The sequence below is a fragment of the Mycolicibacterium wolinskyi genome, assembly GCF_002101965.1.
Classification (GTDB): Bacteria; Actinomycetota; Actinomycetes; order Mycobacteriales; family Mycobacteriaceae; genus Mycobacterium; species Mycobacterium wolinskyi.
Genome location: NZ_LQQA01000004.1, coordinates 1 through 113,741 on the forward strand (window position 1 = coordinate 1; position 113,741 = coordinate 113,741).

The following is a 113,741-nucleotide window of genomic DNA, read 5'->3' on the forward strand; positions in this document are numbered from 1 at the left end:
GGGTGGGACCGGGCGTGGGCCGGGGGGAGGGCTTGGGGGTGCCTGGCTCACTGGTTGTCATATCCGCTCCTCGTACTCCGCGCGGTTGACCCGCGCACCTGCCGCGCGACGCGGCGCCCGTTGCTGTCAGCTTTCGACCGCTATTCAAGCAGGTCGTGCTGTGCCGTGCCCATGGCTTTAGGCTCAATGGCTCCACAAACTCGAAAGGGCGGCGATGGACGCGGGCATGGCACGGGCGGATCTGGCGGCCCTGCTGGCCCTCGGGGCGGCACTGTTCATCGCGATCGGCGACGTCATCCACCAGCGATCGGCGCATCAGGTGACCGACGAACCGGTGAGCCACGTGGGACTGTTCGCCCGGTTGCTGCGGGATCGGCAGTGGTGGCTGGGCAGCCTCGTGGCAGCAGTGGGTTTCGCGCTGCAGGCAGCGGCCCTCGGCCTCGGCTCGGTGTTGCTCGTACAGGCCTTGCTGGTCACCTCGCTGCTGTTCGCCCTTCCGATCAACGCGCGGCTGGCGCACCGGCGGGTGACGCGCTGGGAATGGCTGTGGGCGGCGCTGCTGGCCGGCTCGGTCGCGGTCATCGTCACGGTCGGCAACCCGACCGAAGGCCATGCCAGAGGGCCGCTCGACGCGTGGACGCTGGTGATCGCGGTGCTCGGTCCGTCGCTCGTGCTCTGTCTGATCGGCGCCAGGATCTGGTCCGGCGCGACGAGTGCGGTGCTGCTCGCGGTGGTCTCCGGCGCCATGTGGGGCCTGTTCGCGGTGCTCACCAAGGGCGTCGTCGACCACCTCGGCGACGGATTGTGGGCGCTGTTGCGCGCCCCTGAGCTCTACGTGTGGGCGGTGGTGGCCGTCGCGGGCACCGTGATCCAGCAGTCCTCGTTCCGGGCAGGCGCTCTCACGGCATCGCTACCCACCATGACCGTCACCGAACCGATCGTCGCCTCGGTGCTCGGCGTCGTGGTGCTCGGTGAAACCCTGCGGCCGGGTGAGGCCGGGTGGCTGACCCTGATCGTCGCGGTCACGGCGATGGTGGTCGCCACCGCGGCACTGGCCCGCGGCGAGGCCGCCAGCGAACAGGCCGCGACGTCGGCGCACTAGTTTGGTGACGTGCTGAGCGCCATTGCGATCGTCCCCGCGGCACCGGTCATCGTGCCCGAACTGATGGGTGGCGCCGCCGCGGAGATGGCCGGGCTGCGCGAGGCGGTGCTGGCGGCGGCCGGCGCGCTGCCCGCGCACTGGCTGGCCGTCGGCGCCGGCACGGCCGACGCCGTGTTCGGACCCGAGCGGGCCGGGACGTTCGCCGGCTACGGCGTCGACGTGCCCGTCGCGCTGAGTCCCGACTCCGAACCCGCGCCGACAGAACTGCCGCTGTGTGCGCTCATCGCGGGCTGGATCCGCGGGCAGACCGACGCGCGGGCCGCTGTCGGCGTGCGGGTGTTCGCGGACGCGTGCCCCGCTGACGCCGCGGTCGCACATGGACGGCGGCTGCGTGCCGAGATCGACGAATCCGTCGATCCGGTCGGGGTTCTCGTCGTCGCCGACGGCGCGAACACGCTCGCCCCGGCAGCTCCCGGCGGCTACGTGCCGGAGTCGGTTGCCCTACAGCTCAACCTCGAGGACGCCCTGGCCGGTGGCGACGTCGCGGCGCTCACCCGGGTGCCCGACGGCATCGTCGGCCGCGTCGGCTACCAGGTGCTGGCCGGTCTGGCCGAACCGGGGCCGCAGGCGGCCCGCGAGCTCTACCGGGGCGCGCCGTACGGGGTCGGGTACTTCGTCGGTGTGTGGGACCCGGCGGGCCGGAGCGAAGCGACCTGGGGATCGATACCGTGACGAGACCGATCGCGATCATCGGTCCGACCGGCACCGGCAAGTCGGCGCTGGCATTGGACTTCGCCGACAGATTGAGCGGAGAGATCGGCGTTGAAATAGTGAATGCCGACGCCATGCAGCTGTACCGCGGCATGGACATCGGAACCGCCAAGCTCACCGTCGCCGAGCGCCGCGGCATCCCGCACCACCAGCTCGACGTGCTCGAGGTGACCGAGACCGCCACGGTCGCCCGCTATCAGGAAGCCGCGGCCGCCGACATCGAGGCCATCGCGGCGCGTGGCGCGGTCCCGGTGATCGTCGGCGGCTCGATGCTCTACATCCAGTCCCTGCTCGACGAATGGTCGTTCCCGGCCACCGACCCGGCGGTGCGGGCCCGCTGGGAGGCCCGGCTCGCCGAGGTCGGTGTCGCGGCATTGCACGCCGAGCTGACGCGGGTGGACCCGGCTGCCGGGGCGTCGATCCTGCCGACCGACGGCAGGCGCATCGTGCGGGCGCTCGAAGTCGTCGAGCTCACCGGGCAGCCGTTCGCGGCGTCCGCGCCGCGCATCGGTACACCCCGCTGGGATACCGCGATCGTCGGATTGGATTGGGAGACAGAGCTTCTCGACGAGCGACTGGCCCAGCGTACGGACAAGATGTTCGCCGAGGGCCTTGTTGACGAAGTGCGCGGTCTGATCGATCGCGGGCTGCGCGAGGGCGTGACGGCCGCGCGGGCGCTGGGGTATGCGCAGGTGCTCGACGACTTCGACGCCGGGGGCGACGGATCCGGTGCGCGCGAGCCGACTTTCATCGGGACGCGCCGCTACGTCCGACGGCAACGGTCCTGGTTCCGGCGTGATCACCGTGTCGTGTGGCTCGACGGCTCCGGCGACGGGCTGGTCGACGAGGCCATGCGGGTGTGGCAACACGTATCCTGATCAGGTGATCTTCGCTAAAGGGCATGGCACGCAGAACGATTTCGTCGTGCTGCCCGACGTCGAGGCGCGGCTGTCGCTCGCGCCCGCCGCGGTCGCCGCGCTGTGCGACCGCCGCCGCGGTCTTGGCGCCGACGGTGTGCTGCGCGTGACGACGGCAGGCGCCGCACTGGCCGCGGGCGTGTTCGACCGGATGCCCGATGGTGTGGGCGACGGTGACTGGTACATGGACTACCGCAACGCCGACGGTTCGATCGCGCAGATGTGCGGCAACGGGGTGCGGGTTTTCGCCCACTACCTGCGCGCGTCCGGGCTGGAATCGGCCGACGAGTTCGTCGTCGGATCCCTGGCGGGCCCGCGCCCGGTGGTGCTGCACCGATCAGACGCCACCATCGCCGACGTCACCGTGGACATGGGCAAGGCCAACCAGTTCGGCACCGGAACGGCCGTGGTCGGTGGCCGCAGTTTCACCGGGTTGGCGGTGGACGTCGGCAACCCGCACCTCGCGTGCGTGGGCATCAGCGGCGAGGAGCTTGCCGCTCTCGACGTTGCCGGGCCGGTGTCGTTCGACCCTGAACAGTTCCCCGAAGGGGTCAACATCGAGGTGCTGACCGCCGCGGTCGACGGTGCGGTGTCGATGCGCGTGCATGAACGCGGTGTCGGCGAAACCCGGTCGTGCGGCACCGGCACCGTTGCCGCCGCCGTCGCGGCGCTGGCCGCCGACGGCGCCGACACCGGAACGTTGCGCGTGCGGATACCCGGCGGCGAGGTGGCGGTCACGGTCACCGAATCCACCAGCTACCTGCGCGGACCGTCGGTCCTGGTGGCACACGGCGAGCTTTCGGAAGAGTGGTGGAACTCTGCCCAGAGCTAATTGGGGTGCGCGACCGGCCATTGACGTGCCAACCTGGAAGAACATATGACGTATCCAGAACATCCTGTCGCGCCCAGCACCGGTGAGCTGGCCCTCGAAGACCGCGCCTCACTGCGCCGCGTCGCTGGGCTGTCGACCGAGCTGGCCGACGTCTCCGAAGTCGAATACCGCCAGCTACGGCTCGAGCGCGTCGTGTTGGTCGGCGTGTGGACCGAAGGCAGCGCCGCCGACGCCGACGCGAGCCTGGCCGAGTTGGCCGCGCTGGCCGAGACCGCGGGCTCGGAAGTGCTCGAAGGCCTCATCCAGCGTCGGGACAAGCCGGACCCGTCCACCTACATCGGTTCGGGCAAGGCCGCCGAGTTGCGCGAGGTCGTGCTCGCCACCGGGGCCGACACCGTGATCTGTGACGGCGAGCTGTCGCCTGCACAGCTCACCGCCCTGGAGAAGGCCGTCAAGGTCAAGGTGATCGACCGCACCGCGCTGATCCTCGACATCTTCGCGCAGCACGCCACGAGCCGCGAAGGCAAGGCACAGGTGTCGCTGGCACAGATGGAGTACATGCTGCCGCGGTTGCGCGGCTGGGGTGAATCCATGTCCCGGCAGGCCGGTGGTCGTGCCGGCGGCGCGGGCGGCGGAGTCGGCACGCGCGGACCCGGTGAGACCAAGATCGAAACCGACCGTCGTCGCATCCGCGAGCGAATGGCCAAGCTGCGCCGCGAGATTCGCGACATGAAGAAGATCCGCGACACCCAGCGCAGTGGCCGCAGGCGCAGCGAGATCGCCTCGGTCGCGATCGTCGGCTACACCAATGCGGGCAAGTCGAGCCTGCTCAACGCGCTGACCGGGGCCGGTGTACTCGTCGAGAACGCGCTGTTCGCCACGCTCGAACCCACCACGCGCCGCGGCGAATTCGAGGACGGCCGGCCGTTTGTGCTGACCGACACGGTCGGATTCGTCCGGCATCTGCCCACGCAGCTGGTCGAGGCGTTCCGGTCCACGCTGGAGGAGGTCGTCGACGCCGACCTGCTCGTGCACGTCGTTGATGGCTCCGACGTCAACCCGCTCGCACAGATCAACGCGGTGCGCACGGTGATCAACGAGGTGGTCGCCGAATACGACATCGTCGCGCCGCCGGAGTTGCTCGTGGTCAACAAGATCGACGCGGCGACAGACGTGGGTCTGGCTCAGCTGCGCCGCGCGCTGCCCGATGCGGTGTTCGTATCGGCGCGTACCGGTGACGGGCTGGGCAAACTGCGCTCTCGCATGGCCGAGTTGGTGCCGCCCACCGACACCACGGTGGACGTGACGATTCCCTACGACCGCGGGGATCTCGTCGCCCGGGTCCATGCCGAGGGCCGGGTCGACGCCACCGAGCACACCGCCGCGGGCACCCGGATCAAGGCACGGGTTCCGGTCCCGCTGGCAGCGGGACTGCACGAGTACACCACGTTCTGATTACGACGAGTCAGGCGGCGGGCTGCGACGCGTCGCTCTGCTTCGTGTCGGCAGCCTTCTCGTCATCGTGTCCCAGTGCCTTGCGCACCGAGCCTTGGACCGACTTGGCGAAGTCCCGCACGGGATGGCCCTTGATGCCCAACGCTTTACGCAGCGACGGCCGCTCGATCTCGGTGCCCTCCTTGGGCTGTGTGAGCCCTTCGGCCGGCCGCGCGATCGCGCTGAGCCGGGTCAACGGTTTGCGGTCGGGTCTCGTCGTGACCTGCTTGGTGACCGGTACGGCGGCGTCGTCGACGGTGGCGTCCGGTGCCGGCACTGCGTCGTCGTCCTCGGTGGGATCGGTCCAGCCAGGCAGCGGATCCAGGCCGGGATTGAGTGCGGCGTTGATTCCCTCCGGAATGTCACCGGCCAGGTCGGTGACCAACTTGACCGGGTCGACCTTCGGCAGCAACTGGAACGGCGTCGGCTTGCTGTAATCCTCTCGGTCATAACCGGTTTCGATCAGTGTCTGAGCCAACGGCGAGACCAGGTCGACGATCGGTACCACCAGCGCGGACGTGCCGGTCGACTCCGCGAAATCGAGGAACGGCTGCATGATCGGAAGCACCTTCGCCGGCAGCGTGATGTAGCGGGTGTCGCCGCGCTCTTGGCAGTGCGTCTCGGCGGTGCAGCTCTCTTGGGCATTCTCGATCGCGGCCTGCACCTGTTGCGGTGTATAGCCGTACGGAGTTTCGGTCGGCAGATCGTCGCCGTCGGGCGCCAGATACGTGGGGTGCGTGTATTCGAACCCGGCGAGTGCGTTGGCCAATGCCAAGGGATTGAGCAGCCAACTGGGCGCGTCGGCGACGCCGTCGTACTGCAGCGCGATGTCGTAGGTGTTCACCTCTTGCGAGGTGTCGGTGGGTGTCGGCTCGCCGAACGTCGCGTCGAGGATGGGGACGGTGCCGAGCGCGGCGAGCCGTTCGAACAGGCCGCCGTTGGGGCGGTTCGGGTTGCCGATCACGACGAAATCGATCCAGTCGGGGATGGTTCCACCGTTGTCTTCGGCCAGTTGCCGTTTGACGATGCTGGTGACGGCCGCGCCCTGCGAGTAGCCGAAGATGACGACCGGATGCTCGTTATCAGGGGCGGCGATGTCGAGTTGGTCGTTGAGACTCGCCACCCCGCTGGCCACCGACACGTTCCACTTCGCGCCCTGCAGCCCGCCCCACCCTTCGAACGGGAACGGCCAGAACTGGGCGATGTAGGAGACCGGCACCGGGGTGCTGCAGCCGTCACCGCAACTGCCGCTCGTTTCGACGTAATACGCGACGGCGTGCGCCATGTAGTTGTTCGAGTCGGCCGGGTCGGGTGTGCCGGTGCCCGGTACGACGAGCGGCGTCGTGGCGACCACGAGGCCGACCGCAGCCGATATCGCTGCCGAGAAGGCCGCGGTCACGCCGAGGGCGACCGTCGAGGTCAGCACCAGGATGGCGACGAGCAGCGCTCGGACTGTGGAACGGGCGGTCGCACACACGGGACACCAACTCCTTCTTGTGACGCGGGCGTCAGCAGAAGGAATCTTCGCACCGTCGGGTAGCGGTCACGCGAAAACGCGGAGATTACCGGCGCGGCGCGATCACCGGTGGCTCGTGTGCCCGCACGCGCGGCAGCGGGCCGTCGAATTTCTCGACCTGCACCAGCACATGGGCGCCGGTGCAACCGCGCGCCAGCGACGACGTGCCGACGTCGTCGGTCAGCACGTTCGGGTTGCCGTGCACGCACATCGAGTCGGGGTCGGCCGGATCCGCCGGGTCGAACCAGGCCCCGGTCGAGAGCTGCACCACATCGGGCCGTAGCCGATCGTCGATCACCACGCCCGCCAGGCAGGCCCCGCGGTCGTTGAACACTCGGACCACGTCGCCGTCGGCCAGTCGGCGTGCGTCGGCATCGTCCGGGTGCATGCGGATGGGTTCGCGCCCTTGCACTTTCGACGCCTGGCTGAGGGCGCCGCCGTCGAGCTGGCTGTGCAGCCGTGAGGCGGGCTGGTTGGCCAGCAGATGCAGGGGATAGAACTCGGCGCGCTCACCGCGCAGCCACTCGCTGGGTTCGTACCAACGCGGATGGCCGGCGCAGTCGTCATAACCGAAGCTGTCGATGTCTTCGGAGAAGATCTCGATCCGGCCGCTCGGCGTTCCGAGTCGGTGGGTCTGCGGGTCCGCGCGGAAATCGCCGAACAACGTCAGGCCCGGCTCGGTCGGCAGTCGCAGCTGGCCTGCCGCCCAGAACTCGTCGAAGCCGGGCACCTCGAAATCCAGTCCGGCGGCCCATTTCTCGTACAGATGCACGAGCCACTGCCGGGCCGTGCGGCCCTCGGTGAACTGTTCGCCGAAGCCGAGCCGCTCGGCCAGCGCCGCGTACGTCGTGTAGTCGTCGCGGGACTGCGCGTACGGCTCGGTCAGTGCGCGCATCGCCACCAGCAGGGGATCGTTTCGTGATCCCGAGAAGTCTTCGCGCTCATAGGCGGTGGTCGACGGCACCACGATGTCGGCGTGTTTGGCCATCGCGGTCCAGTACGGGTCGTGCACCACGATGGTGTCGACGCGGGCCAGCGCACGGCGTAGGCGGGGGATGTTCTGATGGTGGTGAAAAGGATTGCCGCCGGCCCAGTACACGCACTTGATGTCGGGGTAGGTCAGCCGCATGCCGTTGAAGTCGTACGACTCGCCCGGGTGCAGCAGCATGTCGGAGATCGCGGCGACCGGGATGAATGTCTGCACGGGGTTGAGACCCTGCGGCAGGGCAGGCAGCCGGCAGCGCAGAGGCGCGAGTCCCGGCTCGTTCATCGACCCGTAGCCGTGGCCGAAACCGCCGCCGGGCAAACCGATCTGGCCGAGCATCGCGGCCAGCGTCAGTCCCATCCACGGTGCCTGTTCGCCATGCCGGATGCGTTGCAGCGACCAACTGACCGTCACGATCGTGCGGGCGGCCGCCATCTGCCGGGCCAGCGCGGTCAGTTCGTCTGCCGCCAGCCCGCTGATCCGCGCGGCCCATTGCGGTGACTTCGCGATGCCGTCGTCGTGGCCCAGCAGGTAGCGCTCGAACCGCTCATATCCGGTGCAGTACGTGGCCAGGAAGTCGCGGTCGGCCAGGCCCTCGGTCGCCAGGACATGGGCCAGGCCGAGCATCACGGCCACGTCGGTGCCGGGAACCGATGCCAGCCAACGACACTCGCCGTCGACGTCGTCGCGCAGCGGGCTGACCGACACGACCTGCCCGCCGCGGTCACGGAACCGGCGCAGGGCGTCGCGGGTCGGGTGTGCCGTGGTGCCGCCGTGGTTGATGCCGGTGTTCTTCATGGCGATCCCGCCGAAGCACACCAGCAGATCGGTGTGCTCGACGATGACATCCCACTGCGTGGAGCGCTTGAACAGATCGTCATGCGTTCCGACCACGCGCGGCATGATCACCCCGGTGGCTCCCAGGCTGTAGGAGTGACGGGAGGACGTATACCCGCCAAGCATTTTCAGGAACCGGTGCACCTGGCTCTGCGCGTGGTGAAATCGCCCGGCGCTGGCCCAGCCGTAGGAGCCGCCGTAGATCGCCTGGTTGCCGTGGGTTTCGACGACGCGGCGCAGTTCGTCGGCCAGAAGTTCGGTCAACTCGTCCCAGGACACCGCGACGTATTCGTCGGCGCCGCGTTCGCGGCTGGGCCCAGGACCGTCCCGCAGCCAGCCCCGCCGCACGGCGGGCCCGGCGATACGTGAACGGTGCCGAACCGATCCGGGCAGGTTCCCCAGCAGCGGTGACGGATCGGCGTCGCCGGGCGGTGGCGTCACAGCGGCGATGTCGCCCCCGGAGATGTCCGCCCTGAACGCACCCCAGTGCGCGAGGCTCGTGGGGGATGGGCGCATGGCCGAAGTTTACGGTGCGGGCTCTCGCGGGGCCGACCTCCAGTGCGACCAACCATCCGGTTGGTATAGGTTGGCCTACAAGTCCACAACCCAGTACCGGAGGTCACACCATGGGTGGTGCCGTGAAGTACCAGCGCACTCTTTTCGATGCCGAGCACGAACTGTTCCGCGAGTCCTACCGGGCCTTCCTGGAGCGCCATGTCGCGCCGTACCACGACCAGTGGGAGAAGGACAAGATCGTCGACCGTGGCGTCTGGCTGGAGGCCGGCAAGCAAGGCTTCCTCGGTATGGCGGTGCCCGAGGAGTACGGGGGTGGCGGCAATCCCGACTTCCGTTACAACACGATCGTCTGCGAGGAGACCGTGGCGGGTCGCTACAGCGGCATCGGCTTCAGCCTCCACAACGACGTCGTCGCGCCGTACCTGCTGCGGCTGGCGAACGAAGAGCAGAAGCAGCGCTGGCTGCCGCAGTTCTGCACCGGCGAGCTGATCACGGCGATCGCCATGACGGAGCCGGGAACCGGCAGTGACCTGCAGGGCATCAAGACGCGCGCGGTCAAAGAGGGCGACCACTACATCCTCAACGGATCGAAGACGTTCATCACCAACGGCATCCACTCCGATCTGGTGATCGTGGTCGCCCAGACCGACGCTGAAAAAGGCGCGCTGGGGTTCAGTTTGCTCGTCGTCGAACGCGGCATGGAGGGCTTCGAACGCGGGCGTCACCTGGACAAGATCGGCCTCGAAGCCCAGGACACCGCCGAACTGTCCTTCACGGACGTCAAGGTTCCGGTCGAGAACCTGCTCGGCGAAGAAGGCCAGGGCTTCGTCTACCTCATGCAGAACCTCCCGCAGGAGCGCATCTCGATCGCCATCATGGCCGCCGCTGCCATGGAGGCGGTCCTGGAGCAGACACTGCAGTACACCAAGGAACGCAAGGCGTTCGGCAAGCCGATCGGCAGCTTCCAGAACAGCAGGTTCCTGCTGGCCGAGCTGGCGACCGAGGCGACCGTGGTCCGCATGATGGTCGACGAGTTCATCCGGCTGCATCTGACCGACGAACTGACGGTGGAGCAGGCCGCGATGGCCAAGTGGTACTCCACCGAGAAGCAGGTGGAGCTCATCGACCGCTGCCTGCAACTGCACGGCGGTTACGGGTACATGCGCGAGTATCCGGTGGCCCGGGCCTACCTCGACGCCCGCGTGCAGACCATCTACGGCGGCACCACCGAAATCATGAAGGAGATCATCGGGCGCAGCCTTGGGGTTTAGGCGTCAAAATTCCCCGCGATGCCGGGTCTGCGGGCCCGTATGACGCCGGTTTCGCGGGTTTTTTGGCCTAGTACGGCCATGTCCCTTGGTTATCGTCTCCTACTGACGCAAAGTTGTCGGGCGGGATGTTTTCAGGTGAACCCTGTGAGGGGAACTTTGCCGAACGAGCGGAGGGTGCATGACGAGGCCGGGTGCGAGGCTGAACACGGCCGTTCGGCGGATGACCGTAGGCCTGCTTGCGGTGGCGCTCGCGGGTCTGTTGGCGCCGACCGCGTCGGCGAGCCCGGAATCGGACGCTGACGCCGCCATCACCTCGGCCTGGGATGCCAGCGGCGGTGACGGTGGCCCGCTCGGGGCTCGGCAGGGCGGCGTCTATGCCGTCGGCCCGGGATTCGCTCAGAACTTCGCCGCGGGCAAGATGTTCTTCACTCCCGACACCGGCGCGCACTACGTGCAGGGCGCGATTCTCGAGAAGTACGAGTCGCTGGGCGGCCCGGCCGATGGTGATCTCGGATTTCCCACCATCGACGAGGGCGCGGGCCGCGCACCCGACAGCAGGAACTCGACTTTCAGCGCGGCCGACAAACCGGTGATCTTCTGGACCCCGGCCACCGGTGCGAGGGTCGTGCGCGGCGCCATCAACGCGGCCTGGGACAAACTCGGTGGCTCGGCCGGAGTCCTCGGCGTGCCTGCCGAGGACGAGACGTACGACGGCGACGTCGTCACCCAGAAGTTCACCGCGGGCGAGCTGTCGTGGAACCGTAAGACCAAGGCGTTCACCACCGTTCCGCCGGAGTTGGTCGATCAGCTGGCCGGGCTGCAGGTGCCCGACGATCCGACCTCGGCGATCGATGCGGCGCGCCGCGCCGCGGGCGGGCCGTTGGGTCCGCTGGGCGCCAAGGACGGTGACCAGTATCCGATCGGCAACGCGGGCGGCCTCGGCCAGAACTTCGCCGGCGGCAAGATCTTCTACAGCCCGGAGACCGGCGCCAACGTCGTGACGGGCCAGGTGCTGGAGAAGTACGAGAGCGTCGGCGGCCCGGAGGGCGATCTGGGCTTCCCGACCAGCAGCGAAACCGAGGGCGGGCTCGGACCGAACAGCCGCATCAGCACGTTCGCCGCGGCGGACAAGCCCGTGATCTTCTGGACGCCCGACTACGGTGCGGTGATCGTGCGCGGCGCCATGAACGCCGCGTGGGACAAGCTCGGCGGCGCCACCGGCACGCTCGGGGCGCCGATGGCCGATCAGACCGAGGACGGCAGCGTCGTGACGCAGCGGTTCAGCGGCGGCGCGATCTCGTGGGATCGCTCCGACAACACGTTCACGACCGAGCCGCCCAACCTCGCCACGGAACTGACCGGGCTCGAAATCCCCGGCCTGGAACAGTCGCCGCAGGCCGGCAGTCCACCACAAGCATCCGACGACACGGATTCCAAGCCGTTCTCGTGGCAGTGGAACTGGTGGTGGCTTCTTGCGCTGATCCCGGTCCTGTTGCTGGCCGGGCTCATCGTCGGTGCCGCGCTGTGGCATCGGCGCCGGGGTCGCGACGACGACGGCTTCGATCACGACCCGTTCGACGACGATCACTACGACGACGGTCCGCACGACGATCGGTTCGATGACGACGAGCACTATGGCGAAGGCCGCTATGAGTCCTCCCGCTACGACGAGAGTCGCTTCCGGGACGACGCCTATGCCGACGACCGGGGCGGGGATCGCGGCGGCCACTATCAGCCGACGGCGGATTACCAGACTGGCGAGGCCCCGACATCGCGCCTCGTCGCCGAGCCCTACCGTGAGACGGCTACGGGCGGATCCCCGTTCGACGGGCCGACCGATGCGTCGATGCCGGTCAGTCAGTGGGCCGCGCCCGGCGGTTTCGGCCCGCGCGAGGCCGACGAGGAGGAACCGCCCGAAGAGGCGGCCGAGCTTGCCGACGCCCATCCTGGCGAAGACGGTTTCGACGAGGATGGATACGACGAGGACGATTACGACGACGGCGACGAGTACGTCGACGGGGACGAACTCGAAGACGACGAGGATGTCGTGGACATCGGCGTCCTCGACGACCAGAGCCAGCTCGACGATGACTTCGACGACGAGGACGAACTCGACGAAGAAGGCGACCTCGAGCAGCACGGTCAGGACCTACGCGCGGCGCCCGGGATCCCCAGCAGCCTGATCGCCGGCGTTCCCGCCGCCGCGGCGTTCAACGATGACGACGATCAGGACAACGTCGATACCGCGCCGACCCGTGTGGTGACCGACGCCGACCTGCGCAGCAGCGGACCACCCAGTGGACGGCACGCCGCGATCGAGCTCGATGAACCGATGCCAAGCGCGACGGCCATTCATCTGCCGCTCGACGACCCGCAGCGGGCGCCGCAGGGCTACCCGATCAAGGCGGACACCAAGTCGGGGCTGTACTGGTCGCCGGACAGCAGCGAGTACGACGATGCGATCGCCGAAATCTGGTTCGCCAGCGAGGAGTTCGCCCGCACGAATGGCTTCGTGCGGGCCGACTGAGTAAGCCCGGGCCGCCCGCTCAGATCTTGCGGATCACCGTGACGACCTTGCCGAGCACGGCTGCGTCGTTGCCGGGGATCGGGTCGTACGCCGGATTGTGCGGCATGAGCCAGACCTGGCCGCGGGTGCGCTTGAAGGTCTTGACCGTGGCTTCGCCGTCGATCATGGCCGCGACGATGTCGCCGTTGTCGGCCACGTTCTGCTGACGGACCACGACCCAGTCGCCGTCGCAGATCGCCGCGTCGACCATCGAATCGCCGACGACCTTGAGCAGGAACAGTGAGCCTTCACCGACGAGCTCACGGGGCAGCGGGAAGACATCCTCGACGGCTTCTTCGGCGAGAATCGGCCCGCCCGCCGCGATGCGCCCGAGCACGGGCACGAACGTCGGTTCGGGCAGGGCATCGGACCCGGCCACGTCGGTGGACACCAACGGGGTCGCCGGATCGTCGGCGGCGCGGACGTCGACTGCGCGGGGCCGGTTGGGGTCGCGGCGCAAATAGCCTTTGCGCTCGAGCGTGCGCAACTGGTGAGCAACCGACGACGTGGAGGTGAGACCGACGGCGTCGCCGATCTCACGGATGCTCGGCGGGTAGCCGCGACTGGTGACCGACGCGCGGATGACCTCGAGGATGGTGCGCTGGCGCTCGGTGAGGCCGCCGTCGACCGCGCGAGGACGGCCGGCGCCCTCGGTCCCGGCCGGGCTGTCGGTGCTGCCGTCCGTGATGTCGCTGCTGTCGTCGCTCATGGCGCCGAATGTAGTCGCCTACCGCCGGATAATCAAACATGTGTTCGAGGCGTGTCGGCTGTGTCGGCCCCGCCTCCGTCGGCGAACCGAACTTGTCGGTACCCCGCTCTATCGTTTGGCAACAGTTCGATCACACGTTCTATTAATCGAACATGTGAGCGACTATATTCGAACACAGGAGCGAATACGCCGGACGAAAGGCAGACAGATGGCCATCCTCGACATCCCCACCGAACGCCGTGACAGCGCGTTCCGTGCTCCCAGTGCTTCTCGCGCTCTCCGCGACACTGTCGACCCCATGCCGCGCCCGGCTCGGGTCCGGCCGCATGGCGAGCGCCCGATCTCCCGGCCGCAGCAGGTGCGGCCGAACGGGGCGGCCCTGCGTCACCGCGGAACCGGCGTGCTGATGTCGCGCGCGTCCCATCGCCGGCGTCCCATCACCCCGGCCACCACCGTCCTGCTCGCACTGGTCGCGGCGGCGATCACGGTGTGGCTCGGGTTGGTCGCGCAGCTGGGCGGCGTCATGGGGCCTGCCGAGTCGGTTCCCACCGAGCTGGCGGTGGTTCAGGTCCAGTCCGGCGAGACGTTGCAGCACGTCGCGCAGCGCATCGCGCCCGACGCTCCGGTCGCCGAGGTCGTGCAGCAGATCCGCGATCTCAACGAGCTCGACTCCGCGGCCGTGGAGGCCGGTCAGACGCTCATCGCCCCTGTTGGCTGACGTGTGACATGAGGGATGAAACGCCGTGGCGGGCAAGCGCACTGACCATCGGCGCCACGACATACGCACCATTGGACCCGGCGGTGAGTCTCCCGAGAGCCACGCGGGTACGCTCAAGAGCGCTCGAACTAGTTGTCTGGCTGCGTGACGAAGGAGCGGTGATGCACTGTCCGTTCTGCCGTCACCCTGATTCGCGCGTGGTCGATTCCCGGGAGACCGATGAAGGCCAGGCGATCCGTCGGCGCCGGTCGTGCCCGGAATGCGGCCGCCGGTTCACCACCGTCGAGACGGCCGTGCTGGCCGTGGTCAAGAGAAGTGGCGTCAGTGAGCCGTTCAGCCGGGAGAAGGTCATTCGGGGCGTGCGGCGCGCCTGTCAGGGCCGGCAGGTCGACGACGATGCGTTGAACGTGCTGGCGCAGAAGGTCGAAGACGCCGTGCGCGGGCTGGGAACCCCGGAGATTCCGAGCCACGAGGTCGGCCTGGCGATTCTCGGGCCGTTGCGCGAACTGGACGAGGTGGCCTACCTGCGGTTCGCATCCGTCTACCGGTCGTTCTCGTCGGCCGAGGATTTCGAACGCGAGATCGAGGCGTTGCGGGCGCACCGCGGCTAGTGGGCGCTCAGTCGAGCCGCGTGGTGCCGTCGTTGACCACCCGGCCGGCAACGCGTACCCAGCCTTCCGGGCTCCACCGGGTCGAGATCACCGAACCCTTGCCTTGAATGATCGTGAGGTCACGGCTCAGGTAGTCGGTCATGCGAACAGCCGCCGCGCCGGTGGCCTCGTCCTCGGGAATGCCGAGATTGGCCGCGAACACCCGCGACCGGAGCACGCCCTCTTCCTGGTCGACCCAGGTCCACAGATAGTGCTCGACGTCGTCGGCATAGTCGTCGGGCTCGGCGGCGAACAGCTCTTCGGTGGAGGGTAGGTCGTGGATGGCGAACTCGGGCGCCCATTCCGAGCGCGCGCTGATCGCGGCGAGGTCGCCGTCGTAGGAGACCTGGACGATTCCGGCCGGAACCTGCAGGGTGTGGATCGGTGTACCGATGTCTCGCAACCACCACGATGCGCCCACCGTGGGATGGCCCGCGAACGGTATCTCGGCGGCCGGGGTGTAGATATGGGCATGCGCCGTCGTGCCGCCCGGCTGCGGCAGGTCGATGAATATCGTTTCGCTGTAACCCAATTCGGTGGCGATTCGCTGGCGATCGGTGGGTGCCACCGTACTGTTGTCGACTACGCCGAGTGGATTGCCGAATTTGCCGTCGGAATCGGTGAACACCCGCAACACGGTCACGTCGATGGCCATAGACCGATGCTACGTCGTGATGACCGATCGGCAGGGTCGCCCCACGAAGGTCAGGTCGCGCTGCGCTCGTCGCCGCCCATCGCCTCGAGCACCGCCACCTGGGTGTCGAGCGACCCGCTGATCGTGGATTCGCTGAGGCCTGTACGCAGCAAGCTGCGCAGCATCTCCTGGTCATAGACGGCAGGCTCGGTTGAGTCGATGAAGCGTTCGACCACCTCGACGAAGCGATCGGGATCGTCGTGGAACGGGAAATGCCCGGATCCCTTGAAGATCTCCAACTGGGAACCGGGCATCGCCGCATGTGCCATCCGGGCGTGGCTGACGGGGATCACGGAATCGGATTCGCCCCAGATCAACTGCACGGGAACGGATTCGGTCAGATAACAGCGGTCCAGCATGGTGACCACCTGGCCGCGCCAGTCGACCACCGCGCGCAGGGTGCGAGCGAACGCCGAGGACGCGGTCGGCTCGGGGAGGTCGGCGAGGATGCGCAACATGTCGGGGATGTCGCGTCCGACGCCGGTCGATCCGAACACGGTTCCGACGGCGCGGCCGAAGACCTGCAACGCCGGCAACATCAGCGGCAGGCGCAGCAACGCGAGGGCCTCACTGCCCATCGGCAGCGACGCGATCCGCAGTGCGACGTTGACGTCCTTGGTGACCCCACCCGCACCGACCAGGATCAGCCGATCCACCAACTGCGGGAACTGGTAGGCGAATTGCATCGCCACGCCGCCGCCGAGCGAATGGCCGACCACGGTCACCCGGTCGATGTCGAGCACGCTCAGCAGATCCCGCATGCCGTTGGCGTAGGCAGCGACGGAGTAGTCGGCGCGCGGTTTGTCCGAGCGGCCGTGGCCGAGAAGGTCGGGCGCGATCACGGTGAACCGTTGCGCCAGCGTGGACTGCACGGTGTGCCACGTGGTCGAGTTGTCGCCGATGCCGTGGATCAACAGGATCGCCGGACCGGAACCCGCCACCCGGAACGCGCGACGGTAGCCGTGGATCGTGCGGAACTCGAGCGTCGGGGTGACCTCACGTACGGTCCGCAGATTCGGTTTTCGCTCGGTCATGTCCGCCAACCTCGATGTCGGCCCGGCGTCGGGCTGCTGTCAGTGGTTGTCGCCATGAGGGAATCCGTCCCCGAACCCTTCGGAATGTCCGTCCTTGTACTTGTCGTCCTTGAACTTGTCGCCGGCCTGCTGGGCGAGGAACCGCTCGAACTCCGCGCCCAACTCGTCGCCACTCGGCAGTTCCTCGTCGCGCGCCAGCAGTGACCGATTCTCCTGTGCGGCAACGAACGCATCGTACTGTCGCTCCAGGGCGGTCACCACTTGAGCGACTTCGGCGCTCGCCTCCACCTGCTCGTTGATCTTGGAGTACACCTCGGCGCCCGCCTCCGACAGCGCGGCCAGCGGCAACTGCAGCGAACCTGTTCTGGACACCTCGGCCAGCAGCGCCTCCGCGGCGGCCGGATATGCCGTCTGCGCCAGATAGTGCGGGACGTGCACGGTGAACCCGACCACCTCGTGTCCGTGCTGGGCCATCCGGAACTCCAGCAGGTTGGACACGCTCGCCGGAACCTGCACCTCGCCGACCCATGGGGTGTGGTCGGCGATGAGCTCCTTGTTGTTGGAGTGTGCGGTCAACGTGACCGGCCTGGTGTGTGGCACGGCCATCGGAATGGTGCCGAGGCCGATCACCTGGCGCACCCCGAGCTGCTCGGCGAGAAGCCGGACGGCGGTGATGAAACGCTCCCAGCGCAGATCCGGCTCGAGACCGGCCAGCAGGAGAAATGGCGTACCGACACTGTCGTGCAGTGCGTACAGGTTGAGTTCGGGTTCCTCGTAGCCGGTGAAATGGTCGGTCTTGAACGTCATCAGGGGCCGGCGGGATCGGTAGTCGAGCAGTTCGTCGATGGCGAACGACGCCACCAGTTCGGTGTCGAGGGTGTTCTTGAGGTGTTCGGCGGCGAGCCGGATCGCGTGGCCCGCATCGGAGAACCCCTCCAGCGCGTGGATGAGCACCGGGCCGCGACCATCCGTCGAGGTCAACTGCGGCGCGGGGAATTCGAGCTCATACATCCCGCTCTGGTCGGGCTGGTAGTGCTGTTCGGGGTTATTGCTGCTATCTGCCATTTCGTCTCGTCTCCTCGCCACGGCAGGTGCTGTGAAGACCTCCTGCCGTGTCACCTAGTGTCGCGCATTCTCGTGGTGCGGGCTCGCGCCGCCCCGCGTGTTCGTTCGAACGCGTGGCCTCACCACCGGCATTCCGGCCGTTCGCGTCCGGGTCGGGCAGTATCGATGGGTGCGGGTAGTTCGGAAGGCGATGGTGATGGCCGCGGTGGCCATCACGGTGACCTACGTCGCGTCCGCGTGCGCCGACGCGCAGCCGAGGCACGACGGCGCGCCTCCCACGGTGCCCGATCCGAGGGTGGGGGCGCTGTTCCTCGGCGGCGGTTCGTTGCACACCTGCACTGCGGCCGTCCTCGACAGCACTGCGGGCGATCTGATCCTGACCGCGGCCCACTGTCTGGTGGACGGCGTCGAAACCGAGTTCATGCCCGGCTTTCGCGACGGCGCCGAGGCCGCCTGGCGGGTCACCGCGGTGTATCTGGATCCGCGCTGGCTCGCCGACCAGGATCCGCAGGCCGATTTCGCCATCGCCCGGGTCGTGCGCGACGGGGCCGCGTCGGTTCAGCAGCAGGCGGGTGGGGGACTGTCGCTCGGCGCCGCGCCGAGCGCGGGTGCCACCGTGACAGTGACCGGGTACCCGACCGGAACGGGTGGTGGCCCACGTGTCTGTCGCGGCTCGACTTCGATGTCGGCCCAAGGCTTTCCGTCGTTGTCCTGTGCCGGTTTGGGTGACGGTTTCAGCGGCGCGCCATGGGCCGTCGGATCGACGGTGACCGGAATCGTCGGCGGTCTCGACGGCGGCGGATGCGACGACGACGTGTCCTACTCACCACGGTTCGACGACGGTGTCGTCCGCCTGCTGCACCGTGCGGAGGAAGCCGGCGACGGAGACACGATCCCGACGGTCCTGGGATCGGACTGTTAAGAGCGGAATTGGTTGAGCACGCGCAGCTTGTTCATGACGTCGAGTGCGGCGACCTTGTAAGCCTCGGAGAACGTCGGATAGTTGAAGACCGCGTCGACCAGGTACTCGACCGTGCCGCCGCAGCCCATGACCGCCTGGCCGATGTGCACCATCTCGGTGGCGTTGGAGCCGAAGATGTGCACGCCGAGCAGTCTCAGGTCTTCGGTCGACACCAGCAGCTTGAGCATGCCGTAGGAATCTCCGGCGATCTGGCCGCGCGCGAGCTCCCGGTATCGCGACACCCCGACCTCGTACGGGATCGAGTTCTTCGTCAGCTCAACCTCGGTGGCGCCGACATAGGACACCTCGGGGATGGAGTAGATGCCGATCGGCTGGAGGTCCATCATGCCCTTGGTGGGTTCACCGAACGCGTGATAGGCGGCCAGCCGGCCCTGCTCCATCGAGGTCGCGGCCAGTGCCGGGAATCCGATCACGTCACCGACGGCGTAGATGTGATCGACCTTGGTCTGGAAGTTGTCGTCGACGAAGATGCGCCCCCGGTTGTCGGACTCCAGCCCCGCGTTGGTGAGGTCGAGGTGGTCGGTCTGGCCTTGGCGCCCAGCCGAATACATCACGGTTTCGGCGGGGATCTGCTTGCCGCTGGCCAGCGTGGTCACGGTGCCTGCCGATCCGACGTCGACGCCCGTCACCTCTTCGCCGAACCGGAACGTCACCGCGAGGTCGCGCAGGTGGAACTTCAGCGCCTCGACGATCTCGGGATCGCAGAAGTCGAGCATGTTGTCGCGCTTCTCGACCACCGTCACCTTCGTGCCGAGTGCGGCGAACATCGAGGCGTACTCGATGCCGATGACCCCGGCCCCGACGACGACCATCGACGCGGGCAGCGACTTGAGTTCGAGGATCTCGTCGGAGTCGAGGACGCGTTCCTCGTCGAACTCCACGCCTGCCGGCCGCGCCGGTTTGGTGCCGGTCGCGATCACGACGTAGCGGCCCCGCACGGTGATCAGCTCGGCCCGGCTCGGGTCCTCCACGTGGATGGTGTGTTCGTCCACGAAGCGGCCGTGCCCCGTGTAGAGCTCGACGCGGTTGCGCATGAGCTGTGACCGCACCACGTCGATCTCCTTGCTGATCACGTGTTGCGTGCGCGCGAGAAGGTCGGCCGGGGTGATCTTGTCCTTCACCCGGTAGCTGGCGCCGTACAGTTCGCGCTGGTTCATGCCGGTCAGATAGACGACGGCTTCGCGCAGGGTTTTCGACGGGATGGTTCCGGTGTTGACGCACACGCCGCCGAGCATCATGCCGCGTTCGATCACCGCGACCGTTTTGCCGAGCTTCGCCGCCGCGATGGCGGCCCGCTGGCCGCCGGGGCCGGAACCGATGACGACGAGGTCATATTCCTGCATCGAACCCATGGGAGAGTGTCTACGCCGGTTGCTCGGCTCTCGCACGTCGGCAACGCCAAATTGCGCGTGAACAATTGTTTCGTCCAGTTATCCCCAACCTGGAGTTCGTCCACAGGGCGGTGGCCGGTGCCGGATTTGCGCTCGTCGCCAAAACCGCGACGACGGTGCCGGCTGCCACGTTGTGGCCATGACACCTTCACCACACATCCCCGAGTTCGACGTCAGCAGGCCCGGCTCGTTGATCGCCGCACTGCCCGCCGTCCTCGGCTTCGTTCCCGAGCAATCCCTCGTCCTGGTCAGTATTGAGGATGGACACTTGGGATGCGTTATGCGCCTTGATCTTTCGTTGATGATGACGGACGCCGTCGATGAACTCGCCGAAGTGGCTGCCGCGTCGCAGCCGGATGGGGCGATTGCGGTCATCGTCAATGAGGATGGGGCCGACTGTCAGCATTGCTGCGATATCCACGCCGAGATGGCCGACACGGTCGAGGACGCGCTGTCGCTGCACGGCATCGAGCTCATCGCGGCCTATGTGGTGGACCGCGTGGCAGCGGGCGGGCGCTGGCATTGTGCCTACGGGTGCGCCAAGCGGGGCGTCATCGAGGATCCGTCCGCATCGCCGTTAGCTGTGGCGGCCGTACTCGACGGCCGTCGGCTCTATCGGCGGCGCGCCGACCTGGCGCAGATCGTCGAACCCGACGAGAGCCGGGGGGAGCGGATGAGGGCGGTGATCGCCGGCCTTCCCACGCCGCCGCCCGCGCGCCGCCGGGCCGAGGTGCGTGCCGACATCGAATCGGCGTTGTCGTCGGCGGCCGAGCTCGCCGACGGGCGGTGCCCGGCCGATGAGCAACTGGCCCGGTTGGCGGTCGCGTTGACCGATCCCCAGGTGCGTGACACGTTGTACGCGCTCGCGGTCGGGGAGCGGGCGGGTCAGGCCGAGTCACTGTGGGTCGAACTGTCGCGCGCCCTGCCGCCGCCGTGGCGTGCGGAGGCGCTGGTGCTGTTGGCGTTCTCGGCGTACGTCCGTGGCGACGGGCCGTTGGCCGGAATCTCGCTCGACGCAGCGCTGCGTTGCGTACCGGACCACCGGATGGCAGGCATGCTCGACCGCGCATTGCGTTCGGGGATGCGGCCGGATCAGATTCGCGAACTCGCGCTCAGCGGGTATCGGCAGGCGGACCGGCTCGGAGTTCGGTTACCGCCACGGCAGACGTTCGGCGGTGAGGCCAGGAAGGCCGGCGCGTAGTGCGCCGGCCGCCGGATCAGACCTTTTCCACCTTGACGGCGTGTGCCATGTGGTGGGGGAGCTCAACCTGTTCGTGGCCCGGGATCAGGATCATCACGCCACCGTGGTCGTTGGCTTCGACGGTCACGCGTGCATTGGGCACCACACCGGCGTCCTTGAGACGACCGATGAGCTCGGTGTCACCCTGCACATGCTCGGTGAGCTGCCGGACCACGACCGCCACCGGCAGGCCGACCGGCAGTTCGGTGAGCCGCACCAGGCTCACATCGTCGGACCCGAAGCCGGCGCCGCCGACACCTAGCTCGGACAAACCGGGGATGGGGTTGCCGAACGGGGACGTGGTGGGGTTGTTGAGCACCTGCACCAGCCGGCGCTCGACATCCTCGCTCATCACATGCTCCCAACGGCACGCCTCGGCGTGGACGTCTTCCCACGGCAGTCCGATGACGTCGACCAGCAGCCGTTCGGCGAGCCGGTGCTTGCGCATCACCGCGACGGCCAGCGCGCGGCCCTTGTCGGTCAACTCCAGGTGCCGGTCACCGGCGACGTGGAGCAGGCCGTCGCGTTCCATCCGCGAGACCGTCTGGCTTACGGTCGGGCCGCTCTGGTCAAGCCGTTCGGCGATGCGTGCACGCAGCGGAACCACGCCCTCTTCCTCGAGGTCGTAGATGGTCCGAAGGTACATCTCGGTGGTGTCGACAAGATCGTTCATTCGCGCCTTCCCAGCCCAAACGTCACTGCACAGTCTACCGTTCTCGCGGCTCGAACTGAGGTCCAACATTGCGGTGCCGCTCACGCAGTTCGAACCGCGATTTCGCCGGTGAACCACGCCAAATCCGGTAGGCGCAGACACCAATGTGCCCGCCCGGGGTGACGGGCGGGCACATCGAGGGGTTCAGCTAGCTGGCGTAGGACCGGAGCCGATCGGCACGCTCGCCGTTGCGGAGCTTGGCCATCACTTCGCGCTCGATCTGACGGACCCGCTCGCGGGACAACCCGAAGAGCTTGCCGATCTGGTCGAGCGTGCGGGGCTGGCCGTCGTCGAGGCCGAACCGCAGCCGGATCACCTGCTGCTCCCGCTCGTCGAGCGTGGCGAGCACGTGGCGGATGTCGGTGTGCAGCAACTCGGAGATGACGGCGTTCTCCGCCGACATGGCCTCGGAGTCCTCGATGAAGTCGCCGAGCGGGGCTTCCTCGTCGGTTCCGACCGGCATGTCGAGGCTCACCGGATCGCGGCTGTGCTCGAGCAGGTCGTTGATCTTGTCGACCGGAATGCCGGACTCGGCGGCCAACTCTTCGTCGGTGGCCTCGCGCCCGAGGTTCTGGTGCATCTCGCGCTTGATCCGGGCGAGCTTGTTGACCTGCTCGACGAGATGGACCGGGAGCCGGATGGTGCGGCTCTGGTCAGCCATCCCGCGGGTGATCGCCTGGCGGATCCACCAGGTGGCATACGTGGAGAACTTGAAGCCCTTGGTGTAATCGAACTTCTCCATCGCGCGGATCAAGCCCAGGTTCCCCTCCTGGATCAGATCCAGCAGCGGCATGCCGCGGCCGGTGTAGCGCTTCGCCAGTGAGACCACCAGGCGGAGGTTGGCTTCCAGCAGGTGCCGCCGGGCCGCCTCCCCGTCGCGGACGACGATCGCGAGATCGCGTTTGCGGTTCTCGCCCAGACGCTTCTTGGTGTCCAGCAGATGTTGTGCGTAAAGGCCCGCCTCGATGCGCTTCGCGAGCTCTACCTCATCGGCAGCATTGAGCAACGCTGTTTTGCCGATGCCGTTCAGATACACGCGCACGAGGTCGGCAGCCGGGCTCTGGGCGTCCAGATCGCTGTCGACGCGGCTTGTGGTGGCATTTGCCATGACGGCCTCCTGATCGGCTCGAACTGTCATGACTTACAACGCGTCATGCCCCCGAAGAGTTCCCACTGCCGATTGGATTCATGCCTATTGACCTGCTGTTTTTTCGCGATGACCTGAGATTCTCCTGAGAATAGCTACAGAACCGTCTCAGGTCGGAACGTCACCGCGGGTTTCTGCCGTCCCCGGTTGCGGTGGCACGACGGGGCCGGGCGCAAGTGCCGGCCGCTCGGCGGTCGGGAAGAGCGGGATGCGGTTCTTGCTGCCGGCGTAGCGGCGCGGTTCTTCGGCGCGACGCGGCGGACGATCGTTGGCGATGAGCACCGCCATCCACGGCAGCGGCACCGACACGAGGATGATCGCGAGCGAGACCAACCCGTTCTCCCAGACGCTGTAGGCGACGGCGGCCAGGATCAGCGCGGGGATACGGAACGCCATCAGCGTGAGGTACTTGCGGACGCGCTGGCGATGCTGTTCTTCGTACGCGGGCGCGGCGCGGGTGATGAGTACCGGGCGAGCTTGACCATCGAAGTCGTCGTCGAAACTCAGCTCGTGGCTTTGTTTCATGCCTCTACTGTTCCACACCTGGGGCCCGCGGTGGCAGTTGGATTTCGTCGCGTTCGTCGGCCGGGCACAATAAAGGTATGCAGACCGACACCCTCGAGCGCACCGACGCCGACGAACGCGTCGACGACGGGACCGACAGCGACACCCCGAAGTACTTCCATTACGTCAAGAAGGACAAGATCGCCGAGAGCGCTGTGATGGGTACGCACGTCGTCGCACTCTGCGGCGAGGTGTTCCCGGTGACGAAGGCCGCCAAGCCCGGTTCGCCGGTGTGCCCGGACTGCAAGCGGATCTACGAGACCCTCAAGAAGTAGTCGGCTGATCGGCGGTGTCGGGCACCGGTTGCGCCGGTGCCTGCGCACTGCCGTTGTTGGCCTTGTCCTCCAGCCACGTCCGGAAGCGCCTGGCATGGGTGTCCGCCGCAGGCCATTCCTCTTGGATGGCGGCGTTCAGTTCGGCTCCGAGCATCACGGCGAAACCGAGGAAGAACGCGAACAGCAGGAACGCGATCGGCGTCGCCAGCGCGCCGTACGTGTAGCCGGTGCTGGTGATCCAGCCCAGATAGATGCGTAGGCCTACCGTCGCGACCAGGAACACCACGGTTGCCAGCACCGAGCCGAGCAGCAGTCGATGCGTCGGCAGCGGTTTGGGCAAAGAAACCCGGTACAGCACCGTGACCCCGACGATGACCGCCAAAAACAGCGCCGGGTAGTAGCCGTAGCGCAGGATGTGGTCCCAGCTGTCGGGGATGTGCTCGGCGATCGTGCGCGGCCCCAGCGCGATGAACGGCGCCGCGGCGATCGCGCACACGAGCATGATCACGTAGAGCCCCAGCGCGTAGAACCGCTGCCGTACCGGGTGCCGCAACGGCGTCTGGTCGTGCGCCTCCACGATCGAATCGACGAACGCCGAAACCGCCGACGAGCCCGCCCATAGCGAGATCACGAACCCCACCGAGACCACCTCGCCGCGAGCGCCCTTCACGATGTCGCGGATCGTCGGTTCGATGATCTCGTTGACGACGTTGGGGGAGAAGAAGCTGTTGGCCGCGTTGATCAGCTGCTGCTGGATGGTCGGCAGGGTGTCCGGGCCGAACAGTGGTGCGATGTAGGCCAGGCTGCCGAGCATGCCCAACAGCAGCGGGGGCAATGACAACGCGCACCAAAACGCCGCCTGCGCCGATTCGGAAAAGATCGAATCGTCCCAGCTTTTCGACAACGTGCGTCGTGCGATATGTCGAATGTGGTGGCGTGTCGGTGGTACCGGAAGCGGCTGGCCAGTCATGACCAGACCAGCATTACTGACGAAACGTGTTCCTGCCCAGGCGGGTGCTGTTCGGTCGGCGTGTCAACGACGCGATCAGGCGTCGACCGGGCTGACTTCCAGCACGGCGGCCAGTTCGATCAGCTTGGCCTCGTGCTCGTTCGCGTGGTGCTGGCAGAAGAGCAGCTCGGCACCCGAGGGCAGCTTGGCGCGTACGCGCGCGGCCGCTCCGCAACGATCGCAGCGGTCAGCTCTGGTTAGCTCGGGGCTTGTCAGAGTTGCGTTCATGGCTCCTCCGTCTTCTGCTCTGCGCAACGCCGGCAAAGTGCCGGGTTTGCGTATCTCTACTGTGTCAGACGTTTTGGGTTCCGGCCTTGTTCCCTAGGGGTTTACCGGTGTGTCGTGTCTCACGTCCGGGACGTGTTGCCCGACGGGCAAGCTGGCAGTATGCCTGCCATGCCACGCGTCCTGGTTCACCTCTGCAGTGCCGACGAGTGGCAGGCCGCCCGGGAATCCGGTGCGCACCGTCCCGACTCGTTGACAACGCAGGGGTTCGTGCACCTTTCAGCGCCTGAGCAGGTGCATCTACCGGCGAACCGGCTCTACGCGGGGCGCACCGATCTGCTCATGCTCCAGATCGATCTGGCCAAGTTGTCGGATCCCGTGCGTTGGGAACCCGGTGTACCAACGGACCCCGACGCGATGTTGTTCCCGCATCTGTACGGACCGCTGCCCGTCGCGGCTGTGATGACCGCCACGTCCTACCTGCCCGGCGCCGACGGCCGATTCGAGCCGTTACCGCCCGCGTAGGCCGTCGGGCAATCTCGGCACGCCACGCTGGGCCGCGCTTGTCACGCTGGCGTGGCTGTTGGGCTTGTTTGTCACGCTAGCGTGGCTGTGGGGCGCGTTTGTCACGCTAGAGCAGCGGTGGGGGCGTGGTGTTTGGATGGCACGTCTCGTTGGGCCGTGTTTGTCACGCTGGCGTGGCTGTGGGGCTTGTTTGTCACGTTAGAGCAGCGGCGGGGGCCGTTTGTCGATGCCACGCCCCGCGGCCAGGGGCGAGGCCGAGGCACACGAGCTGGGCGCGCTGGTCGTGCTGGCCGACATGCTCGCCGACCAGGCGCAGAAGGGCCCAATCCATTTGCAGCGCAGTATGATCGTGCACCACGACGGGTCGATCACAGGCGGGTGGCAGACGGCGGTGCAGACCGCGCAAACCGAGTTCAGCCGGGTCGACGTGCTCGTCAACAACGCGGGGATCTGCGTCAATCAACCCTCGCCGTCGACGGCGGCGCGAGCGCCGGGCGGATGCCTGTGGTGGCCGGGTGACAGTCACTGCCGAATTCGAGTAGTCCACTACTCAAGTCCGCGCCCCGATCACGACCATAGGCTCTCGGCAGAGGGCTTCGGATGCGTGAGCGGGGATGATGAATATCCATTCGTCAGGTAGCGGCGAAAGTTCGACCGGAGAGTCGGACGGTCATGGCTGACTGCGTCGTCCTGCGGGAGAAACTTCGGGTGCCGGAGGTGTCCGGTTTGGCCCGCGAACGGCTGGAACAGCCGCTTTTGTCGGGACCGCAAACGATCGTCGACATGGTGGTGGCGCCGGCCGGCTGCGGGAAGACGACATTGCTGGCACACGTCGCGACCGCGTCGGAGCGGCCCGTCGGGTGGTACCGCATCACCGCCGACGATTCCACCGAGCACCGCATGGCGGCCCACATCGGCGCCGCCTTGTCGATGCTGGCGGACACGGGCCGCGCCGAATCGATGGGGGAGCTGCTCGGGGGCCTCGATCAATGGAGCGGCGCGGGCGCTGTGCTGATCCTCGATGACCTGCACGAGATCGCCGAGACGCCCGCCGAGCGCGCGTTGGAGCGGTTCATCTCGCTGCGACCCCGCCGGCTGCGATTGATCTGCGGTTCACGCCGAATGCCCGACATCAACGTCCCGCGTCTTCGCGTTTCGGGTTCGATCTCCGAAACCGGCAGCGACGACCTCCGGTTCCGGTCTTGGGAAGTCGAGGAGTTGTTCGCATCGGTGTACCGCGAGCCGCTACGGCCGGAGGCGGCCGCCGCGCTGACCCGCCGGACCGGCGGCTGGGCAGCCGGGCTGCAGCTGTTCCACCTCGCCACGGTCGGTCGAACCGCATCCGAACGCCACCAGGCGGTCGCCGGGCTCGGCGGCAGGTCGAAGTTGGTGCGCTCGTACCTCACCCGCAACGTGCTGGCCGAACTGCCCGCGGAACGGCGTGACTTCCTGTTGCGTACCTGTACGCTCGGCCGCCTTTCCGGGGAGGCGTGCGATGCGCTGCTCGGCGCCGCGGGCAGCCACCGCATCCTGGAGGAGCTCGAATCCGCGCAACTGTTCACCTCCACCGACGACGGAGGCGTGTACTTCCGGTATCACGAAGTGCTGCAGTCGCACCTGGAGCTCGCGCTCGTGGAGGAGTACGGGCCCGCGGCGGCGCGGTCCTACTACCGCAAGAGCGGCGCTGTGCTCGAGACCTTGGGGGAGTTGCGGCCCGCGGTGCGCGCGTACGCCAAGGCCGGTGACTGGGCCTCGGTGTCACGTCTGGTGGCCGACACCGGCGGCGCCCGGATCGATGCCACGGTGGTCGACGACGCCCACTTGCTGCCGGCGAGTACGTGGCAACATGACCCGTGGCTGGCAGTGGCGAACGCCCGCCGCCTGGTGCGCGAAGGTGCGCTGGCCCGCGGCGTGGAGGCCTACCGGCACGCCGAGGCGTTGTACGACGAACCCAACTACCGCCAGATGTGTCGCCAGGAGTCTGCGGTCGCGTCGATGTGGTTGCCCGGCAACCGGAATGGGCGAGTGCCGGAACCGCTCGTGCAGCACTGGGCCAATCCGCTTCGGGACGCGCTGCGGCGCGCGCCGGAAGTTGCCGGTTCGACGGCAACCGACGGGTGGGTGCGGCTCGCGCACGCGGTCGCGGCCGTCGCCGCCGGTGAGCTTCGTGCGGCCCGCGAGATCTTGCAGTCGGTTGTCGACGACCGCCAACCCGAATCGTCGCTGACGATCTGGGTCAGCCTGGCAGCGGCAGCCCTCGACCTCGTCGACGGCGGGCCGAATGACCCGGCCGCCCGGTTCAGCACAATCGCCGCGGAAGCGGAACGTGAAGGGCTTCCGTGGGTTTCGCGGTTGTGCCACGGTCTGGAGCAGGTTGCGCTGATCGTCTCACGTGATGCGGTGTGGCGCTTGGAGGGGTGCAACGACCTGATCTCGGCGGCGGACCGGATGGGTGACAGCTGGGGTTCCGCCCTGCTCCTGTTCGCGGTGGCGCTGGCCAAGCTACGCGTCGGCGAGGACGGAAAGTCTCAACTCGCAGCTGCCGAAGCAAGGTTCGGTCAGCTCGACGCGCCCGTGCTGCAGTTGTGGTGCCGGCTGCTCGCGGTCATCGACCCGCAGGCGACAGTGCCGGCCGCCCGCCGGGTGGTCGACGACAGCCACGCACTTCGGTGCCGTGGGGCCCGCGCCTTGGCCCTCGCGGTCTTGCAGCAGGTCTCAGATCATGAAGTTCCCGAGGCGGTCGGTGCCGCAGCGCTCGCCGAACAATGCGGTCTGCCAGTGCTTTTCGCCGAAATTGGGGACGCTCCCGAACCGCCGAGCGCCGTCACCGCGGCCGCCGAGGTGGTGGAGGCCAGCCTGCCACCGGTGGCGATCACCTGCTTCGGCGGCTACCGCATCGCGATCGACGGTGAGATCGCGGCGCTGAGTCAGCTGCGGCCACAGGCGCGTTGGGTGCTGCAGATCCTGTCGTTGAACCCCGACCACGATCACCACCGCGAACTGCTGGAGGACATCCTGTGGCCCGGTGTCGACCATTCCGTCGCCTGCCATCGCCTGCAAGTGGCCGTGTCCAGCGTGCGCAGCATGTTCAGCGAATCCGACCTCGTGATCCGGCGACGCGGCGAATCGTATCGGTTGTCCTTGCCCGACCGGGCGACAGTCGACGTCCGAGATTTCGCCGACGCGCTGAGCCGGGCGGCGACCGCGTCGGCGCGTGGTGACGTGCGGGGCCGGGTGGTGGCCCGTCAGGAGGCCCTCAACCTGTACACCGGTGAACTGCTGCCGGAGATGTCGGGCGCACCGAACATCGACGAAGAACGGGAACGCCTGCACCGTGCGGCGGCGGCCGCCGCTGCCGCACTCGCATCGGACTACCGCACGCTCGGTGAGTACGAGCAGGCCCTGGTCACGGCGCAGCGGTCAGTACAGCTCGACCAGTACCAGGACAATGCCTGGGTGGTACTCGCCGACCTGCACGAGACGCTCGGCGACCTCAGCTCGGCGGAATATGTCCGCCGTGAGCATGCCCGGATTCGGGCGGATCTAGAGGTCGCCGTGTTCTGACCCGTTCGGATCCTTGGGCGGGTTCAGATCGGTGATCCTGAGCTTGCGAGTCTGCGGATCATCCGTTGGTTGCGGCGCGGGCCGTCGGACTTCGGGCACCGGGGTGACCACCGGGGCGGGTGCGGGGGTCGCCACCGGTGCCGCGCGCGTGACCAACTCGACACGATGCGGGATGTGCGCGGGTTTGACGGCGTCGACGAGGGCATCGACGCTGCGCACGTCGACATCGTCACCGGCGTCGACCGTGACCCGCACCAGCAGACCGGGGGTGGCCCGGCCGCCGGGTTTCGAGTCCGGTGTCAACGACCATGTCGCGCTTCCCGATTCGATCACCTCGGTGTCGCGGCTGAACGCGGCCGTCACGGTGTCGCGGATACTGCGCGCGGTGCCCTGCCAGCGCAGCATCGCCGCGCCTGCCGCGATCAGTTCTCGCTTGTGCGTGGTTTCGCGGCCACCGAGGGGCAGGCCGATCCACCCGGCGAGCCAGTCGAGCATGTCGCTCGGAACGGTCTTGGGGTCCAGGTATGCCGGAAAGCAGTCGAGGGTCGCGAAGATCGGCGCCAGCACTTCGTCGAAGGCCTCGCACAGGTGCTCGGTGAGTGGATCACTCCAATACACCGACGGCATCGTGTCGAGAAAAGGTTGAGGCGTGTCCAGTTGCGGCACTCCGGCTCTCATCGGTCCACCACCCGGACACTGTGCCGGCCGAAGGAGTATGCGAGCTCGTTGCGGCCCAACGGGATGACGTCGACCGGCTCCGTCGACCGCTTCCCGGTCGCGGGGTCGACACCGAACAACTGGACCGTGACCTTCCTGGCCATGTCCACCCCGGGGATCCGGGCCAGCGCCGCGGTGACCTCGTGTACCTGCACGGCACGGCCGATGGGCCAGCCCGAGCCGTCCGGGCCGCCCTTCAACGGATGCAGCAGGCCGTTCAACGTCCGGGCCACATCGATTTTCACCTGATCGCGGGTGTACCCGGCCAGAACCGCCAGCGTGACGACCACCGTGACACCCCGGTAGTGCGGAGGTTCGACGATCAGCCGGGTCCCGGCCAGGCGGCGCTCGTCGAGATGGCTCTTGATCCGCTGGATGGTCTCGGGCAGCGGAATGAGATCTTCGCGGCGCACCAGATCCATGGCATCGCTTGCCACGTGCGGCACCACCAGCACCCGCACGACACCTGCCTCGCGTTCGTCGGCGGCCGTGAGGCAGTGCGCCCGGGCCACCTCGGGGGCGATGTCGAGGGTCAGTTGCTCGAAGTCTTGTGCGGTCACGGCCTTTCCGCGGGTACGCAACAGCAAGGGGCCGCGCGCCTTGACCTCGTCGACGGTCTCTGCCTCCGCACCGCCGACCGCAGCTCTGCGGTTCTCGACCCGCGACACGTACGGCACACTGGTCTTGAGCACGCGGATCTGGCCGACGCCCACGTTGCCCTTGCGGCCGCCGCCCGTGCGGTATGCCGACATCTTGATCGTGGCGGTTTTCCGCGGAATCCGGCCGTACTGGCGAATGGTCCCGTCCGATTCGCGGACCACCGGACCGAACACCACCTCACCGGCAACCGGGTCGATGTGAAACGACTGGCTGGACTCGTTCTGATCCCCGAAGTGTTCCACCGGCTTCCACTCGGTCGTATCGCCCTCGGCGACAACGCGCAACGAACTGCCCGCCCACGGGAGCACGGGCCGGTGCTGCAATGCGAAGCGCTGCCCGGCGGTGCCGTCGGAGGTGCCGATCGTCTCGTCCCGCACCACCCTGGCGTGCACGATCCGCGCGGTACCGCCGACCGTGCACGCCGAAATCGAGGTGATGAACGGAGATTCGCTGTAGGTCGACTGGCCGGGAGCGGGGTCGACAAGCCGGCAGCGCAGCCAGCCGCGGGCCTCGCCGCCGACGCGGGGCGGGGAGTCGAGCACATGCCCGCGCGGCACGTGCAGGATGACATCGCCGGGCTTGTTGAAGGCCTTCGTCTCGTCTGGTCCCGGTTCGCAGGCGACCCAGTCGCCTCCGGTCCAGGCTTCCCAAACGTACGGCGGGTTGGTGGGATCGACACCGACACCCGAGACGCGGCAGTTCACCCGCAGTAGCACGGCGCACGACGGCACCGCCCGGTCGAGACCGAGCAGCAGTGCGTCACCGGCCAGCGGCCGATCCGAGAAGCAGCGGAATTCGTTGCCGCCCAACTCGTTGCGTTGCGTGACCGGTTCGCCGCCCTCCGCCATCGTCGCCACCCGGCCGCCGTCGAGTGAACACGGGATGATCTCGAGTTTCTCGGTCGTCGAGAAGACGATCGGTTCGTCGAGATCGGTGCGGTCGGTGCTCACCTCGGATTCTTCGCGCACGGTGATGGGCTGCCGTTGCGGAGCCGACAACCAGAAGGTCGCCTCGCCCTGCGCGGCCCCGGGCGGGCGTAGTTCCAGGCCGAGCAATTCGAGGAACTTGATGTAGTTGCGATCCGGAACCCGGTTGAGCCGGTAGATGAGCTGGTCGACCATCATGGCGAACGTTTCGATCAGCGTGATGCCCGGATCTGAGATGTTGTGGTCCGACCACTCGGGACAGCGGCGGTGGACCAGCCGGCGGGCGTCGTCCACCAGGCTCTGGAACGTCCGGTCGTCGAGATTCGGTGCGGGCAGCATCGTCACGCCTCATTCAGCTGGTAGACGGGTGGCAGTTCGCCGGACCCGGGAGCGCCGGCCTCGTCGGGGATGACGTAGAACGGGAACACCAGGTTGCGTTCGTCGTTGTAGCCGCGGATCCGGTACCCGACGTCGATGTGGGCCATGCCGAGATCGCCCCGGTCGAACAAAACCTTGACGTCCTCGACGTCGATGCGTGGTTCCCACACTTCCAGGGCCCGGCGAACGTCGTTGGCAATCGCCGCGAGTGTCGCATCGTTCATCGGTGAGAACAGGTGATCCTGTATGCGACAGCCGAATTCCGGACGCATGGGCCGCTCGCCGGGAGCTGTCCTGATGATGATCTCGATGGCCTGTTCGATGTCGCGGACATGGGTGGCCAGGCCGATCGCATTGGTCGGGTCGATCTGCAGCGGGAAATTCCAGCCCGCCCCGATGAAATCGTTGGTGAGATCGCTCATTGTCAGCCTCCGATCAGGACGGTGGGACAGCCGGGTGGAAGGATCGGCGCGCCACATCCGGTCATGTCTCCGACGCGGGCGGCCGGCATCCCACCGATCAACACCGTCGGGCAGCCCGGCGGGAGGATCGCGTTGGGCGGGTGGGGTACGACCCCGGGAAACGCGCATGCGTGAGTGGTTCCGACGACTGCGGCAGGCATGCCGCCGATCAACACGGTCGGAACGCCCGGCGGACCGATGGTGCCGGGGTGTGCGGTCAGATCGCCGACGCGTGCGGCTGGTGGCATGGCCACTGCTCCTCTCAGTTGATCTTGACCGGTGCGCCGGTGATGACAGTGGGCCCACCGGCTTTGAACTCGCCGGCCGCCTTGGCCGCGACCTTGACCGTGGTGCCCTTGAGCGACAACGCCACCTGCGTCTCGACATCGACGGCTCCCGCCCCGCCCGACATCGCGACGCCGTTGGTCGCCGTAATGGAGATCTTCTTGCCCTTGAGTTGCAGGTCAGAAGAAGCGGCGTCGACGACGATGCCCTTCTTGCCTTCGATCAGGATGCTGCCGTCACTGTGTACGACGATGCGGGTGCCCACCGAGTCCAGGGTCAGCTTGAGCTTGCCGTCGCCGGTTTCGGCGGTGATGCCTTCGGTCTTGCCGTCCTCGTCGAGAAGATCCAACCGGTGACCGTTGCGCGAGATGAGCGAGCGGCGGTTGACCGCCCCGGATCCGGAGTCGATCAGACTGGGCCCCTTGGTGTTCACGGTGTCGACACCATTGTAGAGACCGCCGAGCACATACGGCCGTTGCGGATCCTGTTGTTCGAACGCCACCAGCACCTCGTCGCCGACTTCGGGGATGACCATGGCGCCGCGGTCCTTGCCTGCACCGAGTTGCACGGTGCGCGCCCAGTCGCTGACGTAGTCATCGGACAACCAGGGGAACGTCAACTTGACTCTGCCCTGGTGGGTGGGATCGTTGGCGTCACTCACCACGGCGACGGCCACCCCCGCCGCCGTCGAGGCGCGTCCGCCCGCCGCGGTCAGGCCGTACAGACTGCGTTCCTGGCGGCCCGTCACCGAGAACGCCGTCGTGTAGCCACCATTGGCCGGGTCGTAGCGGTGCCGCGCCGAGGTGATGGTGTACTTGCCGTCGAACGGTTGCCCCGCGTTGTCGATCTTGATGCCGACGTTGGCTCGCAGCTTCGGATTACCCCTTGCGACGGCGTCGATCTCGGCGAACGAACTGCCGATCTCCTCGGTGAGCGCGGCCGCGGCGGTGTCGGCCTCGGACTGCGTACGGTATGCGACGTCGGAGGCGACATAGCGCGGATCGCCGAACGGCTTGGCCACGTCGGCGGGATTCATGGACGGCAGTTCAACGCTTTTTGTGCCCGCAGGCACGGTGCTGACGATCTTGCGTTTCTGCGCGACGTCCCAGCCGCGCACCTCGACCTCGGCCACTTGTTCGGCGGCGGTGATCACCGAGCGGAACCGCAAGAGGTCGGTACCCAGCCTCAGCACCAACGGATCGGTGTCGTGGGCGTCCTGCGACGGCGCCCGGTTCGCCTCTTCACGCGGACGGAAGCTCAGCTTGTTGTCGCGCACCGTCAGCTCGTAGCCGATGCGCCGGGCCATCGAGTCGAGAAACTCCCAATCGGTCTGGCCGAACTGGCCCAGGTGGTCGAAAACTGTTTTACTGGATTCGATTTCGCCGGCCGCGATCTTCGTCCGCTGCGAGATCTGAGTGACGGCGTCCGACGCCGTGGTCTGGGTGTACGACTTGGTGTGGCGGCCACGGAACAACCGGTGCGCCGGATCGTAACCGCGGATGACCGTGAACGATCCAGGCCCACCGACCTCGGCCTCCAGCGATGTCACCTCCGCCTCGATCAGCTTCTCCGGCGTCTCGGTCTGTGTGCTGGAGATGGTGATCTTGACCTTCGTGCCCATCTTGACCTTGGACTTCTCGATCACGATCCGGTTGGGGTCGCGGAACCGCAACATGAACGCGTCCGGAAGCCGCAGGCTCGAATCGACGTATGCCGACGTGAGCAACGGGCTGATGTCGTCGGGCAGTGCGGTGCCGTCGAATTCGATCAGGAACGACGCTGCGGTGGCCATGCCGATCAGCCCGCCCTGGCCGCGAGCGCTTCGAGCCGCGGCAGCTTGAGCCGGGTTCCGTTGGGCACCCGCATCGGGTCGTCGATGTCGTTGTAGGCCGCGAGTGGCCGCCACAGTTGGGGATCGCCGTACTCCCGGTAGGCGAGCAGTGCCAGCGAGTCGCCGGTGACCATTGTGTGGACGTCGTCGGCCCATTGCGAACCCGACGTGGGGTTCTGCTTCGGATCCGGCGTGACGTCGATCTCCTCCAGGTTGATCGAGCAGGTCGCGCGGATCGGGACACCGTTGGCGGCGAAGCGGGTGTACTTGGCCTGAACCTGGCTGATGTATGCCGCGAAGCTTTTCACCTGGCCCCAGTTGAAAACCACCAGAAACGGCATGGCTTTGTCGCCTTCGGTGCACGGGACACAACAGCTGAACAGTTTGTCCACCGATGCGACGACATCGACGCCGTCTTTCGCGGTGGCGTCGAAGTACAGCTCGAGGCTGAGTTTGCACGGTTCGGACCCGGAGAACTCGGGCGGTCCGGCTTTCTTCTCCTTGGTCGGCTTGCGTTCCCACTTGGCGGATTTGGTGATCGAGACCTCTTTGGGGTTGAACTGAAAGGTGACCTTGTCCTTGAGCGAACCCAGCTCCGGCTTGCCGCCCTTGACGTGCTTGGGTTCCCAGAGCTCCAGGAACGCGTACTGAGGTTGCGCCCAGGTGTCCGGAGCGCTGTCACCCTTACGCTCGGGCGGCGGCGCCTTGAGCGCGATCGTCTTGTCAGCCATTGGCCGTGCCCTTCTCCGGAGTGAAACCGTGGTGGGCGATTTCGAGGGTTTCGGTGAACACCTTGGGAGAGTCCAGGTTCAGGCTGGGCCCGGTCCATCGGACCGGTACGACACCTTCGAGTTGCCAGGTCATCACCGGATTTCCCGCGGCGTCCATGGCTTTGATCTCACCGGTGGTCGGCTTGAGGCCGTTGAGTGCCTTGACGATCCATTTGGTCAGCTTCTCGCTGTCAGGACCGATGGGTCGGGTCAGCTTGATGTTGCTGTACTTCATCCGCGTCGGCAGTTGCCAGACCAAGCCGTTGTTTCCGCCCTCCTCGCGCTGCTCCATGACCACCTCGAGGCCGAAACCCTCGCAGCTGCTGAATTTTCCGACATCGGTCTTGTCGAACTTGACCGCGAAGCAGACGCCGACGAAAACCTCGTCCTTGTCCTCGGGCGGCAGTTTTGGCGGGCTCATCGGTCCGGTCTCCTCTCCCCACAAGCGCTCATCGGCCCAGGTCCATGAGGACACCGGCCCGCTCGCGGTCCAACCACAGTTCTGCGCGTAATCGCGCGGCCAGCGGGTCGTAGAGCCGGTTGACCAACTCGTCGACGTCGGGGGTGGCCGCCGCCGGGGCGCCGAGCGCCGGGGCGGCGGTCAGTGTCGGCGCGGCGGCCGGCGCGGCGGTCGGAGGCGGTTCGGGATCGACTACCGGTGCCGGCTCAGGAGCCGATTCCGTGGTCTCTCGTTGCACGCTCGGCGGCGCGAAGGTGATGGTGTTCGTCGTGGCGTCATAGCTCGCGCCGTCGGGCGGTGCTGTGCTGAAATGGTTTTCAGGTGACGGAGCATCGCCGGAATGCCGGCCGCCGTGTGCCGTGACCGTGGGTGCGCGTTCGAATCGGTCCGGTGACGTCCCGAACATGCGCTGGAGGCCGACCGGGCGAGGGCTGTGGAAGACGTCTGAGTGTTGGTGCGCCGGTGTCGGATCGGCGTTGCGCTGGATGTCACTGCTTCGGCGGACGGGCGGCAGCACCACGAGGCGCCTGCCTGCGGCAGTCGACCGCTGAATCACCGCCGGCACCGAAGGCTGAGCCGCGGTGCCGCGCTGCGGGGTGGCGGCGGGCTGCGGTGCGGGGTGAGCGACGGGCAGTGTCACACGTTGCACGACGTCGGGTTCGGTCACGCCGGAGGCGTGTGGCGTGGGGTCTGGCCGATCGGCTGCGAGTAATTCCGGCGACTCACTCTTTTCGGGCTGGTAGTCGATGGGCGCCGAGGGCAACGCGTGCTCTACGTGAACCTCAAGGGGGGCGGGCACGGACTGGACGGGTGACGGCTTGTCCGCCGTGGGGAGCGGTGGACGTACGGTCGCGTCGGTTGCGGACCGTTGCACGGTCGGCGATTCGAGACGCGTGGGTGCCGCGGTGGTCGGCTCCGTCCGGCTCATCGGGCGGGTCTGGACGACGGGAAGGCGCTGCACAGGGACTGAGGAAGGCTGCGCCGCACGCGGCGAAGCACCCACCGAAGTCGTTGTGCTGCGCGGCTCATCCGGTGCGGCGGCGATCCGGTGGACGGCGACCGGGGGCGGTGCGCTTGTGGGGTCCGGCGCAGGCGTGGCCGCAGTGACCGGTAGCGCGGAATTCTCGGCGGCCGGTTCCGCGGGCGGGCCGGCATCGATCGACACCACGGGCGGCGCCGGCGTGGCGGGTTCGGCGGGCGCGTTCTCGACGGCGTCGGGTATCGGGGTGCGCTGGATCGCCGCGACGTCCCGAATCGTCGGCGTGCTGTCGGGCGGATCGCCGGACACACCGATGGATACATCCTCGGGTGCCGATGCCGGGGGACGGGTGGCGATGACGGGTGGGTTCGGCTCAGGCGAGGTCAGCGTGCGGAGCACAGGCAAGGGAGAACGGGTGGTGAGGCGCTGGACCGAGGACAGTGTCCGCAGCGGTGGGGCCGCTGCGGTACGTGGATGCGTTGCCGGAAGTGGCTGGACCACAGGAGAACTGGTAGCGCCATCGGATGGCGTCCGCTGAACCGGCGCCGACGGGACGGCCGGTGTGGCGTCGGGCGCGCTCACCGACGGAGGTTCAGGTTGCGGACCGGCCGGCGCTGCGGGCTCGTCGGCCACGTCCAACGTCCGGCGGTCGTCGGGATCGGTGGCCTCGACCATCGTCTTCGGCTCCGCATAGGCAGCGTCGGTGGCGTCGACGGGATATACGTGCGCCGCAGGCTCATCGGTCGCGGCGACATCATCGGCGGCGCGCTGCACTGCCGCCACGGTGCCGACTCGGGCGCGCTGGACGGACGGCAACCTGGGGGCCCACGTCCTCGACGCCGGCTGTGCCGGTGTCGGCGCGTTCGGGGTGTTGACCGCGCTTCGTGCCAGCTCCAGTACGGGCAACCCATCGGTGTTCTCCGCCGTCAGGAGTTGGACCGGCCGGGTGAATCCGGGGTTCTGGGAGGTGGTCAGTGACTCGGTGAATCCGGCGAACTGTGCGGTCGATTCGAGCCCGACGGTGCGTTGCATGGGCGCCAACCGTTGCCAGGACGGTGTCGGAGGTGTCGCTGCCGGGGGCCGGACGGCGGCCTGCGCCGCAGCCGAATCCGCCGATCTCTTCCAAGGCCACCACTTGGGCATCGGTGCCTCCCTTCAGTTCTGCGTGGCGAGGTTGCGCGTCAACTGCACGAATCTGCGACGGTCCGCATGCTCGAGGTCGAGTACCGCGTCGAGTTGCCAATGCAGGTGATAGGCGAGGTAGGAGACTTCGTCGTAGAGTGCGTCGACCCCGCACGTCACGATTCCCCCAGGCGACTCCCGGCAACATCGACGGCGAAGTCGTTGCTGCAGTGCGGGCATGTGACTCTGGCGTGGGTGTGGCCGTCCTGATTGATCCGGCGGTACAGGTCTTGCAGGAAGGCCAGGTCGGACGCGAACAGGTTCTCGATCACTCCGCCGTGGACGTCCTCGATCTCGCCGATGCGGGTGACCACGCGGCTGATCAATACCACCGCAAGGTAATTCGGGCTCTCACGAACGCGGTCATCGCGTTGTGAAACCAGCTCGTCCCTGGCGGTGGCCAACCGCATGACGCCGTGGCGGTGGACGGCGCCTGCCGGGTCGACATAGCCGCGGGGCAGTACGAACGGGAACTCGGTTCGCAGTTGGGGTGTCTCGTCGGCGGAAGGCATCTGCCCCGGCGCGTCGGCCAGGGCAGAAGTCCCGTGAATGTTGCCCCTGCGCATCAGGCCGGTTCGCACTTCTCGTACGTCAACACGAGCTTCTCGGTCATGACGCTCGTGTCGCCGGCCTTCATCGAACTCAGCTCGAGGCTCTTCGGCCATGCCGCGGTGAGGTTGTAACGCTTGACTTCCTCACCCTCGTAGTCGAAGACGATGATGGAACCGCCCTTGCGGGCGTCCTTCATCTTGCCCAGCTGCGAATCCTTGACCCACTTCTCGAAGCCGTTGTCCTTGGTCAGCGGGCGGGTCAACGTGCACTCTCCGGCCTTCCATCGGCCCGGCAGCTTCTTGACGTTGTATTTGCCGTCCTTGGCCATGTTCGATTTGTATTCGATGACGTCCTGCTCCATCTTGAGGCCGGTCACCTCGGTGATGGCCTTGATCTGTATGCCGTCGAACTCGAGTCCGAACGAGTGGCCTACCGAGCTGTCGTCGTCCTGCAGCGCCATGGTTGTCTACCCTTTCCTTCGGTGTGTGGCTTATTCGGCGACCAGGCTGGTTCCGCCGGAGTACTGCGACAGGCGGAAGATGACGAACTCGGCGGGTTTGACCGGCGCGACACCGATCTCGCACACCACCTCGCCGGCGTCGATGCCCTCGGCCGGGTTGGTCTCGCCGTCGCACTTGACGTAGAACGCCTCGTCCGGAGTCAGACCGAACAGCGCCCCTTTACGCCATTCGTTGACCAGGAATGCGCTGATGGTGCGGCGTATCTTGGCCCACAGCGAGTAGTCGTTGGGCTCGAACACCACCCAGTCGGTGCTGGTGAGGATCGACTCTTCGAGATAGTTGAACAGCCGCCGGATGTTGATGTAGCGCCAGGCCGGATCCGACGACAGGGTGCGTGCGCCCCAGACTCGGATACCACGACCGGGAAACGCACGAATGCAGTTGATGCCGACCGGGTTCAGCAGATCGTGTTCCCGGCGGGTGATCGAGCTCTCGACATCGATTGCACCGCGGACGATTTCGTTGGCCGGAGCCTTGTGCACGCCGCGAGTGTCGTCGTTGCGGCCCCAGATGCCCGCCACGAACCCCGAGGGCGGCAGGTACGTGCCGCCGCCGGTGGTGACCCATGGCCAGTACAGCGCCGCGAACTTGGAGTCGTAGCGTGCCTTGTCCACTCGCCATTCCTTGATCTGCTGCGCGTTGAGGCCCGGCGGCGGGTCCAGGATCGCCATCCGGTCACCCATCAGCTCGCAGTGGGCGATCATCGCCGTCTGCACCGATTGGACGGTGTCCAGATCGATTGCGCCGCGCTGGTATGCGCTCAGCAGGTCCGGCATGCAGACCATGGTGATCTCGTCGATGGTCTCCAGGCCCGCGACACCGCTGCGTTCTTCGACGTTGCCCACATAGTCGTCGCTGCTGAGCCGCTCGGGCGCAGTGGCCACGGCAACGTCCTCCGGTGCGGCCAATGCGATCTGCATACCTGCGTGCAGGTCTTCGGCCGGTTTGCCGGGGATCTGCTCGACCTTCACCGTCTGCGAAGCGGCGTTGACGACGGTGGCGACGTTGTTCTTACCGCGCGCCGTGGTGACGTTGGGGAACTCCTCGACGACCTGACCGTCGCGATGCACGACGAGCTTGACCCCGCTGGGCTGTTCCTCGCCCTCGTTGTGGAAGTTGCTGATCTCGACACGCAACCGGTCGGGCGGTGTGCTCGGGTCGAGCGCGAGAATGCGGTAGTTGGCCAACACGGCCTGCGGAGTCGCTTCCAGCTGGGGTTGGTTTCCCGCCGAACCGTTTTCGCCTTCGCCGTCCCCGATCCGGACGATGTACGAATTGCCACCGCCGTTCTGGAAGTAGGCCGCGACGGACTCGGCCAGGCAGGCGCCCTCGATGGCGTTGCCGAAGGTCTTCTTGTACTGGGTCCAGTTGCTGATCAGCGTGGGCTTGTTGAACGGACCTTTCTCGGCAAGGCCGATGAACGCCGCAACAGCGGTGCCCACGCCTTCGATAGGCCTTGAGCCGGAGTCGGTTTCCTCGACATAGACACCCGGCGACAGATACGTCGGCATTGCGCCTCCTCGGTGGTCTCGATGGGCTGGCCACGATCGTGCGCTGGTTCGGCGGGCGAGACGAGGAGCGCGGGGACTGCCGCGTGGGCACCGCATCGTGCACTTTGAGGCAGTCCCGCGTTCGCGCCTTGCCAACCACCATCCGCACACCGGATCGTTGACGTACAGACGCGAGGGAAGCGGGGCAGCATGCGAACCCACGACAGCGATCACACCCATGCATCGGAGTTGCGCCCGAAAGCATCTCGGCTGGAGGAGCCGGAATCGGCGATGGCGATGCGGGCGGCCTTGTCGGGCCGGCTCGACGTCGCAGGCCCGGCCGGCGTGGCCGGGCTGCAGCGGGTGGCGGGCAACTCCGGTGCGTCCGCGTTGATGGATGAGGACCGCTCACCGGTGCACAACGTCATCGGCTCGGGCGGTTCGCCGCTTCCGGCCGACCTGCGCACCGACATGGAGGGCCGCTTCGGCCATGACTTCGGTGACGTGCGCGTGCACCATGACGGCGCGGCACACGATTCGGCCAAATCGGTGAACGCCCAGGCGTACACCGTGGGGTCCGACATCGTCTTCCAGAGTGGGAAATACGATCCGGCCTCGGACGCGGGCAAGCACATGATCGCCCATGAGCTGACGCACGTCGTTCAGCAGCGCAGCGGGCCCGTCGACGGCACCGACGCAGGCGGTGGCGTCAAGATCAGCGATCCGTCGGACCGCTTCGAGCGCGAGGCCGTCGCCAATGCGGACCGCGTGATGGCGTCGCCGGCACCGGCCGCCGCACCCGCCGGTGCGCAACGGGTCGCCGAGAGCGCTGCGGTACAGCGCCAGGAGGAGCCGGCCGAGGAAGAAGAGACGGCACAGACCTTCGTGCAACGCCAGGACGAAGAAGCCGAAGAAGAATCGGCCTGAGCAGAGTCGGCGAATCGAACATGACGGAGCCGGCTCGGGCCGCACGGCCGGTCAACGACGCACTGACGGAGGGCCGTAGGCGAGCGGGGCCTGCGCGACCCAATGGCGGTCCGGCCGGTCTGGCGGCGCTGCAGCGGGCGGCCGGGAATGCGGCGGTCAACGCGCTGCTGATGGGAAAGCTCAGGGCACCGGGCAAGGACGAAATCGACGCTGCCCTCAAGGAAATGCGCCGTGACGAGCCGGCCATCGACACGGTCGAGAAAGGTCTAAAGGCGGCCAAAGCGGTCGGGGTGCCCGTCGAACTCGAAGGTCCGAAACCGCCGCCGTCGGCGCTCGCGGTCACGACAACGGGATTCGGGCCGGCCGCGGTGGCGCCGAAGAAACCGGTGCCGCCGCCCAAGCCCTTACCCGCCAAGAGTCCCCTCGGCAAGGCCGCGGCGAAGCCCGCCAAGCGGACCGGCGGCGGCGGTGGAGCTCGCCCGGCGGCCGCGCCGACCGCTGCGGCGGGTACCGGCGCATCGGGTGGGGCGACTCTGTCTGCCGATCAACTGCTGCAACCGCCGGTGGCCCCGAAATCGGTCAAACCGGGTCAGGATCCGGCGTTCACCGCCGTGACGGCGAACGTGAAGTCCTTCGCCAACGAGAAGCGCGCGCATCCGCCGGCGGCCGCCAAAGCCAAAGAGGCACAGGACGCCGCGCTCGCGCCGACCGACGACATCGCCGGCCAGGCGAAGGCCGCCAAGGTCGACACGATGGACGCCCAGCAGGCCGGGTCGTTCGACAAGAAGGCGTTCATCGCGGCGGTGAAGGCGGCCATCGAGGCCAAGTCGCCGAAGACGCTGAGCGAGGCCGACAACTACGCGAAGTCAGGCAAGGCCGGCGAAGTAAAAGGCGATGTCAAGGGATTGGTGACCCAGGGCAAGGAGAGCCAGGAAAAGGACATCGAAACGGCCACCGCGGCAGCGCCTGACACGTCCAAGGCTGTCGCGAAACCGGTCACGCCGATGGGACCGGAACAGCAGGGCCCGGCACCGGCGATCCCGGCGAGCGGTGCGGTGCCGAAACCGGCGCCACCCGAACAGCTCAACCTCGAAGCCGGCAAGCAGCAGGCCAACCAGGAGATGGCCGACGCCCAGGTCGACGAGAAGCAGCTCGCCGAGTCCAACGAGCCGGACTTCCAACAGGCTCTGGCCGACAAGAAAGAGGCTGCCGCACACGCCGATACGGCTCCGGGCGCGTTCCGCAAGCAGGAGGCCGACGTCATCGCCCAGTCGAAGACCGAAGCCGCCGCGGAGACGAAGGCCGGTGTGGCCGGTATGCAGGGCTCGAAGGCGGCCGCGTTGGCCAAGCTGGTCGCCGACAAGGGCAAGACGAAGTCGAAGGACGAGGCGAAGCGCGCCGAGGTCACCGCCCGTGTCCAATCCATCTTCGCCGCGACCGAAGCCGACGTGAAGAAGATCCTGGACGGCATCGACCCCAAGGTCGAGAAGGCGTTCGAAACCGGCGAAGCCGACGCCCGCAAGACGTTCGAGACCTACGTCGCCGCGAAGATGTCGGCCTACAAGAAGGACCGCTACAGCGGGTGGCTCGGCGGATTACGTTGGGCCAAAGACAAATTGGTCGGCATGCCGGACAAGGTCAACAAATTCTACGAGGCCGGCCGCGAGCTCTACCTCAAGCAGATGGACAACGTCATCTCGCGGGTGGCCGACATCGTCGGCAACGACCTCACCGCGGCGAAGAAGCGCATCGCCACCGGCAAGGCCGAGATCGCCTCCTACGTCAAGAGTCTGCCCGCAAATCTGCAGAAGGTCGGCGCCGAGGCTTCGAAAGAGATCAACGACCGCTTCGAACAACTCGAGGACGACGTCAAATCCAAGCAGGACGCCGTCGTCGACACCCTCGCCACCAAGTACGTCGACGCCCGCAAGGGCCTCGACGAACGCATCGAGGAACTGCAGGCCGAGAACAAAGGACTGGTCGACAAGGCGATCGGCGCGATCAAGGCCGTCATCAACACGATCCGCAAGCTCGCCGCGATGCTCATGGACACGCTGGCACGGGTTTCCAGTGTGGTCGGCGACATCATCAAGGCCCCGGTCCGCTTCCTGGGCAACCTGGTTGCCGGCGTCAAGGGCGGCATCATGCGGTTCAAGGACAACATCCTCGAACACCTGCGCAAAGGCTTGATGACGTGGTTGTTCGGCGCGTTGGCCGAGGGCGGCGTCGAGCTCCCCGACAAGTTCGACCTGCAGGGCATCATCAAACTCCTTGCGTCACTGTTCGGCCTGACCTGGCGCAACATCCGCAACCGGCTGGTCAAGCAGATCGGTGAGCCGGCGATGGCCGCGATCGAGAAGGGCGTGGAGATCTTCCGCACGATCGCCACGGCAGGTGTCGCCGGCCTGTGGCAGATGCTCGTCGACAAGCTCGGCGACATCAAGGAGATGATCCTCGAACAGGTCAAGGACTTCGTGATCACCCGGATCATCACCGCGGGCATCACGTGGCTGATCGGTCTGCTGAACCCGGCCGCGGCATTCATCAAGGCCTGCAAGCTGATCTACGACGTCATCATGTTCTTCGTCAACAACGCCGAGCGGATCATGAAGTTCGTCAACACGGTGATCGACTCGGCCGTCGACATCGTCAAGGGCAACGTCGGGGGTGTCGTCGCCAAGATCGAGGACGTCCTCGGTCAGATGGTGCCGATCCTGATCGGCTTCCTCGCCAGCGTCATCGGCATCGGCGGCATCGGCCAGAAGATCCGCGAGATCATCGGCAAACTGCAGAAGCCCGTCAACAAGGCGATCGACTTCGTGATCAAGACCGGACTCAAACTCGCAGGCCCGATCATCCGCGGACTCAAGGGGATTGGCGGCAAGGTCAAGGCGAAGGTCGCCGCGGGTAAGGCGTGGGTGAAGGGCAAGGCCGAGGCGGGCAAGAAGTGGGTGAAGGAGAAGGCATCTGCAGCCGCAAGCAAGCTCGGGTTGGGCCCGAAGACCTCTCAAGAGGTCAAGGCGGAGGCCAGGAAGCGCGTGTTGAAAGCGGTCGAGAATGGTGTGACAGTCGATCAACTTCGCGGCACGCTACCTGCAGTGTTGGCCGACCTGCGCCCGCATGGCTTGAAGAGGCTGGAGTTGACAGGCGGCGACGGGGCAGCTGTCTCTGTGATGGCGGAGGCGAGTCCGTTCGATCGTCTGATCGAGCTGATACCCCGCTATCTGAAGGAAAAGTGGAGTGAGACCAAGGCGAAGTTCGTTCGCGGAAAACCCTACGTGACGATGAAGATCACGCTGACACTCAACGACGCCGAACAGCAGCTACCTCCCGATATGGCGGGTGCGAAGCCGCACAAATGGGATGGGGACCTTCGCGTCCATCAACTACCGCCCGTGGAGCTGCATCCCGCACGTCCGAAGGGATATCGCGGTGTTACGGCGAGTCAACAGGTTGGCGGCGGTCTCGTTGAGGTCCCTGCGGCCGGCGCTGCTTCGGTCAACGTGGTGACTTTCAATACTGCAGAGGGCAGTCCGGTCCAGTCCAACGCAACCCATGCCGAAAGACAGTTCGTCAACTGGTTACGTCGGTCCGACGAAGATTGGCGCAAGCGGATCGTCGGTGTGGCCGTAGACATCAGCCACAGTCCGTGCACGCTGTGCACGGACGACATGATCGCGGTCAAGGCGCTGACTCCGGAAGCCACGACTCGCACACTGACATGGAGAAAAGCGTACGTCGACAAAATGCGAGAAGCCGCAGACAACAGGAGCACCACGAACGCGACGCTTGCCGCCATTGCGGAATCGGGCGGCTGGAAAGTTGAACCACGAGCCGTCGGGCCTGATGCCTCTCCGGCCGAAGAACAAAAGCCCGAGGACGACAAGAAGCTGACTGTCATCCGACGACGTCGTTGACGTTCACCCGCCGTAAGAGGTGGGGTCTTCTGGACAAATGGCTTCTATTGGAGTCGACTAGACGCGTGCCCCGATATCGAACGTCGCGGTTGGTAAGTCCGTCGCACACCCGCCGCGGTGCGACGCGGACCGCGGAGGCCGAGATGTCGTTGTGGCTGGCGGTGTCGGGACCCAGTAAAAGTCATAGGGTGGTCCGTGAGCTGCAACGTTTGGCGGGCAACGCAGCGGTCTGCGACATACTCACCCGCCCGCACCAACCGAGCCCCATCGTCCACAACGGCGGCCCGAGCGTCTCCCTGCATGGCGACACGACCGCGGCGTTCGACGGCGGGACGTCGAAGTGGACGCCGAAATCGATGAAGCGCGCGAAGAGCTGCACCGAGTGCCCCGAGGACGACCCGTGCCTGCATGCCGTCGGCACCTTCAACGTCACGTACAAGGCCGACGTGACGATCAAGATGCCCGACGTCCCCGACGGTCTCACCGCGTGTCAGGAACGCCGAGTCCGCGCGTTCCTGCGTGACGTGCTCGGTCCGCATGAGCGTGAGCATGCCCGCCGGTTCCGCACGTACGACGGCACCACCACGCATCGCATCGACTTCACCGGCTGCGGAACCACGGCGCTACAGGAGCACCTGCAGGAGATCCACGACAAGGAAGAGGCCAAACGCCACACTGATGCCGAATCACTCTCCGCGGCAATCGATCCCTTCAACAAGCCGATCGATCTCGACTGCACCGACTAGGTGCCCTGAGGTGTGATATCGCCGGTGATAGCGCACTTCCAACACGAACTACGATCGCCTCCCGCGACACGCCCGAACGCTCAAGAACCAAGACCCGGCTGCGCCATGACCCGGCCCACAAAAGCCTTACGTTGCGTGGCCACAACGTAGGGGCAGGGCATCGACACCTCGAAGCTCACCTGCTCGACCCGCGGTCCAGGTGGCGGCGGCCCGGCCCCGACGTAGCTGCCGCACCCGGTTTCGGGTGTGCCGGTGTAGCCGGGCGGACACACGCACGTGCCGCTGGCGTTGCGGCTGCTGATTCCCGGACATGGGCTCACGCAACTGCCGTTGTAGAGTTCGGTCCCCGCCGGGCAGCCACAGGTGCCGCCGGCGCCGCGCACCTGGCCCGACGGACACGGGCTCACGCAACTGCCGTTGTAGAGCTCGGTCCCGGCGGGGCAGCCGCACGTCCCGCCACTTCCGCGGACCTGTCCTTCGGGGCAGGGTGAGACGCAGGTGCCGTTGTAGAGCTCGGTTCCGACGGGGCAGCCGCAGGTTCCGTCGCTGCCGCGGACCTGTCCTTCGGGGCAGGGTGAGACGCAGGTGCCGTTGTAGAGCTCGGTTCCGACGGGGCAGCCACAGGTTCCGTCGCTGCCCCGGACCTGTCCGTCGGGACAGGGTTCGGGTTGACAGGTTCCGTCGCTCCCACGCACTTGACCGTCGGGGCAGGGTTCGGGTTGGCAGGTTCCGTCGTTGCCGCGCACCTGGCCGTCCGGGCACGGCTCCGGCTGGCAAGTCCCGTTGGCGTCGCGAACTTGTCCTTCCGGGCACGGCTCGGGTTGTGGCGATGTCACTTTCGGCTCGGTGGGGCAGGTGGCATCGGCCGCAACTGTGCTGCCGTCCGGGCACTGCTTTGTGCGTGGCCCGATCCTCGGCTCGGGGCACATCTGATCGGGTGCCACGGTGGTGCCATCGGGGCATTGTTTCGGTGGCGGAGGAGGATTCGGCGCACACGGGCCGTCGGGAGGCGGCTGGTGCGATTGTCCCGGCGGGCAGACCTGCGTGCGGAACTCGTTGACGGGGAAGAACGAGATCTCTTCGACACGCCAGCCCTCAGGGCTCTTCTTGGCGACCACCCGCTCGATTCGCATCGTATTGCTTTCGAGCACTTTGCCGTCCGGCGTCTTGACCGTCTGTGTCACCACCACGGCGCGCTGCACGGTGTCCGGCTTGTCGGCGGGATGTTCCCCGGTAACCAGCAGCGCATCGGCGGTGACCTCGGCCTTCTTGGCCTTCCACTCCTGCCACCAGACGCTGTTGCCGCGTTCGAGGGTGTCCTTGCCCGCCCGAAGTTCAGCCCCGAAGTACGGCAAGGCACGGTTGTACGCGTCCAGCGTCGACCCGTCCCGCACGGGGTACCAGGTGAACATCGTCTCGAGGCCGTTGACGATCGCGTCCTGAGCCTCGGCGGGAGCGGTCTCGTCAGAGTCGGTACCGCCCGGCTCCGGTGCGTCGCCGGACGGGCCGCACGCGGCGACCACGAACACCGCGGCGGCAAGCAGGACGGCAAGAATTGCCTGCCCGCGCCGCCGCCTGCGGTGCCGACAATCCGCGTGGCGTCCCATGCCGTCTCCTCGCACCGGTATGTGTGCTGTCCCATCATTGTTCGGTCTGGTGTCAGTTACCGCGACGTCCGTTGGTGCGGTCGTGGTCGGCTGGTAGGGCAGTACTGGTTGACCGATCGGGCAAACCCGTCCCGCGGGCGATGACGAATCGTCGCATGCGGCGGGACACTGCTCAGTGCAGCCGTACATCCGTGCTGCCGATGCCGCGACGAAAGATGAATGATGACAGCCCTCGTCACGATCTCCAGGAGAGCTTTCCTGATCGCGTTGTGTGTCAGCGTCGCGGCCATGCTGATCACGCCCGCACCGCCGGCCTGGGCGGCCGGTGTGTGTGCACGCAACGGAAAACCGTTGGCGGACGGCACGTACACCACCACGTCGGGATTCGGGCCACGCGGCAACTCCATCCACCAGGGCGTCGACCTCGCGGGCAGTGACGGCACCGATATCTTCGCCGCGATGGACGGGACGGTCGCGGCCGCCGGGCCGGCCAGCGGATTCGGTCAATGGATCGTGATCGACTCACAGACCCGCACCGGCCTGGTCTCCACCGTCTACGGGCACATGTACCCCGACGGCGTGCTGGTGCGCCAGGGAGCGCCCGTCCGCGCAGGCGACCACATCGCCGAGATGGGCAACAACGGCCAATCCACCGGCACCCACCTGCATTTCGAGTACTGGGAGGGCGGCCGGCTCAGCCACGGCCAGGCGGTGGATCCGGCGTTCATCCTGAGCGGTCAAGCGGTGTCGGCGAATCAATCGACCGCACAACAGGCTTCGTCTGCGGCAGACTGCCGAACCGGCGTCCTCAAGCCCGGCCTGGTTCCCCCGGCGTTCGTGCCCTGGCTGCTCAAGGCCGGTGTGATGTGTCAGGGCATCACCGCCCCGCTGCTCGCGGCGCAACTGGAGGCCGAGAACGGATTCCGGCACGGCCCGACGGCACCCGTCTCGTCGACCGGAGCGCAGGGGCCTGCGCAGTTCATGCCAGGGACATGGAAAACCTGGGGTAAGGACTACGACAACAGCGGCCCGCCCCCGGATGTCAACAGCATCGCCGACGCGGTGATGTCGCAGGGCGCGTTGATGTGTGAGAACTACCGGTTGTGCGCCGCAGGAGTCGCGGACGGTTCGCTGGCCGGTGATCCCGTTGCCCTCGCGTTGGCCGCCTACAACGCCGGATTCGGAGCGGTGCAGCGCAACGGCGGCATGCCGTCGGGAGGCGAGTACACCACCCAGACGCAGCCGTACGTGTACAAGATCATGCAGCGCGCCAAGGCATTTGAAGCGAGTCCCGGTCTCGGCGGCATGCCGCCCGAGTCGGTGCCGATCACCGGTGGCCCGACGACGATCGTCGACGCCGCTACCGAATTCAAGGGCAAGAAGTGGGTGTGGGGCGGAGGCGGGGTGGACGGGCCGACTCGCGATGGTTTCGACAGTCCGGGGTTGACCTACTACGCCGTCGTGCGCGGCACGGGCGGCAAGGAGGTGCTGCCGCGCACCGCCGATGAACAGTGGAACGTGGGCAAGGAGATTGCGCTGCCCGAGGTGCAGCCCGGCGACTTGATCTTCAGCGGCTGGGACCGGCATGACCGACCCTCGCACGTCGGGATCGCCGTCGGAAACGGCGAGATGATCCACGCGGACCCGGCTCGCGGGGTGGTCATCGCCGAGTTCTATCCGGAGTCGAAGGCGCGGCGGGTGTCATGAAAAAGCTTGTTGCCGTGGTTGTCTTCCTGACCATCGTCGTCATCGGGCCGGTCACCGGCTGCCGGCTGGATCCGCTACCGATCGATCAGGTGGCCAGCGTCGACCTCAGCGATCCTGATCAGGTCATCGCCGATGCTCTGACCACGATGTTCACCTGGCGCCCGACCCAGGACGAGTCTCCCGACACGGCTTATCGGCGCGCAGCGGCCTATCTTGCCGGTGATCTTGCCAAGCAGGGCGAGCAGACGACCACACCGGGACCGGGATCACAATGGGATCAATGGCGCTCTGATGGTGCGAACGTCACCGCCAAAGTCTATTTCCTGGCCGACGAAACGCCACCGAACTCAACCGATGTCACCCACCGGGTGGTCGTGGTGGTGCAGTCGATCGCGACGTTGGACAACCGGCTCATCGACGAGATACGCCACACCGCATGGGTGACCGCGAAGCGGTCGAACAACGGTTGGCGCGTCACCAGTATCGAGTTCTGAGGGGGAATCCCGGTGTTGTTCAGTGGTGGACGGATTGTGGTGGCGGCGGCGGGCGCCATTGTCCTCGTGATCGTCGCGATCTACGTGGTCCGTTCGGTGTGGTGGGATCCGACCTCGAAATCGGCATCGATCACTCCGTCGACATCGGTGTCCGGCAGTGGCGCGAGCACGTCCGAAACCGACGGCTCGGGCGGCGGTGACGGGTCAGGTGCCGGGTCGGGTGGGGGATCAGGTGGTGATACGGGCGGCGGCGGTGACAGCGGCGCAGGCGGGGGAGACTCCGGCGGCGGGGACAACTCCGGAACGTCGAGTGGGCACCCGCCTTTCACCGCGACAACCGAGCAGGTGAAGCGGTTCCTCGGCACGGTTTTCGTCGATGCCGAGGTGCCTCGTGTCGAGGGTGGCAATCCCGAGGTAGCTGCGGTTTTCAATGACGAGATGGATGCGGCGCTGCAGGCGCAGGCGGACTCGGTGACGGGCGGAAGCCTGGAGGGTCGTCCCGGTAGCGAGGTGCGGATCGGCGAGCGGGTACTCAGTGGTGTGCTGCGGACCGCGGCCGTCGACCTGGCCGAGGCGCAGTCGATGCCGTTGGCCAGCACGGTCGTCGTCGATTCGGAAAGCGGGAGTCTGATCACCTTGTCGTCGCTGTTCAACGACCTCGACGAAGGCTTGGCCCGCTTGCAGGAGGAGTCGGAGACGCTGGGGCCGAGCACCGACCTGGGTGACAGCTTCGATGCCTCCGGTTTGGAGCCGACCGAGCAGATGTTCGGGCGATGGTCAGCCGAATCATCCGGTATGCGGGTGTTTTTCGAACAGGGCGTGGTCGGTCCGATGGCTGCCGGCATCGTCGAGTTGACCATACCCTGGGACAACCTCAGCGACATCATGAAGCCGGGTGTGGCCGATATCGTCGCGAGCTGAATCCAGATCGCTCGCGGCCTACGCCGTACTGCGTTTGATGCAGAACCCGCCGATGATCCCGATGATCGCTCCGACCACCACCAACGGCACACCGTAGGCGGGACCGCCCGATTCGAGCCTGCTCATCGCAAACGCGACGTAGAGCACCGTCAATGCGCCGGCAAGGAATCCGGACACGATCGTATAGCGGCCTGAGGCACTGAGGATTCCGAGGAGCATCACGCCGGCCAGCACGAGGATCAGTGCCCGTGTCACGGGTTGGCTCACCATCATCCAGGTCTCGATGGTTGTCGGTGCGATCTGGCCCTTGTCGTCGAAGATATCCTGCAACCGCCCCAATTCACTGGCGGCATAGTTCCTTCCGCTCAGGAACCAGGGTCGGAACGCACCCAGCACCATGATGAGCCCGCCCAGCAGGGTGGCGGCCAGCCGGATCAACGGCAGGATCTCCGACATGGACTGGGTGAAGCGGCCCTGATCTTCGACGGCTCCGGTGCCGTCTTCGGCGCGAACGGTGAACTCCCGGGAAACCTCTTTCCCGGCCCCGGGCAGGTTGCCCCAGAGCCGAAGGGCTGCGGTTGCGATCGCCCCCGGTGGGACGTCGAGGCGCGAGGGGGTGAAGGTGAAGCGCAGCGCCGCTTCGGGATCGGTTCCCGACAGCCAGGCGCTCAGCGGCAGCGCGCCTTTGGTGTTGTCCAGCGTCACCCGGAACCGGCCCCGCCGGCGGTTGCGGACCGACACGTGTTCGGGCTCCAGGCGCAGCTGCGCCGTGGTGATCGGAGAAGTGCTGGCGGACTGCACCAGAGACCCGGTGGCTTCGCTCTCGTCGGTGCCGTCGTTGCAGAGCACCACGATGGGGCGTTCGGCTTCCTCGCCCGGATGGGGCAACGGTGCGCGCACGCTGGCCAAGATGCGGGCCTGCTCGCCGGCCCGCACGTACAGCTGCGGTTGGGAGAAGGAAAAGCGCACCACACCTTCCGGGTCGCGCCCGGCGAAGACCAGCCGCCTGTCCTTGCTGCCCCGCCGGTTGTCGACCAGGATCGCGATCTCGGCCGACGTGGCGTCACGGATGCGGGTCACGGTGCGTTCCAACCGAAGCCGCACGGGGCTGTCAGACGGGGCCTGGGAGCGTTCCTGGACGACGTTGACGATCGTTTCCACGATCCCTTGGTCGCTTGCCGCGGTCAGTTTGAGCGAACGGGGCGCCTGCTGCCCGTAATCGATCGGTGGCGCGTCGAATCGGACATCGACGAACATGAACCGCCGTGGCGGGACCTCGACAGTGGTCTGCCGGAAGTTGAACCGCACCACACTCTCCGGGTCGGTTCCCGTCAGTGAATACCGCTGAGGGTAGTTGCTTCCACTGTTGTCGAGCCGCAACCGGAACCGGCCGCTGGTGTGGTCACGCAACCGGACCACTTGGGGCTCCGCGGTCATCGTGATGGGCCCGCCGATCCGTGGCACCGTGATGACGAGTTCGGCATCGGCCCGCTTCGCCGGATCCTCGACCGAACAGATCTGGATGTGAAGCCGGAAGCGTTGCACATAAACGTCGAAACCGTCGCGGATGGTCAACGAGACCGTGGTGACACTTTCTTCGTCGGTCAGCACCCGGATTTCGGGGTGCTTGATCTCAAGCCATTCCGGTGCTCGCGGCGCGACGACGGTGTAACCGTCCACGATCGACGACCGGTTGCGGATGCGGATGTCCACGGTGCCACCGGTGTGTGGATCGAGTTCGACATCGGGACTTTCGACCGTGACTGTCGGTGCTTCGGCGGGCCGTCGATTCGGTGTGGTTGGGCGCCTCGGGGTGGGCGGCGGTGCGGTGTGCCGGAGTTGGTCGCGTGACACGGCGGGGAACTTCTGGCTGTGCGTCTCACGGACGATGGGTGTCGACGCCGTGAGCGGTGCGCCGTCGAGTGAGGCGACCCCGGCGTCCCATCCCAGGTAGAAGTCGCACTTGGTGCAGAACTGTGCGTCGGCGGCATTCTCGGCGCCGCACTGCTCGCAGTGGTGCTCAGTCATTGGCGGTCCCCTTCGCATTCTCGCCACGCTCGTGGGTGGGCAGTAGCCGGCCGAGTTTCCGGTACTCCTGATGGATGGCTGCGCCGATGTGGTCGGCGCCGATGGCCGAGCCGGACTCGGCGGCTAGGTAGGCAGCCGTGATAGCCGCCGATCGAATATTGCCGCCCGACAACGGAAATGAGTTCGCGTAGCCGTGCAGCTCGAGGTCACCGCGCGTGGGAACCGGCGCGGCCAGGCAGTGTTGCCACAGCGCGAGCCGCGCCGACTCGTCGGGAAGTGGGAAGTCGACGACCATGTCGAGCCGTCGTGTGAAGGCGTCGTCGAGGTTGGCCCGCAGGTTCGTCGCGAGTACTGCCAGGCCGTCGAACGTCTCCATCCGCTGGAGTAGGTATGCGCTTTCGATGTTGGCGTAACGGTCGTGCGCGTCGCGCACCTCGCTGCGCTTGCCGAATATCGCGTCGGCCTCGTCGAACAACAACACCGCGCTCACCCGCGACGCCTCGGTGAAGATCCGTTCGAGGTTCTTCTCGGTCTCGCCGATGTACTTGTCGACGACCGTCGCGAGGTTGACGGTGTAGAGGTCCAGACCGAGATCGCCCGCGATGACTTCGGCAGCCATCGTCTTCCCGGTGCCGGAGTCGCCGGCGAACAGTGCGGTCACGCCGGTCCCACGCCCGCCGCCCGGGCGCATCCGCCATTCCGACAACACGATCTCGCGCGTGCGTGCCCGGGTGGTCAACTCCCGCAGTTGTTTGAGCGTCTTGTCCGGCAATACGAGATCGCGCCACGATACGGCCGGCTCGATACGCCTGGCGAGGTGTTCGAGGCCCGCCGCGTTCTGAGTGCGGGCGCCGCGGCGCAGGTCGCGGTCGCTGGGCACGCCCCCGTTGGAGCGGGCCAGCGCTTCGGCGGCCGTGATCGCCGCTGACACCTGGCGGGGCCCGAAGACATACTGTGCCGCGATATCGGCGACGTCGACGGACCCGACGAGCGGACCGAGGGCACGCCGCCAGAGTTCGCTGCGTTCACCGACCGTGAACCTTGCGGCCTCCGCGATCAGCGGTACGCGGTCCGACCAGTTCGGGTCCCAGGCCGACGTCCCGGTGAGCACAACCGGCACCGGCATCCTGGCCAGCCGGAAGACGATGTCGGCGGTATCGGCGCCGAGCGCGTCGATCGGGGAGACCACGAGCGCCGCGCCGCGCAACAGCGCTTCGCGGCCCAGCACGGAAATGGCGTCGTGCACGTCGCCGTTGGCGGCCAATCGTGCTGCGTCGCAGACCATCACGCTCAAACCGGCCGCCCCAAGCGCATCGGTGGCGATCGCCGCACCCGAATCGTTCACCGTCTCACGCAGATAGCACAGTCGCACGCCGGACTTGAATGCCTGTGCCAGTTCCCGGGATTGTGCGCAGTGATGGCCTTGAGGCGTGACCAGGACGCCGGACAGCGCCGCATCGGGCGTGTCATCGCCCAGCAGGTAGGCGGTCACGCGGTCCGGCACCCGCATGGCGCGGGTCAGGAACGGCCGGTCGGCGTCGTCGATCACCACGAGCGAGTTGTCCACGAGCGATGATCCCGGCGACAGCATTGCGCGGGCCGCGGCATCGAGTGGGGAGAGATCCGAGAGCTCCAGTGCCAGGCCTACGGTCGCGCGGCGGCGAGTCACATCGTCGTTGAGATAGCCGTACAGCTTTTCGAAACGAGTGTCCAGATCGGGCAACTGGCAGATGATGAGGAACTCGACCTCCAGTTCGCACAGACCGGCCGAGCGGGCCAGCACCCGCAGCCGGAGTTCGACCCCGGCGGCTTCCGCGGCATCGGCGCGCTCCTCCAGAGCGTGCCGAAGGGACTCACTCACGGGTGGCGGCGCGGGCGTGGGGGAGAGCAGCGCGTCGACGACGTCGTCGCTGAGGTACAACCCCCGGAACGGATCGTCGGGCGCCGGATCGTGGCCGCGGCGGTGCGCGACCAGGGTGCGCACGCGTTCCTCCACCAGCATTGCCCGGCCGAGCAGGTAACGCGTGCTGTCCAGAGGCATGTCCATCGGCGGACCTACTGCCTGCGCTGACGCTTGCGGACCCGCACGGCGCCGGGTGCTGGTTCCTGACCAAATGCCGGGTCCCCGACGGCACGGCGCTGCGCGGATTCCTGGCCGACCGAGGCATCCATCCGGTTGGTGCGCAGCCGCGGTGGACGCTCGACCGGAGGCCCGGCGACGAACGAGCGGCCGGTGTCGGTGGGCGCCGTGACGACGATATCGAGTGACGGCTTCAACTCGCCGCCCAGCGCAGTCCACACGTCGGCGAAAGAACGGTCTTCCGGTGGCGGTAGAGCCACCGTCACCGGAACCGGAAGGCCGAGTGCGGCAATCGAACCGGTGAGGACGTCGGCCGGCAGCGCCTCATAGCGCAGAAAGCAGCTCAGCAGGGCGGCCAGCAGTTGGTGTTCGTCCTCGGGGCGCTGTGTCCAGGCCGCCACGAGATAGGACAGTTTGAAGTATCGCGGTGGCAGATGGCGTGCGGTGACCCGGTTTCCGTCGTACTCGTTGAGCAGGCCACGCTCCCGGCGCCGCAGGTCCTCGCGGATGTCGTAGAGATACACCCCGATCGTGGGGGCGTTGCGGCGGCTCGCCCAATCCTTGGTCGGCGCATCGAATTCCACGTCGACCTCGGTCGGGTCGACGGCTTCGCGCTCGATGAGGGTGCGCAGCGCGTGATCGACTTCAGGTATCACTTGCCTATCGTTCCGTGGAGTCGGTTGTCGGCCTACGAGCGTGTGTTCCGTTGGGAAGGCACTGGTTCCTGCCTCATGGGGCAGGACTCAGCGCACCACCATGCATCGCCCGGATCAGATGAGACCTTCACGTACCGCGTACGCGACGGCGTGGGAGCGGTTGCGCAGCTGCAGTCGGGTGGTGACATCGTGCAGGACGTTTTTCACCGTGCGCTGGCTGTAGCACAGCTGGCGGGCGATCTCGTTCGTGTCGTGACCGTCGGCGATCAACCGCAACACTTGGATCTCCCGATCCGAAAGCCCGGTGAACGTCAAACCGCGTGGCGAAAGCACCTGACGCTGAAGCCGTCCCACCTGACCGAGCAGATTGCCCAGGAGATCGGGCGGGATGACACCCTCACCCGATGCGACCTTCTGGACGGTGCGCACCAGCAGATCCGGCGTCGCCTCACCCCGGCGAAGCAGCCCGCTCACCCCGACCTCCGCGGCGCTGACGACGGTACTGTCGTCGATCGTGCTCATCACGAGGACGGTGTGGGCCACCCCGGCTTTCTTGAGCGAGCGCAGAATTCGGATGGTCTCGTCGTCGAGGGCGTCGGCGACGGCGATGCCGACGTCGACACCGGCGAGATCACCGGCTTCGACGACATCGACTTCAGGACGCATCCGTAGCTGGCTGATCACCCCCGCCTGCAGGATGGGATCGTCGGCGTAGACATATGTGGACACTCGGCGCTGCATGGCAGTTCCCCTTCGGGCGGGCGGTCAGTTGCCGATGAGTATCCGGAAGGGCATCAACGCTGACTCAACAAGATTCAGGCGATTTCTCAACAAACGCTCAACGAGATCTCGGCCATACGTCATCGACGTCAGGCATCGACGCAGGAACATGCCCGGTTCCGGCGGGGCCGAGGGCGCAGCCCATGTCACGGCAGGCGTTGTCCGCGTTGGTTGTTCGGCGTCGGGCAGAACAGATGATCCCACTCAGTAGACCGTGTCGATGGTGCTCGACAGGCCGTTGTCGCAATTCACGGTGACGCGGAACGTCGAGCCTGTCGCGGGTCCGTCGGGCGCGATCCGCGTCTCCGCCGAACCGGCCACGGTGAAGGGGTAATCCCGCCGGTAGCCGATCGCCGTGGCGGTACCCGACACGGCAACGGACGTGAACATGCAACCCACCGGCTTGTCGCTGTTGGCAATCGCCACGGTGGCCGTGCCCGGTTGGTCAAACCTGAACACCAGCTGGGGCGGTGGAGGAGGTGGTGGCGCCGGCGGCGGTGCCGGAGCGGGAGCGGGCTGCGGTGCCGGGCGGGGTACCGCACGGCGCGGCGCGGGCGCTGGGGCGGGCGCCGGTGCGGGTGCCGCGGCCGGGGGCGGCGGTGCCGGGGGCGGCGGTTCCCACCACTCGCTCGTCGCAATGAGTGAGAAGCTCGACGACCCGGCGCTCGCGCCGGTCGTGACGCCGGGCGCTCCCGGATCGGTTACGACGCTTCCGACCGCGGCGATCAACGCCGCGAAGCCGGCCGCCATGCCGACGCGCCGGCACCACGGCGGGAGCAGCAGTGTCTTCCCCGGCGCGAGCTCGTCGTCGATTTCGGCGTCCATGGCTACTCCTTCGGTGCGTACGCGGTGGTGTGGGCGGCCGGCACGAGAACGTGACGCGGACGCGCTGCACCGCACTGGGACGACATGTCGAAAGTGTGCGCGCCGGGAACCACGCCGACGCGAGTAGCGCAATACTCGAATTTCGATCCGCTGCTCGCGCCGGGCGCATGTTCCTGGGAGTTCACGGCTTGATCGCGGTCTTCTGGACGATCACGCCGGTCGCGGCCTTCAACGCATCGGCATCGGCCTCCGGCCCCTCGGCATTGAGCTGCAGTACGTAGAAGCCGCTCGCGTTCTCGATGACTACCGTGTTCTGGGCGATCATTCGGGTCACGCCGTTCTTGGTGTACGAGCCGCCGAGCCTGGACGCGGGGTAGCCACTGAGGGTACTCACTTGACCGTCTCCGCCCTTGTAGCCTGGCAGGTTCCTGACCTCGCCGGGCGCGACCGACAGCAGCTTGTACGGGTCGGCATCGCCCGTCAACTTCACGAGGGTCGCGATGATCTTGGGCGGATCGTTGGGATCGGTCGGTGCTTTGGCGACGATCCCGCCGTACAGGCCCTCGGCACCTTCGGGAATCGGTGTCCAGCCCTCGGGAATCGGCAGGTCGATCGTCGGCGCTCCCGGTGTGCCGCGGGAGACCGTCGTTTCCTGGAGGTTGCTCTTCGCGATGTAGTCGGCGATCGTCTCGTTGCCCGAATCCTGGACGGGTGTCGCGGGAGTCGATGTGGGTGCCGCCGGCGTCGACGTGTTCGGCGACTTGGAGCTTTGAACCACGGTGAACACGATCAGGCCACCGATGAGGATCACACCGATGATCGCGACACTGGCGAACCAGGTGCTGGTTTGCCAGCGTCTTCGGAGCCCCGCAATGGCGGCCGAGATTCCGGTGGCCTTGCCTCGAGGCGACGGTTGCGGTGCCGATTCTCCTTCTGCCGGCGCGGGGCCCGATGAAAGAAACTGGGGTGCTTGGCGATTCGGATCGGTGGGGGAGCGCCTGTGGGTGGCCGCCGCCGGATCGAGGTGGGCGCCCCGCCGCTTCGGCCGATCGTGTTCGGTCGGGGGAACGCTGAGCGGTCCAGACTCGGTGGGCGGCAACGGAGGCTGCGGCAGGGGGCGAGTCATCGGGGTCGTGATGGCGCCCTGGGCGGCGCGCGCCAAGTCCACCGTTGTCGGGTACCGCTTCTCGGGGTCTTTGGCCATCCCGGTGGCGATCACCGCATCGAATTCGGCCGGCACACCCGGGTTTGTGCTCGACGGCCGCGGCGGCGGCGCGGTGAGGTGGCCGGCCACTTGGCTTTCCACGCTGTCACCGGGAAAAGGCCGACGGCCGGTCAGGCTCTCATACAACACGCAGGCCAACGCATAGATGTCCGCGCGGGCATCAACGTCTGACACCCCCAGCCGTTCCGGTGCCATGTATTGCCACGTGCCGATCACTGCACCGGTGGTCGTCAACCCCGTCTCACCTGCGGCGCGCGCAATCCCGAAGTCGATCAGGTAGGCGAAGTCGTCCTCGTCGAGCAGGATGTTGGACGGCTTGACATCTCGATGCACCAACCCGATGCGGTGCGCGGCGTTGAGTGCCTTGGCGACCTCCCCGATGATCCGCACCGCACGTGCGGGCTCCAACGGGCCGTCCGCGGCGATCACGCTCTGCAGGTCGCGCCCCTCGATCAGCCGCATATCCACATAGAGGCGTCCCTCGATCTCGCCGAATGTGTGAATGGGGATCACATGAGGGTTGTTGAGTCCGGCGGCCGCGAAAGCCTCCCGGCGGAAACGCTGCTCGAACGCGGGATCGGAGGCGAGGTGCGCCGAGAGAACCTTCACCGCGACCATGCGGTTGGTCACGGTGTCGAAAGCTCGCCACACCTTGCCCATTCCGCCGCCGCCGAGCGACTCGAGCAACCGGTAGCGGCCGAACGGGGTACCTTCCTCCATCAGCCACCTCCCCATCGACAGAGCACCGGACGAGGCGGGGCCGGTAGGGCTCGGTACGCCCTACTGCGGCTCATCGTGGGCCTGCCACGGCCGAGGTCAGAATTCAATGCTGGTCACCCGCCAGCCGTCGTCCGATTTGGTGGCGGTAACCCATGCGGTATGGCGGATCTCGTCGATCAGCCTGTCGTCCTCGGTCAGCGCGGACTGCACGACCACGACGACGCGATGCATCTGGTCGGTCGAGTTCGGCGGTGTTTCGTCGACGACGAAGTAAGCCTGCGCAGCGACGGTGGAGTTGTCGAGGCGCCACTGATCCCATTGTGATCCGGGACGGGGCTCGGTTGCGGTATCGGCCTGTTCCACCAGATCGTCCGAAAGATAGATTGCCGCCCGCTGATACGCGGCGTCGGGGGAGGCATCGCGAGTGGGATGCCACGTGAACATCGTCTGCACGGCATTCGCGATGACCTGATCGGGGTCGCTGAGGTCCACGTTGGCCGAGCTCGCGACCGGCAACGGGTCCAGTGCGCACCCACTCGCCGGTACGAGGGCGAGGATCGCGGCGAAAACGCCTGCGAGGATTCGGCGTTTCATGTCGCCCGCCGAGCGCGCGACCCCGGGTAGAAGTCGGCTGTCACGACTCCGCGATCCGGATCGGCGTGAATCATCTGGCCGTTGCCGATCGCGATTCCGACATGGGACGGCCGCACCCGGGCGTCGCCGAGAATACCGCCCAGCCGCGTTTTCCCGATGCCCCAGCCACTGAACACCAGATCGCCGGGCTGGACCTGGTCCAACGGCACCTCCTTGCCGAAACTCCATTGCTCGTCTGTCGTACGCGGCAGCAACACCTTTCCGTCGGTGCCTCGATTGACCGCGAAGAACGTCAGGCCCGCACTGTCGAACCCGTCATGGGTCGGACCGTCGAAACTGCCGCCGCCCCAGACCCACTTCTTTCCCTTGAACTTGGTGGCGGCCTCGACGATCGCTCGGTTGCCCGGTGTCGGTCCGGCCGGAACTTGGATCTGAGGCGCGCCGCCGAACGACGGTGAGGCCTCGAATGCCCTGGCGCGCTGCATGATCGTGTACACGTAGGGCTGCGTCTGGATGGTGTAGTCGCCGCCGGACGGCATGCCACGGTTTCTCTGGACTGCCCCGAAACCCGCGTTGTATGCGGCCAGCGCGAGCGCGACCGGGTCGCCGGTGATCGAACCGCTCTTTATCCCGTCCGCGCAGAGTTTGTAGTTCTCGCACATCAGCGCACCCTGGGCCATCACCGCATCCGCGATGCTGTTGACGTCCGGCGGCGGGCCGCTGTTGTCGGCATCTTTGCCCCACACCGCCCACGTGGCGGGCATGAACTGGGCCGGTCCCTTGGCGCCGGTCGGCGATACGGGGGCGTTCGCCCCGTGCCGGAAACCGTTCTCCGCCTCCAATTGTGCGGCCAGCAGCGGCGCCGTGATCCCCGGGCACAACGCGCCCGCCCTGAGAAGCCACGGGACGAACTCCGGTGGAACCACGCCCGGCTTGCGTACTCCGGTCTTGCAATCCGCCGCGGCAGAGACCTGCTGGCCCGCCGTCGCATCCGCGGGCAGGCTCGGCCCGTCCAACACGAACGACGGGTCGACCGCCTGGCCCTGGGTCAGGCGGCCGCCCTCCCAGTACTCGAAATGCAGGTGCGGGCCGGAGGATTGGCCGTTGTTGCCGACCTCGCCGATATGTTGGCCTTCCTTGACGGCCGCGCCTGGCTGTACCAACACACCGTCGGCGTACATGTGGCCGTAGACGGTCGACACCTTGCCGGTGCGGGTTTGCGAATCGACGACGATCCACTCGCCGAACCCGCTCGCCGGCCCGGCCGCCGCGACGGTGCCGTCCATGGCGGCGAAGATGTCGGTACCTTCGCTTGCCGCCAGGTCCACACCCTGGTGCATCGAACTTCCGCGTGGCCCGAACGGTGAGGTCAGGGTGAAGGTTCCGTCGGCGAGCGGCTTGCCGTTGGATGCGCAGACTCCGGCGGCCCATGCCGAGTTCGGCGGGGTGACGAACACCGAGACCAGACACACGCAAAGCGCGACCGGCATGATCCGCGTGCGCATCGTGAGCCGGACTGTCATGGTGAATCTTTCGTCGCCGTCAACGAATTCGACAACACGCCAGTGCGGCGTGCATGAAGTGAGTGTCGCGTCGAGTCGACGGCGTGTCACCCACCCGGCGGGGGTTCTGCCCGTTAGGTCAGCCAGAAGTGCCCGTGTGGCCGTCGCCCAGCACCGATACAAGCTGAACAATGAGGGACACCGTGCGCGACGAGGGTGTCCGATGCGAGGAGCGCGAGGAGGCGGTATGAGGCAGCGACGCGTCCTGCTGGCCGTTGCCGCGCTGTTTGCGGCGATCTCGCTCGTCGTCGTCGGTTGCGGTGGGTCCCAACCGGATTCGGGCTCGGAGCACACGGGCACCGACAACGATGAGCTCGTCCTGTCCGAGGCGGAGAACGTCATCCTCAAGGCGATCAAGACCATGTTCACCTGGTCGCCGGCCCGCGACGATTCGCCGCTGGACGGCTACAACCGTGCGCTGCCGCTTCTCGGCGGTGAACTCCTGGACATCGACATCGAACTGGGCAACAGCGTGCGGGTGCAGGAGTGGAAGGACGCGAAACTGGAGGTCATGGCCGACGCACTGCTCGTGCCGAGCGAACACCCGAAGGACACCCCGGACACCGTCGAGCGTGCCGTGATGCTGACCCTCACAGCGACGGCGCCCGACGGCAAGCTGATCTCGTCCATCACCATGCGAGTCGAGCGGGTCGTGGCCAAGAAAAGTCCCGAGGGTTGGCGCGTCGAGGATGTCAGCTTCTTCCCGGAGAAGGAGATTCGCACCCAGGCGCAGATCTGCCCGCCGGGGCAGTCGAACCAGCCACCGCCCGATGGGCCTTGTGTACCGAATCCGCCGCCCCCCGCGAAGCACTGCCCTGACGGCGCCACAGTCGCCCAGGATGTGGTCTGCCCGCCTCCACAGGGCGGCCCGGAAACCAAGCAGTGCCCCGACGGCACGTCGGTCCCGGCGAGCGGGCCATGCCCGCAACGACGACGACCGAAGCGTGCCCCGAGGGTGCACCGGGGTCATGGCTCGAGGTTAGGAGTATGACGGAAGTAGCGGACCAGTAAGACAATTCGTCAACGCAAACGGCGGACCGGATGGTATCCGGTCCGCCGTCTGAACGAATGGTGATCTAGTCGAGGTAGTCGCGCAGCACCTGCGAACGGCTCGGGTGGCGCAGCTTCGACATGGTCTTGGACTCGATCTGGCGGATGCGCTCGCGCGTGACGCCGTAGACCTGGCCGATCTCGTCGAGCGTGCGCGGTTGTCCGTCGGTGAGGCCGAACCGCAGCCGCACCACACCGGCCTCGCGCTCCGACAGCGTCTCCAGCACCGACTGCAGCTGATCCTGCAGCAGGGTGAAGGAGACGGCGTCGACAGCCACGACGGCCTCGCTGTCCTCGATGAAGTCGCCGAGCTGGCTGTCGCCCTCGTCGCCGATGGTCTGGTCGAGTGAGATGGGCTCACGCGCGTACTGCTGGATCTCCAGCACCTTCTCCGGCGTGATGTCCATCTCTTTGGCGAGTTCCTCGGGGGTGGGCTCGCGGCCCAGATCCTGCAGGAGCTCGCGCTGGATGCGGCCCAGCTTGTTGATGACCTCGACCATGTGCACAGGGATACGGATGGTGCGGGCCTGGTCGGCCATCGCGCGGGTGATGGCCTGCCGGATCCACCAGGTGGCGTACGTCGAGAACTTGTAGCCCTTGGTGTAGTCGAACTTCTCGACCGCGCGGATCAGACCCAGGTTGCCTTCCTGGATGAGGTCGAGGAACGCCATGCCGCGGCCGGTGTAGCGCTTGGCGAGCGAGACCACGAGGCGCAGGTTCGCCTCCAGCAGATGATTTTTCGCGCGATCGCCGTCGCGGCAGATCCACTGCATGTCGCGGCGCTGCTGGACCGGCAGCTTCTCACCCTTTTCCGCCAGCTCGGCCAGCTTCTGGGTGGCGAACAGGCCGGCTTCGATGCGCTTGGCGAGCTCGACCTCTTCCTCGGCGTTGAGCAGTGCGACCTTGCCGATCTGCTTGAGATAGGCGCGCACCGAGTCCGCGGAGGCGGTGAGCTCGGCATCCTTGCGGGCCTGCCGCAGCGCCTCGGACTCCTCCTCGTCCCACACGAAGTCGCCGGACGCCTTGTCCTTCTCGGACGGCTCGGCGATCTCGTCGTCGGCGGCTTCTGGCTTGGCCGCGGCAGGGGCATCGCCCTCGGCAGCGTCCTCTTCGCCCTCGTCTTCGTCGTCGGAGTCCTCGACGGTCTCGTCGTCGGTGTCGAGGTCGTCGAGTTCGAGATCGGTGTCCTCGACGTCAAGATCCTCGCCGGGCTCAGCTTCGAGGTCGTCGGTCACCTCAAGGTCGTCGGTGGCGGCGTCCTCGGGTTTGGTGCCGGGAGCCTTGGCTGCCCGCTTGGCCGGAGCCTTCTTGGCGGGCTTGGCGCCTGGCGTCTTGGCCGCAGTGCTCTTGGCTGCCCGCTTGGCTGGGGCCTTCTTTGCGGGGGTCTTGGTAGCGGTGCGCTTCACCGGCTCTTCGGTTGCCGGGCTTGCCTTTGTCGCTGCCACGTACACCCTTTCGGTCTTGCGTATTTCCGATGGGCATGGGCATACACCACCGGAAGCGTCGTCTGTCGAATGTTGGCGTTGTTATCGGCTGGGATACTCGCCGCTATTCGGTAGGCGGCCGCCGATGACCATTGTAACGACAGTGTGTGGTTTCACCGCGCCGAGCGGCAAATTTCGGCACGTCGGCCGGCCGTCTGGCCGTTGCTACTGCGCGGTAGCCGTGACGTCGACAGCCGAGGCCATGGCGGCACCGACGATGCCCGCGGTGTTCTGCAGCGCCGCGGCCACCACCGGCGTCCGGTTCTTCAGCAGGGGCAGCCACTTGTCGGCTTTGCGGCTGATGCCACCGCCCGCGATGAACAGATCCGGCCAGATCGCGTTCTCGATGGCGATGAGGACCTTGGTCACCTCTTCGCTCCAGCGCTCATAACTCCAGTCCTTGCGCTCCTTGACCGAGGAGGCCGCCCGGTGCTCGGCTTCCTTACCCCCGACTTCGAGGTGACCAAACTCCGTGTTGGGCAACAGAACACCGTTGTGGATCACGGCCGATCCGATGCCGGTGCCGAACGTGAGCAGCACGATGACACCGGTGTTGTCCCTGCCTGCACCGTGTTTCTCCTCGGCGAGGCCGGCGGCGTCGGCGTCGTTGAGCACGGTCACCTGCTGCCCGTCGAGCGCCTTGCTGATGACCTCTGCCGCGTTCACCCCGATCCAGCCCTTGTCGACGTTGGCGGCGGTCCGGACGATCCCCTCGGTCACGACGCCCGGGTAGGTGACACCGACTTTGCCGGTCCATCCGAACTCCCGGACGACGGACACCACGGTCTTGGTGACCGCTTCCGGTGTTGCCGGCTGCGGCGTCTCGAGCTTGAACCGCTCACCGATCAGCTGGCCGGTGTCGAGGTCGACGATGCCGCCCTTGACGCCGCTGCCACCGACATCGACACCGAATGCGCGGCGCCCGGGGTCGCCGTCGGTGGTGGGATCAGCCGCGGTCGACTCGGGTGCAGTCATGGGATGCTCCTTTGTGGGACAGGCAATTGCGTGGCTGGTGAGAAGGCTCGGGGGTGAACTGGGGCGACGCGCCTCACCCTAGTTGTTCGTCAACGCTCGTGCGGGCGGTCCCGCATCCCGGCGAGCGACTTTTCGGCGCAAACGTGTTGCGATAGTGCGGTGACTGAAAACAGTGCCGACTCAGCCCGCCTGCGTGATGTTGCCGAGCAGCTGGCAACCGAAGCCGCAGAATTTGTCCGACGCCGTCGTGGCGAGGTGTTCGGTGCCGCGTCAGGCGCGCCCGATTCGTCGGAGGCCGGGGATGGCGCGGGTCCGATTCGTTCCAAGAGCACCCCCACCGATCCGGTGACCATCGTCGACACCGAGACCGAACGGTGGCTGCGGGAACGGCTGGCGGTACTGCGCCCGGGCGAACACGTGCTCGGTGAGGAAGAGGGTGGCGAGGAGGACGGACGGGACGGTGTGAGTTGGGTCATCGACCCGATCGACGGCACCGTGAACTTCGTCTACGGCATCCCGGCGTACTCGGTGTCCATCGCGGTCCAGCGCGACGGCCGATCGGTGGCGGGCGCCGTCGCGAACGTCGCCGCGGGTGAGGTGTTCTCCGCGGCGTTGGGTCACGGCGCTCAGGTGCGCAGGGGTGATGTCAGCACGCCGCTGCGATGCAGCGCGGCCGACGATCTGTCGATGACACTCGTCGGCACCGGCTTCTCGTATGTCGCCGACAAGCGCAGGCGCCAGGCGCAGGTGCTGGCCGAGATTCTGCCGGTCGTGCGCGATGTGCGCCGGTTCGGCTCGTGTGCCCTCGACCTGTGCATGGTTGCCGCGGGTCAGCTGGATGCCTATTACGAGGAGGGCGTCAACGTCTGGGACTGGGCGGCAGGCGCGCTGATCGCGGCCGAGGCCGGGGCGACGGTGTGGTTGCCGACCGGGTCCGGGCCGGGACGCCTCGGGGCGTGCGCGCCGGGCGTCGCGGACGCGTTGCGCGCCGCCTTAGCAGGCGCCGGTATGGATCTTTGACAGCAGCTCGGTGTCGGCGGGCGCGGTGGCGTCGGGCCGCAGGCTGGCCAGTACGGCGTTGATGTCGTCGCTGCTGCTCAGTTCGGTGAACTCGGTGCCCAGCGCCAAATCGACTGTGGCATCGGGCCTTTCATCCTGGAACAGCTCGGTGCACGGGGCCACCAGCCAGACGGCGGCAGCGGCGGCGCGCCCGGTCGGACCGAACCGGATCTGGCCCTGGCACTCCAGCCGGACGCTGGAGTAGATCGCGTCGTTGGCCGCCTCGGGCTGGGCGAAGCCGAGGTCGCGCAGTTGACCGGCGATCTCGCCTGCCTGCCCGCCCTGGCCGCTGGCGTTGAGCACCCTGATCTTGGTGTCGGCGAGCGGGGCCGGCGTGACTTCGATCATGTCGGAGCCGGCCACCTGCTGACCCAGTTTCGGGGTTGCCGGATCCGTCGCGGGTGGCGGCGCGTTGCACACCGTGGCCTGCTGGACATCGGCCGGCTGGTTGAGGGCGATGATCCAGACCATCAACGTCACCACCGCAAGTGCGACGAGCAACACAATGCTGGGGACAAAGTTGCGCCGACGGAACGGTCGACCGTGCCGGTCGAAAGCGGTGCCTTCGGTGATTTGCGAGACCACCCCTGCACTCTAAGGCCAAGGTCGCCGGGTGCGGCGCCGGAGCTCAGGCCGTAATGTGATGTAAATCACACTGAAACGTGTGGCAATACGGGCACGAATCATTTGGGGAATGCGTTCGACGCTGGTACAAAGCTCTGCTGCAAGGTAAGGGAGGGGACACAGACGATGGCTACCGACTACGACGCCCCGCGGCGCACTGAGACCGACGACGTTTCCGAGGACTCGCTGGAAGAGCTCAAGGCGCGGCGTAACGAGGCGCAGTCCGCCGTGGTGGACGTCGACGAGTCCGAGACCGCCGAGTCATTCGAGCTACCGGGTGCAGACCTGTCCGGCGAGGAACTGTCGGTTCGGGTGGTCCCGAAGCAGGCCGACGAGTTCACCTGCTCCAGCTGCTTCCTGGTGCATCACCGGAGCCGGCTGGCCAGCGAAAAGAACGGTGTGATGATCTGCACCGACTGCGCAGCCTGAGGGCTGCTCAGCCGCTGTAGCCAGATTTGCGGCTCAGCCGCTGCAGCTAGCCGCGGAGCGCCGAGAGCAACCGGTCCGGATGTCTGGTACTGACCAACCAGTACGGGGTGGGGTCATCCGGATCGTCGAGAACCAGCAGCACCATCGGGCCGACCCAGGCCCGGTGCACGACGTAGGCAGCGGGATCCAACTGGCGGCCCAGCGCGGCGGATTTGGCCGACCGCGGCACCTCGGCGGTGCGCGAGATCACGCTGGTCGGCAGGTGGGCCTGGCCGACCCAAACCTCGGTTTCGCCGCCCGGTCGGCTGACCACGCGCAACTCGGTCTTGCTGAACCACATCAGCACAGCCGCCGCGACCGGGAACAACACCGCGTAGGGCACCCATTTCGGCATACCCGACACGCCCATGCCCACCTCGAGAGCGATGATTCCCGCCAGGATCGCTGCGGGCAGCGTCCACCACCAAGGCACCCACAACCGCTCGCGATAGCGCACGGTTTGGGTGGTTGCGCGCGTGTCTGACACGCGGCTCAGAGTAATCTGTGACGTCGTGTCCAACTCTCTGGCGGTCGTCCGATTGGATCGCGAACTCCCGATGCCCAGTCGCGCGCACGACGGCGACGCGGGCGTCGACCTGTACAGCGCGCAGGATGTCGAACTGGCTCCCGGGCAGCGGGCGCTCGTGCCCACCGGGGTTGCGGTGGCGATTCCGCACGGCATGGTGGGGCTGGTGCATCCCCGGTCGGGTTTGGCTGCGCGCGTGGGACTTTCGATCGTCAACAGCCCGGGCACGATCGATGCCGGGTACCGCGGTGAGATCAAGGTTTCGCTCATCAACCTCGATCCGGAGACGCCGATCGTGGTGAACCGTGGCGACCGGATCGCCCAGCTGCTGGTGCAGCGGGTGGAGCTGCCCGAACTGGTCGAGGTCACCTCGTTCGACGAGGCAGGCCTGGCCGACACCTCCCGTGGTGATGGTGGCCACGGTTCCTCCGGCGGACATGCGAGTTTGTGATGGCATTCGGAAAACGCAAGAGCAATGAAACGACGAGCGACCAGGGCAGTGACACGCCCGGCAACGAACGAATCGAGCCTGCTGTGACGGACGAGACTGACGAGGATTTTGACGGCCCGTTCGACATCGAGGACTTCGACGACGCGGCCGTCGCAGCACAGGGCCGGCTGGACCTCGGATCGGTCCTGATCCCGATGCCCGACGGCGGCCAGGTGCAGGTGGAACTCAACGAGGCCGGCGCGCCGAGCGCGGTGTGGGTCGTGACGCCCAACGGCCGGTTCACCATCGCGGCCTACGCCGCGCCCAAGAGTGCGGGCCTGTGGCGGGAGGTCGCCGGTGAGCTGGCCGATTCGCTGCGCAAGGACGCCGCGTCGGTGGCCATCCAAGACGGCCCGTGGGGCCGCGAGGTGGTCGGCGCCGGCAATGGTGGCGTGGTCCGGTTCATCGGCGTGGATGGTTACCGGTGGATGGTGCGCTGCGTCGTCAACGGTTCGCCCGAAACCATCGACGCGCTTGCCGAGGAGGCTCGGGCATCGTTGGCGGACACCGTGATCCGGCGCGGCGACACGCCGATGCCGGTGCGCACGCCGTTGCAGGTCCAGCTGCCCGAGCCGATGGCCGCGCAGCTGCGCGCCGCCGCCCAGGCCGCGGCACAGCAAGGGCAACAGCAGGCGCCGCCACAGGAGCAGCCCCCGGCCGAGCCCGCGGCCCGGCGCAGCGCGCAGGGTTCGGCGATGCAGCAGCTCCGCACCATCACCGGGGGATAGGGGAGCCGCTCACGCCTCCTGCAGGGCGGCGACGCACGCGGCGCCAAGGACGCCGGTGTCGACGCCCATCTGCGCCAGGGTGACGGTGCGCAGCGCCGCACGAGGCACTGCGGCGACCCATTCGAACCCGACCTCGGCCGGGTGTACCGGATCGTCGGTGGCCACCGCCACCCCCATGGGCACGGCGAGCCGCTCCAGCTCGGCGCAGCTGGGGGCGTCGTACCCGGCGGCCTCATCCATGGCCTGAGGCAACGTGGGCCACTGGCCCACCCACGAGCGGGTCAGTTCATCGGCCAGCCACGCCGGGCTGGACTCGCGCATCTGCGCGACGGTGGCCGCAAGCCCGTCCCGGCGCAGTAGGTGGGCCGATTGACGCGCCAGCAACGCCGCAGGAGCGTTCTGCGGGGAACCCATCCAGGGCGGCAGTGCGGCCAGCACGGCCACGGCCCGGCTGGGATGATCCAGTGCCCATCTGGTGGCGACGACGGCGCCGATGGACACCCCGCCCACCGCGATCGGACCCGAGCGGGCCGCGTCGTCGAGCGCGGCCAGGTAACCCGCTACGAGCCGGTCCGGCTGTGGCGGCGGAGTCACCACCATCGCGTTGACGTCATGCAGCGCAGCCGAAAACGCCCGGTAGACGTAGTCGTCGTCGGACCCGGTTCCGGGAAGGAGAACGGTGGTGACACCGCGCAGAATGACGCTCATCACATGATCGTGCCTGGCTCGTCAAATTACCGGCGTGCCGACACACACCCCGCGTGGCATTCGGGGAATAAGAGGTCTACCGTGGCGTTGGTTGGGTGGATCCACGGTGGATCCGCGAAAGGTCAGGAGAGGACCATGGCTACGGCCGAAGGGTATCTGCGCCGGCTGACGCGACGCCTGACGGAGGACCCCGAGCAGCTCGATGTCGAAGAGCTCAGCGACGAAGCGGCCAACACCGGCGCGCAGAAGGCGATCAATTGCCAGCGCGGCCAGGAAGTGACGATGGTCGGGACCCTGCGCAGTGTCGAATGCAACGGCAAAGGCTGTTCTGGCGGCGTCAAAGCCGAATTGTTCGACGGGACGGACACGGTGATGCTGGTCTGGCTGGGACAGCGCCGCATCCCCGGTATCGAATCGGGCCGCACCCTGCGGGTGCACGGCCGCGTCGGCAAGTTGGAGAACGGTACGAAAGCGATCTACAACCCGCACTACGAAATTCAGAAGTGAGCCAGGCCGAAAACGGCCCAGGTAACGCACCCCCAGGCCCCACGAGCGAGCCGGAACCGACATCCGCGCGGCCGAATACCGGGGGCCGGGCGATCCTCGACCAGATGGGCGGCGTGAGCGGCCTCATCTACTCCACGCTGCCGGTGGTCGTATTCGTGCCGGTGTCATCGGCATTCGGACTGATGCCCGCGATCGCGGCCGCCCTCGGCGTGGCCACCCTGATCCTGATCTGGCGGCTGATCCGCCGGGATTCGGTGCAGCCCGCGATATCCGGCTTTTTCGCAGTGGGCATCAGCGCGCTGATCGCCTATCTGGTGGGGGAGTCGAAAGGCTATTTCCTGCTTGGCATCTGGACATCGCTGCTGTGGGCGGTGGTGTTCGGTGTCTCGGTGCTGATCCGCCGGCCGGTGGTCGGATATGTGTGGGGCTGGGTCAATTCGCATGACCGGGGCTGGCGTGACGTCCGCAAGGCGGTGCTGGCCTTCGACATCGCCACGATCACCTGGGTGCTCGTGTTCGCGTCGCGGTTCCTGGTGCAGGAGTACCTCTACGACGCCGACGAAACGGGTTGGCTGGGTTTCGCCAGGATCGCGATGGGCTGGCCGCTGACGGCAGTCGCCGCGTTGGTGACGTATCTGGCCATCCGCACCGCGCAGCGTGCTCTGCATGCCCACCAGGCGGCCCAGACCGCCGACTGAGTGGCTTCAGCGCGACGCGGGGCGCAGCAACAGTTCCCGCAGTTGGTCTTCCACCTCGGTGACCGCCACGAACAGGAGTTCGTCGCCGCCCTCGAGCGGTTCGTCGGATTCGGGCACGATCACCCGTGCCCCGCGCAGAATGGTCACGAGCGCCGCGTCGCGCGGTAGCTCCAGGCGCTTGACCGGCTTACCGCCCCACGGGGTGTCGTCGGGCAGCGTGATCTCGACGAGGTTGGCCTGGCCCCTGCGGAATTCCATGAGCCGCACCAGATCGCCGACGGCGACAGCCTCTTCCACGAGGGAGGCCAGCATGCGCGGCGTGGACACGGCGACGTCGACACCCCAGTTCTCGTCGAACAGCCACTCGTTGCGCGGATCGTTGACTCGCGCGACCACCCGGGGCACCGCGAATTCGGTCTTGGCCAACAGACTCACGACGACGTTGACCTTGTCGTCGCCGGTGGCCGCGATCACGACGTCGAATTCCTCGAGCCGTACCGACTCCAGCATCGTGAGCTCGCATGCGTCGCCCAGGCGCCAGTGCGCGGCGGGGATGGCATCGACATCGATGTGGTCGAGGTTGCGCTCCAGCAGCGTCACCTCGTGATTGCTCTCAAGGAGTTCGCGGGCGATGGAGCGGCCGACGGCCCCGGCCCCGGCGATCGCTACCTTCATCGACGCCACTCCTCACGTTCGTCGTCGGCGCTCATCGTTCGGACTCCAGGTCTTCACTCGGCGGCAGTGCCGCGATGGCGAGTGCTTCGGCGATGTGACCGGCGACCGCCGCGACATAGACCTGATCGCCGGCCTGGATGACGGTTTTCGCGTCGGGCAGATGGCCGCTGCCGAACCGGATCATGAACGCCACGCGCCCGCCGGTGGCGGCCTCGAGGTCGGTCACCCGTCTGCCGGCCCAGCCCTCGTGCAACGGAAGCTCGGCGACGCCGACACTGCCCGAGGGATCACGCCATTTGGTGGTCTCGGTTTCCTTGGTCAGCACGTTGAGCAGGCGGTCGGTGGTCCATGGCACGGTCGCGACGGTCGGAATGCCCAGCCGCTCGTAGACGGCCGCACGCTTGGCGTCGTAGATGCGCGCCACGACACGTTCGACGCCGAAGGTCTCGCGCGCGACCCGCGCCGAGATGATGTTGGAGTTGTCGCCGGAGGACACCGCGGCAAACGCGCCGGCCTCTTCGATCCCGGCCCGCAGCAGCACATCGCGGTCGAAACCCATGCCCAGGATCCGCTCGCCGGGAAACTCGGGGGACAACCGGTGAAATGCGGTGCTGTCCCGGTCGATTATGGCGACGTCGTGGCCAATTCTGGCCAGGCTGTCTGCGAGGGATGCGCCCACGCGGCCACATCCCATGACAACTACACGCACCAGACGGTCCTTTCCGGCAGCAGAAAGATCAAGCTATCTCAACCCGTGCACTGACGAACGCTACAGCTTTCTGACACCCGTTCGCCTTCGGGCTTACTCTTGGCACTCGTGTCCAAGCTTTCGACGGCAGCGCGCCGGTTGGTCCTGGGGCGGCCGTTCCGCAGCGACAAGCTGTCCCACACGCTGCTGCCCAAGCGGATCGCGCTGCCGGTGTTCGCCTCCGACGCGCTGTCCTCGGTGGCATACGCACCGGAGGAGATCTTCCTGGTGCTGTCGGTGGCCGGGCTGACGGCTTACTCGATGTCGCCGTGGATCGGCCTCGCGGTCGCCGCGGTCATGCTCATCGTGATCGCGAGCTATCGCCAGAACGTGCACGCCTACCCATCAGGCGGCGGCGACTACGAGGTCGTGACCACCAACCTGGGTCCGACCGCCGGCCTGACGGTGGCGAGCGCACTGCTCGTGGACTATGTGCTCACGGTCGCGGTCTCGATGTCGTCGGCGATGTCGAACATCGGCTCGGCGGTACCCTTCGTGGCTCAGCACAAGGTGATTTTCGCGGTCGTCGCGATTCTGCTGCTGGCGTCGATCAACCTGCGCGGAATACGGGAGTCCGGCACCGCATTCGCGATCCCCACCTACGCATTCATGTTCGGCATGTTCATCATGCTCGGCTGGGGCCTGTTCCAGATCTATGTGCTCGGCCATCCGTTACGCGCGGAGTCGGCCGGATTCGAGATGCACGCCGAACACGGCGAAGTCCTCGGTTTTGCGCTGGTGTTCCTGGTGGCGCGCGCGTTCTCGTCCGGTTCGGCCGCGCTCACCGGCGTCGAGGCGATCAGCAACGGCGTGCCCGCGTTCCGCAAGCCCAAGTCCCGCAACGCGGCCACCACGCTGCTGCTGCTCGGCCTCATCTCGGTGACGCTGTTCATGGGCATCATCATGCTGGCCAAGGCGACCGGCGTGCAGATGGCCGAACGTCCGCACGAACAACTGGTCGGCGCGCCGCCCGATTACCACCAGAAGACGCTCATCGCGCAGCTCGCCGATGCGGTGTTCCACGACTTCCCGATCGGCCTGTACCTCATCGCCGGTGTCACCGCGCTGATCCTCGTGCTGGCGGCCAACACCGCGTTCAACGGGTTCCCGGTGCTGGGCTCGATCCTGGCGCAGGACCGGTTTCTGCCGCGGCAGCTGCACACGCGAGGGGACCGGCTGGCGTTCTCCAACGGCATCCTGTTCCTGGCGTTCGCCGCGATCGCGTTCGTCGTGGCGTTCCGCGCCGAGGTCACCGCACTGATCCAGCTCTACATCGTGGGCGTGTTCGTGTCGTTCACGCTCAGCCAGATCGGCATGGTGCGGCACTGGACCCGGCTACTGCGCACCGAAACCGATCCGGCGGTCCGCAGGCACATGATGCGCTCGCGGATCATCAACGCCATCGGTCTCACCGCCACCGGTGCGGTGCTCGTCGTCGTTGTGGTGACGAAGTTCCTCGCCGGGGCCTGGATCGCGATCCTGGCGATGACGGCGCTGTTCGTGTTGATGAAGGCCATCCACAAGCACTACGACACCGTGGCCCGCGAACTCAACGCGCAAGACGAAGGCGAAGAAGGCGACATCGTGCTGCCGAGCCGCAACCACGCGGTGGTGTTGGTTTCGAAGCTGCACCTGCCGACCAAACGCGCGCTGGCGTATGCGCGTGCCACCCGGCCCGATGTGCTGGAGGCGATCACGGTCAGCGTCGACGACGCCGAGACCCGTGCGCTGGTGCATCAGTGGGAGGACAGCGATATCAGTGTGCCGCTCAAGGTCATCGCGTCGCCGTATCGCGAGATCACCCGTCCCGTGCTCGATTACGTCAAGCGGGTCACCAAGGAGTCACCGCGAACCGTGGTCACGGTGTTCATCCCCGAATACGTCGTCGGGCATTGGTGGGAGCAGGTCCTGCACAACCAGAGTGCGCTGCGGCTCAAGGGCCGCCTGTTGTTCATGCCGAACGTCATGGTGACATCTGTTCCGTGGCAGCTGAATTCGTCGGAGCGGCTCAAGGCGCTGCAGCCGCAATCGGCGCCGGGGGATGCTCGCAGGGGATTCTTGGAGTGAACGAACTGACACTCACCACCGGGCCCGCGGCCAACGGTGGCAGTTGCGTGGCCCGCCACGAGGGCCGGGTGGTGTTCGTGCGGTACGCGCTACCCGGTGAGACCGTGCGCGTTCGTGTCGTCGACGAGCGCGGATCTTATTGGCGCGCCGAGGTTGTCGAGGTCATCGAGCCATCGCCGGATCGCGTCGATTCGCTGTGCCCGATCGCCGGCGTGGACGGTGCGGGCTGCTGTGACCTGGCGTTCGCCGATCCGGCGGCCACGCGCCGGCTCAAGGGCGCTGTCGTCGCCAACCAGCTGGAGCGGCTGGGTGGGTACCACTGGCGTGACGAGGACGCGGCCGCCGCCGAATCGGTTGGTGCGTCCGGGGCGACGGGGTGGCGCACCAGGGTCCGGCTGGACACCACGGCGGATGGGCGCGCGGGTTTTCACCGGTATCACAGCGCCGAGCTCGTCACCGATCTGGGCTGTGCGCAGTTGCCGGACGGTCTGGTGACGGGTTTGGCCGAGACCCGGTGGCCCGGCGGTGCGCAACTGCACATCGCCCTGGATTCCGATGGCGTACGACACGTGGTGCAGTCGGGGCCCAAGAACGGCCGCAAGAGCCCGACGCGGGTGGTCGAGGGCGATTACGAGGCCGTGCAGCGGGTCGGGCAGCGCGTATGGCGCGTGCCGGTGACGGCGTTCTGGCAGGCGCACCGCGGTGCCGCAGCGCTCTACAGCGAGCTGGTGGCCGGCTGGGCGCAACTGCAACCGGGGATGACCGCGTGGGATCTGTACGGCGGCGCCGGGGTTTTCGCCGCGGCATTGGCCGAGAGCGTGGGGGAGAGCGGGCGCGTGGTCACCGTCGACACCTCGCGTGGCGCCTCGCGCTCGGCGCGCACCGCGCTGGCTGACCTGCCGTGGGTTTCGGTCGTCACCGATTCGGTGCGCCGGGCCCTGGCCAGGCGGGACCGGCCCGCCGATGTCGCGGTGCTCGACCCGCCGAGGACCGGGGCCGGCCGTGAGGTGATCGACCAGCTCGCCGGCGCCGCGGTGCGCAGGATCATCCACATCGGTTGTGAGGCCGCATCATTCGCGCGCGACGTCGGACTGTACCTCGGCCACGGTTACGCCGTCGAGGAGATCCGGGTGTTCGACTCGTTCCCGCTCACCCACCATGTGGAGTGCATCGCGGTGCTGACCCGTTAGCCGACAGCACCCCGTTGCGAGCGGTGCCTGCGGCGCAGGACCGGGCTGTATGGCGTGGGGTCGATGTCGGGTCGCCTGCCGTCCATGAGGTCGGCGAGCATCCGGGCCGAACCACACGCCATGGTCCAGCCGACGTTTCCGTGCCCGGTGTTGTAGTACAGGTTGTCGTGGCGGCCCAGCCCGATCAACGGTGGGCCGTCGGGCGTCACGGGACGTAGCCCGGTCCGGTAATGGGCGCCGGCCCAATCGATCGCGCCCGGGAACAGGCGGTCGCCCGCGGCCAGGATGCGGGCGTAGTCCGCGGGCGCCGCGCTGCGGTCGTATCCGACGAACTCCGCAGTGGCCGACATCCGCAGCTCACTGCCGAACGGTGACCACGCCACCATGTAGCGCTCGTCGATGCCGCCGAGCGCCGGCGCCCGGTCCGGGTCTTTGATGGTCGCGGTGACGCTGTAACCCTTCGCCGGATACACGGGCAGGTACACCCCGATGTCACGGGCCAGTAGCGGGCTGGCCGATCCGGCGGCCAGCACGACGGCGTCCGAGCGAACAACACCGTCTGCGGTCCGCATGCCGTTGATGGTCGACCCGTCGGTGGTCAGACCGTCGATCGCAGTGGACAGGTGGAACTCGACGCCCTGTCGGCGAGCGGCAGCGGCCAGCGCCGTGGAGAACTTGTGCGGGTCTCCGGTGCCGTCGGACGTGTCGTGGATCGCCCCGGCGAACTCACCGGCGGCGTGGCGCAGGGCCGGTTCGACCGCGGCGATCTGCTCGGAATCGAGCGCCTTCTGCTGACGACCGTGATCGCACAGCAGCGCCGATCTGCCTACCGCGTCGGCGAATTCGGGCTCACTGCGGTACAGGTAGAGCACGCCCTTGTCGGTCTGGTTGAACTCGAGCCCTTCGCGATGGGCGATCTCGTCGAGCAGTCGTTGGCTATAGCGCGCGAGTTCGAATTTCGCCAGCGTGTTGGCACGTGACCGAGACGGTGTGCACTCACGAAGGAATCGAAGTCCCCACCGGGCCAGGGCGGTATCGGCCCGCCGCACCCTGATGGACGTCTCCCGGCCCGCCAGTGAGCGCAGCAGCATCATCGGCGCACTCGGCGATGCCCACGTGTATGAGTGTCCCGGCGCGATCAGACCGCCCGTGCTCGCCGAGGTGTCGGTGGCCACTTGGGGTCGCCGGTCGTAGACGTGGACCTCATGCCCACGCTCGGCCAGTGCGTGCGCGGTCGCGACGCCCACCACTCCTGCCCCGATGACAGCTACCTTCACTTCGAACTTCCTCCTTCGACTGCACTTTGGTCAGAACTGTTGTCGCGCAGCACTTCCTGGACGTAGAAGCGCCAGCCGAGAAATCCGACCCAGAGGGTCACGACGATGACCAGAACGGGTATGCCGTAATACAGCAGGTTGAGCATCATGCGGGTTCTCCTTGTGCGACGAGGGCCGGTTGGTGCCGGCGTGGGTAGCGGTTGGCGGTCGCCGCGGCGACGACGATGTAGACGACGAGATTGGCCAACACGCCGGGGATGAGGCCGTCGGCGAGTCCGAACGGTGCGTCGAGCCCCCACTGCCACACCGCGGTCACGAGAGCACCCGCGGCGATCGCCGACAGGGCGGCGGGCGCCGAGCGGATCCCGAACAGGACGGCACCGAACAGCGGCACGATGATGGTGGGCGCCCACAGCGCGTAGCTGTAGAGCAGCGCGTCGACGATGGACGGCACACTCAGCGCGAAAGTCGTTGCGGCGGCGCCGACTATGACACTTGTGGTGCGTTCGACCGTGAGGCGCCGTTTGGGCGGCAAGGGGTCGACGCGCATCGGCTGGTAGACGTCCTTGGTCAGGACGACGGCCGTGGAATTCAGATAGGAACTCGCGGTGGACATCACGACGGCCAACAGCGCCGCGATGACCAATCCCAGGATGCCGACCGGCATCAGTTGCATCACCACGGTCGGCAGCGCTTCGTCGGTCTTGATGTCGGGGTAGAGCACGAGTGCGATCAGCCCGATCGACGCGGCCGTGAAGTAGAAGCAGAACGAGAAGAATCCGGCCATGGTGTAGCCGATCTTGGCGTGGCGCGAATCGGGCGTGGAGAACGTGCGCTGTGCGTACGGCGGCACCAGCGTCTCGCCGAGCAGTAGCGCCACGAACAAGGTGAGGAATTTCAGCGGCGTGTAGTCGCCGAGCAGCGTGAGGTGATCGGCGGGCACCTGGTCCAACAGCGAGGCCGGGCCGCCCACCGCGTGCAACCCGATCAGCAGTGCGACCGGCAGGAAGACGCCGAGGAAGACGAACTGCAGCATGTCGGTCTGGATCACGGCCCACGCCCCGCCGAATGACGAGTACAGCACCACGACGCCCATCCCGATGATCACCGCCGGGCCGGTCGGGACGTCGAGGGTCGCGTTGACCACGGTTCCGATCGCCAGTGCCTGAGCGCCCAGGATCCCCGAACACAACGCGAGGGACAGGATTCCGGTGACCACCCTGGCCGCCTTGCCGTAGTGCTCGTCCATCACGTCGCCGAGAGTGTGGGCACCGCGGTAGTTCTTCAGCCGAGGGGCGATGAACAGCCCGACGAGTACGGTCTGAATTCCGAACGCGCAGAACGCGAACATGTAGACGTAGCCGTCGCGCATCGTCGCACCGGCGACGCCGATCGATGCGCCACCGCCCAGGAATGCGGCCGCGAGGCTGCCGAAGAAAACCGGCCAGACGATCCGGTTGCCGGCGACTGCGAAATCGTCGGGATCCTTGATCCGCTTCATGGTCTGCAGCCCGATCACGACCAGCAGCGCGAAATAGCCTGTGAGCAAAGCCCAGTCGAGTGGTGTCATGTGAACTCCTTGCCGAATTCGCACCATCGTATGGAGCAAACGTGACCTACGTCTCTAGGCGATGTGCCTAAACTGTCGTTAACTCTGGGAGAGCAATTAGGCGGATTGCCTAGTTCGATAGGTGGGAGGGCAGGTGCTCGGCCAAGCTCTGGCGCAGCAGATCGCCAATGAGATCACCGACGTGATCGGTTACAACGTGATGATCTCCGACGAGTCGGGGATCGTGGTCGGCAGCGGTGACACGTCGCGCATCGGTCAGTTCCATGAGGCGTCGGTCGAGGTGATCCGCAGCCGCCGGACGATGACGCATTCCAGTGCGGACGTCCAGAATCTGGTCGGTACGTTGCCCGGGGTGACCACCCCGCTCGTCATCGACGACGTCGTGGTGGGCACTGTCGGGCTCTCCGGCCCACCCGAGGAGGTCGAGCGATTCGGCCTTGTGGTGAAACGGCAGACCGAGATCCTCATGCAGGAGGCCGCGCGCATCGGTTCCCGGGTCATTCGCGAGCGCGCGGTGACCGAGCTCTTGCGCGATGTGTGCGAGTGGCACCACTCGCGTATTCCGGCTGCCCAATTACTGCGTCGGGCAAGGACTCTCGGCCACGATCTGACGCTGCCCCGCCGAATGGTGTTGGTCGCATCGGAGGATCCCGACGGTTCGCGGTATGAAGTCGATTCCGCCCAGCTGATGCGGCACACCGAGGCGGTGTTCAACTCCACGGCCGATCTCATCGCGCCGCTCGCGGGTACGGTGATCGCGGTCGCGACTCCGGATGATCCGGACGGTGGCGAGCGATCGGTGCTGGAGCGCTGTGAGGAACTCGTCGCGGTGACCCGCACTCAGCACCTCGGCACCCGGGTGGCGATCGGGTCGGCGGCTTGCGGCGTCGAGGAGCTGAACGTCTCCGCCCGCGACGCCTTCGACGCCATGCAACTCGGTTCCGTGGTCACCGGTCAACAGCCGATCCGCCACATCGAGCACTTCCGGCTGCAGCAGGCGCTGTCGGTCGTACCGATCGATTCGCGCACGCGACTGACGGAGAGCCTGCTGCGCCCACTACTGCACGACCGCGAGTGGCCCACCATGCGCGCAACGCTGATCAGTTGGGGCGACTGCGCATTCAACGTCACCAAAGCAGCGGCGGCCATGCATGTGCACCGCAACACACTGATCTACCGGCTCGACCGGGTGGCACGACTTCTCGGGCGCTCGCTCGACGAGGCGGGCCTGGCGGTGGCGCTCTACGTGACGTGCATGATGGACCAACTCGGCCGGGGCCCCAACACCACTCGGCTGTGACGTGCCGCGCCCGGCTCGTGGGTTCAGTCCTGGTTGTTCGGCCCGATGGTCGGGGTGGGGTAGTGGGCGTAGGTGGTCTGATTGCCGCCCGCGGCACGGGACTGATTCATCGCCTTCACTGCGAGGTCGACGAGGGCATCGACGACCTGTTCGGCCGGAAGTTCGGTCAGCGGCCGCAGCGGGCTGCACGCGGTTCCGATGCTCGCGGTCAGCCGCATGGGCGTGGTGCTTATCGCGATCCGGATCCGATTCACCAGGGGCGAGGGGTCATTGGTCTTGAAGACGTCGGCGATCAGGAACTCGCTGTCGGACACATGCGCGAGCGGAACCCGATGGCGCACGGTTTCCCGCATCGCCTGCCCGACCGCGACACGCGCGTGCAACGTACTGTGCGTCCCGTCCATGTCGCTGAGCAGCGACATGTCGTCGATGCCGACCGCGAGGATCACGACGTACTGGTCATCGTGACGGCTGTGCGAGCCCAGCATCGTCGCCGCGTGGATGTCGAACGCCTCCCGGTTGAGCAGGCCCGTCAGCGGATCGATCTCATCGGGGTGCTGAACGTTGTCGTGGTCGATCAGCCCGACGGCCATGCGGCACATCGCCGACGTCGTCACGATGACGAGCATCGAAGCCACCGCACCGCACAGGCCCAGCCAGACGTCGGTCATCGCGACCCGTACCGCGAGATAGCCGACGACGACGCCCGAGGCCAACCAGGTCAGGATCAGCACGCGTCTGCTGTGCAAGAACGCCGCATAGGTGGTGATCAGGCTGAACGCGGCGGTCCCCAACAATCCGACGACCGGATCGGCCATCAGGATGCAGATGACCGCGATGCCCGTCGTGCCGATCGACACCACGAGCCAGGACTGGTTCCGACTCGGCCACTGCCTGCGCCACCACCACCAGGCCATCAGCAATCCGCAGGCGCTCACCCCGATCTCGAGGTAGCGCCCGACGCCCGTCGGGCCGGCCGGCGTGCCGAGCAGCAACAGCGGGACGACGCCCAAGCTGATGATCGTCACCGCCACGATGTGACGCATCCGGGTGCGCTGGCCCTGCGCGGCAAGCAGGGCAGTACGCGCATAGTAGTTGTCGAAAGGACTCAATCCGCACCCCGGAGTAATCGATTTCGTAGTACACCCTACGTAATCACGACGCGATCGGTTTATTGCCCTTTTGGCTTCGTCCAACCGATTTCGTAGGCGCCGAATTTTTCGCGCCGGTAAATCAACGCAGCGACGCCGTCACCTCGTCAGGTTTGGGCTGCTCAGCCACCAGCCGCTGGATCGGTTTGAGCGCGATATCGACGCTCACGATCCGCATTGCGAGCTCGCGCAGCACGGCGAGTCCGCGGCTGCGCTTGAACATGAGTCTGGCCAACTGACGGGAGTTGTCCTGGGCCGCCTGCACTCGCGGGCGTTGCGTACGCTCGTAGGCGCCCAATACGTCGGCGAGCCGGTGACCGTCGATGTTGTTCAGCATCCGGCACAGGACCCACGCCGATTCCATCGCCATGCCGGCCCCGATGCCGGCGGTGGGCAGGAACCCCGCCGCGGCGTCACCGAGCAACACCGTGCGCCGCGTCGTCCAGACCGGGGCCCGGCAGTCGGACAGCGACCAGTAATAGGGATCGCGTTCGGCGGCGACGGCGTCGAACGCGGCATCGATCGGCGGGTCGACAACACTCAGCGTCTTGCGGAATTCTCTGACGAACGCGGCCGGACCGGCATCGGTGTCCGACCGGGGACCACCCAGGAACACCCCGACCGCCCCGGCGACCGGGTAGAGGCCCGCGAAACGGCCTGCGCCCCAGAGTTCTTCACCGCGCGACGGCGGAACGGACCGTTCCGGTGCCCAGGCCACCCAGCCGCCCCATCGCGTGTCGACCACTTCGACCGGCCGGCCGGCCAGCACCAGATCGCGGGTTCGTGAACGGATTCCGTCGGCGATGACGACGAGATCGAATTCGAGACGGTGGGTGTCGCCCGCTTCGGCGATCGTCACGTGCGCGGCCGTTTCCGTTTCGGTGATCGCCGCGACGGTGGAGTCCAGCGTGACCGGACACTGCGCACCGCTGAGCACATCGATCAATGCCCCGCGGGAGATGCCCCGATAGTCGCCGTAGCTGCCGAGCACGCGGTTCATCGAGTCGACGCGCATGAGCCGGCCGGTGTGGGCGCGCATCCCGTAGTCCTCGAACGGCACGCTCGCGGCGCGGTATGCCGCCCGCGCGCCGAGGTCGTCGAGTGCGGAGTCCGCGATCGGCATCAGGGCAAGCATGTACCCGGGCGGTGCGCCGTCCGGTGCGCGCTCGATCACCACCGGATGATGACCGGCTCTGCGCAGCAGGCCGGCGGCGGTGAGCCCCGCGATGCCCGCTCCGACGATCAGGATTCGCAGCTTGTCCGCGGAGGCCGAACGATATTGCTCTTGGAGCGTTGTGGAGGTGAGCACAGAAATCCTCTCGAATCGTTCGAGCGCGACGCTACCATTCTGTGTACCAGGTGGTCCAGTCTAATATTGGCTCGTGCACAGTGGTCGGTTGAACCGGATGTCCGGCGAGCGACGCCGCCGTTTGGTCGATGTAGCAGCGGCAGAGTTCGCGTCGGCCGGCTATCGCGAGGCCTCGTTGAACCGGATCATCGCGAAATGCGGCATGAGTAAGAGTTCGTTCTATTACGTCATCGAATCCAAGGACGAATTGTTCGAATTCGTCATGGCCGAATTACTCGGCGGGCTCGCGAATGCCGTCGAGATCCCGGAACCCGAGAAATTCCGCGGGCCCGACTACTGGCCGCGGGTGGAGGCTTTCTTCGCCCACCTCGTTTCGGTGTCGCAGCGTGAGGAGTCCGCGCTGACGCTGGGCCGGATGTTTTACAGCGACGCGCCCGGCGGCGATGCGTCGGCAGGAATGCTCGCGGCGGTGCGCCAGTGGGTGGAAGAGGTGCTGCGGGTCGGCCGAAGCTGCGGCGCAGTCCGCGCTGATTTGCCAGAAGCATTGCAGTGCAGCGTCGTTCTGCGGATTCTTCAGGTTTTCGACGAGTGGACCGTGGCCCATTTCGACGAGGTCGGCCCGGAAAATCTCGATGGGCTCGCGGCCGCGCAGTTCGCGACGGTCAGGCGCGTACTGGAGGCGTCCGCCTGTTAGCGTGATCGGCAGGGTGTGCCGGGAAGCCTGGTCGGCGCCATCGCACGCTGTCTACGGGAGCCCGCCATGACCAGTCCACCTGACCGCACTCGCCCCAGGCTGCTCACCCGCACGACGTGGCCGGAGTGGCAACGCGTCTCCGAGCTGCTGCGTGCTGAAACGGTCGGCGGCGCACTGCTGCTCACCGCCGCTGCCGCCGCACTGGTGTGGGCGAACTCGCCGTGGTCTGCGTCCTATGACCGGTTGTCGAATTTCGTCATCGGTTGGGAGTCGCTGCATCTGGAACTGAGCGTCTCGGCCTGGGCGGCCGACGGTCTGTTGGCCATCTTCTTCTTCGTCGTGGGTCTTGAGCTCAAACGCGAGTTCGTCGCGGGGGATCTGCGCGACCCGGCTCGCGCGGCGCTGCCGATCGCCGCCGCTGTCGGCGGTATGGCGGCGCCCGCGGCGATCTTCATCGGGATCAACCTGTTCGCGGGCCAGCCGGAGAACATCGACGGCTGGGCCGTGCCGATCGCCACCGACATCGCATTCGCGCTCGCGGTGCTGGCCGTCCTGTCCACCCATCTGCCGTCGGCGCTGCGGATCTTCCTGCTGACCTTGGCCGTGGTCGACGATCTGCTGGCGATCATCGTCATCGCCGTCTTCTACACCGACCACCTGTCCGTCGGGCCGCTGCTTGGCGCGCTCGTGCCGATCGCGCTGTTCGGCCTGGCAGTCCAGCGCGGACACCGGCAGTGGTGGATCCTGGTACCTCTCGCGGTGGTCGCGTGGGCGCTCGCGCATGCCAGCGGTGTGCACGCCACGGTGGCCGGGGTGCTGCTCGGCTTCACCGTGCCGGTGCTGGGCCGACACGCCGCCGCCGAACGCTTCGAGCATCGGCTGCGGCCGCTCTCGGCCGGGGTGGCGGTCCCGGTGTTCGCGTTCTTCGCTGCCGGGGTGACCGTCGGAGGCCTGTCGGGATTCGCTACCGCGCTCACCCATCCGCTGACGATCGGCGTGATCGCCGGCTTGGTGCTCGGCAAACCCATCGGCATCTTCTGCACGACCTACCTGCTCGCCAGATTCACCAATGCGAGCCTCGACGAGGACCTGGCCTGGCGCGATGTGTTCGGCGTCGCATTGCTCGCCGGCATCGGCTTCACGGTGTCTCTGTTGATCGGCGAACTCGCGTTCGAAGACAGCCCGGTCGCCGACGCCGACGTCAAGATTGCGGTGCTCACCGGGTCGGTGGTTGCCGGTCTGCTGGCCGCTGTCGTGCTGATCTCCCGCAATGTCGTTTACCGGCGCATCCACATTCTGGAGACCACCGACGCCGACAGCGACGGAGTGCCCGACATCTACCAGCCTCGGCAGGACTGACCCCGTGATCCGTGCGTAGACTGACGGGATGCTTGAACAGGTCCGCGGCCCCGCAGATCTGCAGCACCTGTCGCAATCACAGCTAAGTGCATTGGCGCAGGAGATCCGTCAGTTTCTGATCCACAAGGTCGCTGCAACCGGTGGGCATCTCGGCCCGAATCTGGGCGTCGTCGAACTCACTCTGGCGTTACACCGGGTGTTCGATTCGCCACACGATCCGATCATCTTCGACACCGGGCATCAGGCCTACGTGCACAAGATGCTTACCGGCCGCAGCCAGGATTTCGACACGCTGCGGATGAAGGACGGTCTGTCCGGCTATCCCTCGCGTGCCGAGAGCGAGCACGACTGGGTGGAATCCAGCCACGCCAGTGCCGCGCTGTCCTACGCCGACGGGCTGGCCAAGGCCTTCGAGCTGACCGGGCACCGCAACCGGCACGTGGTGGCCGTCGTCGGCGACGGTGCGCTAACCGGCGGCATGTGCTGGGAGGCGCTCAACAACATCGCCGCCGCCGGCCGGCCGGTCGTCATCGTCGTCAACGACAACGGCCGCAGCTACGCGCCGACCATCGGCGGGTTCGCCGACCACCTCGCGGGCCTGCGGCTGCAGCCCGGCTATGAGCGGCTGCTGGAGGAAGGCCGCAAGGCCGTGCGCGGCCTGCCCGTCGTCGGCGAGTTCTGCTACCAGTGCATGCACAGCATCAAGGCCGGTATCAAGGACGCGATCGCCCCACAGGTGATGTTCACCGATCTCGGCCTGAAGTACGTCGGGCCGATCGACGGCCACGACGAGCATGCCGTCGAGAACGCGCTGCGCCACGCCAGGGGCTTCAACGCGCCGGTGATCGTGCACGTGGTCACCCGCAAGGGCATGGGTTATCCGCCTGCCGAGAACGACGAAGCCGACCAGATGCATGCGTGCGGCATCATCGACCCCGAAACCGGGGTGCCCACCAAGGCGGCCGGGCTCGGGTGGACCTCGGTGTTCTCCGAGGAACTGATCAAGACCGCCGCCAAGCGTCGCGACATCGTGGCGATCACCGCGGCGATGCCGGGGCCGACGGGGCTGAGCGCGTTCCGCGAGAAGTACCCGGACCGATTCTTCGACGTGGGTATCGCCGAGCAGCACGCCATGACGTCGGCGGCCGGCCTGGCCATGGGCGGCCTGCATCCCGTCGTCGCGATCTACTCGACGTTCCTCAACCGCGCGTTCGATCAGCTCCTGATGGACGTCGCGCTGCACAAACTGCCGGTCACCCTCGTGCTCGACCGCTCCGGCGTCACCGGCCCGGACGGCGCCAGCCACAACGGCATGTGGGACCTCTCGGTGCTCGGCATCGTCCCGGGTATCCGGGTCGCCGCGCCCCGGGACGGTTCGCGGCTGCGTGAGGAACTCGGCGAGGCGCTGGCCGTGAACGACGGGCCGACGGCCATCCGGTTCCCCAAAGGCGATGTCGGCGAAGACATCCCGGCCGTCGAGCGCCGAGGTGGAGTCGATGTGCTTGCCGCACCCGCAGCCGGGCTGACCGACGATGTGCTGCTGGTCGCGGTGGGCTCGTTCGCGAAGATGGCACTCGCCGTGGCCGAGCTGCTGCGCAACCAAGGCATCGGCGTGACCGTGGTGGACCCGCGCTGGGTGCTGCCGGTTCCCGAGGCCATCGCCGAACTGGCCCGCGCGCACAAGCTCGTGGTCACGGTCGAGGACAACGGTGTGCACGGCGGTATCGGCTCGTCGGTGTCGGCCGCGTTGCGCCACGCCGAGATCGATGTCCCGTGCCGAGACCTGGGCCTGCCGCAGGAATTTCAGGACCACGCCTCGCGCGGGGAGGTGCTCGCGGAGGTCGGCCTGACCGATCGGCACATCGCCCGTCAGATCACCGGCTGGGTTGCCGCGATCGGCGCACCGGTGGCCGAGGACGAAGTCAGCAACCGTCTCGACTAGCGGCGGGCAGCCACCGACCACATGCACATCAGCAGATTGGTCTTCCCGACGGGCGGCCTCGACACGTTCGTCGACGACATCGTCACGTGCGAACAGGCCGGCTTTCACGGTGCCTGGGTGCCCCAGATCTTCGGTTGGGACGCGCTGACGGCGCTTGCCATGGCCGGCGGAAGAACCACGTCGTTGCGTCTGGGGACGGCGGTCTTGCCGATCTACCCGACGCATCCGGTGGTGCTTGCGCAGTCGGCGATGACGACGCAGGCCGCGGCGGGCGGCCGGTTCACGCTGGGGCTGGGAACATCGCACCGGTTCGTCGTCGAGAACGTGTGGGGCATGGACTTCGACCGGCCCCGGCACCGGATGGCCGAGTTCCTCCGGATCGTGGTGCCCGCCATGGCCGGCGACGATGTCGAGTTTCGTGGTGAGGAGCTCAGCGCCACCACGCTGCGGCCGCTGGAGCTACCGGGCATCGAACCACCCGACATCGTGCTGGCCGCGATGGGCCCGGCGATGCTGCGGCTGGCCGGTGCCCACGCCGACGGGACCGTGACCTGGATGACCGGGGTGCGCACGCTCACCGAGCACATCGTGCCGACCATCGCCGCGGCCACCGAACACGCGCAGCGTCCGGCGCCGCGGATGATCGCGGGACTGCCGGTTTGTGTCACGGACAACCCAGCCGCGGCCCGCGACGCGGCACGCCGGGAGTTCGCGGCCTACAGCGACGTGCCGTCCTATCGCGCGATGCTCGACCGGGAAGGCTTCACGCATGCCGGAGACGCGGCGCTGATCGGGTCGGCGGATGAAGTGCTCGACCTCATCGGGGGAGTGGCCGGCGCAGGCGCTACGGAGTTGTGCGCCAACATCTTCGGCAGTCCCGACGAGCGGGCCGCCACGATCGAGGTGCTCGGCCGGGGTCTCGGCTAGGCGTCGTCGGGTTTGTCGCGCATGTGGTCGGCGTTGCGGCGCTGTAACCGCAGTACGAAGATGGCGGCCGCGAGCACGAGCACCAGACCGCCGAGCACACCGACCTGAACGATGGCCCGGGCGAACTCCGGGCCCTTGTCGAGCAGCTTGGCCGCGTCCACCGACAGCACGACGATCTCCTTGATGCAGGCGAGTATGCCGACGATCAGGAACGGCTCGGCGACGAGTTCGCGCGACCGCAGCGATGTGCGCACCGCGTAGAGAAGCTCGACGAAGATGAAGACCAGCAGCAGGCCGTCGAGCAGCTCCAGCATGATGGTCGTCGCCGGGTTGTCGCGCAACCGCAGGATGACGTTGACCTGAGCGACGATCAACACGACGCACCCGGCAAGCAGGAGCACGGCGATCGACCAATAGACCGTGTCCTCGGCGATCCTCAACGCGCGGTCGGCGAACCGCTCCCGCTCCTGTTCGCCTTCGGTGTCTTCGCGCGTCGCCACCACACAGACGTTATTGCAGTCCGGGGGTCGCCATACCGGAATTGACGCCCGTGCCGACGGTCGGTGGTTCAGTCGGTCTTGAGTGCTGACGTCAGCACCGGCACCGTGAGTTCGCGTTGCCACGGCCGGACCTGATTGGCCACCAAGAATTCCTCGATCGCCGTCGCGACGTCGGCCACGGGTTGCCAATCCCAGCACAGGCGTCGAACCACCTCGGGCGTGATGAGGTTCTCGGTCGGCACCGACACCCGTTCCGACAGTTCGGCAAGCGCCGCCCGCGCCGCCTCAAGCCGCGCCGCGGCTTCCGGTTTGCGCCGCGCCCAGCGCGCCGCCGGGGGCGGCCCGTTCGGGGCCTCCGCGGTCTGCGGCGGGTCGGGATTCTCGCGCGCCCGCTTCAGCGCGTCCAGCCAGATCTGGGCACTGCGCCGTTGTTTGGACCCACCGAAGATCGGCAGCGCCGTCAGTTCGTCCAAGGTTTTGGGATCGACGGTCGCGGCGTTGACGATCGCGGCGTCCGGCAGGATCCGGCCGGGCGCGATGTCGCGGCTGCGGGCGATGTTGTCACGTGTGGTCCAGAGCTCGCGTACGGCGGCCAGCGCCCGGGGGTTGCGGACCTTGTGGATTCCCGACGTGCGCCGCCAGCGGTCCCGCCGGGTGGGTGAGGCGACGTAGGTTCGCAGATACTCGAATTCCTGTGCCGCCCAATCGGTTTTGCCCTGCTCTTCGAGCACGGCGGCGATTGCGTCACGCAGTTCCAGCAGGACCTCGACATCCAGTGCCGCGTAGTTCAGCCATTCCGCGGGTAGTGGCCGCTTCGACCAGTCGGCGGCGCCATGGCCTTTCATCAGCTGCAGGCCCAGCAGGCGCTGCACCATCGCGGCCAGGTTGACCCGCTCGAATCCGGCGAGCCGGCCCGCCAACTCGGTGTCGTACAGTTTGCCCGGGCGTAAGCCGATCTCGGCCAGGCACGGGAGGTCCTGGTCGGCGGCGTGCAACACCCATTCGTCCTGGGCGAGCGTCGCCGAAACCGGCGCGAGTGCGTCGATGGGGGAGCCGCCGTGATTGACCGGGTCGATCAGCGCGGTGCCTGCCCCGGAACGGCGGATCTGAATGAGGTATGCCCGGTTGGAGTACCGGAAACCTGACGCGCGTTCGGCGTCGATGGCGAACGGGCCGCTGCCGCGCGCGAGAACCGCTGCCGCAGAAGAGATTTCCTCGGCCGTGACGCACACGTCGGGCACGCCGTCGGCCGGCGCCAGCAGCGGGGTCGCGTCGGCCTCGACAGGCTCGGTCTGCTCGGTGTCCCCGTCGGTCATCTCACGCGCGGGTGCGGGAACTCAGGTCGGTCACGCCGACCGGCGGCAGGCCGGCGGCGTGCTCGAGAACTTCACAGAACGCCTCCACGTGCGGGCCCAGCTCCAACGTGGTGGCCGTCCACGACGCGCGCAATTCCAGCTGATGCGCCCGCGGCGGGCCGGAGATGTCGCCGTAGCGCACCGAGGTGGTTGCGGTGACCGTTCCGCCGAGCGCGGTGACGTGCTCGGCTCGGGTTTCCAGGGCATCCACCAGCCAACTCCAGGCCACCTCAGGCAGCAGCGGGTCGACGGCTTCGCTGGAATCCAGGTCGGCCTGGATGTAGGCGACCAGTCGCATGGTGCCGTCCCAGGCTTCGGCCCCGTCGGGGTCGTGCAGCAAGATCAACCGGCCGAATGCGTCACCTTCGGACCGCTCGGGAACGATCGTGGTCTCCGGATGCCGGACCTCGGCGCCCAGGGCGTAGCTGTAGGGCGCCAGCCGCTGCGGCGGACGGATCGGGCCCAGCTCGATTTCCGGCCGCACGGTGGTGGCATTCATCGCCGCCACCGCCGTCCGGAACTGAGCCGGTTCGGCAGAGGTCACGGCGTTTGACGCTAGCCGATGTGGCCAGCACCGTGGGCAGGCGCGCCGTAATAAGGCGCCCCAGAGCGCACAACAGCCCCCGAAATGGGCTCATGGCACCATAGGAGCCGATGAATACCCGCCGGGAGCTGCCCTCCTCGCCCTATTTGGCCGCCGTCAGCGGCCGCACCCCGCACCGTGTGCCGGTGTGGTTCATGCGCCAGGCCGGCCGGTCTTTGCCGGAGTACCGGGAGCTGCGCGCGCAGCACCGGATGCTGCAGGCCTGCTTCGACCCCGAACTGGTCTGCGAGATCACGCTGCAACCCGTGCGCCGCCACGGGGTGGACGCGGCCATCTTGTTCTCCGACATCGTGGTGCCGCTCAAAGCCGCCGGTATCGGGCTGGACATCGTGCCCGACGTCGGGCCCGTCATCGACAACCCGATCCGCACTATCGCTGATGTCCAAGGCATGAGGCCGCTTGAACCGCAGCAGGTTTCACCGATTTCCGACGCCGTGGAGCTTTTGGTCTCGGCATTGGGCGACGTGCCGCTGATCGGATTCGCCGGGGCGCCGTTCACCCTCGCTTCCTATCTCGTGGAGGGCGGCCCGAGCCGTCACCACGAGCGCACCAAGGCCATGATGCTCGGTGAGCCGGCGACCTGGCACGCCCTGATGTCGGCGCTCACCGACCTCACCATCGCGTTCCTGCAGGCCCAGGTCGACGCCGGCGTGGATGCCCTTCAGGTGTTCGACTCCTGGGCGGGGACGCTGTCATTGGCCGATTACCGCAGCTACGTGTTGCCGCACAGCAGCCGGGTGTTCGCCACCATGGCCGCCGCGGAGGTGCCGATGACTCATTTCGGCGTCGGAACCGCCGAGCTGCTCGGCGCGATGTCCGAGGCACTGGGTTCGGCGCCCGCCAAGGTGGTCGGCGTGGATTGGCGGACCTCGCTCGTCGACGCCGCCGCCCGCGTCGTGCCCGGCACCGCACTGCAGGGAAATCTCGACCCGGTCGTGTTGCTTGCCGGCTGGCCCGTGGTCGAGCCCGCGGTGCGCCAGGTGGTCGAGGACGGCAGGCGTGCGGTCGCGGCCGGGGCCGCGGGTCACGTGTTCAACCTGGGTCACGGTGTGCTGCCGGCATCCGATCCCGGCATCATCACCGAGGCGGTGACACTGGTGCACTCACTGTGAGTGCCGCATATTGCGTTGTCGGCGGCGGCATTTCCGGGCTCGTCGCGGCCTACCGGTTGAGGATGGCGGCGGGGCCGCACGCCGATATCACGTTGTTGGACCCGGCCGACCGCCTCGGTGGCGTACTGCGCACCGAGCGGGTCGGCGGACAGTCACTCGATGTCGGTGCCGAGGCGTTCGTCGCCCGGCGCCCCGAGATGCCGGCACTGCTCGCCGAGCTCAGCCTGGCCGGCCGTCAGATCGGCACCACGGGCGTGCGCCCACTCATCTACAGCGGCGCTCGGCTGCATCCTTTGCCGCAGGGCACGTTACAGGGCATACCCGCGCAGGCCTCGTCGGTGCTCGGGTTGGTCGATGACGCGACCGTGGCCCGCATCCTCGACGAACGCACCCGGCCATTCAGCTGGCGGCCCGGCGCGGACCCATCGGTCGCCGAACTCGTCGGCGACCGCTTCGGGCAACAGGTCGTGCAGCGATCCGTCGATCCGCTGCTGACCGGGGTGTATGCGGGCTCTGCCGCGACCATCGGGCTGCGGTCGGCCGTTCCGACCCTGGCCGCCGCACTCGACCGGGGCGCGCGCAACCTCACCGAAGCGGTCCGCGACGCGCTCGGGCCGCCGGTCACCGGTCCGGTGTTCGGTGCGCTCGACGGCGGCTACACGGTGCTGCTCGAGGAACTGCAGCGGCGGGCCGGCGTGCGGTGGGCGCAGGTGGCCGCCGTCCGCGTCGACCGTGGAACCAGAGGCTGGGAAGTCCTCGACGACGAAGGCAACAGATGGCGCGCCGACGGGGTGGTCCTGGCGGTCCCGGCGCCCGGCCTGCCCAAGCTCATCGAGCACATCGCGCCCCGCACCGCGGCGGCGGCCCGGCGGATCCGCGTCGCGTCGGCGGCCGTCGTGGCCCTGGCCCTGCCGGGAGGCACGCCGTTGCCGCAGCAGTCGGGGGTGCTGGTCGTGAGCGGAGAGCGCTTGAACGCCAAGGCCGTAACGCTGACGTCGCGTAAATGGGGACGGCGCGGAAACGTCGAACTGCTGCGGTTGTCGTTCGGCCGCTACGGCGACGATCTCGCGCGCAGCACCGGCGACGAGGACCTGCTGGCGTGGTCGATGCGCGACCTGCAGACCCTGTTCGGCATCGCCGTGGAACCAGTCGACTGCCACGTGCACCGCTGGATCGATGCCATGCCGCAATACGGTCCCGGGCACGCCGATCTGATCGCCGAGCTACGGGCCGGCTTGCCGCCGACGCTCGTGGTCGCGGGCGGTTACCTCGACGGCATCGGAGTGCCTGCCTGTGTGGGGACAGCCACCCGAGCGGCCACCGCACTCGTCAACAGCGGCGTGGCACGATAGGCGTATGGCCAAGCTCGACTTCGACGCACTCAACTCCACCATCCGCTACCTGATGTTCTCGGTCTTCACGGTGAACCCGGGAGAGCTGGGCGAGGACCGCGCCGACGTCATCGACGAGGCCGCCACCTTCTTCAAACAGCAGGAGGAACGCGGCGTCGTGGTCCGCGGCCTCTACGACGTGGCCGGGTTCCGGGCCGACGCCGACTTCATGATCTGGACGCACGCCGAAAAGGTCGAGGCGCTGCAGGCGACGTACTCCGACTTCCGCCGCACCACCGCGCTCGGCCGAGCCAGCGACCCGGTGTGGAGCAACGTCGCACTCCACCGGCCCGCCGAATTCAACAAGAGCCACATCCCGGCATTCCTGGCCGGCGAGGACCCGGGCAACTACATCTGCGTGTACCCGTTCGTGCGGTCGCTGGAGTGGTACCTGCTCGAAGACGAAGAACGCCGCCGCATGCTCTCTGAGCACGGCATGGCCGCCCGCGGCTACAAGGATGTGCGCGCCAACACCGTGCCTGCGTTCGCGCTCGGCGACTACGAGTGGATCCTGGCCTTCGAGGCGCCCGAACTGCACCGGATCGTCGACCTCATGCGTGACCTGCGAGCCACCGACGCCCGCCGCCACGTCCGCGAGGAGACGCCGTTCTTCACCGGCCCGCGCGTCAGCGTCGAAGATCTCATCGCCAAGCTGCCGTAGTTTCCGGGGCGGGGCACGCCGCCCCACGGTTGCTTGGCTGCTTGGCTGCTTGGGCGGCGTTTGTCACGCTGGAGTGGCTGGCGGGCTCGGTTGTCACGCTGGAGCAGCGGTGGGGCCCTGATTGTCCGATGGCATCCCACGCTGGGTCGCGTTTGTCACGCTGGCGTGGCTGTTGGGCTTGTTTGTCACGCTGGAGCAGCGGTGGGGCCCTGATTCTCCGATGGCATCCCACGCTGGGCCGCGTTTGTCACGCTGGCGTGGCTGTTGGGCTCGGTTGTCACGCTGGAGCAGCGGTGGGGCCCTGATTCTCCGATGGCATCCCACGCTGGGCCGCGATTGTCACGCTGGCGTGACGCTCGGCGTCGACAGCCACGCTAGCGTGACAATGGCGCGGCCAGGCGCGGCCAGGCGCGGCCAGGCGCGGCCAACGCACACACACGCGAACGAAGCCCCTCAGCCCTCGGCAGGCACCAGCTTCAGTGAGATGGAGTTGATGCAGTAGCGCTGATCGGTCGGCGTCGGGTAGCCCTCACCTTCGAACACGTGCCCGAGGTGGCTGTGGCAGTTGGCGCACAACACCTCGACGCGGCGCATTCCCAGCGAGTTGTCGGACCGCAGGATCACCGCGTCGGAGTTCGCCGGGTCGAAGAACGACGGCCACCCGCAATGGGATTCGAACTTCTCGCTGCTGCGGAACAGCTCGGCACCACAGGCCCGGCATTCGTAGACGCCCTCGGTTTTGGTGTCGGTGTACTCCCCGGTGAACGGCCGTTCGGTGCCGGCTCGGCGCAGTACGGCGAACTCTTCGGGGGTGAGCTTCGCACGCCATTCGTCATCGGTCAGTTCCAGCTTGGGACCGGGAATCGTCATATCCCCAAGTTACGTCCGGGGACTGCAGCGCGCCAGATCGGCCGGCGATAGCCTGCGGTATGCGCGGTGCATGGATCAGCCGGCCCGGTGAGATGGTCGTGGCGGGCTCGTTCGGGGACATCGCGGTGCACCACCATCCCGCGGTTCAGCTCGCGGTAGGGCTTGACGGCGCGTTGTCGATGGTCGCCGACGACGGTTCGGCGCAGCAGTGCCGGGTTGCGGTCGTCGCCGGTGGTGCTCGGCATGCGCTGCGGTCGGCCGGAGCGAGCGCCGCCTTGTCCGTGTATCTGAGCCCGCAAACCTCCACTGCCGCAGCGCTTCACGCGCTCAGCACCGCCAACGGCGCGGTGCCGGGAGTGTGGGCGATCGACGACGGCGAACTCGTCGAATCGGTCGCAACGGCGGTACACAACGACGACCTGTCCGCAGCCGCCGACCTCGTGATCGCCGACCTGCTGGCCCGGGCCGACGCAGAAACCGGCAACGCGGTGCACCCGCAGGTGCGGCAGGCGATCGAAGTGCTCGCGGCCAGGATGCCGAACCGCACCGCCCTGAGCTCGGTCGCCGGTGAGGTGGCGTTGTCACCCGACTATCTCGGGCGGCTGTTCAAGAAGCAGACCGGGGCGTCGTTCGCGGCGTCGGCCCGCTGGACGCGGTTGCTGGCGGCGCTCGAGCACCTGTCGCAGGGGGCATCGATCACCGATGCCGCACACCGGGCCGGTTTCGCCGACGGCGCCCATGCGACGCGGGTGTGCCGCGAGCTCACCGGAATCGCACCCAGCGATGTGTTGCGCGCGTTGACCGCACGCTGATCGGACGGATCTGTTCAAGCGCCGGGCGCTCGGCCGCGTGATGCTCGATGTCGAACACTGACAACCGGGAGCCGATATGCCAGCGATGTCACGAGTCGAGCGTGCGTTCTGCAAGGGAATGTTGTGGCGGGGCAGCGGCAATGCCGTGCTCGGCAGCCTGCCGACCGACCGGCTGGGGCGTGACGTGCTCGAAATCGGTTCGGGCAGCGGCGATATCGCAGCCCGGTTGCGTCAGGCGCGCCAGGATCTCGCCATCACCGCGACCGACTTCGACCCCGTCATGGTCCGGGCGGCGACCGGGCGCCTGCGCCGGTATCCCGACGTCACGGTCCAGGCCGCCGATGCCACCGACCTACCGTTCGCCAACGCTTCGTTCGATTCGGTGCTCAGCTGCCTGATGTTGCACCACATCGTCGAGTGGGAGAAGGCGATCGCCGAGATCGCCCGCGTGCTGCGCCCGGGCGGGGTTTTCGTCGGCTACGACCTCGTGCGCAGCCCGCTGGCCACCACGATCCACCGGCTCGACCGCTCGCCGTTCCGCCTCGTGAATCCCGGCGAACTCGAATCCGTGTGTGCCGAACACGGACTCACGATGCGGACGCAGACCCGGCTGGCCGGCCAGGTCATGCAGTTCGCGTCACACTGACTCGGTGGCGCGGGCCCGGCTCAGCCACGGCGGATCGATTCCCTCGTCGAGCCGGCCGTCCTGTTTGGCGTCGAGGTAGCGGAAGTACAGCACGCAGAACACCACCACGAGCATCAGCGACCAGCCGTAGGTGATCTTCATGTACTCCAGGAACCGCCCGGTGGTCGGCCAGTGTCCGAGCAGCCAGCGGTCCATCGTCATGAACCCGTAGATCGCGAGCCACGCCGGCCAGTTGCGGATCACCGAGTTCGGCAGCACCACCGTCATCAGGAACGGGAACAACATCATCGAGTAGTAGCCCTGGCCCAGGGACAGCACCAGGAACGACGCGATCAGCAGCACACCCGAGGACGTCAGCATCCAGAACAGCGGATCGCGTTCGCGGTAGTGGCGGTACAGCAGCCACAGGCTGCCAACCGCCAGCAGCAGGAACACGATGCGCAGCAACAGGATCAGCCACATGGGCAGCCCGTAGTAGATGCCGTTGCCCAGGATCGAGCTGTTGAAGTAGTCGCGCGTGGACAAGATGTAGGGCACGGTGTTGCGCACGAACCCCATGGGATCGGAGACCAGCGGCCAGGCCACCGCGTTGAACAGCACCGGCACACCCAGGGCCGTGATGAACGTGTAGAACTGCCGGTTGAGCAGCGGCAGCAGCAGTAGCGGCGCCAGTGAGGGTTTGACCACGAGCGTCAACCCGATCGCGACACCGGCGAGTAGCTCGTTGCGAACGCCGCCGGCCAGCAGCCAGCGGAAGAACAACACACCGCACAGCAGGATGCAGCCGTTGATGTTGGTGAACACCAGTGTGTTGGTCACCGATTCGGTGCAGAACATGGCCAGCAGCAGCGCTGGCATGGCCACTGAGGTGAACGAGTACTTGAACAGGCGGACGAGGAAATACGCCGCGAGGATGATCGCGACGGTGTTGAAGAAGATGAACCAGTACCGCGACGCGTCGACGGGCAGGTAGCCGAACGGTGCGAGCAGCAGCGTCCCGCCTGGTGGGTACAGGTAGTGCGGATCGACGTACTCGAAGTGCTCGTTGTAGATGTCGAGCCCGAGCTTGAAGTTGATCACCGCGCGGTACACCGGTCCGAAGTCGTCGGTGATGTATCCGTTGGTCGCCAGCACGTAGCTGCGATGAATGATCGACAGAATCGCGACCGGCCACAGCACCGAGCGCAGCACCGTGGCGATGCCGGGCGGGGAGGTGCGTGGACGGAACGCGTTCAGGAGACCGGTACTCATGCGATTAGTCGTGGAATCTGTCGCCGCCACCAGCGAACCGTACACCGACCGATATTCGGCCAGGCGTCAGGCAGGACAGTACGTGTCGGTCTCCGGAGCTTTGCCGCTTTCGAGGTATGCGGTCACCGGCGGCAGTGCGCATGGGCTGTAGATCGACGCGCCGTGGCCGATGCCCTGCCACATCACGCGCCGGTTGGTCGCGCCCGCGTTGATGATCGTCGCCGCGACGGCCGCGACGCCTTCGTTGCCGACGATCGGGTCGTTCTGCACACCGAGCAGCAGCACCGGCGTCTTCAGATCCTTGGGTTCTTCCGGAGCCGAACCGCTCGGCCAGTTCAGGCACTTGACGAGATCGAGCGCACCGACGGCACCGAATTGCGGGTAGAGCTTGCCCCAGGCGACGACGAGTTCGCGGACGCGGTCGGGGGTGGGCCGGTTCAGCGCGTCGCTGCAACTGTTGACGAACTGACCGTCGGTCTGGCGGAGATCTTCGGCCTTGGTGATCAGGTCGGTGATCGGGTTGGGGTCGCCGTCGCGGGCCGCGGCCAGCGCAACAGCGAGGTTGTTCGTCGCGGCGACGCGGTCGCCCTGCGGGAATCCCAGGCTGGTCGCGATGGCCTCGGCCAAGGTGGCCACCGAAGCCCCGCCAGGGCCGCGGCCGGCCCTGGCGTCCGCGAGCAGCGAGTCGACCACACCCTTGGGGTCGGGGCCGAGTGGACAGTTGGTCGCGATGCACTGTGCGGCGAACGCGTCGAGCGCGGCCTGTTGGCCCTTTACGCGCTGTTCGGCGGCGGCCTCGGCGCCGATGGCGAGCGGCAGGGGCGAGTCGAGGATCAGGCGCGAGACCTTGTTGGGGTGCGAGCCGGCATAGGCCAACGCCACCTGTGCGCCGTTCCCGACGCCGAGCAGCGCCAGCGTGGGAACGTCCCAGGTGCTGCGGAGCCGTTCGAGATCCTCGGCGGCGTGCGCGTTGTCGTAGGCGGAGTCGCCAGGGGCGATGGTGTCGGTGCAGCTCGTCGTGGCGGTCACCGTGATCGCGCCCAGGTTGGCCACCGGATCGTCACCGGCCTGGAACTGCGCCTGGTCCAGCATCTCCTGGCGGTCGTAGAGGTCGCGGCAGTCGATGGCGCCGGACATGCCCATCCCGCGGCGGTCGACGGCCACGATGGGATGGGACTTGAGCACGTCACTGCCCGAACGGGACAACCACACCGGCAACTGGGCCGAGGACGGCAGGTCGGAACCCGTCGTCATCACGAGCGGCCCGGCGTCCTGCGGGGTGTCGGCGGACCGCGCCTGCACGACACCGATCGGGAGCGTCCCGGTCGCGCCTTCGATGGGGTCGAGATCGGCGTCGTAGGTCGCGCACTGCAACGTCACACCGGGCACCGGCTGGACACCGGCGCCGCCGAACAGTCGCGACGTGCAGTCCTGCCACCCGTTCAAATCGTTCTTGGGCTTTTCGATGGCAGGCGGTCCGGCGGGGGCGTCGGAGGTCGTCGCGGGCTGCCCTTGCGGGTGCGCGCCGGAATCGGTGGCATACCTGGGGTCGACGGCGAACATCGGCGTGCATGCGGTGAGCAGTGCCGACACGGCAACTGTCGACACGCTCAGGGCCCTCACCAGCTGATGACGCATGCTGACCACAGTAGCGACAGGTTTCTGTTCGTCAGCTCCGGACGTAACGCGTGTACAGATAGCCCTCGTCGTCGGTCAGCAGGTGTGCCGGCCGCATCCGGGTGTGTGTCTGACCGGGGCCCGTGGCGATGCGCCGCGCGACGCCACCGACGAGCACGGGCGCCATCGTCAGGCACAACTCGTCGAGGAGGTCCTCTTCGATCAGCAGGCTCAGCAGCTGCGGGCCGCCCTCGGTGAGCACCCGAAGCAACTTGCGCTCGGCCAGCACGCGCAACGCCGTGGCCGGGTCGACCCGGCCGGGGTCGGAGCCGGAGGCGTCGATCACCTCGGCGACCGCACCCAGTCGGCGCCGCGCGTCGGCGACGGTGTTGGCCGCGGTGAGGATGAGCGGCGCGACCTCGGTGCGGGTGAAGAACTTGGCCTCGTGGTCGAGGTCGGCGGACGCGGTGACGACCGCGATCGGGGGCACCTCGGACTGGCCGCGGCGTTGGCGGGCCTGGCGTTGTTCGACGCTGAGCTGTGCGCCCGAGTAGTTCTCGATGCGCACCGTCGCCGCGCCGACGAGGATGACGTCGGCGGCGTCGCGCATGAGGTTGAACACCGCGCGGTCGCCGGCGCCGGCCAACCCGCCGGCCTTGCCGTCATCGGTGGCCCCGCCGTCGAGGCTCGCGATCATGTTGCCGCGTACCCAGCAGCGTTGCAGGTTGTCGGGGTAGGCGTAGAAGTCGCGCAGGCGGTCGTCTGCGGCCGAATCGACGGCCCCTAGCACTGTGAGCTGTGTCCCAGCGGCGTCGTCGGACATAAACAGAATTTGAGCACGTGGCTACGCTGCCTGCATGCACGGGTCCAGCGGCGTCGCCCATCTCGCCGATCGTCATCCCACGGTCACGCCGGAGAGGTTGGTCGCACAGCTAATTCCACCGCCGACCTTCGCCGACGTCAGCTTCGACAGTTACCGGCCCGATCCGGCCGAGCCGTCGCAGGCCGCGGCGGTGCAGTCGTGCCGCCGGTTCTGCGAGCAGGCGGCCGAGCGCCGGGCCGGCAAGAAGAAGCTGTTCGGCAAGCGCGAGGTGCTGCCCGGCGTCGGGCTCTATCTCGACGGCGGGTTCGGCGTCGGCAAGACACACTTGCTGGCCTCGACGTACTACACGCTCTCCGCGGCGGGCGATGCCCCGACGGCGTTCGCGACGTTCGGTGAACTCACCCAGCTGGCCGGCGTGTTCGGTTACAACGAGTGCATCGACCTGCTCGCCGATTACGTCGTGGTGTGTATCGACGAGTTCGAACTCGACGACCCGGGCAACACCACGCTGATCTCGCGGCTGCTGTCGGCGCTCGTGGAGCGCGGCGTGTCGATCGCGGCAACGTCGAACACGCTGCCCGAGCAACTCGGCGAGGGGCGGTTCGCGGCTCAGGACTTCCTGCGGGAGATCAACACGCTCGCGCAGATCTTCACCACCGTGCGCATCGAGGGGCCCGACTACCGGCACCGCGATCTGCCGCCTGCGCCCGAGCCGCTTTCCGACGACGCGGTGGCCGAACGCGCGGCCGCGGTCGACGGCGCGACCCTCGACGACTTCGACGCGTTGTGCACGCATCTCGCGACCATGCACCCCTCGCGCTACCACGCGCTGATCGACGGCGTGACCGAGGTGTTCATCACCGGCGTGCACCCGATCGAGGACCAGAGCGTGGCCCTTCGGCTGGTCGCGCTGACCGACCGGCTCTACGACGCGGGCATCCCGGTGCTGGCGTCGGGCACGAAACTCGACACGATCTTCAGCGCGGAGATGCTCGCCGGTGGTTTCCGCAAGAAGTACCTGCGGGCGACCTCACGCCTTCTGGCGCTGACGGCTGCGGCGCAGCAGGCCAATTAGAGCGTGCGCACCATCACGTAGTCGTTCTCGACACCGGCGCCGAGCTGAAAAGTCTTGGTGCCCTTGATGTTGAAGCCGTGCTTGGCGTAGAACCGCTGAGCCCGCACGTTCTGCTGGTTCACGCCGAGCCACACACAGCTCATGCCCGCGTCGGCGGCCCGCTTCAGCGTCTCGGCCATCAACGCCGCAGCCGCGCCCCCACGGTGGTGATCGGCGAGCACGTAGATCTTGGACAGTTCGAGCGCCGGGCGTTCGGTGACCGCACCCTGCACATCGTCGTCGGCAGGTACGCCGTGAATCAGCATGGCGTAACCGGTGATCGCGTCGCCGTCACGCGATACCAGCACGATCCGCTCGGGGTCGGACAGGTAGCCGGCGAAGCGTTGCGCCGAAAGGTTCTCGGCGATGAACGCAGCGATGTTGTCCGGTGTCGCCGACGGGGGACAGGCCAGCGGGAAGGTGGCGGCCGCGACGGCGGCGAGTTCGGGAAGGTCCGCGGGGGCCGGAACCTCGACGGTCACCTCACACAGACGCTCATCGGTCACGCCCCTACGGTAGCGGCGTACCCGGCTGCCACAGATTCCACTGCGCGAGGTGCTCACCGGTCTTCGTGTTGACGAGTACGACGTTCGTGACGAGCGCGCGGTAGACGTCCCAGTACACGTCACCGCTGACGGTGGCTCCCGGAGGGGCGTTGCGCAAGGCGTCCTCCAACGCGTTCGGCGCGTCGGTGTGCTTGGGCGGGTAGGCGTCGGCGTAGGGCGTGACGCCGTTGAAGGTGAACGCCAACGCCATCACGTACGGGTTCGGGGCCTCGATGGTGGTGATCGTGACCGGCGCCCGCCACGGGCTGCCCTGAGCCCGCCAACGGGGCGAGCCGTTCCAGCCCCAGCCGGGCGGAACCTCACTGGCAAGCACGTCGTGCACGGTGACGTCGGCGACGATGCCCTTGAAGTCGACCCGCAGCGTTTCGCCGATCCGTCCGATGGGGGTGGCATCGGCGGCGGCCGACGGCGCCGCCAGCAGGCCGGCGGCGACCGTCAGCACAGAAACCATGAGTGCGAACCAGCGAGGCATGCCAGGCATGATCGCACAGACTGAAACGTGTTACAGCCAGTTGGCCGTCAGGCCCATGGCCCCACGCCGCCGACCTTGTCGATGCGGATTCGCGTGAGCCAGCCGTCCGGCGCGTCGTCGGGCGGGAACTTCGCATCGGGGTTGGCCAGGGTCTGGGCGAGGTTCTGGAGCAATTCCTTCGCTCCACCCTCGACGACGCGTGCGGTGCCGTTGATCGCCAGGTACGGCCGCATCACCTGCCCGACCTTGCCCGGGTCGACGATCGTGACCGCGACCCGAGGATCACGGCGGACGTTGCGGACCTTCTTGTGCTCGGCCAGGTGTGCGGTGACCAACTCGTCACCGTCGGGGGTGGACTGCAAGGCCACCCACACGAGGGTGACCTGCGGGCTCCCGTCCGGATTGAGGGTGACGAGGGTGGCGTCGGCTCCCGCTCCGATGAACTCGCGCGCGGCGTCGTTGAGAATCACGCTTCCTTCTACGGATGCGTCCGCGGTTTCATTCCCCTTCGTTTTTCATGAACGGTTCCAGCGCCGCGGCGAGTTCGGTCTCGAAACGCTCGGCATCCACGCCCAGCCGGTGCAGCGGGCCGTCGTCGGGTTCGGCTTCCATCAACGCCAGCACGATGTGCTCGGTGCCGATGTAGTTGTGGCCCAATCGAAGTGCCTGGCGGAACGTCAGCTCCAGTGCCTTCTTGGCGGCGCTGCTGAAAGGGATGAGTGCGCCCGCGTCTCCGGTCGACGGCGGCAGCGTGACCGTGGCGCGCACGGCGTCGGCTTCGATGCCCTGGTTGGACAACAGCTTGGCCGCGAGCCCGTCGGGTTCGGCGAACAACGCCAACAACAGGTGATCGGGTGTGATCTCGGGGTTCCCGGCATCGTGGGCCAGGTTCTGCGAGACGACCACGACGTTGCGGGCCCGCGGGGTGAAGCGGCCGAATCCGGCGTTGGGATCGAGCGCGGCGGGATCGAAGTCTGGGACTTTGGGCACGAATCGCTTCTGGGCGGCCTGCTTGGTGACGCCCATGCACTTGCCGATCTCGGTCCATGACGCTCCGGAGCGCCGGGCCTGGTCGACGAAATGTCCGATGAGGTGGTCGGAGATCTCGCCGAGTGCGTCGGCGGCGATGACAGCGTCGACGAGCTGTTCGAGGGGTTCGGTGTGCGCCTTCTTGATGGCGCTGATCAGGTCATCGAGGCGGACGGGATTGCTGATTTTCACGGGTTCGACCATGCCGTCAACTCTAGGTTGACGATCTTGTTTCGTCAACCAAAAGTTGACGCTCGTGCGTCGCTCCGGCCGATCCGGCAGATCGGGCAAGATAGCGCCGGTGAACTTCGAAGAGCGCGTGATACAGCTGCTGAGGCCGGTGCTTCGGCCGGTGATGCGGGTGCTGTCGCTGCGCACCATCGTCATCGTCGCTGCGCTCTCGGTGGTCGTCACGGTGCTGACGCTCGGCACCTGGGTGTGGATCGGTGTCACCAACGACCAGTACAGCCAGCTCGATCGCCGGCTGGATTCCCTGAGCAGCCTCGGCGACGTGAGCACCCTGCTCAACACCGCGAAGGTCGACACCGACGAGTCGACGCCCGACGACGGCGGCCTGGTCCGCACCGCGCACATCGGCGGTATCACCGTCTCGGTGCCCAGCGACATCGTGCTGCCGCAACTGGAGAACGGCTACGCCAACACCACGATCGACGGCGTCGAGTACCGCGTCCGCACGTTCAACGCGGGCCCGGCGTCCATCGCGCTCGGCGCCCCGTTGGCCGAAACCCAGCGCCGCATCGACGAACTGCACCTGCGGGTGGTGTTGATCTGCGCGGGCGTCATCGGCAGCACGGTCGTCGTCGGGTGGGTGATCTCGCTGGTGATGATCAACCCGTTCCGGCTGCTCGCCCAGCAGGCGCGAGCGATCAACGCGCAGTCCAATCCCGACGAGGTCCAGGTGCGCGGCGTACGTGAGGCGGTCGAGATCGCCGAGGCCGTCGAGGGCATGCTCGCCCGGATCGGCAACGAGCAGGAACGCACCAAGGCCGCACTGGAATCGGCGCGCGACTTCGCCGCCGTCGCCTCCCATGAGCTGCGTACGCCGCTGACCGCGATGCGCACCAATCTGGAAGTGCTGTCCACGCTGGACATGACCGCCGAGCAGCGCCAGGAGGTGATCGGCGACGTGATGCGGACCCAGAGCCGCATCGAGGCCACGCTGACCGCGCTGGAGCGGCTCGCCCAGGGCGAGCTGACGACGGTCGAGGACTTCGTGCCGATGGATGTCACCGAACTGCTCGACCGTGCCGCGCACGACGCGCTGCACACCTACCCGGGTCTGCGGGCCACGCTGATGCCGTCGCCGACCGTGCTGATGCTCGGCATGCCCGCCGGCCTGCGTCTGGTGATCGACAACGCCATCGCCAATGCCGTCAAGCACGGCGGCGCGACCGAAATCCGGCTCAGCGCAGTGAGTTCCGCCGACGACGTGCAGATCGTGGTCGACGACAACGGGTCCGGGGTGCCGGAGGCCGAACGTGCCGAGGTGTTCGAACGGTTCGCGCGCGGGTCGACGGCGTCGCGTTCGGGCTCGGGTTTGGGCCTGGCCCTGGTGGCGCAGCAAGCCGAATTACACGGCGGCACAGCTTCGTTGGAGGCCAGCCCGCTCGGAGGCGCGCGGCTGTTGCTGCGGCTGCCGATCATCCGATCGCGCGTGGAGGACGCTCCGTTCTGAGCCGGTCTCAGCAGTCCTGGTTGGGCATCCGCGCCAGGAGTTCGTCGAGGAATCCACTGGCCTCGCGACCGGCCCGCTCGACGTCACCAGCCGCGATCGCCTCGATCAGCTCATCGTGCGAGTACCGTCCGGCGGGCACGGCGCTGGCCGTCGCGACGCTCGCCATGATCACCTCGGTCAATCCGCGGTAGAGCTCGATCAGCACGCTGTTGTGCGAGGCCTGCACGACCGCGAGGTGGAACTCGGTGTCGGTGCGCGCGAATTCTTCAGGGTCCGACGTGTCGCGGCGGTCCCAGTAGGCGCGGAGTTCGGCCAGATCCTGCTCGGTGCGCGCCTGTGCCGCGAGCCGCGCGCCCTCCATCTCCAGGCAGCGCCGCACCTGCAACACCTCACGTAGCTCCGAGCCGCACAGCCGCCGCAGGGCGCCGGATACCTCGCTCGTCGCGCGTACATAGGTGCCATCGCCTTGACGGACTTCCAGGATCCCGCTGTGGGCGAGCGCGCGGACGGCCTCGCGGACGGTGTTGCGCCCGACGCCGAGCGCCTCGACGAGTTCGGGCTCCGTCGGGATCTTCGCGTTGACCGCCCATTCGCCCGAGCTGACCAGGGCACGGAGCTGCTCGATCACCTGGTCGACCAGGCCGGTTCGGCGGGTAGTGACGAGGGGCACGTCAAAAGCCTTTCATCCAATCATGGGATGTATGGCACCATAGCCGAGTGAATCGGAACGTGCGCAGCGAATCCCTGGACAGCTACGAGCACGATCTCGAACTCGAGCTCGACGGGGCTGCCGAGCTCCGGCCCGGAGCGATGGCGGCGGGCGGGGCCCTGCTCGTCGTCGCCGTGGTCCTCACCGCACTCAACCTGCGGCCGGCCATCACCAGCGTCGGGCCCGTGTTGGGCGAGATGCGAGAGTCGCTCGGCGCGTCGGCCGTATGGGCCGGCGCGCTCACGACGCTGCCCGGGCTGTGCTTCGCCGCCGCGGGGCTCGCCGCGCCCTGGCTCGCGCACCGGATCGGATTGGGTCGCGCGATATCGGTGGCCATGGCCGTCCTGAGCATCGGACTGCTGGTGCGGGTGCTCGACGGCCCTTATGTCGTGATCGGCGGCACGCTCGTCGCGACGGCCGGGATCGCGCTCGTGAACGTCCTCATCCCGGTCGTCATCAAAGGCTCGTTCCCGGCCCGGATCGGTCTGATGACCGGCATCTACACCGCGGCTTTGCAAGGCGGTGGCGCGCTGGGCTCCGCCGTGACCCCGCCGCTGGAATCGGTGTTCGGCAGCTGGCGCGGTGCGCTTGGCAGCTGGGCGACCCTGGCCGTGCTGGCGCTGGTCTTCTGGCTGCTCGGCTCGCGTGGCATCACCACCGCGAGAACCGCGGACTCGTCGTCGGGCGGATCGACCCGGTCCCTTATGCGCAGCTCACTGGCCTGGACCGTGACGTTGTTCTTCGGCTGCCAGGCGTTCTTGGCCTACGTCGTGATGGGCTGGTTGCCCGAGGTGTTCATCGACAACGGTGTGAGCAAGAGCGATGCCGGGCTGCTGGTCGGATTGGCCTCAGTGCTCGCGGTGCCGATCAGCCTCTTCATCGCGCCGCTGGCCGCACGCCAGTCGAACCAGAGCTGGTGGATCGTCGGCCTCGGGGTGGTCGGATTCGCCGGCATGATCGGCCTACTGGTCGACCCCGGCGCGGCGCCACTGCTGTGGAGCGTGCTGGTCGGGCTCGGCATGAGTGTGTTCTCGTTGGCGCTCACCGTGATCGCGCTGCGGGCCCGCAACGCCGAGGACACCGCCCGGCTGTCGGGAATGGTGCAGGGCTTCGGCTACCTGCTGGCCGGTATCGGCCCGTTCCTGTTCGGGTTGCTGCACGAAGCCACCGGCGGCTGGACCGTGCCGTGGGCGATGGTGCTGGTGGTGTATCTCGTGCAGATGGTCGCGGGCGCGCTGGCGGGCCGCAACCGCTACGTGTGAGCCACAAGCCTGGCTTGTGATCCCACAACGACGTCGTGACTACCGGCCACCGGGTTACCGCAGCAGCATTGACGAGGTGAGCACCGAACTCGCCCTTCGTCCCTTCCACACCGCGCTGTATGCCGAACTCGACGACACGAAGACGGCGTTCGGCCACATCACGCCCAATTGGTTCGCGTCGGTCATGGGGACGGGCATCGTCGCGACCGCCGCGGCCACTCTGCCGGTGCACGTGCCGGGTCTGCATGAGTTCGCCACCGCGGTTTGGCTTCTCGCGGCCGTGGTGCTGGTCGCGTTGACCGCGGCGTTCGCCACACACTGGATACGCCACCGCGAACAGGCGAAAGCCTATGCGGCCCACCGAATCATGGGCCAGTTCTACGGCGCGCCCGCCATGGCCCTGCTCACCGTGGGTGCCGGTGCCATGCTGCTCGGCCCGCCCGTCATCGGCGAATCGGCGGCGCTGGCCGCCGGCGTGGCGCTATGGCTCGCCGGGACGGCGCTGGGACTGGTTGTGAGCGTGTGGCTTCCCTTCGTCATGATCACCGGCCACGACCACGCTCAGATGGACGCGGTACCCGCGTGGATGATGCCGGTGGTTCCGCCCATGGTGTCGGCCTCCACCGGGTCGCTGCTGCTCGGTCACCTCGGTGCCGGGCAGGCCGGGATGACCCTGTTGGTCGCGTGCTACGCGATGTTCGGCCTGAGCCTGCTGGCCGGCTTCATCACACTGACGATGGTGTATTCGCGGCTCGTGCACGGGGGCATCCCCGAGGTGCAGGCCATTCCCACGGTCTGGATCGCGCTCGGGGTCGTCGGTCAGTCGATCACCGCCGCCAATCTTCTTCCCGCGCACGCCGGTTCGGTGCTGACCGACCCGTCCGCGCTGTCGGCACTGCATGCCTTCGGCGTCGTCTACGGACTGGTGATGGGTGGGTTCGGGGCGTTCGTGTTCTGTCTGGCCGCGGCTTTGACCGTGCACGGCGCGCGTCGCGGGTTGTCCTTCACGCTGACCTGGTGGAGCTTCACATTCCCGGTCGGCACGTGCGTGACGGGTGCGTCCGCGCTGGGAGTGGCCACCGGCGCGGTGGCGGTGTCCGGGCTCGCGGTGGCGCTGTACGCGCTGTTGCTCGGTGCATGGGCGACGGTCGCGACGCAGACGCTCAAAGGCGTGGTGTCCGGGCGGCTACTGCGGGGCTGAACTCACCGCGTCGCGCCGATATGGCTGAGCAGATCGCGCACGGCTCCGGCAGGTGGCGTGCGCCCGCCCAGCCAGATGGCGCGCAGTTCGCGGCGCAGATCGAGCTCGGCGACCGGCACCGCGCGCAGCCTGCCCAGGGTGAGGTCGTCCTCGACCGCGAGCCGGCTCATCACGGCGGGGCCCGCGCCTGCCAGCACCGCCGCACGCATGGCTGCCGCAGACGACAATTCGATCGCGGGATCCGCTTGCTGTGCACCGTCGCCCAGCGCTGCGCGTAACGCGGTGCTCAGCGCATCCCTGGTACCAGAACCGACCTCGCGGGACACCAGGGGAGTGCCGTTGATCTCCTCGGCGCCGACCGCTGAGCGGCGGGTCCATTTGTGGTTCGGCGGCACCACCACCACGAGCTCGTCTCGCGCCACCACCCGGCTGTGCAAACCCTTTGGGGTGCCCGGAGATTCGATGAATCCCAGCTCGGCCGAGCCGTCGCGGACCGCTGCGATCACCTGATCGCTGTTGGCTGCGGTGAGGATCACCTCGGGAGCCCGAACACCCCGCCGTTGCGCGTCGGCCTGCAGCGACACCAGCCAACGAGGCATGAGCTGTTCGGCGATGGTCAGACTCGCGGCCACGGTCAGCCGATTGTGGCTCTCGGTGCGCATCGCGGCCAAGCCGGCGTCGACTCGTTGTGCCACGTCGAGCAACTGGTCGGCCCATTCGGCGACCACCACGCCCGCGGGGGTGAGCTGCGATCCGCGCGTGCTGCGCCGGACGAGTTGAACACCGGTCTGAGCCTCGATCGAGGCCAGCCGTGACGACACGGCCTGCTGGGTCAGTCCCAGTTCCCGCCCCGCGGCGCCCAGGCTGCCGGTCCGCGCGATGGCCAACAACACCTCGAATGCCGCCAACTCGGGCATTCGCGCACTCAGGGCCACGGCTCGAATCGTAACGCAGGTCACAAATCCGGCTTGTGAGGAAGGGGAGGTTGTCACCGATGGTGAACCGTGGTGTAGTGTCGCCATCGTGACTATCGGTGTGTGTGCCAGCTATTGGCGCTTTATCAAGGCTCCGGGCGGAGCCGATAAAGCGCAGCAGTAAGCACGCATCCACCCGGAGCCCAGGCAGTGACCACCAGGTTGCTGCCTTTCGTCATTCAAGGGCGCCGGACATCCACCCAGGTGCCCACCACCAGGAAGGCACCCGAACATGAATCTGGCGCAGATCGCCAACCCGCCCGCGACGTCGGATCGGCGAATCCGCAGCTTCAGCGCCATTCCCAGCCCGCACGACGTGCTCACCGAGTTCCCGCTGGGCGCCCGGCGCGCTGAACGGGTCGCCCGCGACCGCGACGAGATCGCCGACATCCTCGCCGGACGCGACGACCGACTGCTGGTCGTGGTGGGGCCGTGCTCGGTGCATGACCCGGCCGCGGCGCTGGAGTACGCGAGCCGCCTGGTCAAGGTCGCCGACGAACTCAAGGACCGGCTCAAGGTCGTGATGCGGGTGTACTTCGAGAAGCCGCGCACGACGATCGGTTGGAAGGGCCTGATCAACGATCCGGGGATGGACGGAACGTTCGACGTGGCTCGCGGTCTGCGTATCGCCCGCCAATTGCTGCTCGACATCATCGACATCGGACTCCCGGTCGGGTGTGAGTTCCTGGAGCCGACCAGCCCGCAGTACATCGCCGATGCCGTGGCGTGGGGCGCGATCGGCGCCCGCACCACTGAATCCCAAGTGCACCGGCAGCTGGCGTCGGGCCTGTCGATGCCGGTCGGGTTCAAGAACGGCACCGACGGCAACATCCAGGTCGCGGTGGATGGTGTGAAAGCCGCTGCCGCTGAGCATGTTTTCTTCGGGATGGACGATCTCGGGCGCGGCGCCGTGGTGAGTACGGAGGGTAACGAGGACTGCCACGTGATTCTGCGCGGCGGGACCGACGGGCCCAACTATGACGCCGAATCCGTGTCGGATGCCGCGGCGAAGCTGTCGAAGGCCGGGTTGCCCGGTCGCGTCGTGATCGATTGCAGCCACGCCAATTCGGGCAAGGACCACGTGCGCCAGGCTGTCGTCGCCGCCGAGGTCGCCGCCATGGTGCGCGACGGTGCGCCGGTCAGTGGCGTGATGCTGGAGAGCTTCCTCGTCGGCGGGGCCCAGGCGCCCGAGGCGCGGCCGCTGACCTACGGGCAGTCGGTCACCGACAAGTGCATGGATTGGGCGACAACGGATCTGGTGTTACGCGAGCTCGCCAAGCGGCCTTAAGTACCGCTCGGCTGCGTGTACTTCGCGGCGTTACGGTCGAATTCCGGCTCTTTGGTGAAGTCGAATTCGATGAGCACCTCGCCGTGCGGGTCGTGCGGCGCCCGGGTGACCACTACGGCGGCACCCGGGCGCGGCACCCGCCTCGTGGTGGTGACCATGTTCGCGGTGACGCGCTGCGCACCGGATTCGGCGGCGAATTCGACGACCACCGTGAACAGCGGCCGGCTGTCACTCCAGCGCTCGAGAAAGGTGACATCGCGCAGGACACCGGGTGTCCGGATGCCGTACTGACGCATCGAGGCCATCCACGCCTGACGTCTGCGGGTGTAGCGGATGCCCGCCCACGCGCTCGTCGTGGCGATCGCCGCGCCGGCCCAACACGCGACGCTCGCCAGGGCGATGATCCCGCCATCGAATCCACCGACCCACAGCGCCACGATCAACAGGCCGACGCCAACCCCGGAGAACGCGGGTATCGCCGCGATCCGATTCGCCGTGGTTCGCTGCCCGAATCTGTCGCGGGCCTGGTCGGCGGTCAGGCCGATGAGCAACCCGGGCAGGAAGGTGTACAGCACAGAGGCGACCCACTGCCACACCGCCGGCGGGTTCTGCTCCCGCACACCGTAGAAGAACAGTGCGGCACCTGCGCCGGACGGTATCCACAACACGAACGTCACCACGGCGAAAAAGCCCAACATTCCCGGAGCGTCGAGGGGCGGTGCGGTGATCCGGTTGCCCTTCTCGCTGACGGAGAAGTGCGGCAGGGTGTCCTCCCAAGCGGGACTCTCGATCGCGGAAGAGATCTCGCTGGTCATACGCGGCTCCCTTCACTTCCGCTGGATGAGCCACCCACCTTGCCAGCAACTGCGGCAACCGGAACGCCGCGACCGCCCAATCCCGGCGATTCTCACGAAAAGCTCACAGGTTCAACATAGTTCGCTGCAGGTATGCGAATGAAGGTGTGAGCACTGTGGTGAGGAAGAGACGAAAACGTGAGTGGCCGGGCCGGCCGCGCGACGTGTGGGCGGAGGCCTCCCGGCGCCACGGCGTGCCATCGCTGCCGCGACCGGAGGTTCCGAATTGGCGCGATATCGACGTGTTCGGCAGTCGCGTGCTGCTGCATCCCGCGACGCCGTCACCGCCGGCCACGGTGGGATTCGGCGCCTTCACGGCGATGCTTGCCCTGCTCGCGTGGTGGAAGGACCATCCCACACTGCTCGTCGGCGCGCTCGGGGTCGCCGCCGCGATACTCGTGTCCGTCGGCTGCTTTTGGATGTGGTGGGTACCGGCCCGCCAGGAACGACGGCTATCTCGTACCCACGCTCGCGCGTTGGACTACGGCGTCGGCACCCACGCGTACCGAACGCGTTTCACGCGGCCGGAGGAAAGCAGTCAGCCGAGGACGACGTCCTTGCTGATCGACGAACGCCTACCTACTTTCGCCGCGAGCCGCCTGCAGCACGCGGTCCGGGATTGGCTGGCCCACGTCACGGCGGACGCGGCGATGAACGCCGAGGCGGTGCAACTACTCGGCCGCCGATGGGTGGTCCCGATCACCGAGATCTTCGGGCCCGACGCGCACGGCGGCTGGTTGGTGATCGACCAAGGTGATGACGACACACCGTGGCGGCTGCTGATCGACCGGCCGGACGGCCCCGAGGAGTACTTCTACGACGAGGTCATGGCGATCGACGGGCCGCCCGGGCGGCTCTATCTCGAGGGTGCCTAGCGGTCGTCCGACGGTGCGTCGGCGCTCCACGTGCCCGGCATCATCGGGACCGCGGTACCGCTGCCGTACGAATCCTCGGCCAGCGTCGTCAGCCCTGCCGGGTTCGTGGCAGTGGATTTGGTTGCGGTACCGGTGAATCCGAGATTGCCCGCGCCCCGGCTCGACGCGGAAGCGGCGGCCCGCTCGGGCGGGGGAGCCGAGCCGTCGTCGTCCATGCTCAGATACTCGTAGCGGTAGCCGCGTTCCTTGACGTCGGCGCCACGTCGCTTGCGGCTCTTGGACCTGTCGCGAGCGACCGCCGACGCCGCGGCTGCCGCGGATGCGGCGGCGCTGTTCGAGGAATGCGCCACATCGACCGCGCTGCTTCGCATCGACGGGCCGAACCCGAATCCGGGGCCGTCGCCGCCCACGGCGTACGCACTGGTTTCCACGCCGGTGACCGTCGGGGTCGGCGCCGGGGCCGTGGCGACCGTGGGCGATGCAGGCGACGGCGGGGCCGGCGCGCTCGCGGGCACCGACGGCGACGAGGGCCCGGGCAGCGCGGCCACCGGAGCCGGCTCAGCGGGCTGGTTGACCGCCTCGGGGGCCGGTGCGTCGATCGGTATGTTGTAGTTCTGCGCAAGGCCGATGAGTCCGAGCAGGCCCAGCATGGCCGGAGACACCGCGCCGATCACCGCGGCATAGAGCGGGGTGCCCAGCACGGCGAAGGTTGCCGCGTACGCGCCGAGGAAGAACACGTTGATGTACGTGGTGAACAGCAACGACGGGTCGGCGATGATCTCGGCGAGGATCTGGGGAATCCGCCACGGCTGCAAGATCAATTCCTTGAGCTGGACATACATTCCGTGGAAATGCTCGGAGTTCTCGGCGAGCCACTTCTCGATCGGGTCCTCGAAGGTCAGGGCAAGTCCCGACTCGGTGGCCCGCGCCTGTGCGGCCGTCTGCATCAAAGTGGCTGATGCCGTTGCCGTTTCGCTGACACCGGGGGTCAGCACGAACGGCGCCACCGTGGTCTGTGGTGCCGACGTCACGGCCACTTGCGAGGTGGCCTGGTACACGGTCATCGTCGTCGCGGCCTGAATCCACATCCGGATGTAGTCGGCCTCGTTGACCGCGATCGGGATCGTGTTGATTCCAAAGAAGTTGGTTGCCACCAGAACGCCGAGGGTGGCTCGATTCGCCGTGAGTTCGGCCATGGTCGGCATCGCAGCCAGCGCCGCGCTGTAAGACGCTGCCGCGGTTTCGATCTGGGCCGCGACACCGGCGCTCGCCGCGCTGGTCTGGGTGAGCCACGCCAGGTACGGGACGTGTGCCGCCGCGTATCGCTCGGCGCTCGGACCCTGCCACGCCCCGGCTTGAACCGTGCCCAGAACAGTGCTGAGTTCGGCTGCCGCGGAGGCATATTCGGCGCTCAGTGAATTCCAGGCGCCGGCCGCGGCGAGGAGTGGGCCCGGCCCCGGCCCGCTGCTGAGGAGCGTGGAATGTACTTCGGGGGGCAGCGCCATCCACACCGGGGCGGTCATCGCCGGTCTCCTCTCCGTCGCTTTAGCTAGTACAACTCAACAAAGTTTGGTTAGCGTAAGCTAACTTACCGAAATTTGCGGAGAAATTGGCTCCTCCGCAAACTCACACCTAGCTCAGCGTCGGTACGTCGACAGGTTGTGTGCGAGTTCGTCGAACAGCGCGTGATTCAGCCGGAACGCGACCTTGACCTCATTGACGACGGCTTCGGCCTCGTCGGTGCTCAGGGCGAGGCCGTCCAGGCGAGCCCGGTAGTCGTCCTTGTACGGCTTGGGCCGCATCGGGAAAGCGTAGAAACTCAGGCCGGCCCCGTTCAGGCCGAAGGTGCGGTCGAGTATGCGGCCGATGGCCTGTCCGCCCGAGAGGTCGCCGAGGTAGCGGGTGTAGTGATGGGCGATGAGTGAGCCGGCCCAGGAACTTTCGGCAATCCGGCCGCAATATTCGCGTGTTGCAGGTGAGTCGACAACCCGCGGAGCGTCGGGCGCCCAGTGGTCGAGGTCGGCATCGATGGGGCCGAGCCGCTCCAGTGCCGGGTCGTAGACGGCGGCAATCAAGGGGTCGGCGTGATGGGCGCGTACGGCGTCCTCGAGTGCGGCGTAGATGGCCCGCAGCCGCACCAGGTAGTCGACGTAGCCCTGTTCGTTGACGCGGCCGCTCAGCAATTCCGACATGAACGAAGACTGCTCGGCGGCGTCGTGCTCGGCCTGTGAGTTCTCGCGCATCGCGGCGGACAACGATCGGATGGCCTCGGGGACAACGGCGCTCGGCATGCTTCGCTCCAGGTGAGTTTTAACGACAGATTGTCAACATGATGCCGACAATCTGTCAGAAAACCTAGCACCGCATCGCACGGCGTGGGGGTTTACCTTTTCGCGCCCAACGCACGCAGGACGAATCGTTCGATCGCCGCCACCGGCAGATGCCGTGGCGCAAGGCAGGCGTGGATCAACGACATCGTGGCGGTCTCGTCCTCCACGACGAACTCTCCCGCGGCCACCCCTTCGGTCAAGATCTCCCGGAGTACCTCTTCCACCACCACCACGTGCTCGCGGATCGCCAGCATCGCGTCCTCCGACAGCGCGCCGTAGAGGTGAACGCCCATGCCCATGTGGAATTGCTGCCCGGCGTCGAGCTGATGGCGGATGTAGACCGACAGGCGTTCCCGCGGATTGTCGGCCTCGGCCAGCGCGGCCCGAAGTCCTTCGAGGTACCGGCTTGTCTCATGGGACACGAAGGCGACCACCACGGCGTCCTTGTCGGGGAAGTGGTGGTAGATCGCCGTGCGCCCGATACCGGCCACGGCGGCGAGCTTGGCCATCGTGATGGCGTCGAAACTGTGGTCGGCCATCAGCGTGGCGAACGCGGCGAAAACACGCCGCTGGACCTGCTCGCGGTGTTGTTCAACCGATGCGGCGCTGATCCTGGGCACGCTCGACTCTAACGCCGGCCGCAGCCCGTGAAGCTGTGGGTTCGACACGCCGCCCGGGCGTGTCGTGGGTCCGGCCCGACAACCCGTCTTCAGTGCGATATCGCACTTACGACTCCGGCGTGATCCGTGCGGCCAGCATGGTCGTCCACTCGGTGAGGTACTCGTCGTCCGGGGTGTCCGCGGCCTGGAAGAACATGGCCGTCGCACGCTTGCCGAGCAGCGCGTTGATGCCGACTGTCGCGATGGTTCGGCTCTGCGCGGGCTCCAGATC

At 67.3% G+C, this 113,741-nt stretch carries 109 protein-coding genes (1 of these 109 running past the window's edge); 46 read left to right on the forward strand and 63 right to left on the reverse strand.

Going from position 1 to position 113,741, the window contains the following annotated elements:
• Positions 1-226: 226 nt before the first annotated feature.
• Genes AWC31_RS00620 through hflX form a run of 5 tightly spaced genes read left to right on the forward strand, consistent with a single transcriptional unit; the run spans position 227 to position 5,077 of the window.
• Positions 227-1,102, forward strand: coding sequence for a DMT family transporter (locus tag AWC31_RS00620; protein WP_085142200.1), 876 nt, complete (start codon positions 227-229; stop codon positions 1,100-1,102).
• 9 nt (positions 1,103-1,111) lie between these two features.
• On the forward strand, positions 1,112-1,834 hold the full coding sequence (locus AWC31_RS00625) for a class III extradiol ring-cleavage dioxygenase family protein (protein ID WP_085141873.1): 723 nt from the start codon (positions 1,112-1,114) through the stop codon (positions 1,832-1,834).
• Entirely contained in the window at positions 1,831-2,751 is a 921-nt protein-coding gene (gene miaA / locus AWC31_RS00630) for a tRNA (adenosine(37)-N6)-dimethylallyltransferase MiaA (protein WP_085141875.1), read from the forward strand. Before AWC31_RS00625 ends, miaA begins: the two co-directional genes overlap by 4 nt.
• 4 nt (positions 2,752-2,755) lie before the next feature.
• Positions 2,756-3,622 carry a diaminopimelate epimerase gene (gene dapF, locus AWC31_RS00635; RefSeq protein WP_085141876.1) on the forward strand — a complete coding sequence of 289 codons (867 nt, stop codon included), beginning with the start codon at positions 2,756-2,758 and terminating at the stop codon, positions 3,620-3,622.
• Between the two features lie 45 nt (positions 3,623-3,667).
• Positions 3,668-5,077 carry a GTPase HflX gene (hflX, locus tag AWC31_RS00640; protein ID WP_085141878.1) on the forward strand — a complete coding sequence of 470 codons (1,410 nt, stop codon included), beginning with the start codon at positions 3,668-3,670 and terminating at the stop codon, positions 5,075-5,077.
• A gap of 10 nt (positions 5,078-5,087) precedes the next feature.
• Here the strand turns inward: hflX and AWC31_RS00645 are convergent, their stop codons facing one another.
• Positions 5,088-6,593 (reverse strand): PE-PPE domain-containing protein, encoded by a 1,506-nt coding sequence (locus tag AWC31_RS00645; protein WP_085141880.1) that lies wholly within the window; start codon positions 6,591-6,593, stop codon positions 5,088-5,090.
• A gap of 85 nt (positions 6,594-6,678) precedes the next feature.
• The gene (locus AWC31_RS00650; protein WP_085141881.1) at positions 6,679-8,970 is read right to left on the reverse strand and encodes a molybdopterin guanine dinucleotide-containing S/N-oxide reductase; all 2,292 of its coding nucleotides are present in this window, start codon (positions 8,968-8,970) and stop codon (positions 6,679-6,681) included.
• Between the two features lie 110 nt (positions 8,971-9,080).
• Here AWC31_RS00650 and AWC31_RS00655 point away from each other — a divergent pair, with 110 nt between their 5' ends.
• Complete coding sequence (locus AWC31_RS00655) at positions 9,081-10,241, forward strand: acyl-CoA dehydrogenase family protein (protein WP_085141883.1); 1,161 nt, start codon at positions 9,081-9,083, stop codon at positions 10,239-10,241.
• Positions 10,242-10,419: 178 nt separating this feature from the next.
• Positions 10,420-12,768, forward strand: coding sequence for an LGFP repeat-containing protein (locus AWC31_RS00660; protein ID WP_085141885.1), 2,349 nt, complete (start codon positions 10,420-10,422; stop codon positions 12,766-12,768).
• 19 nt (positions 12,769-12,787) lie between these two features.
• Here AWC31_RS00660 and lexA read toward each other — a convergent pair whose 3' ends face one another.
• A complete protein-coding gene (gene lexA, locus AWC31_RS00665; RefSeq protein ID WP_085141887.1) occupies positions 12,788-13,516 on the reverse strand; it encodes a transcriptional repressor LexA in 729 nt (242 codons plus the stop codon).
• Between the two features lie 208 nt (positions 13,517-13,724).
• On the opposite strand from lexA, the gene AWC31_RS00670 reads away from it, so the two are divergent.
• The gene (locus AWC31_RS00670; protein ID WP_110774854.1) at positions 13,725-14,234 is read left to right on the forward strand and encodes a LysM peptidoglycan-binding domain-containing protein; all 510 of its coding nucleotides are present in this window, start codon (positions 13,725-13,727) and stop codon (positions 14,232-14,234) included.
• A gap of 161 nt (positions 14,235-14,395) precedes the next feature.
• Positions 14,396-14,845, forward strand: coding sequence for a transcriptional regulator NrdR (nrdR, locus tag AWC31_RS00675; protein ID WP_067851134.1), 450 nt, complete (start codon positions 14,396-14,398; stop codon positions 14,843-14,845).
• Between the two features lie 7 nt (positions 14,846-14,852).
• On the opposite strand, the gene AWC31_RS00680 is transcribed toward nrdR, so the two are convergent.
• From AWC31_RS00680 to AWC31_RS00690, 3 genes are read right to left on the reverse strand one after another with little or no spacing between them, the layout of a single operon-like run.
• Positions 14,853-15,539 carry a PhzF family protein gene (locus AWC31_RS00680; RefSeq protein ID WP_085141889.1) on the reverse strand — a complete coding sequence of 229 codons (687 nt, stop codon included), beginning with the start codon at positions 15,537-15,539 and terminating at the stop codon, positions 14,853-14,855.
• Between the two features lie 50 nt (positions 15,540-15,589).
• Positions 15,590-16,612, reverse strand: a complete 1,023-nt coding sequence (locus tag AWC31_RS00685) for an alpha/beta fold hydrolase (protein ID WP_067851138.1) — start codon at positions 16,610-16,612, stop codon at positions 15,590-15,592.
• Positions 16,613-16,651: 39 nt separating this feature from the next.
• Complete coding sequence (locus AWC31_RS00690; protein ID WP_067851140.1) at positions 16,652-17,677, reverse strand: proteasome assembly chaperone family protein; 1,026 nt, start codon at positions 17,675-17,677, stop codon at positions 16,652-16,654.
• Between the two features lie 169 nt (positions 17,678-17,846).
• Between AWC31_RS00690 and AWC31_RS00695 the strand changes: the two genes are divergently transcribed.
• On the forward strand, positions 17,847-18,599 hold the full coding sequence (locus AWC31_RS00695; RefSeq protein ID WP_234816664.1) for a trypsin-like serine peptidase: 753 nt from the start codon (positions 17,847-17,849) through the stop codon (positions 18,597-18,599).
• Here the strand turns inward: AWC31_RS00695 and sthA are convergent.
• A complete protein-coding gene (gene sthA, locus AWC31_RS00700; RefSeq protein WP_198538902.1) occupies positions 18,596-20,002 on the reverse strand; it encodes a Si-specific NAD(P)(+) transhydrogenase in 1,407 nt (468 codons plus the stop codon). The genes AWC31_RS00695 and sthA overlap by 4 nt on opposite strands.
• A 187-nt stretch (positions 20,003-20,189) precedes the next feature.
• On the opposite strand from sthA, the gene AWC31_RS00705 reads away from it, so the two are divergent.
• Positions 20,190-21,251, forward strand: a complete 1,062-nt coding sequence (locus AWC31_RS00705) for a DUF4192 domain-containing protein (protein ID WP_085141892.1) — start codon at positions 20,190-20,192, stop codon at positions 21,249-21,251.
• Between the two features lie 16 nt (positions 21,252-21,267).
• On the opposite strand, the gene AWC31_RS00710 is transcribed toward AWC31_RS00705, so the two are convergent.
• The 3 genes from AWC31_RS00710 to AWC31_RS00720 form a co-directional block, all read right to left on the reverse strand.
• Positions 21,268-21,963, reverse strand: coding sequence for an iron-dependent transcriptional repressor DtxR (locus AWC31_RS00710; protein WP_067851148.1), 696 nt, complete (start codon positions 21,961-21,963; stop codon positions 21,268-21,270).
• Positions 21,964-22,150: 187 nt separating this feature from the next.
• Positions 22,151-23,140, reverse strand: a complete 990-nt coding sequence (gene sigB, locus AWC31_RS00715; protein WP_264052034.1) for a sigma-70 family RNA polymerase sigma factor SigB — start codon at positions 23,138-23,140, stop codon at positions 22,151-22,153.
• Between the two features lie 117 nt (positions 23,141-23,257).
• Entirely contained in the window at positions 23,258-23,674 is a 417-nt protein-coding gene (locus AWC31_RS00720) for a DUF3099 domain-containing protein (RefSeq protein WP_067851150.1), read from the reverse strand.
• A gap of 77 nt (positions 23,675-23,751) precedes the next feature.
• On the opposite strand from AWC31_RS00720, the gene AWC31_RS00725 reads away from it, so the two are divergent.
• Positions 23,752-23,988 (forward strand): DUF3039 domain-containing protein, encoded by a 237-nt coding sequence (locus tag AWC31_RS00725; RefSeq protein WP_067851152.1) that lies wholly within the window; start codon positions 23,752-23,754, stop codon positions 23,986-23,988.
• On the opposite strand, the gene AWC31_RS00730 is transcribed toward AWC31_RS00725, so the two are convergent.
• Together AWC31_RS00730 and AWC31_RS00735 are read right to left on the reverse strand one after the other, a co-directional pair.
• Positions 23,978-24,958 carry a YihY/virulence factor BrkB family protein gene (locus AWC31_RS00730; RefSeq protein WP_085141894.1) on the reverse strand — a complete coding sequence of 327 codons (981 nt, stop codon included), beginning with the start codon at positions 24,956-24,958 and terminating at the stop codon, positions 23,978-23,980. The two genes, AWC31_RS00725 and AWC31_RS00730, sit on opposite strands and share 11 nt — an antisense overlap.
• Before the next feature lie 75 nt (positions 24,959-25,033).
• Positions 25,034-25,225, reverse strand: coding sequence for a DUF7455 domain-containing protein (locus AWC31_RS00735; RefSeq protein WP_067851156.1), 192 nt, complete (start codon positions 25,223-25,225; stop codon positions 25,034-25,036).
• 159 nt (positions 25,226-25,384) lie between these two features.
• Here AWC31_RS00735 and AWC31_RS00740 point away from each other — a divergent pair, with 159 nt between their 5' ends.
• The 3 genes from AWC31_RS00740 (at position 25,385) to AWC31_RS00750 (ending at position 29,311) form a co-directional block, all read left to right on the forward strand.
• Complete coding sequence (locus AWC31_RS00740) at positions 25,385-25,747, forward strand: DUF952 domain-containing protein (protein ID WP_085141895.1); 363 nt, start codon at positions 25,385-25,387, stop codon at positions 25,745-25,747.
• Between the two features lie 226 nt (positions 25,748-25,973).
• Positions 25,974-26,387 carry an SDR family NAD(P)-dependent oxidoreductase gene (locus AWC31_RS00745; RefSeq protein WP_085141897.1) on the forward strand — a complete coding sequence of 138 codons (414 nt, stop codon included), beginning with the start codon at positions 25,974-25,976 and terminating at the stop codon, positions 26,385-26,387.
• A gap of 32 nt (positions 26,388-26,419) precedes the next feature.
• On the forward strand, positions 26,420-29,311 hold the full coding sequence (locus AWC31_RS00750) for an AfsR/SARP family transcriptional regulator (protein ID WP_085141899.1): 2,892 nt from the start codon (positions 26,420-26,422) through the stop codon (positions 29,309-29,311).
• On the opposite strand, the gene AWC31_RS00755 is transcribed toward AWC31_RS00750, so the two are convergent.
• The 12 genes from AWC31_RS00755 to AWC31_RS00810 form a co-directional block, all read right to left on the reverse strand.
• Complete coding sequence (locus AWC31_RS00755; RefSeq protein WP_085141901.1) at positions 29,291-29,989, reverse strand: phage tail protein; 699 nt, start codon at positions 29,987-29,989, stop codon at positions 29,291-29,293. The two genes, AWC31_RS00750 and AWC31_RS00755, sit on opposite strands and share 21 nt — an antisense overlap.
• Positions 29,986-31,953, reverse strand: a complete 1,968-nt coding sequence (locus tag AWC31_RS00760) for a putative baseplate assembly protein (protein WP_085141903.1) — start codon at positions 31,951-31,953, stop codon at positions 29,986-29,988. The genes AWC31_RS00755 and AWC31_RS00760 overlap by 4 nt, the downstream gene beginning before the upstream one ends.
• A gap of 2 nt (positions 31,954-31,955) precedes the next feature.
• Complete coding sequence (locus AWC31_RS00765; RefSeq protein WP_085141905.1) at positions 31,956-32,414, reverse strand: gp25 family contractile injection system sheath assembly initiator; 459 nt, start codon at positions 32,412-32,414, stop codon at positions 31,956-31,958.
• Positions 32,415-32,416: 2 nt separating this feature from the next.
• Entirely contained in the window at positions 32,417-32,701 is a 285-nt protein-coding gene (locus AWC31_RS00770; protein ID WP_067851183.1) for a PAAR domain-containing contractile injection system baseplate protein, read from the reverse strand.
• Between the two features lie 14 nt (positions 32,702-32,715).
• Positions 32,716-34,530, reverse strand: coding sequence for a VgrG-related protein (locus AWC31_RS00775; protein WP_085141907.1), 1,815 nt, complete (start codon positions 34,528-34,530; stop codon positions 32,716-32,718).
• 5 nt (positions 34,531-34,535) lie between these two features.
• Positions 34,536-35,300 (reverse strand): CIS tube protein, encoded by a 765-nt coding sequence (locus tag AWC31_RS00780; protein WP_067851187.1) that lies wholly within the window; start codon positions 35,298-35,300, stop codon positions 34,536-34,538.
• The gene (locus AWC31_RS00785; protein ID WP_067851189.1) at positions 35,293-35,760 is read right to left on the reverse strand and encodes a phage tail protein; all 468 of its coding nucleotides are present in this window, start codon (positions 35,758-35,760) and stop codon (positions 35,293-35,295) included. The genes AWC31_RS00780 and AWC31_RS00785 overlap by 8 nt, the downstream gene beginning before the upstream one ends.
• A gap of 28 nt (positions 35,761-35,788) precedes the next feature.
• Positions 35,789-37,810, reverse strand: a complete 2,022-nt coding sequence (locus AWC31_RS00790; protein WP_085141908.1) for a hypothetical protein — start codon at positions 37,808-37,810, stop codon at positions 35,789-35,791.
• A gap of 123 nt (positions 37,811-37,933) precedes the next feature.
• On the reverse strand, positions 37,934-38,080 hold the full coding sequence (locus AWC31_RS00795) for a DUF6760 family protein (protein WP_207626267.1): 147 nt from the start codon (positions 38,078-38,080) through the stop codon (positions 37,934-37,936).
• On the reverse strand, positions 38,077-38,541 hold the full coding sequence (locus tag AWC31_RS00800) for a hypothetical protein (protein WP_234816665.1): 465 nt from the start codon (positions 38,539-38,541) through the stop codon (positions 38,077-38,079). The genes AWC31_RS00795 and AWC31_RS00800 overlap by 4 nt, the downstream gene beginning before the upstream one ends.
• Positions 38,526-38,972, reverse strand: a complete 447-nt coding sequence (locus tag AWC31_RS00805) for a phage tail protein (RefSeq protein ID WP_036437200.1) — start codon at positions 38,970-38,972, stop codon at positions 38,526-38,528. Before AWC31_RS00805 ends, AWC31_RS00800 begins: the two co-directional genes overlap by 16 nt.
• Positions 38,973-39,002: 30 nt before the next feature.
• The gene (locus AWC31_RS00810) at positions 39,003-40,544 is read right to left on the reverse strand and encodes a phage tail sheath family protein (protein WP_085141911.1); all 1,542 of its coding nucleotides are present in this window, start codon (positions 40,542-40,544) and stop codon (positions 39,003-39,005) included.
• 189 nt (positions 40,545-40,733) lie between these two features.
• Between AWC31_RS00810 and AWC31_RS00815 the strand changes: the two genes are divergently transcribed.
• From AWC31_RS00815 to AWC31_RS00825, 3 genes are all read left to right on the forward strand, one after another.
• Positions 40,734-41,450 carry an eCIS core domain-containing protein gene (locus AWC31_RS00815; protein WP_085141913.1) on the forward strand — a complete coding sequence of 239 codons (717 nt, stop codon included), beginning with the start codon at positions 40,734-40,736 and terminating at the stop codon, positions 41,448-41,450.
• A 20-nt stretch (positions 41,451-41,470) separates the two neighbouring features.
• On the forward strand, positions 41,471-45,367 hold the full coding sequence (locus AWC31_RS00820) for a phage tail protein (RefSeq protein WP_234816666.1): 3,897 nt from the start codon (positions 41,471-41,473) through the stop codon (positions 45,365-45,367).
• Positions 45,368-45,555: 188 nt separating this feature from the next.
• Positions 45,556-46,113 (forward strand): hypothetical protein, encoded by a 558-nt coding sequence (locus AWC31_RS00825; RefSeq protein WP_085141915.1) that lies wholly within the window; start codon positions 45,556-45,558, stop codon positions 46,111-46,113.
• 80 nt (positions 46,114-46,193) lie between these two features.
• Here the strand turns inward: AWC31_RS00825 and AWC31_RS00830 are convergent, their stop codons facing one another.
• On the reverse strand, positions 46,194-47,720 hold the full coding sequence (locus AWC31_RS00830) for a hypothetical protein (RefSeq protein ID WP_133060055.1): 1,527 nt from the start codon (positions 47,718-47,720) through the stop codon (positions 46,194-46,196).
• 222 nt (positions 47,721-47,942) lie between these two features.
• Between AWC31_RS00830 and AWC31_RS00835 the strand changes: the two genes are divergently transcribed.
• Genes AWC31_RS00835 through AWC31_RS36665 form a run of 3 tightly spaced genes read left to right on the forward strand, consistent with a single transcriptional unit; the run spans position 47,943 to position 50,842 of the window.
• Positions 47,943-49,427, forward strand: a complete 1,485-nt coding sequence (locus AWC31_RS00835) for a peptidoglycan DD-metalloendopeptidase family protein (protein WP_234816667.1) — start codon at positions 47,943-47,945, stop codon at positions 49,425-49,427.
• Entirely contained in the window at positions 49,424-49,921 is a 498-nt protein-coding gene (locus AWC31_RS00840; protein WP_085141920.1) for a hypothetical protein, read from the forward strand. Before AWC31_RS00835 ends, AWC31_RS00840 begins: the two co-directional genes overlap by 4 nt.
• 12 nt (positions 49,922-49,933) lie before the next feature.
• A complete protein-coding gene (locus tag AWC31_RS36665) occupies positions 49,934-50,842 on the forward strand; it encodes an RsiV family protein (RefSeq protein ID WP_110774855.1) in 909 nt (302 codons plus the stop codon).
• A gap of 18 nt (positions 50,843-50,860) precedes the next feature.
• Here AWC31_RS36665 and AWC31_RS00855 read toward each other — a convergent pair whose 3' ends face one another.
• The 8 genes from AWC31_RS00855 to AWC31_RS00895 form a co-directional block, all read right to left on the reverse strand.
• A complete protein-coding gene (locus AWC31_RS00855) occupies positions 50,861-52,870 on the reverse strand; it encodes a zinc ribbon domain-containing protein (RefSeq protein ID WP_085141926.1) in 2,010 nt (669 codons plus the stop codon).
• On the reverse strand, positions 52,863-54,917 hold the full coding sequence (locus tag AWC31_RS00860; protein WP_085141928.1) for an ATP-binding protein: 2,055 nt from the start codon (positions 54,915-54,917) through the stop codon (positions 52,863-52,865). The genes AWC31_RS00855 and AWC31_RS00860 overlap by 8 nt, the downstream gene beginning before the upstream one ends.
• A gap of 8 nt (positions 54,918-54,925) precedes the next feature.
• Complete coding sequence (locus AWC31_RS00865) at positions 54,926-55,606, reverse strand: Pvc16 family protein (protein WP_067851212.1); 681 nt, start codon at positions 55,604-55,606, stop codon at positions 54,926-54,928.
• A gap of 114 nt (positions 55,607-55,720) precedes the next feature.
• Positions 55,721-56,347, reverse strand: a complete 627-nt coding sequence (locus AWC31_RS00870; RefSeq protein ID WP_067851214.1) for a response regulator transcription factor — start codon at positions 56,345-56,347, stop codon at positions 55,721-55,723.
• A gap of 243 nt (positions 56,348-56,590) precedes the next feature.
• Positions 56,591-57,211, reverse strand: coding sequence for a hypothetical protein (locus AWC31_RS37585; protein ID WP_085141930.1), 621 nt, complete (start codon positions 57,209-57,211; stop codon positions 56,591-56,593).
• A 181-nt stretch (positions 57,212-57,392) separates the two neighbouring features.
• On the reverse strand, positions 57,393-59,156 hold the full coding sequence (locus AWC31_RS00885) for an LpqN/LpqT family lipoprotein (RefSeq protein ID WP_085141932.1): 1,764 nt from the start codon (positions 59,154-59,156) through the stop codon (positions 57,393-57,395).
• 96 nt (positions 59,157-59,252) lie between these two features.
• Positions 59,253-59,750, reverse strand: coding sequence for a hypothetical protein (locus AWC31_RS00890; RefSeq protein ID WP_085141934.1), 498 nt, complete (start codon positions 59,748-59,750; stop codon positions 59,253-59,255).
• Positions 59,747-61,273 (reverse strand): peptidoglycan DD-metalloendopeptidase family protein, encoded by a 1,527-nt coding sequence (locus AWC31_RS00895; protein WP_165765876.1) that lies wholly within the window; start codon positions 61,271-61,273, stop codon positions 59,747-59,749. Before AWC31_RS00895 ends, AWC31_RS00890 begins: the two co-directional genes overlap by 4 nt.
• Before the next feature lie 226 nt (positions 61,274-61,499).
• On the opposite strand from AWC31_RS00895, the gene AWC31_RS00900 reads away from it, so the two are divergent.
• Complete coding sequence (locus AWC31_RS00900) at positions 61,500-62,303, forward strand: hypothetical protein (protein WP_085141936.1); 804 nt, start codon at positions 61,500-61,502, stop codon at positions 62,301-62,303.
• Between the two features lie 85 nt (positions 62,304-62,388).
• On the opposite strand, the gene AWC31_RS00905 is transcribed toward AWC31_RS00900, so the two are convergent.
• Both AWC31_RS00905 and ppgK read right to left on the reverse strand, forming a co-directional pair.
• Entirely contained in the window at positions 62,389-63,807 is a 1,419-nt protein-coding gene (locus AWC31_RS00905; protein ID WP_067851437.1) for an RNA polymerase sigma factor, read from the reverse strand.
• A gap of 204 nt (positions 63,808-64,011) precedes the next feature.
• A complete protein-coding gene (gene ppgK / locus AWC31_RS00910) occupies positions 64,012-64,821 on the reverse strand; it encodes a polyphosphate--glucose phosphotransferase (RefSeq protein ID WP_067851224.1) in 810 nt (269 codons plus the stop codon).
• Positions 64,822-64,980: 159 nt separating this feature from the next.
• Here ppgK and AWC31_RS00915 point away from each other — a divergent pair, with 159 nt between their 5' ends.
• Positions 64,981-65,841, forward strand: a complete 861-nt coding sequence (locus AWC31_RS00915; RefSeq protein ID WP_085141938.1) for an inositol monophosphatase family protein — start codon at positions 64,981-64,983, stop codon at positions 65,839-65,841.
• On the opposite strand, the gene cei is transcribed toward AWC31_RS00915, so the two are convergent.
• Positions 65,815-66,465 carry an envelope integrity protein Cei gene (cei, locus tag AWC31_RS00920; RefSeq protein WP_067851229.1) on the reverse strand — a complete coding sequence of 217 codons (651 nt, stop codon included), beginning with the start codon at positions 66,463-66,465 and terminating at the stop codon, positions 65,815-65,817. The genes AWC31_RS00915 and cei overlap by 27 nt on opposite strands.
• A 165-nt stretch (positions 66,466-66,630) precedes the next feature.
• On the opposite strand from cei, the gene AWC31_RS00925 reads away from it, so the two are divergent.
• Positions 66,631-66,933 (forward strand): DUF4193 domain-containing protein, encoded by a 303-nt coding sequence (locus AWC31_RS00925; RefSeq protein WP_067851231.1) that lies wholly within the window; start codon positions 66,631-66,633, stop codon positions 66,931-66,933.
• Between the two features lie 46 nt (positions 66,934-66,979).
• Here AWC31_RS00925 and AWC31_RS00930 read toward each other — a convergent pair whose 3' ends face one another.
• A complete protein-coding gene (locus AWC31_RS00930) occupies positions 66,980-67,459 on the reverse strand; it encodes a DUF3093 domain-containing protein (protein ID WP_067851232.1) in 480 nt (159 codons plus the stop codon).
• Between the two features lie 25 nt (positions 67,460-67,484).
• Between AWC31_RS00930 and dut the strand changes: the two genes are divergently transcribed.
• Both dut and AWC31_RS00940 read left to right on the forward strand, forming a co-directional pair.
• Entirely contained in the window at positions 67,485-67,949 is a 465-nt protein-coding gene (dut, locus tag AWC31_RS00935; RefSeq protein ID WP_067851235.1) for a dUTP diphosphatase, read from the forward strand.
• On the forward strand, positions 67,949-68,716 hold the full coding sequence (locus AWC31_RS00940) for a DUF3710 domain-containing protein (RefSeq protein ID WP_085141940.1): 768 nt from the start codon (positions 67,949-67,951) through the stop codon (positions 68,714-68,716). Before dut ends, AWC31_RS00940 begins: the two co-directional genes overlap by 1 nt.
• A 9-nt stretch (positions 68,717-68,725) precedes the next feature.
• Here AWC31_RS00940 and AWC31_RS00945 read toward each other — a convergent pair whose 3' ends face one another.
• On the reverse strand, positions 68,726-69,424 hold the full coding sequence (locus AWC31_RS00945; protein ID WP_085141942.1) for an alpha/beta fold hydrolase: 699 nt from the start codon (positions 69,422-69,424) through the stop codon (positions 68,726-68,728).
• Positions 69,425-69,559: 135 nt separating this feature from the next.
• On the opposite strand from AWC31_RS00945, the gene AWC31_RS00950 reads away from it, so the two are divergent.
• Together AWC31_RS00950 and AWC31_RS00955 are read left to right on the forward strand one after the other, a co-directional pair.
• Complete coding sequence (locus AWC31_RS00950; RefSeq protein WP_067851241.1) at positions 69,560-69,931, forward strand: OB-fold nucleic acid binding domain-containing protein; 372 nt, start codon at positions 69,560-69,562, stop codon at positions 69,929-69,931.
• Positions 69,928-70,629 carry a DUF3159 domain-containing protein gene (locus tag AWC31_RS00955; protein ID WP_085141944.1) on the forward strand — a complete coding sequence of 234 codons (702 nt, stop codon included), beginning with the start codon at positions 69,928-69,930 and terminating at the stop codon, positions 70,627-70,629. Before AWC31_RS00950 ends, AWC31_RS00955 begins: the two co-directional genes overlap by 4 nt.
• 6 nt (positions 70,630-70,635) lie before the next feature.
• Here the strand turns inward: AWC31_RS00955 and AWC31_RS00960 are convergent, their stop codons facing one another.
• Together AWC31_RS00960 and AWC31_RS00965 are read right to left on the reverse strand one after the other, a co-directional pair.
• Positions 70,636-71,304, reverse strand: coding sequence for a potassium channel family protein (locus tag AWC31_RS00960; protein WP_067851245.1), 669 nt, complete (start codon positions 71,302-71,304; stop codon positions 70,636-70,638).
• 31 nt (positions 71,305-71,335) lie between these two features.
• Positions 71,336-72,013: a potassium channel family protein gene (locus AWC31_RS00965; RefSeq protein WP_085141946.1), complete on the reverse strand. Its 678-nt coding sequence runs from the start codon at positions 72,011-72,013 to the stop codon at positions 71,336-71,338.
• Positions 72,014-72,112: 99 nt separating this feature from the next.
• Here AWC31_RS00965 and AWC31_RS00970 point away from each other — a divergent pair, with 99 nt between their 5' ends.
• Both AWC31_RS00970 and AWC31_RS00975 read left to right on the forward strand, forming a co-directional pair.
• Positions 72,113-74,119, forward strand: coding sequence for an APC family permease (locus AWC31_RS00970; RefSeq protein WP_207626268.1), 2,007 nt, complete (start codon positions 72,113-72,115; stop codon positions 74,117-74,119).
• Positions 74,116-75,309 (forward strand): class I SAM-dependent RNA methyltransferase, encoded by a 1,194-nt coding sequence (locus tag AWC31_RS00975; RefSeq protein WP_085141950.1) that lies wholly within the window; start codon positions 74,116-74,118, stop codon positions 75,307-75,309. Before AWC31_RS00970 ends, AWC31_RS00975 begins: the two co-directional genes overlap by 4 nt.
• Here AWC31_RS00975 and AWC31_RS00980 read toward each other — a convergent pair.
• Genes AWC31_RS00980 through AWC31_RS00985 form a run of 3 tightly spaced genes read right to left on the reverse strand, consistent with a single transcriptional unit; the run spans position 75,306 to position 78,156 of the window.
• The gene (locus AWC31_RS00980; protein WP_085141952.1) at positions 75,306-76,586 is read right to left on the reverse strand and encodes a D-amino acid dehydrogenase; all 1,281 of its coding nucleotides are present in this window, start codon (positions 76,584-76,586) and stop codon (positions 75,306-75,308) included. The genes AWC31_RS00975 and AWC31_RS00980 overlap by 4 nt on opposite strands.
• The gene (locus AWC31_RS37250; protein WP_165765877.1) at positions 76,583-76,735 is read right to left on the reverse strand and encodes a hypothetical protein; all 153 of its coding nucleotides are present in this window, start codon (positions 76,733-76,735) and stop codon (positions 76,583-76,585) included. Before AWC31_RS37250 ends, AWC31_RS00980 begins: the two co-directional genes overlap by 4 nt.
• Positions 76,732-78,156: a sodium:solute symporter family protein gene (locus AWC31_RS00985; RefSeq protein ID WP_085141954.1), complete on the reverse strand. Its 1,425-nt coding sequence runs from the start codon at positions 78,154-78,156 to the stop codon at positions 76,732-76,734. The genes AWC31_RS37250 and AWC31_RS00985 overlap by 4 nt, the downstream gene beginning before the upstream one ends.
• Before the next feature lie 133 nt (positions 78,157-78,289).
• Here AWC31_RS00985 and AWC31_RS00990 point away from each other — a divergent pair, with 133 nt between their 5' ends.
• Positions 78,290-79,456, forward strand: a complete 1,167-nt coding sequence (locus tag AWC31_RS00990) for a CdaR family transcriptional regulator (protein ID WP_085141956.1) — start codon at positions 78,290-78,292, stop codon at positions 79,454-79,456.
• Between the two features lie 23 nt (positions 79,457-79,479).
• On the opposite strand, the gene AWC31_RS00995 is transcribed toward AWC31_RS00990, so the two are convergent.
• Entirely contained in the window at positions 79,480-80,568 is a 1,089-nt protein-coding gene (locus AWC31_RS00995; RefSeq protein ID WP_085141958.1) for a GGDEF domain-containing protein, read from the reverse strand.
• Between the two features lie 121 nt (positions 80,569-80,689).
• Positions 80,690-81,916, reverse strand: coding sequence for an FAD-dependent oxidoreductase (locus AWC31_RS01000; RefSeq protein ID WP_085141960.1), 1,227 nt, complete (start codon positions 81,914-81,916; stop codon positions 80,690-80,692).
• Between the two features lie 73 nt (positions 81,917-81,989).
• Here AWC31_RS01000 and AWC31_RS01005 point away from each other — a divergent pair, with 73 nt between their 5' ends.
• From AWC31_RS01005 to AWC31_RS01020, 4 genes are all read left to right on the forward strand, one after another.
• On the forward strand, positions 81,990-82,610 hold the full coding sequence (locus AWC31_RS01005) for a TetR/AcrR family transcriptional regulator (RefSeq protein WP_133060056.1): 621 nt from the start codon (positions 81,990-81,992) through the stop codon (positions 82,608-82,610).
• A 66-nt stretch (positions 82,611-82,676) separates the two neighbouring features.
• Positions 82,677-83,969 carry a Na+/H+ antiporter NhaA gene (gene nhaA, locus AWC31_RS01010; RefSeq protein ID WP_085141964.1) on the forward strand — a complete coding sequence of 431 codons (1,293 nt, stop codon included), beginning with the start codon at positions 82,677-82,679 and terminating at the stop codon, positions 83,967-83,969.
• Positions 83,970-83,997: 28 nt separating this feature from the next.
• Positions 83,998-85,911 (forward strand): 1-deoxy-D-xylulose-5-phosphate synthase, encoded by a 1,914-nt coding sequence (dxs, locus tag AWC31_RS01015; protein ID WP_067851266.1) that lies wholly within the window; start codon positions 83,998-84,000, stop codon positions 85,909-85,911.
• A gap of 21 nt (positions 85,912-85,932) precedes the next feature.
• The gene (locus tag AWC31_RS01020; RefSeq protein ID WP_085141966.1) at positions 85,933-86,838 is read left to right on the forward strand and encodes a TIGR03564 family F420-dependent LLM class oxidoreductase; all 906 of its coding nucleotides are present in this window, start codon (positions 85,933-85,935) and stop codon (positions 86,836-86,838) included.
• Here AWC31_RS01020 and AWC31_RS01025 read toward each other — a convergent pair.
• The 3 genes from AWC31_RS01025 to AWC31_RS01035 all read right to left on the reverse strand — a co-directional run bounded on the left by AWC31_RS01025 (position 86,835) and on the right by AWC31_RS01035 (position 89,237).
• Entirely contained in the window at positions 86,835-87,338 is a 504-nt protein-coding gene (locus tag AWC31_RS01025; RefSeq protein ID WP_085142208.1) for a phosphate-starvation-inducible PsiE family protein, read from the reverse strand. The two genes, AWC31_RS01020 and AWC31_RS01025, sit on opposite strands and share 4 nt — an antisense overlap.
• Positions 87,339-87,406: 68 nt before the next feature.
• The gene (locus AWC31_RS01030; protein WP_085141968.1) at positions 87,407-88,654 is read right to left on the reverse strand and encodes a ribonuclease D; all 1,248 of its coding nucleotides are present in this window, start codon (positions 88,652-88,654) and stop codon (positions 87,407-87,409) included.
• A gap of 1 nt (position 88,655) precedes the next feature.
• Entirely contained in the window at positions 88,656-89,237 is a 582-nt protein-coding gene (locus tag AWC31_RS01035; RefSeq protein WP_085141970.1) for a DUF3000 domain-containing protein, read from the reverse strand.
• A gap of 110 nt (positions 89,238-89,347) precedes the next feature.
• Here AWC31_RS01035 and hemE point away from each other — a divergent pair, with 110 nt between their 5' ends.
• The 3 genes from hemE to hemQ are packed head-to-tail and all read left to right on the forward strand — an operon-like array spanning position 89,348 to position 92,461.
• Positions 89,348-90,409: a uroporphyrinogen decarboxylase gene (gene hemE, locus AWC31_RS01040; protein WP_085141972.1), complete on the forward strand. Its 1,062-nt coding sequence runs from the start codon at positions 89,348-89,350 to the stop codon at positions 90,407-90,409.
• Positions 90,406-91,761 (forward strand): protoporphyrinogen oxidase, encoded by a 1,356-nt coding sequence (locus tag AWC31_RS01045; RefSeq protein WP_085141974.1) that lies wholly within the window; start codon positions 90,406-90,408, stop codon positions 91,759-91,761. The genes hemE and AWC31_RS01045 overlap by 4 nt, the downstream gene beginning before the upstream one ends.
• 4 nt (positions 91,762-91,765) lie before the next feature.
• Positions 91,766-92,461: a hydrogen peroxide-dependent heme synthase gene (hemQ, locus tag AWC31_RS01050; RefSeq protein WP_067851278.1), complete on the forward strand. Its 696-nt coding sequence runs from the start codon at positions 91,766-91,768 to the stop codon at positions 92,459-92,461.
• 453 nt (positions 92,462-92,914) lie between these two features.
• Here the strand turns inward: hemQ and msrB are convergent, their stop codons facing one another.
• Positions 92,915-93,331, reverse strand: coding sequence for a peptide-methionine (R)-S-oxide reductase MsrB (gene msrB / locus AWC31_RS01055; protein WP_067851280.1), 417 nt, complete (start codon positions 93,329-93,331; stop codon positions 92,915-92,917).
• 59 nt (positions 93,332-93,390) lie between these two features.
• Here msrB and AWC31_RS01060 point away from each other — a divergent pair, with 59 nt between their 5' ends.
• Positions 93,391-94,143 (forward strand): helix-turn-helix transcriptional regulator, encoded by a 753-nt coding sequence (locus tag AWC31_RS01060; RefSeq protein WP_085141976.1) that lies wholly within the window; start codon positions 93,391-93,393, stop codon positions 94,141-94,143.
• 76 nt (positions 94,144-94,219) lie between these two features.
• Positions 94,220-94,789 (forward strand): class I SAM-dependent methyltransferase, encoded by a 570-nt coding sequence (locus AWC31_RS01065; RefSeq protein ID WP_085141978.1) that lies wholly within the window; start codon positions 94,220-94,222, stop codon positions 94,787-94,789.
• Here the strand turns inward: AWC31_RS01065 and aftC are convergent.
• Genes aftC through AWC31_RS01080 form a run of 3 tightly spaced genes read right to left on the reverse strand, consistent with a single transcriptional unit; the run spans position 94,781 to position 98,480 of the window.
• Entirely contained in the window at positions 94,781-96,085 is a 1,305-nt protein-coding gene (gene aftC / locus AWC31_RS01070) for an arabinofuranan 3-O-arabinosyltransferase (protein WP_067851285.1), read from the reverse strand. The genes AWC31_RS01065 and aftC overlap by 9 nt on opposite strands.
• Before the next feature lie 21 nt (positions 96,086-96,106).
• Positions 96,107-97,678: an alpha/beta hydrolase gene (locus AWC31_RS01075; RefSeq protein WP_085142210.1), complete on the reverse strand. Its 1,572-nt coding sequence runs from the start codon at positions 97,676-97,678 to the stop codon at positions 96,107-96,109.
• A 31-nt stretch (positions 97,679-97,709) separates the two neighbouring features.
• Entirely contained in the window at positions 97,710-98,480 is a 771-nt protein-coding gene (locus AWC31_RS01080; RefSeq protein WP_067851287.1) for a pyrimidine reductase family protein, read from the reverse strand.
• Between the two features lie 34 nt (positions 98,481-98,514).
• On the opposite strand from AWC31_RS01080, the gene zapE reads away from it, so the two are divergent.
• The gene (gene zapE / locus AWC31_RS01085) at positions 98,515-99,555 is read left to right on the forward strand and encodes a cell division protein ZapE (protein WP_085141980.1); all 1,041 of its coding nucleotides are present in this window, start codon (positions 98,515-98,517) and stop codon (positions 99,553-99,555) included.
• Here the strand turns inward: zapE and AWC31_RS01090 are convergent.
• The 4 genes from AWC31_RS01090 to AWC31_RS01105 are packed head-to-tail and all read right to left on the reverse strand — an operon-like array spanning position 99,552 to position 101,865.
• Positions 99,552-100,100 (reverse strand): GNAT family N-acetyltransferase, encoded by a 549-nt coding sequence (locus AWC31_RS01090; RefSeq protein WP_234790888.1) that lies wholly within the window; start codon positions 100,098-100,100, stop codon positions 99,552-99,554. The two genes, zapE and AWC31_RS01090, sit on opposite strands and share 4 nt — an antisense overlap.
• Before the next feature lie 4 nt (positions 100,101-100,104).
• Positions 100,105-100,632: a hypothetical protein gene (locus AWC31_RS01095; RefSeq protein WP_067851290.1), complete on the reverse strand. Its 528-nt coding sequence runs from the start codon at positions 100,630-100,632 to the stop codon at positions 100,105-100,107.
• 47 nt (positions 100,633-100,679) lie between these two features.
• Positions 100,680-101,102, reverse strand: coding sequence for a PPOX class F420-dependent oxidoreductase (locus AWC31_RS01100; protein ID WP_085141982.1), 423 nt, complete (start codon positions 101,100-101,102; stop codon positions 100,680-100,682).
• Between the two features lie 28 nt (positions 101,103-101,130).
• Positions 101,131-101,865 carry a Clp protease N-terminal domain-containing protein gene (locus tag AWC31_RS01105; protein WP_085141984.1) on the reverse strand — a complete coding sequence of 245 codons (735 nt, stop codon included), beginning with the start codon at positions 101,863-101,865 and terminating at the stop codon, positions 101,131-101,133.
• Between the two features lie 151 nt (positions 101,866-102,016).
• On the opposite strand from AWC31_RS01105, the gene AWC31_RS01110 reads away from it, so the two are divergent.
• Positions 102,017-103,357: a sensor histidine kinase gene (locus AWC31_RS01110; protein ID WP_085142212.1), complete on the forward strand. Its 1,341-nt coding sequence runs from the start codon at positions 102,017-102,019 to the stop codon at positions 103,355-103,357.
• A gap of 7 nt (positions 103,358-103,364) precedes the next feature.
• Here AWC31_RS01110 and AWC31_RS01115 read toward each other — a convergent pair whose 3' ends face one another.
• Positions 103,365-104,027: a FadR/GntR family transcriptional regulator gene (locus tag AWC31_RS01115; RefSeq protein ID WP_067851296.1), complete on the reverse strand. Its 663-nt coding sequence runs from the start codon at positions 104,025-104,027 to the stop codon at positions 103,365-103,367.
• Positions 104,028-104,074: 47 nt separating this feature from the next.
• Between AWC31_RS01115 and AWC31_RS01120 the strand changes: the two genes are divergently transcribed.
• Positions 104,075-105,328, forward strand: a complete 1,254-nt coding sequence (locus tag AWC31_RS01120; protein ID WP_374214054.1) for a CynX/NimT family MFS transporter — start codon at positions 104,075-104,077, stop codon at positions 105,326-105,328.
• Positions 105,329-105,404: 76 nt separating this feature from the next.
• Entirely contained in the window at positions 105,405-106,529 is a 1,125-nt protein-coding gene (locus tag AWC31_RS01125; RefSeq protein ID WP_234816668.1) for a TDT family transporter, read from the forward strand.
• 2 nt (positions 106,530-106,531) lie between these two features.
• Here AWC31_RS01125 and AWC31_RS01130 read toward each other — a convergent pair whose 3' ends face one another.
• Positions 106,532-107,464: a LysR family transcriptional regulator gene (locus AWC31_RS01130; protein ID WP_085141988.1), complete on the reverse strand. Its 933-nt coding sequence runs from the start codon at positions 107,462-107,464 to the stop codon at positions 106,532-106,534.
• 271 nt (positions 107,465-107,735) lie between these two features.
• Here AWC31_RS01130 and AWC31_RS01135 point away from each other — a divergent pair, with 271 nt between their 5' ends.
• A complete protein-coding gene (locus AWC31_RS01135; RefSeq protein WP_085141990.1) occupies positions 107,736-108,791 on the forward strand; it encodes a 3-deoxy-7-phosphoheptulonate synthase in 1,056 nt (351 codons plus the stop codon).
• Here AWC31_RS01135 and AWC31_RS01140 read toward each other — a convergent pair.
• Complete coding sequence (locus AWC31_RS01140; protein ID WP_085141992.1) at positions 108,788-109,606, reverse strand: hypothetical protein; 819 nt, start codon at positions 109,604-109,606, stop codon at positions 108,788-108,790. The genes AWC31_RS01135 and AWC31_RS01140 overlap by 4 nt on opposite strands.
• 158 nt (positions 109,607-109,764) lie before the next feature.
• Between AWC31_RS01140 and AWC31_RS01145 the strand changes: the two genes are divergently transcribed.
• The gene (locus tag AWC31_RS01145; RefSeq protein WP_234816669.1) at positions 109,765-110,520 is read left to right on the forward strand and encodes a hypothetical protein; all 756 of its coding nucleotides are present in this window, start codon (positions 109,765-109,767) and stop codon (positions 110,518-110,520) included.
• Here the strand turns inward: AWC31_RS01145 and AWC31_RS01150 are convergent.
• The 4 genes from AWC31_RS01150 to AWC31_RS01165 form a co-directional block, all read right to left on the reverse strand.
• A complete protein-coding gene (locus AWC31_RS01150; protein ID WP_085141994.1) occupies positions 110,517-112,043 on the reverse strand; it encodes a PPE family protein in 1,527 nt (508 codons plus the stop codon). The two genes, AWC31_RS01145 and AWC31_RS01150, sit on opposite strands and share 4 nt — an antisense overlap.
• A 114-nt stretch (positions 112,044-112,157) precedes the next feature.
• Positions 112,158-112,811, reverse strand: a complete 654-nt coding sequence (locus tag AWC31_RS01155; RefSeq protein ID WP_085141996.1) for a biliverdin-producing heme oxygenase — start codon at positions 112,809-112,811, stop codon at positions 112,158-112,160.
• A 92-nt stretch (positions 112,812-112,903) separates the two neighbouring features.
• On the reverse strand, positions 112,904-113,470 hold the full coding sequence (locus tag AWC31_RS01160; protein WP_085141998.1) for a TetR/AcrR family transcriptional regulator: 567 nt from the start codon (positions 113,468-113,470) through the stop codon (positions 112,904-112,906).
• A gap of 106 nt (positions 113,471-113,576) precedes the next feature.
• Positions 113,577-113,741, reverse strand: the final stretch of a protein-coding gene (locus AWC31_RS01165) for a TetR/AcrR family transcriptional regulator (protein WP_067851311.1). The gene runs 426 nt beyond the window's last position; only the last 165 of its 591 coding nucleotides appear in the window; the start codon falls outside the window, past its right edge; the stop codon is at positions 113,577-113,579.

Coding starts and splice junctions, on each gene's coding strand:
- AWC31_RS00840 (WP_085141920.1), top strand. CDS start 49,424: ATGAAAAAGCTTGTTGCCGTGGTTGTCTTCCTGACCATCGTCGTCATC.
- AWC31_RS01065 (WP_085141978.1), top strand. CDS start 94,220: ATGCCAGCGATGTCACGAGTCGAGCGTGCGTTCTGCAAGGGAATGTTG.
- AWC31_RS00860 (WP_085141928.1), bottom strand. CDS start 54,917: ATGGACATGCCTCTGGACAGCACGCGTTACCTGCTCGGCCGGGCAATG.
- AWC31_RS00815 (WP_085141913.1), top strand. CDS start 40,734: ATGCGAACCCACGACAGCGATCACACCCATGCATCGGAGTTGCGCCCG.
- AWC31_RS00885 (WP_085141932.1), bottom strand. CDS start 59,156: ATGGAGGAAGGTACCCCGTTCGGCCGCTACCGGTTGCTCGAGTCGCTC.
- AWC31_RS00745 (WP_085141897.1), top strand. CDS start 25,974: ATGCCACGCCCCGCGGCCAGGGGCGAGGCCGAGGCACACGAGCTGGGC.
- AWC31_RS01135 (WP_085141990.1), top strand. CDS start 107,736: ATGAATCTGGCGCAGATCGCCAACCCGCCCGCGACGTCGGATCGGCGA.
- sigB (WP_264052034.1), bottom strand. CDS start 23,140: ATGACAGTTCGAGCCGATCAGGAGGCCGTCATGGCAAATGCCACCACA.
- AWC31_RS00690 (WP_067851140.1), bottom strand. CDS start 17,677: ATGGCAGATAGCAGCAATAACCCCGAACAGCACTACCAGCCCGACCAG.
- AWC31_RS00730 (WP_085141894.1), bottom strand. CDS start 24,958: ATGACTGGCCAGCCGCTTCCGGTACCACCGACACGCCACCACATTCGA.
- AWC31_RS00760 (WP_085141903.1), bottom strand. CDS start 31,953: ATGCTGCCCGCACCGAATCTCGACGACCGGACGTTCCAGAGCCTGGTG.
- AWC31_RS00725 (WP_067851152.1), top strand. CDS start 23,752: ATGCAGACCGACACCCTCGAGCGCACCGACGCCGACGAACGCGTCGAC.
- hemQ (WP_067851278.1), top strand. CDS start 91,766: ATGGCCAAGCTCGACTTCGACGCACTCAACTCCACCATCCGCTACCTG.
- AWC31_RS00830 (WP_133060055.1), bottom strand. CDS start 47,720: ATGGGACGCCACGCGGATTGTCGGCACCGCAGGCGGCGGCGCGGGCAG.
- AWC31_RS00855 (WP_085141926.1), bottom strand. CDS start 52,870: ATGACTGAGCACCACTGCGAGCAGTGCGGCGCCGAGAATGCCGCCGAC.
- AWC31_RS01150 (WP_085141994.1), bottom strand. CDS start 112,043: ATGACCGCCCCGGTGTGGATGGCGCTGCCCCCCGAAGTACATTCCACG.
- AWC31_RS00895 (WP_165765876.1), bottom strand. CDS start 61,273: ATGACAGTCCGGCTCACGATGCGCACGCGGATCATGCCGGTCGCGCTT.
- zapE (WP_085141980.1), top strand. CDS start 98,515: ATGCACGGGTCCAGCGGCGTCGCCCATCTCGCCGATCGTCATCCCACG.
- AWC31_RS00835 (WP_234816667.1), top strand. CDS start 47,943: ATGACAGCCCTCGTCACGATCTCCAGGAGAGCTTTCCTGATCGCGTTG.
- AWC31_RS00805 (WP_036437200.1), bottom strand. CDS start 38,972: ATGGCGCTGCAGGACGACGACAGCTCGGTAGGCCACTCGTTCGGACTC.
- AWC31_RS00735 (WP_067851156.1), bottom strand. CDS start 25,225: ATGAACGCAACTCTGACAAGCCCCGAGCTAACCAGAGCTGACCGCTGC.
- AWC31_RS00790 (WP_085141908.1), bottom strand. CDS start 37,810: ATGCAACGCACCGTCGGGCTCGAATCGACCGCACAGTTCGCCGGATTC.
- AWC31_RS00685 (WP_067851138.1), bottom strand. CDS start 16,612: ATGACCGAGCGAAAACCGAATCTGCGGACCGTACGTGAGGTCACCCCG.
- lexA (WP_085141887.1), bottom strand. CDS start 13,516: ATGAGCGACGACAGCAGCGACATCACGGACGGCAGCACCGACAGCCCG.
- dxs (WP_067851266.1), top strand. CDS start 83,998: ATGCTTGAACAGGTCCGCGGCCCCGCAGATCTGCAGCACCTGTCGCAA.
- AWC31_RS00775 (WP_085141907.1), bottom strand. CDS start 34,530: ATGGCCACCGCAGCGTCGTTCCTGATCGAATTCGACGGCACCGCACTG.
- AWC31_RS00945 (WP_085141942.1), bottom strand. CDS start 69,424: ATGAGCGTCATTCTGCGCGGTGTCACCACCGTTCTCCTTCCCGGAACC.
- AWC31_RS00870 (WP_067851214.1), bottom strand. CDS start 56,347: ATGCAGCGCCGAGTGTCCACATATGTCTACGCCGACGATCCCATCCTG.
- AWC31_RS01060 (WP_085141976.1), top strand. CDS start 93,391: ATGCGCGGTGCATGGATCAGCCGGCCCGGTGAGATGGTCGTGGCGGGC.
- AWC31_RS01110 (WP_085142212.1), top strand. CDS start 102,017: ATGCGGGTGCTGTCGCTGCGCACCATCGTCATCGTCGCTGCGCTCTCG.
- ppgK (WP_067851224.1), bottom strand. CDS start 64,821: ATGACTGCACCCGAGTCGACCGCGGCTGATCCCACCACCGACGGCGAC.
- nrdR (WP_067851134.1), top strand. CDS start 14,396: ATGCACTGTCCGTTCTGCCGTCACCCTGATTCGCGCGTGGTCGATTCC.
- AWC31_RS01155 (WP_085141996.1), bottom strand. CDS start 112,811: ATGCCGAGCGCCGTTGTCCCCGAGGCCATCCGATCGTTGTCCGCCGCG.
- AWC31_RS01080 (WP_067851287.1), bottom strand. CDS start 98,480: ATGTCCGACGACGCCGCTGGGACACAGCTCACAGTGCTAGGGGCCGTC.
- AWC31_RS00810 (WP_085141911.1), bottom strand. CDS start 40,544: ATGCCGACGTATCTGTCGCCGGGTGTCTATGTCGAGGAAACCGACTCC.
- AWC31_RS00820 (WP_234816666.1), top strand. CDS start 41,471: ATGACGGAGCCGGCTCGGGCCGCACGGCCGGTCAACGACGCACTGACG.
- AWC31_RS00785 (WP_067851189.1), bottom strand. CDS start 35,760: ATGAGCCCGCCAAAACTGCCGCCCGAGGACAAGGACGAGGTTTTCGTC.
- AWC31_RS00650 (WP_085141881.1), bottom strand. CDS start 8,970: ATGCGCCCATCCCCCACGAGCCTCGCGCACTGGGGTGCGTTCAGGGCG.
- AWC31_RS00890 (WP_085141934.1), bottom strand. CDS start 59,750: ATGAAACGCCGAATCCTCGCAGGCGTTTTCGCCGCGATCCTCGCCCTC.
- AWC31_RS00750 (WP_085141899.1), top strand. CDS start 26,420: ATGGCTGACTGCGTCGTCCTGCGGGAGAAACTTCGGGTGCCGGAGGTG.
- AWC31_RS37585 (WP_085141930.1), bottom strand. CDS start 57,211: ATGGACGCCGAAATCGACGACGAGCTCGCGCCGGGGAAGACACTGCTG.
- AWC31_RS00720 (WP_067851150.1), bottom strand. CDS start 23,674: ATGAAACAAAGCCACGAGCTGAGTTTCGACGACGACTTCGATGGTCAA.
- AWC31_RS00680 (WP_085141889.1), bottom strand. CDS start 15,539: ATGGCCATCGACGTGACCGTGTTGCGGGTGTTCACCGATTCCGACGGC.
- AWC31_RS01140 (WP_085141992.1), bottom strand. CDS start 109,606: ATGACCAGCGAGATCTCTTCCGCGATCGAGAGTCCCGCTTGGGAGGAC.
- AWC31_RS01020 (WP_085141966.1), top strand. CDS start 85,933: ATGCACATCAGCAGATTGGTCTTCCCGACGGGCGGCCTCGACACGTTC.
- hflX (WP_085141878.1), top strand. CDS start 3,668: ATGACGTATCCAGAACATCCTGTCGCGCCCAGCACCGGTGAGCTGGCC.
- AWC31_RS00985 (WP_085141954.1), bottom strand. CDS start 78,156: ATGACACCACTCGACTGGGCTTTGCTCACAGGCTATTTCGCGCTGCTG.
- AWC31_RS00960 (WP_067851245.1), bottom strand. CDS start 71,304: ATGAAGGTAGCGATCGCCGGGGCCGGGGCCGTCGGCCGCTCCATCGCC.
- AWC31_RS37250 (WP_165765877.1), bottom strand. CDS start 76,735: ATGATGCTCAACCTGCTGTATTACGGCATACCCGTTCTGGTCATCGTC.
- AWC31_RS01105 (WP_085141984.1), bottom strand. CDS start 101,865: ATGGTCGAACCCGTGAAAATCAGCAATCCCGTCCGCCTCGATGACCTG.
- AWC31_RS00705 (WP_085141892.1), top strand. CDS start 20,190: ATGACACCTTCACCACACATCCCCGAGTTCGACGTCAGCAGGCCCGGC.
- AWC31_RS00780 (WP_067851187.1), bottom strand. CDS start 35,300: ATGGCTGACAAGACGATCGCGCTCAAGGCGCCGCCGCCCGAGCGTAAG.
- hemE (WP_085141972.1), top strand. CDS start 89,348: ATGAATACCCGCCGGGAGCTGCCCTCCTCGCCCTATTTGGCCGCCGTC.
- AWC31_RS01030 (WP_085141968.1), bottom strand. CDS start 88,654: ATGACCGACGGGGACACCGAGCAGACCGAGCCTGTCGAGGCCGACGCG.
- AWC31_RS00655 (WP_085141883.1), top strand. CDS start 9,081: ATGGGTGGTGCCGTGAAGTACCAGCGCACTCTTTTCGATGCCGAGCAC.
- AWC31_RS00950 (WP_067851241.1), top strand. CDS start 69,560: ATGGCTACGGCCGAAGGGTATCTGCGCCGGCTGACGCGACGCCTGACG.
- AWC31_RS00740 (WP_085141895.1), top strand. CDS start 25,385: ATGCCTGCCATGCCACGCGTCCTGGTTCACCTCTGCAGTGCCGACGAG.
- AWC31_RS01075 (WP_085142210.1), bottom strand. CDS start 97,678: ATGCGTCATCAGCTGGTGAGGGCCCTGAGCGTGTCGACAGTTGCCGTG.
- AWC31_RS00765 (WP_085141905.1), bottom strand. CDS start 32,414: ATGAGCGATCTCACCAACGATTTCATCGGGGCGGGCTGGAATTTCCCG.
- AWC31_RS00620 (WP_085142200.1), top strand. CDS start 227: ATGGCACGGGCGGATCTGGCGGCCCTGCTGGCCCTCGGGGCGGCACTG.
- AWC31_RS00900 (WP_085141936.1), top strand. CDS start 61,500: ATGAGGCAGCGACGCGTCCTGCTGGCCGTTGCCGCGCTGTTTGCGGCG.
- nhaA (WP_085141964.1), top strand. CDS start 82,677: ATGACCAGTCCACCTGACCGCACTCGCCCCAGGCTGCTCACCCGCACG.
- msrB (WP_067851280.1), bottom strand. CDS start 93,331: ATGACGATTCCCGGTCCCAAGCTGGAACTGACCGATGACGAATGGCGT.
- AWC31_RS00710 (WP_067851148.1), bottom strand. CDS start 21,963: ATGAACGATCTTGTCGACACCACCGAGATGTACCTTCGGACCATCTAC.
- sthA (WP_198538902.1), bottom strand. CDS start 20,002: ATGCAGGAATATGACCTCGTCGTCATCGGTTCCGGCCCCGGCGGCCAG.
- AWC31_RS00925 (WP_067851231.1), top strand. CDS start 66,631: ATGGCTACCGACTACGACGCCCCGCGGCGCACTGAGACCGACGACGTT.
- AWC31_RS00770 (WP_067851183.1), bottom strand. CDS start 32,701: ATGCCACCAGCCGCACGCGTCGGCGATCTGACCGCACACCCCGGCACC.
- AWC31_RS00660 (WP_085141885.1), top strand. CDS start 10,420: ATGACGAGGCCGGGTGCGAGGCTGAACACGGCCGTTCGGCGGATGACC.
- AWC31_RS01095 (WP_067851290.1), bottom strand. CDS start 100,632: ATGCCTCGCTGGTTCGCACTCATGGTTTCTGTGCTGACGGTCGCCGCC.
- AWC31_RS00670 (WP_110774854.1), top strand. CDS start 13,725: ATGGCCATCCTCGACATCCCCACCGAACGCCGTGACAGCGCGTTCCGT.
- AWC31_RS00755 (WP_085141901.1), bottom strand. CDS start 29,989: ATGAGAGCCGGAGTGCCGCAACTGGACACGCCTCAACCTTTTCTCGAC.
- AWC31_RS00940 (WP_085141940.1), top strand. CDS start 67,949: ATGGCATTCGGAAAACGCAAGAGCAATGAAACGACGAGCGACCAGGGC.